This is a genomic window from Ralstonia sp. A12 (assembly GCF_000801955.1).
Lineage (GTDB): Bacteria > Pseudomonadota > Gammaproteobacteria > Burkholderiales > Burkholderiaceae > Ralstonia.
In genome coordinates this window covers 55,636-166,506 of record NZ_JSZO01000014.1, presented here as the reverse complement: position 1 = coordinate 166,506, position 110,871 = coordinate 55,636, and the positions used below count along the sequence as shown (strand labels likewise).

Here is a 110,871-nt window from a genome sequence, read left to right as displayed (position 1 = left end):
GTCTACCACCTGACCGGCAACGTCGTGCTGACCAAGGGCACCATGGTGCTGCGCTCCGACGAGGCCGATCTGCGCACCGACCCGGAGGGCTACAACTACGCCATCGCCACCTCCAAGCCCGGCAACCTGGCCTTCATCCGCCAGAAGCGCGACAACGTCGACGAATACATCCAGGGTTGGGGCGAGCGCATCGAGTACGACGGCAAGCAAGAGATTTCCAAGCTGATCACGCGCGCGCGCATGGAGCGCCTGCAGGGTGCCACGCAGCTCGACGAGATCCGCGGCGCCGTCATCACGTACGACGGCCAGAAGGAGTTCTACACGGCCTCCGGCGGTCCGGAGAACACGACCGCCGCCAACCCGTCGGGCCGCGTGCGCGCCGTTCTCGCACCGCGTACCGGCACGCCGGGCACGCCTGCCCCTGCTGCCAAGCCCTGATCCGTTCCGCTCGCTTTCTGTTTCGCCTATGTCCGCAACTACCCTCGCCCCCAAAACCGTCGCGCCGCAGGCCACGACCTCTAGCACGCTGGTCGTACGCCATCTGAAAAAGCGCTACGGCACACGCACGGTGGTCAAGGACGTGTCGCTCGACGTGAAGAGCGGCGAAGTGGTCGGCCTGCTTGGCCCGAACGGCGCGGGCAAAACCACGTCGTTCTACATGATCGTAGGCCTGGTCGCACTGGACGCCGGCGACATCGTGCTCGACGGCGAGCACATCAGCCGTCTGCCGATCCACCAGCGCGCGCGCATGGGCCTGTCGTATCTGCCGCAGGAAGCCTCGGTGTTCCGCAAGCTCAACGTGCAGGAGAACATCCGCGCCGTGCTTGAGCTGCAGGAACAGGATGGCAAGAAGCTCACGCAGGACGAAGTCAACCGTCGCCTCGACGGCCTGCTCGACGATCTGCAAATCGCCCACCTGCGCGACAACCCCGCGCTGTCGCTTTCGGGCGGTGAGCGCCGCCGCGTGGAAATTGCCCGGGCACTGGCCTCGTCGCCGCGCTTCATCCTGCTCGATGAACCGTTTGCCGGCGTGGACCCGATCGCCGTGGGTGAAATCCAGCGCATCGTCAGCTTCCTGAAAGACCGCAATATCGGCGTGCTGATCACCGATCACAACGTGCGCGAAACGCTTGGCATCTGCGATCACGCCTACATCATCAGCGAAGGCTCGGTGCTTGCCGCCGGAAGCCCCGCGCAGATCATCGAAAACGAGGATGTGCGCAAGGTCTATCTGGGCGATAACTTCCGGATGTAAGTCACGCGTCTGGGTGTGGCCACCCTTACGTCTTAAGGACGTGGCAAAGGCGCACCATAAAGCAAAATCCGTTCCATCGACTGACTGTTGGGCATAGAATAGCCCGCATGAAACAGTCGCTCCAGCTCCGCCTCTCTCAGCATCTTGCGCTCACGCCGCAGCTGCAGCAGTCCATCCGGCTGCTGCAGTTATCGACCATCGAACTGCAGCAGGAAGTTGAACAGGCACTGACCGAGAACCCGCTACTGGAGCGAGAAAACGAGTGGCTCGACACCTCCGCGCGTATCGGAGCGGATGGCTCCGTCAACGCGCTGCAGAACAACAACGCCACGCCGCTGCCCACCGAATCGCCACCGCCCTCACCCAACGGCGCAGACAGCAGCGACGCCCCTGACAACAGCTACGAGAACGGCGCCGACTTCGACAGCGATTACGGCTCCGATCGCTCCGACTGGAGCCTCGACGACTTCGCTCGCAAACCGCAATCGGACGAAGACGATCGCGCCCCGCTGCAGTTGCGCGAGGCCGAGCAAAGCCTGCGCGAATTCCTCATGGAACAGCTCGCGCCACTCAAGCTGTCGATGCGCGACAAGGGCCTCGTCATCTTCCTGATCGAATCGCTCGACGATGAGGGCTATCTGTCCGCCTCGCTCGACGAGATCCTCACCGACCTGCCCGCAGAACTCGAAGTCGAACTCGATGAGCTGCAAGCCGCGCTGCGCATGCTGCAGAGTTTCGATCCGCCGGGCATCGGCGCGCGCTCGGCAGCCGAATGCCTGTCGCTGCAGTTGCATCGGCTCGATTCGCCAGCGAAGGCGCTTGCGCTCATCATCGTCAATCAGCATCTCGAACTGCTCGCCGCGCGCGACTACACGCGGCTGAAGAAGGCGCTGTCCGTCGACGAACCTCCACTGAAGGCCGCGCATGAACTGATTCGTTCGTTGGCGCCGTTCCCCGGCCACGCCTTCGGCCGCGCCGAAGCCGACTTCGTGGTGCCTGACGTTGTCGTTCGCAAGACCGCCGCGGGCTGGGTCGCACAACTGAATCCGGATGTCATGCCGCGCCTGCGCATCAACGACATGTACGCGCAAATCCTGCGCGGCAGTCGTGGCGAAACCGGTGCCGCCAATCTGCAGCAGAAGCTGCAGGAAGCTCGTTGGCTGATCAAGAATATTCAGCAGCGCTTCGACACGATCCTGCGAGTCTCGCAAGCAATTGTCGAACGTCAAAAGAGCTTTTTCACGCACGGCGAAATCGCCATGCGCCCCTTGGTTTTGCGGGAAATAGCTGATACGCTGGGCCTACACGAGTCCACGATCTCCCGTGTGACGACAAACAAGTACATGGCGACCCCCATGGGGACGTTTGAGCTGAAGTACTTCTTCGGCAGCCATGTATCGACGGAAACCGGCGGGGCCGCGTCATCCACTGCGATACGCGCGCTCATCAAGCAACTTGTAGGAGCCGAAGACCCGAAGAATCCTCTGTCCGATAGCAGAATTGCCGAGCTGTTAGGTGAACAAGGATTCGTGGTGGCCCGTCGGACGGTGGCCAAATACCGCGAAGCCCTCAAGATCCCTGCAGTGAATCTGCGCAAGTCTTTATAGCCGCATCGCGGGCAATTCCGGTGCGGCCCATCCGTGAGAAGGAGAACCGCTATGAACTTCAAACTCAGTGGACACCACCTGGACATCACGCCGCCGTTGCGTGAATACGTGGAAACGAAACTGGAGCGTGTGATCAGGCACTTCGATCAGGTCATTGGCGTCAGCGTGCTGCTATCGGTCGATAATCACAAGGAGAAGAGTCGTCGCCAGTACGCGGAAATCAACCTGCACCTCAAGGGTAAGGACGTCTTCGTCGAGTCACACCATGAAGATCTTTATGCGGCCATCGACCTCTTGGTCGACAAGCTGGACAGGCAGGTCATCAAGTACAAGGATCGTGTGCAAGGACACGATCGCGACAGCGTGAAGCACCAGGCCTTCCAAGCCGTGCAGATGCAGCAATAGCAACCCGCACCGCAAAAAACCGCGCCCTCAGATGGCGCGGTTTTTTTATGTCGTGGTGCATTCCTGACGAATCCGATTGCATCCGAATTAAGTCGGGCTAAAATCTGACGAAAGTATGAATGCTGGGCGTGGCGTGGGTTTTGCCGCCATGCTGGCAACAACAGGGTCGATGCGCAGGCGCAATTTGCCGGCACCGACTGAATCGCAGCCTTTGGGGGATTCGCCTTCTGCCCTACGCGGCACACCGCTGGTGCGTCGCACAAAGCCGCGCGGCACGTGGTCTATAATGACTCGATTGTCCGCGCCATTTTGGTGCAGAAGGACGCCGCTCATTTCACGCATTGCACATGAATCGCTTGGCCAAACTGCTGCCGCCCGGGAACATTGCCCTCGACGTCAGCGTAACCAGCAAAAAGCGGGTCTTTGAACAGGCCGGTCTGCTGTTCGAGAACAACCACGGCGTCGCACGCTCGGTCGTCACTGACAACCTGTTCGCGCGCGAATCGCTCGGCTCGACGGGGCTGGGTGCCGGCGTGGCCATCCCGCACGGCCGTATCAAAGGGCTCAAGCAGCCTCTGGCAGCGTTCATGCGCCTGGCCGAGCCGGTGCCGTTCGAGTCGCCCGACGGCAAGCCTGTCTCGCTGCTGATCTTCTTGCTGGTGCCGGAACAGGCCACCCAGCAGCATCTTGAGATCCTCTCCGAAATTGCCCAGCTGCTGTCCGATCGCGACATGCGCGAAGGCCTCGCCACCCTGCCGTCGCCCGAGGCGATTCACCAGCTACTGACCGACTGGCGGCCTTGAGCGCGGTGCAATCGGTGTAGCAACGCAACCGATTGCGAACGCGCACCGCCCACCCCCGCCTGCTATGGAACTGACCGGCGTCACCGCCCAATCGATCTTCGACGACAACGCAGCTGATCTGAAGCTGTCGTGGGTCGCCGGCCTGGAAGGCGCAGACCGCGCGTTCGATGTGGATTTCGCCAAGGAAGCCACCTCGGCGGCAGACCTGGTCGGGCACTTGAACCTCATCCACCCGAACCGCATTCAGGTGCTCGGCAAGCCCGAGATCACCTACTACCAGCGTCTGTCGGAAGAGAACCGCAAGCGCCAGATGGGCGAGCTGATCCTGCTCGAGCCGCCCTTCCTGGTGGTAGCTGATGGCGTCGATCCGCCGCCGGATCTGGAGCTGCGCTGCACGCGCTCGTCCACGCCGCTGTTCACCTCGCCGATCTCGTCGGCAGCCGTGATCGATCACCTGCGCTTGTACCTGTCGCGCATCTCCGCACCGCGAGTGACGATGCACGGGGTGTTTCTCGACATCCTCGGCATGGGCGTGCTGATCATGGGCGACTCGGGCCTGGGCAAGAGCGAACTCGGCCTGGAGTTGATCTCGCGCGGCCACGGCCTGGTTGCCGATGACGCGGTGGATTTCGTGCGCCTGGGGCCTGACTTCATTGAAGGCCGCTGCCCGCCGCTGCTGCAGAACCTGTTGGAAGTGCGCGGCCTGGGCCTGCTCGACATCAAGACGATCTTCGGTGAGACGGCGGTGCGCCGGAAGATGAAGATCAAGCTGATCGTGCAGCTCGTGCGCCGCAACGACGGCGAGTTCGAGCGCCTGCCGCTTGATTCGCAATACCTCGACGTGCTCGGTCTGCCGATCCACATGGTCAAGATTCAGGTGGCAGCCGGTCGCAACTTGGCTGTGCTGGTCGAGGCTGCCGTGCGTAACACCATCCTGCGCCTGCGCGGCATCGACACGCTGCGCGACTTCATGGACCGCCAGCGCGCCGCCATGCAGGCCGAGGCCGCTTCGCACTCGCCCCAGGGCCGCCTGCTTTAACAAAGCCGCTACAAAGTTTCGCAATTGGACGGGTTTTACCCTAGTTTTCGTTGCGAAACGTCAACCCGACATGCGACCTCCCCGTTGTGGGAGGGAATGCGCCGAGCACGCACGCGGCGGCGTTCATCGCGAGCGCGGCAACCCAATCTGCCCGCTCTTCTGACGGTACCCAAGGAGAATACGACGATGAAACAACTGATTGCCGCTTGCGCCCTGGCGCTCCCGTTCCTGGCTGGCCAGGCGTTCGCCCAAGGCAGCGCACCGGCTGCCGCGGCTCCTGCCGCACCTGCAGCCGCCGCCCCGGCAGCTAAGAATTCGCAGCAAGACAAGATGAAGCAATGCAACATGGATGCCGCCGGCAAGAAGGGCGACGAGCGCAAGGCATTCATGAAGGGCTGCCTTTCGGACAAGCCGGCTGCCGCAGCCGCGCCGATGACCCAGCAGCAAAAAATGGCAGCCTGCTCCAAGGCCAACAAGGGCAAGAAGGGCGACGAGTTCAAGAACGCCCAGAAAGAGTGCCTCTCGAAGGGCTGAGCATCCGCTTAGCGCAGTATCGGAAGGGCGACCCAAGCGGTCGCCTTTTTCTTTGGTCGCTGGTTTGCCACAGAGGAATGCTATCCTCGCAGCATGCGGATCATTCTCATCACCGGTATGTCGGGTTCAGGGAAATCGGTCGCCCTGAACGTGCTCGAAGATGCAGGCTATTACTGCGTCGACAACCTGCCCGCGCAGTTCATTCCCGAACTGGCGCGCTATCTGGCGGACCAGGGCTACACGCACCTGGGCGTGGCCACCGACATCCGCAGCCGCGAGTCGCTGCGCAAGGTGCCCGAGACGATCACGACGCTGCGCAAGGAACACGACGTGCGCATGCTGTTCCTGACCGCCAGCACGAACGCGCTGGTGCAGCGTTATTCAGAAACGCGCCGTCGTCACCCGCTCTCCATCCGTAACGGTCGCCCTGCATCTGCACAGGCGAATGCCGAACCGCCGCAGGCGCCGAAAGATGCCGACACGTCGCTCATCGAAGCCATCGAGATGGAGCGCGAACTGCTCAGCCCGCTGGCTGACCCGGCGCATCGCATCGACACCAGCACGCTGCGCACCAACGCCTTGCGCGCGTACATCAAAGAATTCATCAGCGACGAGCCGCACGACATCACGCTGATGTTCGAATCATTCGGCTTCAAGCACGGCGTGCCAACCGATGCCGACCTCGTCTTCGACGTGCGCTCGTTGCCCAACCCGTACTACGACACGCACTTGCGCCCGCTGACCGGCCGTGACCAGCCCGTCATCGATTTCCTGCAAAGCCAGCCGATGGTGCTGGCGATGGCCGAAGACATCCGCGCGTACGTCGAAAAGTGGCTGCCGAGTTTCATTGCCGACAACCGCAGTTACCTGACGGTTGCGATCGGCTGTACGGGCGGCCAGCATCGCTCCGTGTATATCGCCGAGCGGCTCGCCACGTACTTCCGCGCGCATGGTAATGTGTTGGTTCGCCACCGCGAAATGGCCATAGAGGGCTGAATCGCGCGCCAAGCGCGCCGGCCCCCTGATTCAGGGAGTCGGCTTGCGCGGCGCTATGCGAAGGTCTTGCCGTCCGCGCCACCCACTCATGCAAGAAGACATCGCTCTCTCGCCGTTCTCACCGCTGCCGCCGCTTCCCACCGAGCTGTCGCTGTTTCCACTGCACACGGTGCTGTTCCCCGGTGGCCTGCTCCCGCTGCGCATTTTTGAAGCTCGCTACATGGACATGGTCCGCGCCTGCCTGCGCGACCAAACTCCTTTTGGCGTCTGCCTGATCGAGCGCGGCAACGAGGTCGCCACAACAGATACATCGACCGTGCCGGTGGACGTCGGCTGCATCGCCCATATCGTTGAATGCGATATGGAGCAACTGGGCCTGCTGATGATCAAGGTGCGCGGCACGCAGCGCTTCAAGGTGCTGTCATTCGAAACCACCGCCAATGGCCTGATGCGCGGCACGGTGGAACCGATCGGTGCTGACGTGCAGGACTGCAAGAGCGAACTCTTCGACGACTGCGTGAACGCGCTGCGCCGCATTGTCACCACGCTCGGTGCGCGCGAAGACGGCAATGTGCCGATGGCCGAGCCATACGACTGGAACAGCCCGAGCTGGGTTGCCAACCGACTGTGCGAACTGCTGCCGGTGCCGCTCAAGGCCAAGCAGAAGCTGATGGAACTGATGGATGCCGGCATGCGCATCGAAATCGTCCATCGCTACATGAAGCAGCATCACATTCTCTGATGCTGCCCCAGCCGGGCTCAGGCTTAGATCAGGCTCGGCTGCACCAATGTCTCCAGCGCCAGCTTTACGGGCGCGGGCAATCCCACCGAGTTCAATTGCGCAAGCGGCACCCAGCGCCAGTCATCGTCGAGCGCGGCAGGCTTGGCGATGCCCGCGCGCAGCAGATGCATGTGCAAGCGGAAATGCGTGAAGGTGTGCGTGAGCGCACCGGCAGCCTCCACTGCCGAGACAGCGCCATAGACCTGCGCGGCCTGGCGCACAACATCTGCGTCCAATGGATGCGCGTCTAGCGCGTCGTCCATCTCGCCCACCAACGGCAGCGACCACAGCCCGCCCCAGATGCCACGCTGCGGGCGTCGCTGTAGCAACACGCTTTCACCGTGCAGGGCGATCACCATGGTGGCGGCACGCTCCGGAATCGCCTTGCGCGGGCGCGGCACAGGCAGCTCCATCACGCGGTTGGTGCTGCGTGCCTCGCACAACGATTCGAGCGGACATGCACGCTCGCCGGTCAGGCAGGCAGGCTTGCCGCGCGTGCAGACGGTCGCGCCCAGGTCCATCAAACCTTGCGTGTACGACTGGATGCCGTCAGCCGGCGGCAATACGGCTTCGGCGATGCGCCACATGGTGTCTTCGACGCGCTTGTCGCCGGGAAACCCGTCAATGCCGAACACGCGTGCGAAGACGCGCTTGACGTTGCCATCGAGAATGGCCGCCCGCACGCCATACGAAAACGCCGCGATGGCCGCTGCAGTGGAACGCCCGATGCCCGGCAGCGACGCCAACACCTCGGGATCGCGCGGGAAGATGCCCCCGTGCTCGGCCACCACGATCTGCGCGCAGCGATGCAGGTTGCGCGCACGTGTGTAGTAGCCCAGGCCAGCCCATGCAGCCATCACGTCATCAGCGGGGGCGGCGGCCAACGCCTGCACGGTTGGGAAACGTTCGATGAAGCGCGCGTAGTAACCGAGCACCGCAGTCACCTGCGTCTGCTGCAGCATGATCTCCGACAGCCACGTGCGATACGCGTCGCCGGTGTTCTGCCACGGCAGATGGTGACGGCCATGACGCTGCTGCCAGGCGATCACACGCACGGCGAAATCATCGGGAAGCGAGGGCAATGCAGGGGCAGGTTGCGCGGCTCGGCGCGTGCGGCGTGGGGTGGCGGTCATGCGTGTGATGAAGAAGCGGTGCGCGGAACGTGCACGCTGGCGGCGATCCTACCAGAACGAAAAAGGCGCCCGCAGGCGCCTTTCTCATGGGCAACAAATACGTCAGGCCGCGACAGAGTGCCGCTCCAGAAGCGTCCCGGCCGCAAGAATGCGATCGGTGTACTGGGCGATCGTGCCGCTGCGCTCGTCCAGCGTGTTGAGCAGCGCTTCAAGCTCGGCAATGCGCGCTTCCAGCGTGTCGGTGGCTTCGTGGATGCGCTCGATCGAATCCACGCGCTTGCGCAGCTGCTTCTGGTGATCGCGCACCTGCGCTTCCAGCGGCGTCATGACCGACTTCAGCCAGATCTCGATATCGCGGTTCATGTCCTGGAAGGTATCCAGCACGCGGCTGGCCACCGTCGAGAACGCACCGTGCACGAGTTGCGGCTTCGGGCGAGTCAGGAAGCTGAACGCGCCAAAGTGGTTGTGCGCGAGCATCAGCGTTTCTTTCAGGTCAGCGTCGTAGCGCGTGCCCAGGAAGCGCAGCGGCGGCGACAGCGTGAAGCCGTGCTCGGCGTTGAACTTCTTGTACATGCCGTCGACCATCTGGTGCAGTTGGTCGATGCGGTTGGCTGCGTCGCGCACCAGACCGGTCAGGTGGCCGAACAGCTTGTCCATGTCATCGCGCAGGCCGCGCGAGAACACGCGCTCCTTCATCTTCTCGCGCGCTTCGCGCATGGTCGTGCGGATCTGTTTGAGCTGCACGCTCTTGATGATCTCCGCGCTGTGGCGGCCGAACACCGTGCGCAACGCCTGGAACTTGGCGATGCTCTGCTCGAACTCTTCCTTCTCGCCCTGCACACGCATCAGCATGTGCTTGACCATCGTGTGGTTCTTGCCTCGCAGGCCGCGCAGCTCGAACAACTGCTCGACGATGTCGCGGCGGCGCATCTGCAGCAGTTGCTGAGCACCGGCGGACATGTCCTTCACCGCCAGCTGCACTTGCTCGGTCACGATCTCGCGACGCTGCGGAATCAGCTGATCCGACAGCACCGACTCCAGCTCCAGCAAGCGGCTCTTGGCCAACAGCTCATGGTCCTGGCTAACCTTGGCCAGCAAACCCTTCTGCGCTGACACCGGATACACGCGCTCAACATCGATATCGAGCACCTGCGCCGTGGTGATGATCTGGCGGCTGACTTCGTCTTCGACTTCCTGCTCGGTCTTGAGCGGGTCCCACAGGCCATCGACCTTGTTGAGCACGGCGATGCAGCCCTTGCGCTGGCCACCGCCCACGTGCGAGCGCCACAGCTCCAGATCGCTCTTGGTCACGCCCGCGTCCGCTGCCAGCACGAACACGACGACGTGCGCATCCGGAATCAGGCGCAGCGTCAGCTCAGGCTCCGTACCGATGGCGTTCAGGCCCGGCGTATCCAGGATCACCAGACCCTGCTTGAGCATCGGATGCGGGAAATTGATGATCGCGTGACGCCACTTCGACACTTCCACCGTGCCGGCGGCGTCCACCGAAAAGGCGGCGTCAGGATCCGCATCGTTGTACAGGCCAAGCTGCTCGGCTTCTTCCTTGGGCACGCGCACGGTTTCCACCACGTGGCGGAACGCTTCGAGCATGCCCTCGGGCGACGACGGATCGAGCGGCACCGACAGCCAGTGGCTGCCGGCATCGCGGAAGTCGGCCGTCGACGCATCGTGCAGACGCGTCTCGATCGGCAGCAGACGGATCGACGGCGGATAGCTTTCGTCGTACATCAGTTCGGTCGGACACATCGTGGTCCGGCCCGCCGACGACGGCAGAATGCGGCGGCCAAAGTCTGCAAAGAAGATGGCGTTGATCAGTTCGCTCTTGCCGCGAGAGAACTCGGCAATGAAAGCGACCTTGAGCTTGTCGCTGCGCAGAACGCCGCGAATGCGCTGGGCGCGCATGTCGGCCTGGGCGTCGTACAGCTCCTGGTCTTGCAGCCAGTCCTGGAATTCTCCCACCGACTGCAGAACCGAAGCGCGCCAGGTACCGTACTGCTCGAACTGTGTGCTCAGTGTGTTGTTCATCGTTCTGTCTTATTGTGTGCGCGCCCCGACCATGAAAATGCGCGCGCCCCCTCGGCATCGCAGATACCGCCCAATTACGGCACAGAAATGCACAAATTTAGGTGGAACGATACAGGGAACCGACAGGTTCCGGGAGAACTTTCCACCGACTTGTCCGGGCCGGCTAGCCAAGTGTTGCGGGATGCCATCGGCGGCCCGCTACCCCCCTTCGAAAACCTTGCGAAATGACGGGCGAATCTCTCCGGAAGGCGCTTCAGCGCTGGCAGGTCGGGCAGTAGAAGGTGGAGCGCTGCCCCTGGACGATCTGGCGGATCGGCGTGCCGCACACGCGGCATGGGAGACCGGCCCGGTCGTACACGAACGCCTCAAGTTGGAAATACCCGCTCTGGCCGTCGGAACCGACGAAATCGCGCAGCGTGCTGCCACCCCGGTCGATCGCATCGGCCAGCGTGGCGCGAATCGCCTCCGCCAGCGCGGCGTAACGCGGCCGGCTGATGCGCCCGGCCGCCGTGGTTGGCCGGATGCCGGCCCGGAACAGGCTTTCCGAGCAGTAGATATTGCCCACGCCGACCACGATATCGCCCGCCAGCAACGCCGATTTGATGGCAACGCTGCGCCCGCGCGTGCGGGTGTACATCCAATCGCCGTCGAAACGCGCATCGAAGGGCTCGATGCCGAGGTTGCGCAGCAGCGGGTGCTCGGCCAAACCCGCTTCATCGCCTGGGTGCCAAAGCACGGCACCAAAACGGCGCGGATCACGATAGCGCAGCGTGATCGGCACGCCGGTTGCATCGACCAGCTCCAAGTCGATGTGATCGTGCGTACCGGGTGAAACCGGGGCTTCCAGCACACGCAGCGTGCCGGTCATGCCAAGGTGAATCAGCAGCCAGCCACCAGCAGCATCGGCGTGGCCTGCGTCGGGCATGCATTCGATCAGCAGATACTTGCCACGGCGCAGCAGGCGCGTGACGGTCAGGCCGGCGAGCAACGCCGGCAAGGCAGGATCGACCGGCCAGCGCAACCCGTGGTGGCGCACCACCGCGCGCACGATACGTCGCCCCGTAATATGCGGTAGCAAACCCAGGCGGGTGACTTCCACCTCTGGCAGTTCAGGCATCGAACCTCCGTCGCATGTGCTGCTCCAACCTTTTTTACGATGCGGGCGATTGTAGCGGTCAGGCTACAATGCCCTGAACCCCATCTGGAGCTTCAAGACCATGCCCCACGCTTTCTCCCGTTCGCCTGCGATGCAACGTCCGCGGCGATTTCCGCGCAGCCGAGCGATCCTGCTCGCCTCGCTGGTTGCGGGAGGGCTGGCGGGTCTGCCGGCATGGGCGGCAAACCCAAACGCCGTGGCACCACTGGTCGCACAGGTAGCACAAGATGGCAGCCGCCCCACCATCCAGCTTGAACGCTCACGCTCGCGTGGCAGCCTGCTGAATTCGGAGCGCACCGATCTGCCGTCGATCGCGCTCGATCAAGACATCATGTACCGCGTGCTGGCGTCGGAGATCTCACTGCAGCGCGGGCTGGTCGAGCCGGCGTACCGCACCTACCTGGATCTCGCGCAAGACACGCGCGACCCGCGCTTCGCCCAGCGCGCCACCGAAATCGCCTTCCTGACCCGCTCGCCAGCACAGGCGCTGACCGCCTCGCGACTGTGGGTCGAGCTGTCGCCGACCTCCATGCCCGCGCGCCAGGTGCAGCAGCTTCTGCTGGTGGCCACAGGCAAATGGTCCGAAGTCGAGCCTATGCTGCAGGCGCAGTTGAACAAGGTGTCGCCCGGCCAGCGTGCCGACGCCATCCTGCAACTGCAGCAGCAGATGTCCAAGAGCACCGACCCTGCCGGCGCCGTGGCGGCACTCCAGCGCATCGCCGCGCACGACATGCAGCGCCCGGAAACGCATCTCGCTCTGGCACGCGCCAAGGTCGTCGCCAAGGATGTGCCGGGCGGGCTGGCAGAGTTGGACACCGCCCTCAAGCTGCGCCCCGGCTATGAAGATGCCGCCATCCTGGCCGCCGAACTGCGCGCCGATGACGACCCCGATGCCGCCATTGCCGGCCTGCGCACCTTCCTGAAGGCGGCGCCCGCCTCCATCGACGGCCACCTCGCGCTCGCCCGCATGTACCTTGTGCGCGATCAACAGGACAAGGCCCGCGGCGAATTCGAAGCGCTCAAAAAAATCGCCCCCAATGACGCGCGCATCACGCTGGCGCTCGGCCTGCTGACACTGCAACAGCGCCAGTACGACACTGCAGAACGCTATCTGAAGGAATACGTCGCGGCCACCGCCAAGTCGCCCACGCTGAGCCCCGAGCCCGGCTACCAGGGCCTCGCCCAACTCGCCGAGGAAAAGCACGATTACGCCGGCGCACTGGTCTGGGTCGACAAGATCACCGGCTCGGCCAACGGCGATGCCGACGGCCAAACCGCGCTGGCCGCCGGCATCAAGCGCGGCCAGTTGCTCGGCAAGCTGCGCCGCATCGACGAAGCACAGCAAACCTTCGACGAACTCGTTGCCGATGCGGAAGACATTCCTGACGGCCCACGCCGCCAGGCCCTGATGGATGGCATTCGCCAGGCCGAGATCGGCATGCTGATGGACGCCAAGGCCTATGGCCGCGCCCGCGCCCGCGTCAACGAGTTGCTGAGGGCCGACCCGGACAATGTCGAATACACGTACCAGCTGTCCATGCTCGAAGAGCACGACGGCCACTACGACAACATGGAGACGCTGCTGCGCAAGGTGATCGACCTGCGCCCCGGCCAGGCCATCGGCTACAACGCACTTGGCTACTCGCTGGCCGATCGCAACGTACGCCTGCAGGAAGCACAGGAACTGCTGGAGAAGGCCGTGTCGCTGGCGCCGGATGATCCCTACATCGCCGACAGCCTGGGCTGGGTCAAATACCGCCGCGGCGATCTGCCTGCCGCCACCGACATCCTGCGCAAGGCATGGTCGAGCGCCCCGCAGGCCGAGATCGGCGCCCACCTGGGTGAAGTGCTGTGGCAATCGGGCAAACAGGACGATGCGCGCAAGATCTGGACGGAAGCGGCCAAGCTCGACATCAATGACAACACCCTGCGCGACACGCTGCGCCGCTTCGGCCAGCCGATTCCCGGCGCTCCCGTGAGCGCCAATTGAAGGCACCGCGGATGACGCTGCAGTTTTCCCGCGTACTCGGCGCACTGGTGCTGGGCGCGAGTTGTGCGCTGTTTGCCGGCTGCGCGAGCGTGCGCCCGACCAACGACCTCTTCGCCGGCACGCAAGACAACGACGCCACCGTCACGCGCTACCAGGGCCGCTTCTCCGCGCGCTACATGCAAGGCAACGCCGAGCAAAGCGCGGTGGGCAGCTTCCTGTGGCGCGAGCGCGGCACCGATGTGCAGCTTGAACTGATGTCGCCGCTAGGCCAGACGATGGCGGTGGTCAGCCAAAACACTCAGGGCGCCACGCTCGAATTGCCCAACCAGCCGCCGCGCCGCGCACCCGAAGTCGACACGCTGATGCAGGATGCGCTCGGCTTCTCGCTGCCGGTGTCTGGCCTGCGCGACTGGCTGCGCGCCCGCCCCGCCCCCGGCACGCCGGCCCGCGTGGCACGCGACGCGCAATCACGCCCCGAGACCATCGAACAGAACGGCTGGACCGTGCACTACGTCGCCTGGACAGACGACACGTCTGCCGATGCGCGCATCCGCCGGCTCGATCTTGATCGCCAGCAGAGCACCGGCACCAACGGACCGCTCACCGTGCGGCTCGTGCTGGACCAGTAACGTCGTCATCGCCTCACCATGACTTCCGCGTTCACCGAGCTGCGCGATTGCCCCGCGCCCGCCAAACTCAATCTCTTTCTGCACGTGGTCGGCCGCCGGCCCGACGGCTACCATCTGTTGCAGACGGTCTTCCAACTCATCGACTGGTCTGACACGTTGCACTTCTCGCGACGCGCTGATGGCCGCCTCGCGCGCACCACCGATGTGCCCGGCGTGCCGGCCGACGAAGATCTCGTGATGCGTGCCGCGCGCCTGCTGCAGACTGAAACCGGCTGCACCTACGGCGCCGACATCGCCGTCGAGAAACGCCTGCCGATGGGTGGCGGCATTGGTGGCGGCTCGTCCGACGCGGCCACCACGCTGCTCGCGCTCAATCGCCTGTGGGGCCTCGACCTGCCGCGCACGACGCTGATGGCACTGGGCCTGAAACTCGGCGCCGACGTGCCCTTCTTCGTGTTCGGCCAGAACGCCTTCGCTGAAGGCATCGGTGAAGAACTCACGCCCGTCACGCTGCCGCCGGCAACGTTCGTTGTCATCCATCCACGCGTGCATGTGCCTACCCCCGCAATTTTTTCAGATGAAGGGTTGACACGCGACACGCCACTCACCATAATTACGGACTTTCCTGACCAACAAATTGTTTTCGCTTACGGTCGCAACGATCTGCAAGCGGTGGCGGAAAGGAAATACGGCGAAATCGCCCGAGCACTTGCCTGGCTGCGTCAGTTCAGCCCTCTGGCAAGAATGACCGGATCCGGCGCCTGCGTGTTTGCTCCGTTCAATAACGTTGAGCATGCGCAAGTGGTAGCGGATCAGGTGCCTTCCGAGTGGGAAGGTCGGTGTGTGGCAGGTCTGTCGCATCATCCGCTTGAGCGATTTGCTGTGTAAGGTTTGCAGTTATTGCTTCTGCAATGGAAGCAGTAACCGATCGGTTGTGTAGGGGCGTCGCCAAGCTGGTTAAGGCACCGGATTTTGATTCCGGCATGCGTAGGTTCGAATCCTTCCGCCCCTGCCATTTCTTCCTTATAGTTCCCAGCAATAGCCCGGTTGGTGTTTCAGCCAACCGGCGCGTCTGAAGTCGAAAAACAGGTGCCCCGATGAGCAGCGAAGGCTTGATGGTTTTTACCGGCAACGCCAACCCGAAACTCGCCGAAGCTGTCGTCAAGCACCTAGGCATCCCGCTCGGCAAGGCCCTCGTCGGCCGATTCTCCGATGGTGAAGTTCAGGTCGAGATCCAGGAGAACGTGCGCGGCAAGCACGTGTTCATCCTGCAATCCACCTGCGCCCCGACCAACGACAACCTGATGGAACTGATGGTGATGGTCGACGCGCTCAAGCGCGCGTCCGCCCGCCGCATCACGGCAGCCATCCCCTACTTCGGCTATGCCCGCCAGGACCGCCGCCCGCGTTCGGCGCGTGTGGCCATCACGGCCAAGGTCGTGGCCAACATGCTGGAAGTCGCCGGCGTCGAGCGCGTGCTGACGATGGACCTCCACGCCGACCAGATTCAAGGCTTCTTCGATATCCCGGTCGACAACATCTACGCGTCGCCCGTCCTGCTCGAAGACCTGCGCAAGAAGAACTACAGCGATCTGCTGGTGGTGTCGCCAGACGTTGGCGGTGTGGTGCGCGCCCGTGCGCTCGCCAAGCAGCTCAACACCGACCTCGCCATCATCGACAAGCGTCGCCCCAAGGCCAACGTGGCCGAGGTGATGAACATCATCGGTGAAGTCGAAGGCCGCAACTGCGTGATCATGGACGACATGATCGACACTGGGGGCACGCTGTGCAAAGCCGCCCAGGTGCTCAAGGAGCGCGGCGCCAAGCAGGTGTTCTCGTACTGTACGCACCCGGTGCTGTCGGGCGGCGCCGCTGCCCGCATCGCAGACTCGGCACTCGACGAAGTGGTCGTGACGGACACCATTCCGCTGCGCGACGATGCCCTCAAGTGCGGCAAGATCCGCCAGCTCTCGACCGCCCCGCTGCTGGCCGAGACCTTCACGCGCATCGTGCGCGGCGACTCGATCATGTCGCTGTTTGCTGAATAATTCAGCAAATCTGCGGGTCCCTGTTATAATTCAAGGCTTTACTGCAGAAAACGTCGATTAGACGGCACTTCTGCGGTGTCTGCGGGGCGCAATATGGCGCCCCGTTCACCAGACGGCTTGGTCGCGAGTCGTCTTTTTTCGTTTGGAGCAAACATGAAAGTTGTCGCTTTCGAGCGTAGCGTTCAGGGCACTGGTGCGAGCCGCCGCCTGCGCAACGCCGGCAAGACCCCGGGCATCATCTACGGCGGTGAAGCCGAACCGAAGATGATCGAACTCGATCACAACGCGCTGTACCACGCGCTGAAGAAGGAAGCCTTCCACTCGTCGATCCTCGACATCGAAGTGGCTGGCAAGGTGGAAAAGGCGCTGCTGCGCGATTTCCAACTGCACCCGTTCAAGCAACTGGTTCTGCACATCGACTTCCAACGCGTCTCGGCCAAGGAAAAGATCCACGTCAAGGTGCCGCTGCACTTCCTGAACCAGGAATCCGCACCGGGCGTGAAGCTGGGCCACGGCATCGTGAACCACATCCTGAACGACGTTGAAGTGTCGTGCCTGCCGGCCGACCTGCCGGAGTTCATCGAAGTGGATCTGGGCACCCTGGAAATCGGCCAGACCCTGCACATCTCCGACCTGAAGCTGCCGAAGGGCGTGACCATCCTCACCCACGGTGGCGATGAGAACCCGGCTGTGGCCAACATCAGCGTGCCGGCTGGCGAGAAGTCCGCCGCCGCCGAAGAAGGCGCTGCTGCTGCAGGCGAAGACAAGCCGGCTGCCTAAGGTTGCCGCACCGTCGCGTCTTCGGGCGCGACACGAAAAAGCCCGCCGAGCTGGTCTCGCCGGGCTTTTTTTCTGCCTGCGTTTCCCTGTCCATGCCGCCTTGCCTCCATGCTGTGAATCCAATGGATGAAAGCGGCTATGCTGGTACGATCAAGGGGCGCTTCCTGCACCTCACCCTAGACTTCATCGCATGATCAAACTCATCGTCGGGCTCGGCAATCCGGGCGCCGAATATGCAGCCACGCGGCACAACGCCGGTTTCTGGCTGGTCGACCAGCTCGCACGCATGGGCAACGTGACCCTGCGCAACGAGACGCGCTTTCACGGCTATGCAGCGCGCGCCAACCTGTGGGGCAACGAGGTGTGGCTGCTGCAGCCGCAAACCTTCATGAACCGCTCGGGCCTGTCGACCGTGGCGCTGGCACGCTTCTACAAGGTGATGCCCGATGAGATCCTGGTCGCGCACGACGAGCTTGATCTGCCGCCTGGCGCGGTCAAGCTCAAGCTTGGCGGCGGCTCGGGCGGCCACAACGGCCTGAAGGACATTGCCGCACACCTGACCACGCAGCAGTTCTGGCGTCTGCGACTGGGCATCGGCCACCCGCGCAATCTGCTGCCGCCGGGCACGGCGCCGTCCGGTCAGCATGACGTGGCCAACTTCGTGCTCAAGGCGCCGCGCAAGGAAGAGCAAGACCTGATCGACCGCGCCATCGACCGCAGCCTGGACGCCCTGCCCGACCTGATTGCGGGCAACGCAGAAAAAGCCATGATGCGCCTGCACACCGCAAGCTGACTCGCCTGCACAAGGACAACGCCATGAACCCGTTCACCGCGCTCACCTCACGCGCCGCCGCGTCGGCGGGCCTGGCGCTCGGCCTGTGGGTGGCAGTGCCCGCGCAGGCACAGGTCTATCGCTGCAGCGAGAACGGCCACACGGCCTATTCCGATCACCCCTGCGGCACACGCGCGACAGAAGTCCCACTGATCGACAACACTCCTACCGCCGCCGATCAAAAAGCCGCCCGTGAACGCGCCACCGCCGAGGCCGCTGAAGTGCGTGAGATGGAAACCTCACGCCGCAAGGCGCAAGCTGCAGAGGACGCTCGCCAGGCCCAAATCGCCGCGCTGGCCGCGGAGCAAGCGCGCCGTGATCAGCGACAAAAGGTTGTGGTGGCGCAGGAAGGCGTGCGCTACTGCCATCGCGTCTACGTGGGGCCCATGCCGTACCCGATGCCCTATCCAACGCCAATGCCGGTGGTCCGCCCGCCCGTCACGATTACGCCTGCGCCGGCTACCGGAGTGTTGCGCCCGCCGAGCGGCAGCGCCAAGCCTTTCGTGCCAGCGCCGGTTGCGCCAACGCCGGTCGTGCCGCACCCACCACGGCCGCATCCGCCGTACTACCGCATCGTCTGCGAGCCGGGTTATGCGTACGAGGGTCCGGAAGATCTGCTGCCGATCCAGTAAGCGCGGAGCAATCGGCAAGCACCAATGAAAAGAGACGGCCGGAGCCGTCTCTTTTTTTGCCTACGCCGCACGTGGGGCGGAGGTGAGCTGGATGTACTTCTGCATCAACTGATCCTGCGTCTCGGCGTGGGCCGGGTCCTTGGGGATGCAATCGACCGGACACACCTGCTGGCACTGCGGCTCGTCAAAGTGCCCGACGCACTCGGTACATTTGCCCGGGTCGATCACGTAAATCTCCGGGCCCATCGAAATTGCGTTGTTCGGGCACTCGGGCTCGCACACGTCGCAATTGATGCACTCATCGGTAATTATGAGCGCCATGATGCCTTCCTTGAAATGACCGGCGGGAGGGCTCCCGCCAAAGCGTCATTTTATTCCGATTTGCCGGCGTCATCTGCCTTGCCCGTCTTCTCCTTGAGCCATTTCTCGACCGAGGGGAACACGAACTTGCTGACGTCGCCACCCAGGATGGCGATCTCGCGCACGAAAGTGCCCGAGATGAACTGGTATTGGTCCGACGGCGTGAGGAACATGGTTTCCACGTCCGGCAACAGGTAGCGGTTCATACCGGCCATCTGGAATTCGTATTCGAAGTCCGACACGGCACGCAGGCCCCGCACGATGACGCGCGCGCCGTTCTTGCGCACGAAATCCTTCAACAGGCCGGAAAACCCTTCGACCCGCACGTTCGGATAGTGGCCGAGCACTTCACGGGCGATTTCAATGCGCTCTTCCAGCGCGAAGAACGGCCGCTTGTTCGGGCTCTGTGCCACCCCGACAATCAGCTCGCCGAAAATGTTGGACGCACGGCGAACGAGGTCTTCGTGGCCGCGCGTGAACGGATCGAAAGTGCCGGGATAAACCGCGATCACCATGGTTCCTCCACCAAGGGGAAAAGAGCATCCATTAGCGCGGCGTGGGACTTGGCCGCGCCTGTACTGCTTCGGACACCGTTGCGTTATCGAGCGCGGCAAGTCCCGAGCCTGCCGCCCGCACGTTCCGGCTGGCGTTTGGCGACCTCACGACCAAACTGCTGCGAGGTGCCGCCAGATGCCCATGCACCGGTAACGAGCGGCGTAGTTTAACCTTTTTTGCGCAGCAACAAATGCGCATGCACCGCACCGGCGCGCAAGTGCTTGTGCAGCGCGACATCGGTCGGCAGCGGAATGCCCGCCACCGCTTCCTTCGCTTGTGAATCAGTACTCACATCCACCAGAGGCTGCGGCGCTTCTAGATAGATCACCCCGCCCGGCTTGACCACCCGGATGGCAGCCTCCAACGCACGCAACGACCAATCCTGTGCAAACGGCGGATCGATGAACACCGCGTCAAACACACCGTCAGCTTGGCGAGCCAGCCAGGTGAAGGCGTCGCCCGAGACGATGTCGACCATGCGGGCGCCGAGCTTGTCGCACACGGCGTGCAGCGCGCGCACGGCGGGAACATGGTTCTCGACCAGCGTCACGTGCGCCGCACCGCGTGATGCGGCTTCCAAGCCAAGCGCGCCGGTGCCGGCAAAGATGTCGGCGCAGCGCCAGCCGGTCAGATCCTGGCCGAGCCAGTTGAAGACGGTTTCACGGACGCGGTCGCTGGTCGGGCGCAGGCCATCGGCGTCGACCACCGGCAGCGGCGTGCGTTTGTACTGCCCGCCAATGATGCGCACCTGCTGCGGTGCACGTGCGTGCGACGTGGCGGTCTTGGCCTTGGGGCCCTTCGGGCCCTGGGAGCTGATCGAACGATTTGAAGTACGGGATGCCATGGGCGCGATTGTAGTGCGAGCGCAAACAAAAACCGGCGGGAATGCCGCCGGTTTTTCGGTTGAGGGCGCAGTGCGTCAGTTTGTCGCCGGGCCGCCCACCACGATGGTCGCCATGGTCTGCGGCTGCAGTACGCGCTGGAAGGCCGTACGCACCTGGTCGCGCGTAACGGCAGCAATGCGCTGCGTCCACGTGTCCAGGTAGTCCAACGGCAGGTTGTACCAGCCGATGTTGGCCACGTTGTCCAGCAGCTTGCGGTTGCTGTCCAGGCGCAGCGGGAAGCCGTTGACGAGGTTGTCCTTGGCGGCCTTAAGCTCCGCTTCGGTCGGGCCGTCGGCGACGAACTTGGTGACGGTATCGCGCACCACGGTCAGCGCTTCCTCGGTCTGGTCCTTGCGCGTCTGCAGGGCCAGCTCGAATGGCCCGGGCTGCGCAGCCGGTGCGAAGTAGCTGCCGATGCTGTAGGTCAGGCCGCGCTTCTCGCGCACCTCGTTGGTCAGGCGCGCGCTGAAGCCACCGCCGCCCAGCACGTAGTTGCCGACCAGCAGCGGGAAGTAATCCTTGTCGCTGCGGGTGATACCGGGCTGGCCGATGATGATGGTGGCCTGCTGCGCCGGATGCGGAATGCGGATCGTCTCGGCCTTCGCCAGCGGCATCTTCACCTCGGGCAGCGCAGGCGGCGTGGCGCCATCGGCGGGCAGGCCGCGCGTGATCTGCTCGGCGATGGCCTCGGCTTCCTGGCGGCTGATCGCGCCGATCAGCGTCACCACCGCGCGCTTGGCCGTGTAGTTGGCCTGGTAGTAACGCACGATGTCATCGCGCGTGATGCTCTCCACCGATTCCGGCGAGGCAGTCTGCCCATACGGATGCGTGCCGTAGATGGCGGTACCGAACGCGCGCTCGGCCAGCACCCCGGGCTTGGTCAGCGATTCACGGATGGACGCCACCAGGCGCTGCTTGTCGCGCGTGAGCACAGCGTCTGGGAAGGTCGGTGCCGAGATGATCTGCGTCATCAGCGCGATGGCCGGGCCGCGTTCGGTCGGGTCCGACAGCGTGCGCAGACGCAGGCTCGTGCGGTCACCGCCCGCGCCGCCGCCAAAGCTCGCCCCCACGTCGGCAAACGCATCGGCAATCGCCGCTTCATCGCGTGCAGGGGCGCTGCCTTGTGCGGCGACACCCTTGTCGAGCATGCCCGCCGTGAGCGATGCGAGGCCCACCTTGGCCGCCGGCTCATAGCGCGAGCCCGCATCCACATCAAGGTTGATGTCGAGCATCGGGATCGACGGGCTCGGCACGAAGAACACGCGGGCGCCGGTCGGCGCCGTCCAATGTTCGATGGGCAGCGCGGCCAGCGCGCTCTGCGCCGCCGCAGCAACGATGGCGACCAGCGCCGTCTTCAGGGTCAGGGACATGGCGCGCATCAACGCAGCCCTCCTTCTTCGCGCATGCCGGGAACAGGCTTGCGCGCCGGTTTGTTGGGATCGATCGGTTGCGGCAGCAGCGTGGCGACGACGAGGTTGTCTTCGCTGAAGTACGTCTTGGCAACCTGTTGGATCTGCGCCGACGTGACCGCCTTAATCTTGTCGAGCTGGCGATCAATCGAGCGCCACGACAGACCGCTCATCTCAGTCATGCCGATCTCCATGCCCTGGCCGAACACCGAATCGCGCTTGTAGATCTGCCCGGCCACAACCTGCGCCTTGACGCGCTTCAGCTCGGCATCGGTCACACCTTCCTTGGCAATGCGGTCGATCTGCGCGCGCAGGGCCTGCTCGATCTCGGCGGTGGTGTGGCCATCGGCGGGGGTGCCGTCCATGATGAAGATCGAGGGGCCGCGATTCAGGCCATCGTAGCCGGCGTTGACGTCGTCGGCGATGCGCTTGTCGCCCTTGACGAGCTGGCTCGACAGGCGCGCATTGTCATAGCCGTCAAGCACGGCGGAGAGCACTTCGAGCGCGTACGGGTCGACATCCTTCTCCACATCCCTGAGCGCCGGTACCTTGTAAGCCAGCACCACGTACGGGTTCTCGGCCGGCGCCTTCACCCAGATGCGCTTCACACCAATCTGCTTGGGCTCTTCCTGCGCATAGCGGCGCGGCAGTGCGTGCGGCTTGAGCTTGCCGTAGGTGCGCTCCGCAAGGCGGAAGGCCTCGTCGGGGTTCACATCGCCCGCGACGATCACGGTGACGTTGTTGGGCGTGTACCAGGCGTGATACCAGTCCTGCGCGTCCTGCACGGTCATCGTGTCGAGATCGCCCGGCCAGCCGATGGTCGGGTTGCGGTACGGCGCGGCGTTGAACAGCGTGGCGAGCATCTGCTCGTAGACAGTCGAACGGGCGGAGTCGTCGATGCGCATGCGGCGCTCTTCCTTCACCACGTTCATCTCCGGCTTGAACTCCTTGTCGGTGAGCTGGAGATTGGCCATGCGATCGGCTTCGAGCTTCATCACATCGCCCAGGTGCGACTTCTCGATCTGCTGGTAATACATCGTGAAGTCGCGCGTGGTCATGGCGTTCTCGCGGCCACCCATGGCGGCCACACGGCGGGAGAACTCGCCAGGGCCGACGTCCTTGGTGCCCTTGAACATCATGTGCTCAAGCATGTGGGCCACGCCGGTGGTGCCATTGTGCTCATCGATGCTGCCAGCGCGATACCAGACCATGTGGGCCACGGTGGGCGCTCGGTGGTCTTCCTTGACGATCAGGCGCAGGCCATTGGACAGCTTGTATTCGTGCGTATCGGACTGGCTGACGCCAACCTTGGCGCCCGCTGCAACGGCTGCCGGACGCACCGGTGCAGCCGCCAGTTCCTGTGCACCAACGGGGCCGGCCAGCAGGCCCGCCGCCAGGGCGATTCCTGAGACCATCGCGGCCAATTGCCAACGGGGTGGGCAAACCCGCGACCGGATCCGGCTTGAGACGTTTCGCATGGAAGAGCGCATAAGGGCCGTCTGATAAAATTCGACGCTTGATTCTAACGGCGAATAGACCCGCCCCTGCGATGTTTAGTTTCTGGAAAAAACGTAAGGCAGCGCCCGAGCCGGCAGTCGAGCCAACACCGCCCGCTGCTTCTGAAGTCGTCGAGATTCCGGCACCTGTCCTGGCGCCCACTCCGGCGCCCGTCCCCGTGCCGTCGCCCGAAGCCGTTCAGGCACCGGTGCCTGCCCCGGCTGCGATCACCGCTCCCGCGCCGGCACCCGCTGCGGTTGCTGTCCCCGTACCTGCGCCCGTACCAGTGGCTGCGCCGGCCCCGGTTGCCGTAGCGGACACCCCTGCGGCGCCCGCCACACTCGACATGCTGGCCGACGACGTCGAAACCGTGCCGACGCCCCCCGTGGTCGAGCAGGCGCGCAAGGGCTGGATGTCACGCCTGCGCTCGGGCCTGTCGAAGACGAGCAAGAACCTGACGACGCTGTTCGTCGGCGTGAAGGTGGACGAGGCGCTGTTCGAAGAGCTGGAAACCGCGCTCCTGCTGGCCGACGCCGGCGTCGACGCCACCGAATACCTGCTGGGCGAACTGCGCCGCCGTATCAAGGCCGAGCGCATCGAAACCGCCGAAGGCGTGAAGACCGCCCTGCGCGACCTGCTGGTCGAGCTGCTGCACCCGCTGGAAAAAACCATGGTGCTCGGCCGTGAGCAGCCGATGGTGATCATGATTGCGGGCGTCAACGGCGCCGGCAAGACCACCAGCATCGGCAAGCTGTGCAAGCACTTCCAGACCTACGGGCAATCGGTGCTGCTGGCCGCGGGCGACACGTTCCGCGCGGCCGCACGCGAGCAGCTCGTGGTCTGGGGCCAGCGCAACAACGTGACGGTGGTGGCGCAGGAATCAGGCGATCCGGCTGCGGTGATCTACGACGCGGTGAACGCGGCGCGCGCACGTGGCATCGACATCGTCATGGCCGACACCGCCGGCCGCCTGCCGACACAGTTGCACCTGATGGAAGAGCTCAAGAAGGTGCGCCGCGTGACCGCCAAGGCCATGGCCACGGCACCGCACGAAACGCTGCTGGTGATTGATGGCAACACCGGGCAGAACGCCCTGGCTCAAGTGAAAGCCTTTGACGAAGCGCTGGGCCTCACGGGCCTGATCGTCACCAAGCTGGATGGCACCGCCAAGGGCGGCATCCTCGCCGCCATCGCGCGGCAGCGGCCGGTGCCGGTGTACTTCATCGGCGTGGGGGAGCAGGTGGAAGACCTGCAGCCGTTCTCCGCACGCGAATTTGCGGATGCGCTGCTGGGGTAAAAGCCCACGAGACCTTGTTGCACCAAAACGCCCTGACTTGCTCAGGGCGTTTTTATTTGTGGTCTAACCCATCGCGCATCGGACAGCGCCTAAAAATAGCGGACACACATCACACGCCGGTCGGTTTTCAATCGATATTGACTTTCTTGCTTACGCCATTGGGCAAAGATGGTGGGTGTTTCGTCTTGCATTTTTTAAAGGAGACACCGCAATGCAAAACATCCCAGCACGCTCATCACGAATACATCAGTTGACTGCCATCCATGCAAAGGCGGCAACATGATTCGGTACTTTCTCGCCCGCGGCGACCGGGCGGGTAGCGCCACAGTCACGGAGGGATTGCCATATATCACGTGCACCAATCCACCACCAGCCGTGCAAATCGCCACGCTCTACATGAAGACGTACTGCACGGCGTGCAAGCGGGAGGGATTCATCGCACCACAGGGGCCGCGCCATCCTGGTACAGCGCCCAACGGCAAGGCGTGGGCGTTGGGCGGGGACATCAACGTTTGTGGGTGCAATCCGCCGCCTGTCTTCCATGCGCCTGTGCGCGGTATGAGGATGACGTTCACGGGCGAGGAGCTTGTGCGCATGGGTGTGACGGTTGCGCCCGCCCATGCGCCGCAGAACGAGCACGCACATGAACACTACGACCTATTTTTCCATGCAAAGCATGAACGGACCGGCAAAGACCTCTGCCACGTGCGCTACAAAATTACCCTTGAAGACGGCAGGCAATTTATAGGGGTGACTGACGAGAACGGCTATACGCAGAAGGTTTCCGCCGACACAGCGCAGGTTGCAAGAATCGAGATTCCCCACTATGACAACAGCACAACTGACACCTCAAGCGAACCAGAACCCTGCGGTTGTTAATGGGAGCGGCGAGCTAAGCGGTTCGCAATGGGTCGCGAGGTTCCCGGGTAGTAGTAGCACGTCAGCCCTAGTGCCAGAATTCGGCGAGTCTGTGAATCAGTTCATAGAGGCGATGCGAAATGCCGGCGCTACGATCACAGTTTCCGCGACGTACCGGCCGCCAGAACGTGCGTACTTGATGCATTGGTCATGGAAGATCGCTCACGGAACCGCTCCGTCGTCCGTCCCGCCAATGGACGGAGTCAACATCGAATGGGTGCATCCGACTCTGGATGCGTCCGTGAGCGCCGCCCGAGATATGGTTAACGCATATGGAATGCAAAACCTTCAGATACCTGCGGCGCTGATTAGCCGGCACACCCAGCGCAAAGCAATCGATATGACGATCGGTTGGTCGGGCACCCTAGCCATCAGGAATGCCGCCGGGGAAATAGTCACCATTACATCAACGCCGCGAACCGGCATGAATGCCATATTGAAACAAGTCGGCCAAAGTTACGGCGTCATCAAATTTGTTGGTGGCGCTTCGGACAAACCTCACTGGTCAACGGATGGACACTGAAATGCGCAGGCTCCTGTTCTCCTTACTCTTGCTCGTAGCCACCGCTTCCAGTGCCACCCCGCCAAGTGCTCAACATCTCGGTTTCTTTTCCAATCAGACAACCGTTGGAAGTAGCGACGACCCACATGCAGAAGGATATGCCTTGGATCTTTACCAAGAAGGGCAACGGGTCTTCGGCAAGTTCTGCGTGTCAGTGGGGATTGAAACGCCCTGCGGCATCGTCGATGACGCAAAGATCAAGTCATCGACGGGTGCCATCATGTTTCGAGCAAAGCTATCGACCGGTACCGAATTCACTCGGGATTCTGGTTCGCAAGGTCGCCCGTCACGAGACCTCTTTGAGTTTGTTGGCACGATTTCCGGGAATGCCATCAAGGGCCGCGTTACGCATAGGAGCGGATACGCGCCAGGGGGCGACGCACAAACAGAGCGCGTATCGCTGCGTCGAATCCAAACCGATACCACACCAACAAACTACGAGGATTGGAGAAGAGAGCCCGCCAACAAAGCTGCTGACTGGTAATACCACCCGTGAAGACCCTTTACCTTGCTGTCGGTCTCGCACAACTGGTACTCATCCTTGCCTCTGGTCTGCTCAGAAGCGTTGCATGGGATGGTGTCGATCTGTCGAATGACGTCGACAACTTTCCACCATTGGCATACGCATCGTTCTACGCCTTCATTGGATGGGGACTAACCATCCCGATAGCTGGTGGGCTCGCCATATGGGATAAGAAAAATCGATCAATGATCGTGCTATTCCTAGTTGCGCTACTGCCATCGGCAGAGTTTTTCTTGTGGCTCTTTGCGTTCTTCTGATTCTGAACGAGTAGCTCGACCCGGCGCCCGGCCATCGCCGGGCGCTCGCCTTCCTGCAACGAAGGCAGTGGACAGAACAATCATTGAACCATCAAGCCGCATCCGGCTGCACCCCAGGCGCAGCCCGCTGAAACGCCTCCTGCGCCATGCAATGCGCATAGATGCGCGCCAGCGTCGGATACGCCTCCACCGCCACATCAAACCGCTTGCCGTTGAACACCTGCGGCACGAGGCACACGTCGGCCAGCGTCGGGGTGTCACCCACGCAGTAGGCGCCCGTCAGCGGCGATGCCGACAGGCGCGTCTCCAGCGCAGCAAACCCCAGCTTCACCCAATGGCGATACCAGTCGTTGCGCGCTTCCTCTTCCACGTTGAACGTGTTCTTGAGGTACTTGAGCACGCGCGGGTTGTTGAGCGGATGGATCTCGCACGCAATCGCCAGTGCAATCGCGCGGATGTGCGCGCGGTTGCTGGCCGAGCCCGGCAGCAGCGAGGGCTCGGGGTGCGTCTCTTCCAGGTACTCGACGATCGCCAGCGACTGGTTCAGCACGTCGGTGCCCTCGCACAGCACAGGCACCAGCGCATCCGGGTTCAGCTTCACGAAGTCGGGCGCCATGTGCTCGCCCTTGAGCAGGTGCACCGGCGCGTAGTCGTACGGCAGGCCCTTCACCTCCAAGGCAATGCGCACACGAAACGACGCCGAACTGCGAAAGTAGTTGTACAGCTTGATCGACATAGCAGCAGACTCTTCGGATTCAGAGGATCAGATGACCTTGACGTGCAGTTCGCCCACGCCGTCGATCTTGCCGACCATCAGGTCGCCCACCACAACCGGGCCGACACCTTCGGGCGTGCCGGTGTAGATCAGATCGCCGGGGCGCAGCTCGAACAGGCGCGACAGATACGCAATGGTTTCCGGCACCGACCAGATCAGATCCGACAGGTCACCGCGCTGGTGCTCCTTGCCATTGACCGACAGCGTGACGGCACCCTTGTCCGCGTGGGCGACATCCTTGGCCGGCACGATCGGGCCGATGGGCGCCGAGCCGTCGAAAGCCTTGCCGGTTTCCCACGGGCGGCCGCCCTTCTTGGCCGCGTTCTGCAGGTCGCGGCGCGTCATGTCCAGGCCGATGGCGTAGCCATAGATGTGCTTGGCCGCCGATTCCACGGCGATGTCGCGACCGCCCGTGCCGATGGCGACCACGAGTTCGATCTCGTAGTGGCAATCCTTGGTTTCGGTCGGGTAGACAAACTGGCCGGTCTCGCCGTCGGCGATGTAGCGCACGGCATCGGCCGGCTTGCAGAAAAAGAACGGCGGTTCACGGTCGGGGTCGGAACCCATCTCGCGGGCGTGGGCGGCGTAGTTGCGGCCGACGCAGTACACACGGCGCACCGGAAACTGGCCTTGCCCGCCACGCACGGGAATGCCATTGACGGCGGGCGGGGTGACGACGAAATCGGTGACATGAGCGGTCACATGAGCGGTCATGCAGGTCTCCTCGGACTAAGCTGAAATGAAACAGAAACAGACGGGGACACGGCCACCGCCCCCCGGCGACCGAGCTGCGAGCATACACCCGCACCGCCCCGGCGCGGTTCTTGCATGAGTGCCGTGCACAACGCCCCACTTTGCACCATGCAAGCGAAACCGCCCACTCCGCCCGTCCCGCCCGCCGCCTCCACCCCGGCCGCGCCGATGCGCGTGCTGCTGGTGCGTGATCCGCTCGATACCGAACCGGTCAACCTGGAGCTGATCCGTGCCGGGCTGGCCGAAGCCGGCTTTGTGGACGTGGGCCTGGCCGACGCTGACCTGATGCTGCCCGATCGCATCGCCCAGACGCAGCCCGACATGGTGATCGTCGCGTCGGAATCCGCCGCGCGGGACACCATCGAGCACGTGTGCGTGGCCACCCAGCACGCGCCGCGCCCCATCGTGCTGTTCACGGACAACGACGACGCCGCGCGTATCAAATCGGCGTTTGCGGCGGGCATCACCGCGTACATCGTCGATGGCATCAAGCCCACGCGCGTGAAAGCCGTGCTGGACGTGGCGTACGCCCGCTTCGAGCATGAACGCGAGCTGCGCGCCGAGCTGGACAACGCCAAGACGCAGCTGGCCGAGCGCAAGGTGCTGGAGCGCGCCAAGGGCCTGCTGATGAAGCAGATGAACCTGTCGGAAGACGACGCCTTCAAGCGCCTGCGCAAGATGGCGATGGACCGCAACATCAAGCTGGTGGAAGCAGCCCAGCGGGTGATTGACGTGATGGCTGGTTGAGTCGCCGGGCGGTTGCCCAGTTTTGGTGCGCCGCACAAATCCGGCGCTGGAAACGCACCAGTCACGCGCCACATCCCACCGTGGCGCTCACGCAGATATCCAGACGGTTTGGCCGTTCCTGCCCTTGATGGCGCCTTGAATTTCTGTAAGCGGGCGGAAAAAAGAAGGAGGCCTGTCTGAGCGAAGCGAGTTTCGCCTCCTTCTCCGCCCGGTTACAGAAATTCAAGGGGAAGTCGCCATCTCGGGCGCGCCTTTCTTTGCTTACTTTCTTTGGCAAGACAAAGAAAGTGAGTCAGCCCCGGCAGGGGATGAAACAGGGGGATGGACCACCACTGGCACACCCCTTGCAAGTCACGCAGCGAAGCCGGTGCCAACGTGGGTACCGGCATGGGACAACGGCGTCCCGATGCACGGCAGCGCATCCCTTCCTCCTGGGCGGGCGGCGGCCGCGCGTCGGGGCGCCTTTTCTTTGGAGCCATGGATGGCCGCGCCAGACAAGAACGACGCCCTCGTCAACCCGATCAACCCCAAGCGCCGCAGCGTCATGAAAGCCGCGGCGACGATTGCAGGAGGTAGTGCCGTGGCCTTGATCGATCCGCTGGTGCGCGCCGGTGCCTGGGCCGCTGGCTCCGATGCGCCCGAGAAGACCGAGCTGAAGGTCGGCTTCATCCCGCTCACGGATTGCGCTTCGGTGGTGATGGCCTCCACGCTCGGCCTCGACAAGAAGTACGGCATCAAGATCACGCCGTCCAAAGAAGCGTCGTGGGCGAGCGTGCGCGACAAGTTGGTCTCGGGTGATCTGGATGCGGCACACGTGCTCTACGGGTTGATCTACGGCGTGCAGCTCGGCATCGGTGGGCCGAAGAAAGATATGGCCGTGCTGATGACACTCAACAACAACGGCCAGGCGATCACGCTGTCGTCCAAGCTCAAGGAAGCCGGCGTGCGCGATGGTGCGTCGTTGAAGGCCGTGATGACGAAGGAAAAGCGCGACTACGTCTTCGCGCAGACCTTCCCGACCGGCACACACGCGATGTGGCTGTACTACTGGCTGGCCGCGCACGGCATCCACCCGCTGCAGGACGCGAAGGCGATTACCGTGCCGCCGCCGCAGATGGTGGCCAACATGCGCGTGGGCAACATGGATGGCTATTGCGTGGGCGAGCCGTGGGGCGCCCGCGCGATCGCCGACAACATCGGCTTTACCGCCGAGACCACGCAGGCCATCTGGAAGGATCACCCAGAGAAGGTACTCGGCACCACGGCCGAGTTCGTGCAGAAGTATCCGAACACGGCGCGCGCGCTCACGGCTGCGGTGCTGGAGGCCTCCAAGTTCATCGATGCATCGGCATCGAACCGCCGCAAGACGGCCGAAACCATCGCCGCCAAGTCCTACGTCAACACCGACATGGACATCATTCTTGACCGCATGCTCGGCCGTTACACGAACGGCCTCGGCAAGACGTGGGACGACACGGACCCGATGCGCTTCTATCACGACGGCGCGGTCAACTTTCCGTACCTGTCGGATGGCATGTGGTTCCTCACGCAGCACAAGCGTTGGGGTCTGCTGAAGGCGCATCCGGATTACCTGGCCGTGGCCAAGCAGATCAACCGCATCGACATCTACAAGCAGGCGGCCACCGCCACCGGCACGCCATTGCCCAAGAGCGACATGCGCACGGCCAAGCTGATCGACGGTGTGGTGTGGGATGCGAAGAACCCCGCCGCATATGCCGACGGTTTCAAGCTGAAAGCCTGACGTCTCCGTCCTCCCGAATTTCCGATTGCGGTCCTTCACGTCGATGGAGCCCGACATGAACACGCTCGTCAAAACGTTGTCCGGCGTGCAGTCCGACGCCGTTGTTCCCACCCGTCGCCTCGTCTTGCGCGACTGGTTTGTTGCTGCCGTGGTGCGCGGCTTTCCGCCTGTGCTCGGCTTTGTGATCTTTGTACTGGCGTGGCAGGGCATCGCTACAGCCATCCCCGCGCTGCCCACACCGGCAGTGACGTGGAAGGCCGCTGTCGCCCTCTTCGCTGATCCGTTCTATCGCAATGGTCCGAATGACCAGGGTGTGGGCTGGAACGTGCTGGCCTCACTTGCGCGCGTGGGCGCGGGCTTTGGCATGGCAGCGGTGATCGGCATTCCGGCTGGTTTCCTGATCGGGCGCTTTGCATTTCTGAATGCGATGGCCGCGCCCATCATCAGCCTGCTGCGGCCGGTGTCGCCGCTGGCGTGGCTGCCGATCGGACTACTGCTGTTCAAGTCCGCCAACCCGGCGGCCATCTGGGCGATCTTCATCTGCTCGATCTGGCCGATGGTCATCAACGCTGCCGTGGGCGTGACGCGGGTGCCGCAGGATTACCTGAACGTGGCGCGTGTGTTGAACCTGTCGGAGTGGAAGGTGTTCACGCATGTGCTGTTTCCGGCGGTGCTGCCGTACATGCTGACGGGCGTGCGGCTATCCATCGGCACTGCGTGGCTGGTGATCGTGGCAGCCGAGATGCTGACCGGCGGTGTCGGCATCGGCTTCTGGCTGTGGGATGAGTGGAACAACCTGAAGGTCGAGCACATCGTCATCGCCATCTTTGTGATTGGGGTGGTGGGCTTGCTGCTGGAGCACGCGCTGCTGGCGATTGCGCGGCGGTTTTCGTACGACGCGGTTTGAGGGGGACGACCATGAGCGAAAAATTCCTGCGCATTGAAAACGTCGGGCAGACGTTCAAGACCAAGAGCGGGCCGTTCGTTGCCCTGCGTGATATCGACCTGACGGTGGCGCGTGGTGAGTGCATTGCGTTGATCGGGCATTCGGGCTGTGGCAAGTCGACCCTGCTCAATCTGATTGCCGGGCTCACGCGGCCGACCAGTGGTGCGTTGATTCTTGCCGAGCGCGAGATTGCCGGGCCGGGGCCGGATCGGGCTGTCGTATTCCAAAACCACTCACTGCTGCCGTGGCTCACGTGCTTTGACAACGTGTATCTCGCGGTTGAGCGGGTGTTTGGCAAGCGTGAGTCAAAGGCTGAGCTGAAAGCGCGCGCGCATGCGGCGCTCGCGTTGGTGGGCTTGTCTCATGCCGAGCAGAAGCATCCGCATGAGATTTCTGGGGGGATGAAGCAGCGGGTGGGGATTGCGCGGGCACTCTCCATGGAGCCCAAAGTGCTGCTGATGGATGAACCGTTCGGGGCACTGGATGCGCTCACGCGGGCGCATTTGCAAGATGAGTTGCTGAAGATCGTGGCTTCGACGGGCAGCACCGTTGTGATGGTCACCCATGATGTGGATGAAGCCGTGCTGCTGGCGGATCGGATTGTGATGATGACCAATGGGCCGGCTGCCACCATCGGCGAAGTGTTGAGCGTGAACTTGCCGCGGCCTCGGGATCGGATGGCGCTGGCTGACGATCCTGCTTACCACGCGTGCCGCACTGCCGTTCTGGATTTCTTGTATCGAAAGCAGCGGCATCCGGTGGCTGAGGCGGCCTGATTGTTTTTTGGTTTTGATGTTGGTGGTTTGCCCCCCTTTCAGCCCCGGCAGGGGATGAAACAAGGGATGGACCAACAACAAAAAAACCAACCCAGCGCCCGCACCAAACCCACAGCGCTATGATCAACCCCACGCCAATAACACCGCACCAACCCCATGCCTGCTCCCCCCATCCTCCCCGACAGCGCCGCTGAAGACGCCATCGCCAACGGCCCCTTCCCCGCCGCCCGCTTCATCAAGGAAATCGGCCGCGGCGCAGACGGCGCCCGCGCGCTGGTCAAGCACGACGCCCGCGCCCTCTTCACCGCCATGCTGGAAGGCCGCGTGGCCGACGTGCAGTTGGGCGCTATCCTCATGGCCTACCGCATCAAGGGCGAAACCCCGGAAGAGCTGGACGGTATGCTGGAGGCCACCCACGCGCACTGCCGGCCACTGCCCGCACCGGACACCCCTGAGCACGCACTGCCCGTGGTGATCCCCAGCTACAACGGCGCCCGCCGCCAGCCAAACCTGGTGCCGCTGCTGGCGAAGCTGCTGGCGCGCGAAGGCGTACCCGTGCTGGTACACGGCATCCGCCGCTTCGACGGCCGCATCACCACCGCTGCGTTGTTTGACGCACTCGGTTGGCCGCTCTGCGAAAACATGGATGAGGCCCGCGAGCAGCTGGAGAACGATCGGCTCGCCTATGTGCCCATCGACGTGCTCTCGCCCGAGTTGACGGCGCTGCTGGACAAGCGCGAGATCGTCGGCCTGCGCAACTCCGCGCACACGGTGGTGAAGATGCTGCAGCCGATCGGCAACCACGCCCCACATGAAGCACTGCGTCTGGTCAGCTATACGCACCCCGAATACCGCGACACGCTCACCGATTACTTCCTGCGCCATCCGGCCAACGTGCTGCTGGCACGCGGCACCGAAGGCGAGGCGGTGGCCGATGCGCGGCGCGGCAGCGCAGTGGAATGGCTGCGCGATGGCGCACACGAAACGGTGATCGAAGCGGTGGAAGGATCGAGCGATACGCCGCCCGAACTGCCCGCCGGCACAGATGCTGCGGCGACAGCACGATGGATTGAAGCCGTGCTGGACGGCAAACAGCCCGTGCCGGAGCCGATTGCCAAGCAGGTGCGCGCCATCGTACGTTGCGCGCGGCCTGCTTGATCAGTTGGGCTTATTTGGACGGCAGCGGAATGCGCTCCGTCTCGCCGGGCACATGGGCAAACTGGTCGTCCTGCCAGCGCTGCTTGGCGTCGTCGATATCCGCCTGGTCGCTGGCAACGAAGTTCCAGTAGATGTGGCGGCGGCCGTCGGTCGGCTCGCCGCCCAGCAGCATCACGCGTGACGACACCTGCGCGGTAAGCGTCACGTCCCCGCCCGGTTCGAGCACCGCCAGGTGCTGCGGGTCGAGCGCCTCACCATCGATGGTGACGGCGCCGTCGACGAGATACACGCCGCGGTCTTCATGCTCGGGCGGAATCACCAGCGACGCGCCAGCCGCCAGTTCCAGCGCCACGTACAGCGTGCGCGAGTTCACCTTCACCGGCGACGTCAGCCCAAACGCATCCCCCGCGATGACCACGCCCTGCACGCCGGGGCAGTCGAGCTTGGGCAGCGTGTCAGCGGCGTGGTGGGCAAAGCTGGCCTCGACCTTTTCCTGATCCTTGGGCAGCGCCACCCAGGTCTGGATACCGTGCAGGCGGGCACCCTTCTCGCGAGCCTCGGGTGTCGAGCGCTCGGAATGGGCGATGCCGTTGCCGGCCGTCATCCAGTTCACGTCGCCAGGGACAATGGTCTGCACGCTGCCGAGGCTGTCGCGGTGGACCATGCTGCCGTCGAACAGGTAGGTGACGGTAGCCAGCCCGATATGCGGGTGCGGGCGCACGTCGATGCCCTCGCCGGGTGGGAAGTCCACTGGCCCCATGTGGTCGAAGAAGATGAACGGGCCGACCGTCTGGCGCGCGGCCGAGGGCAACACACGCTTGACCGAAAAGCCGCCGAGGTCGCGCACGTGCGGGCCGATGATGTGCTGGATAGAAGTCATGGTGATCTTCTCCTCGGCTCAGGCACGTGCGGCGAGTTCGGTTTCGATGCTGATCTCGACCTCGGTCATCAGCTTGTGGACCGGGCACTTGCCGGCCACGCGCAGCAGATCGGCGCGCTGCTCGTCGGTCAGATTGCCATGCAGCGTGAGCACGGTGCGCAGCTTGTAGCGGCCCTGGCGTTCCTGGCTGCCGTCGTGCTCGACGGCCACGTCGATGGAGTCCAGCGGATATTTGCGCTGCCGGGCATAGAGCGTGACGGTCAGCGCCTTGCAGCTCGCCAGCGCGGCATCGAAGTAGGCGTGCGGATCGGGCGCGCTGCCCTCGCCGGTGGGCTTGGGGACGTCGGTATAGAACGTGACGCCTTCAGGGAAAGTGACTTTGTGACGGAACAGGCCTTCGGTGTCTTTGCTGACGACGATGGTCATGACGGCTCCTGAGTGCGGTTCGACGGCTGGTGTGACGATACTCGGGGGAGTGTAGCGAAGTTACGTGACGTCACGTGAGGTGCGGTACACATCGCATTTATCGCAAACGGTTCCCCCATGTCGTCGGGGGTGGGCCACTTTGCCTACGCAAACGCTCAAGCGGCGCGCATTTGCGCCGATCTCCCGGTTGGGGCAGGTTCGTCCGGATCTGCCCCCGAACTTGCCTCATTTCGGGCCCCACGCAAAGATCCTGCATGATTTCTCGCCGCCCGCTTGTCGCCATTACCGGCGGCATCGGCGTTCTTCTCACGCTCGTCGGGCTGACCGTCATGGTCAGCTGGCTGCTGCATTGGCCGCGGGGCGTGAAGCTGGGCAGCGACCAGCTTGTGGTGGTGTTTGCCACGGGGCTGAACCTGGTATTGCTAGGCGTGGGCCTGATCGCACTGCTGATCGGCACGCGATGGCCCGATGTGCGATGGGCGGACCGGGCCGCGCGCTTGGCCGGCAGCGCGGTAGCCGTGCTGTGCATATTGCGCCTAGTGGAAGTGGCGACCGGCTGGCCCGTCGCGCTGGACTTTCCGGAGGTGCACACTTGGTTGGTGCGCAACTGGCTGACAGGGTGGATCGGCGGCATGCACCCGAGCCACGCACTGGCGCTGGCCACGGGCGCGGGCGCACTGTGTCTCGTCCCGATGGCACAGCAACGGCATCGCACGCGGTGGCTGGTCGCGCTGGTGGGCGTGTCAGTGGTGCTCAGTGCTGGCGACCTGCTCGGCCGCGCCATGGCACTGGAGTATCTGTACCCCATCTGGCTGCACTGGCGCGCCTCCGACGTGGCTGCCGGCTGCACCCTGCTGGTGGTGGTGGGCGTGCTGTGTGCCGCACTGGCCCGGCATCCGCGCCTGTTCCACATCTGCCTGTCACCGGAAGACACCATCGTCTGGATCAGCGGCGGCTGCGTGGTGCTGGCGGGCCTGGGCGCCACTGTCACCGCCTTCATCATCCAGGTCGACAGCGCCAGCGTGGCGTTCGGCAACACGCGAACGCGCGCGCTGTCGAGCTACGCCGAAGAGTTCGACCAGGTGCTGGCCATGCGCGCGGAAAACCCGCGACTGGTGGCCGCCGCCACGCGTATCCAGGAAGCACTGCGCCATCCCGCCGACAACGCCGCCCGCCTGCACGGCGAGAGCGCCCTGCAGGCCTATCGCGAGCAGGGCTACTCGTACCTGCAACTGCGCACGCTGGCCGGCGAGGGCGTCATCAGCCTCGGCACGGAGGTGTTGCATCCGGAACTGGCGATTGCGCTGCACGCCGGTCTGGCGCCCGAGCGCGTCGTGCTGCAGTGGAACCACGGCTTTGCTATGCGCACCGAAACACCGGTCATGGCGGACGGCATGCAGATCGGCTGGCTGGTCGCCGAGCAGCCACTGGCCCACATGACGGCCCGCTACACCAACCTGCCCGACGCCGGCGCGACGGAAACGCTAGCCATGTCAGGGTTCGATGCGGCTGGCCGGGCGATGTCGTTTCCGCAGCGCTTTGATGCCTATATCTTCGAGTTGCCGGCGCAGACGGTCGAGCAGCGGCGGCTGCCCTCGCGCTTGGCGCTGGCGGGCCAGTCGGGCTACGGCCAATGGCGCGACATCCACGGCGTGCCGACCTCGCTCAGCTACACGCCCATCGGCCACACGGGTCTGGCGCTGATCAGCAAGATCTCCAGCGCCGAGCTGTACACGCCCATGCGCGCGCAGTTCGAGCGGCTGGCCGCGCTCATGCTGTGCGGGATCATTGGCAGCGTGGTGGCTATCCGGCTGACGGTGCGGCCGTTTGCCAACCGGCTGGCGGCGTCCGAGCGCGCCCTGCGCATCGCCAACGAAAGCCTTGAGCGCCGGCGTGACGCCCTGCGCGCGAGCCGCGAGCAACTGCGCCTGGTGGCCGACAACGTGCCCGCGCAGCTCAGCTATGTCGACCCCGACGGCATCGTCCGCTTTGCCAGCCGCACGCTGCTCGAAGCGTTTGGCCGCACGCAGGACGAAATGGTCGACCGCCACGTCAGCGAGATCTACACGCCCGAGGACTACCGCACGCTGCTGCCCTACATGACCGAGGTGCTGGCCGGGTATCCGGTGCAGTTCGACGTCACCTCGCTGCGCACGGGCAAGCCGCGCTACCTGAGCGGCCACTACTACCCCGACTACGACGACCGCGGCACACTGCGCGGCTACTTCTCCGTACTGCAGGACCTGACCGAGCGCACCACCGCCGAAATTGCCCTCGCCCGCAGCGAACGGGCGCTCACGCTGGTGCTCGACAACGCCCCGCTGCTGGTCTCGCACATCAATGCCGACGGCATCTTCACCTTCTGCAACGTCACCCACGCACGCTGGCTACAACGCACGCCCGAGGAGGTCTGCGGCCAGCCGGCGCAGGCGATCTTTACGCCGGGCACCTATGCCCTGCTGGCGCCTTACCTGAACCGCGCGGTGCGGGGGGAGACGGTCGACTTCGAGATCAACGCGCCGTGGTACGAGAAACCGCACGCTAGCGGCCCGCGCCACCGCACGCGCTATCTGCGTGGCCAGCTTGTGCCGGATGCCACCGACCCGGATGTCGGTGCCGAACGCTGCGGCTTCTACGCCTTCGTGCAAGACGTGACCGAGGCCAAGCGCAGCGAGATGGAGCTCTCGCGCATGGCGCGCTTCGACGCGCTCACCGGCCTGGCCAACCGCTACGAGCTTTACGAGCGCCTGCGCACCGCGCTGGAGCGCCGCCAGCGCCAGCCCGCCCCCATGGGCGTGCTGTACCTGGACGTGGATCACTTCAAGCACATCAACGACACCTACGGCCATGCCGCCGGTGACGCAGTGCTAGTGGAAGTCGCCCGCCGCCTGCAGCAAGCTGTGCGCCGCACGGACACCGTCGCCCGCCTCGCAGGTGACGAGTTCGTCATCCTGTTGGACCCACTTGATGCCCCAGATGATGCGCTGCACACAGCACACAAAGTGGTGAGCGCGATCCGCCCGCCGATCCTCCTGCGCGGCGATGTGTCGCTGCATGTGACGGCCAGCATCGGGGTGGCCTGCCCGGCGCCCGATATCAGTGACCCCGACGTGGCTTTGCGTGAAGCGGACCGAGCACTTTACTGGGCCAAGTCACGCGGGCGTAACACGGCGGCATAAGTGAGAACTGACGGCGCCAATGGTGGTCTATGACTGGTGCGCGGCTACTTTTGCTGCGGCGCAATCATCACACTATTGATATCTATCATCTGATTTACGGAAACTATCAACCGGCACAAAATGTCCTATTAGCACTCTTCCGGTTGGAGTGCTAAGATGCCTTTCCAAACTTCCACTGGATTTCGACAGGAGTCCTGAGTGAACGCAGTCATTCCCGTGAACACCGTTTCCGCAATCGCCACCCAGCCGTCCGGCAACGCCGGTAATGGATGGGCGCTGGCGTTCCCCGGCAACCTCGGCAACATTGACGCCTATATCCAGAGCGTCAACCGCGTGCCGATGCTGTCGGCTGAAGAAGAACAACGTCTGGCCCGCGAGTACCGCGACGACGACAATCTCGACTCGGCGCGCCGTCTGGTGCTCTCGCACCTGCGCCTGGTGGTGTCGATCGCCCGCCAGTACCTCGGCTACGGCTTGCCGCATGCCGACCTGATCCAGGAAGGCAACATCGGCCTGATGAAGGCCGTCAAGCGCTTCGACCCGGATCAGGGTGTGCGTCTCGTCTCGTACGCGATGCACTGGATCAAGGCCGAGATGCACGAGTACATCCTGAAGAACTGGCGCATGGTCAAGGTGGCCACCACCAAGGCCCAGCGCAAGCTGTTCTTCAACCTGCGCAGCCACAAGCAGGATGCGCAGGCGACCTTCACGTCCGACGAGATCGACGCCGTGGCGGCAGAGCTCAACGTCAAGGGCACCGAGGTGCGCGAGATGGAAACGCGCCTCTCGGGCGGCGACATCGCGCTCGAAGGCCAGATGGACGACGGTGAAGAATCCTTCGCCCCGATCGCCTACCTGGCCGATACGCACAACGAGCCGACCCGCGTGATCGAGTCGCGCGGCCAAGACCGCATGCAAAGCGAAGGCATTGAAACCGCTCTCGCCAAGCTGGACGACCGCAGCCGCCGCATCATCGAGGCCCGCTGGCTGAACGTGAACGACGACGGATCGGGCGGCGCCACGCTGCACGAACTGGCTGACGAGTTTGGCGTATCGGCCGAGCGCATCCGCCAGATCGAATCGGCCGCGATGAAGAAGATGAAGGGAGCGCTGCAGGCCTTCGCCTAAGCTGCGCTCCTCGCAATAAGAAAGCCCGCCAAATTGGCGGGCTTTTTCTTTGGGTGCTGGCCGTCAGGTCATTCGGCCAGCAGCTGCTTGATGTCGTGCGCGATCGGCTCCGGGCCCTGGCCGTGCTTGATGAACAGCCGCAGGTTGCCCTTCGGGTCGAACATGTAGCTGCCGGCGGTGTGATCCATCGTGTAGTTGTCGGGCGAGCTGCCCGGCACCTTGCTGTAGAACACCTTGAAGTCGGAGGCGACCTTCTTCAGCTCCGTCTCATCCGCCGGGCGCAGGCCGATGAAGCGTGGGTCGAATGCCGGCACGTACTTGGCCAGCAAGTCCTGCGTATCGCGCTGGGGGTCGACGGTCACGAACAGCACCTGCACGCGGTCCGCATCCTTGCCGAGGGTGTCCATCACGGCGCGCAGCTCAGCCAGCGTGGTCGGGCAGACATCTGGGCAATGCGTGTAACCGAAGAACATCACGACGACCTTGCCGCGAAAGTCTTCCAGCGTGCGGCGCTTGCCGGTGTGGTCGGTCAGCGAGAAATCCTTGCCGAAGCTCTTGGCACCGGTGATGTCGAGGTTCGTGAAGGCAGGCTTGTCGCTGCAGGCAGACAGTGCCAGCACGGTAGCCGCCAGCGCAGCAAACAGAACAGCACGGAAGTTGTGGAAAGAGAGCATGGTCGTCGTCTTGGGGAGAGGCTGCTAGCGTAGCGCCAACTGCACACGCTTGCCCGCAGCCCCGTGCGTCACAGCGCCGCGCTCGCGGTCAGCGACGGGCCGAACTTGAAGTAGTGATCCACCAGCAGTGCCGCAAACAGGATCGACAGATAGATGATCGAGTAGCGGAAAGTCTTCTGCGCCAGCGCATCGGAGTAGTTGCGGTACATGCGCCATGCATAGGCGAAGAAACCGCCGCCCAGCACCAGTGCCGTCGCCAAATAGATGTAGCCGCTCATGCCGTACACGAACGGCAGGATGGTCGCGGCAATCATGATGAGCGTGTAGAGCAGGATGTGCAGCAGCGTGTACTTCTCGCCGTGTGTGATCGGCAGCATCGGTAGGCCGGACTTAGCGTAGTCGGCACGGCGGTACAGCGCGAGGGCCCAGAAGTGCGGCGGCGTCCAGGTGAAGATGATCAGCACCAGGATCCACGCTTCGGCCGGCACGCTATTGGCGACCGCCGCCCAGCCCAGCGCCGGCGGCATCGCGCCCGACAGACCGCCGATCACGATGTTCTGCGGCGTGGCCGGCTTGAGCAACAGCGTGTAGATGATGGCGTAGCCGATGAAGGTGGCGAAGGTCAGCCACATCGTCAGGTCGTTGGCGAACACATGCAGCGTCCACATGCCCGCGCCGCCCAGCACCAGTGAGAACAGCAGGATCTGCCGCGTACCCAGCTCGCCGCTGGCCGAGGGGCGCCAGGCCGTGCGGCGCATCATTGCGTCGATCTTGCGCTCGACCAGGCAGTTGATGGCAAAGGCCGCGCCAGCAAACAGCCAGATGCCGATCGCACCGCCGATCAGCACCGGCCACGGCACCATGCCCGGCGTGGCCAGGAACATGCCGATCACGGCGCAGAACACGGCGAGTTGCGTCACGCGCGGCTTGGTCAGCGCCGCATACTGCGATGCGGTGTGTCGCCAGCCAGGAAGTTGAGTGGAAGTTGTTGGGGTTGCCACAGTATTCATAAATTCGGTCAGACGGCGGCCACCGCCGCAGGCATCGGCGCGCGCGCATGTGCGAGGCCGATCAGGTAATGCAGACGCACCATCAGCAACAACAGCACCGCCGCGCCGCCGTTGTGCGCCACGGCAGCCAGCAGCGGCCAGCCGAGCACGATGTTCGACAGGCCGGTCGCAAGCTGCACGGCCAGCACAACAAGCAGCACCGTCGCCACACGGCCGATGCCGGTCACGCGCCGCGCACGCACACCCAGCCATGCCAGGTAGCTCAGCACCAGCACCGCAAACACGCGGTGCGTCCAGTGGATGGCAACCAGCGCGTCGTGCGAGATGAAATCACCGCCCGCGGTCTTGCCGAGCTGGCGCCAGAACGTGAAGCCGTGCGCGAAGTCCATCGCTGGCACCCACTGGCCGTTGCACAGTGGGAAGTCGGTACAGGCAAGCACCGCATAGTTGGTGCTGACCCAGCCGCCCAGCGCAATCTGCACGACGAGCAGTGCCAGGCCGATCGCGGCCGGCACGCGCAACGACGCGCCACGCTCTTCCACCACACGGGGCGCATCGTTCTTGCTGCCGAGCCAGATCAGCGATGCCAGCAGCGACATGCCGAGCAGCAGGTGCGTGACCACAATCGCCGGCTGCAGCTTGAGCGTGACCGTCCATGCGCCGAACGCGCCCTGCACGCACACCAACGCCAGCACCGCCGTCGCGTACCACGGGGACTGCTTCAGCTCGCGGCGCTTGACCCACGCCACCACCACGAGCGTGATGATCAGCACGCCCACCGCCATGGCGAAATAGCGGTGTGTCATCTCGATCCACGCCTTCATCCACGTGACCGGGCCGCTGGGCATGGCGGCTTGCGCGGCGTGGATGTCGTCAGCCGCGTGGAACGGGTTGGAGGTGCCGTAGCAGCCGGGCCAATCCGGGCAGCCCAGGCCGGAATCGGTCAGGCGCGTGAAGCTGCCGAACATGATGAGATCCAGCGTCAGGAACGCCGTGATCCACACCAGCTTGCGGTACTTGTTGCGATCCCCCTTGACCAGCACGTAGCACAGCGGGATCAGCGCAATCAGGATGCCGATGGAAGCAAGTTGCAGCAGCATGGCTTATCCGATGCGCGAATACTTGAGCAGCCGCGTGAGATCGCCGCGCACCTTCTTCGGGTCCGGGTCCTTCGGGAACTGCATCATCAGATTGCCGAGCGGGTCGATCAGGAAGATGTGATCGGTGGCCAGCGTCTTGCCGTCGGTCAGCCAGTCCTTGGGCAGCTCCGGCGCGCGCAGGAAACGTGCGGCGGCGTAGTCGTCGTTGTAGGCCTTCATCAGGCGCTGGTCAATCGCGCCGCGATCCGTGACCAACCACACGGGGACAATGCGATCACGGTCCGGCCCCTGACCGATGCGCAACTGGCGCATGGTGAAGAGCTTGCGCGCGCAGTTGTCGTCACAGGCGCTGTTGTCCACCGAGACCATCAGCCACTTGCCCTTGAGGCTGGCGAGCGGCACCTCGGCGCCGTGCTCGTCCTGCACCATCAGGCCGGTGGGGATGGGGCGCTGCGGCTCCACCAGCGAGCCGTACGCTGCCTTGCCGCCTGCCGGCGTGAAAACGTAGTACGCGAGGTACGACGCGATCACCGGCGAGGCACACACCAGCAGCAGGAGCAGCATCATCCAGCGGCCGCGGCGCGTGCGTGCGTCGATGCGCGGATCGGCAGGCGCGGCAAGTGTGCCCGGCGTGCCCGGAGCAGATTCCTGGTTCACCATGTGATTCCTAATACATTCAACTGCGGCACTAAGCCGCAATGCGTGTTCGTGTTCAGACGGACTCGGAAGAGCCCGCCAAGCGACGATAGCGTCGCACGCTGTAGACAACCATCAAGGTCAGCACCGCCGCCGCCATCGCGAACCACTGGAACGCGTAGCCGTAATTGCGGTCGGCACCCAAGTCTGCACGCGGCCAATCGCGCGCCAGACCGTCCTGCGCGTCGGATTGCTGCTCCACCACGAAGGGTTGTAGCGGCACGCCGATTTCGCGCGAAAAAGCGTCGAGGTCGATATTCTGCCTAAGTCGCTGGCCGACTTCACCTACCCCGTCTTTTGCCCCCAGGCTGTAGACACGGCTGGCATGTGGCACAGCAATCCCTTCGACCTGCACTTCACCCCCTGGCGTGGTGTACGGCGCGATGTGCGTACGGTCTGCTGGATCACGTGGCAGCCAGCCCCGGTTAACCAATACGGCGCGCCCACCTGCCCCTTCCAGTACAAATGGGATCAGTACTTCGAAGCCTGGCCGTGACACGCCATTGGTCGTATGCGGACGATTTTCGAGCAGCACCGTATGGGCCACATCAAACGTGCCTCGCAGCAGCACCGGCCGGTACAGCACCGCATCCGCCGCCACCGGCTGCGCAGTGATGCGTTGGGCCGGCGCATTCTGTAGTGCCTCGATGCGCGCCTGCTTGTCGATGCGCTCATGCGCACGCGACAACTGCCAGCGGCCCAGCGAACACATCAGTGCAATCAGCAACACGCCCGCCAGCATCGGCACCGGCGCAAACCACTGGCGCAGTGGCACCCGCGCAGTCATCGCGTCCACCCGGTGAGATAATGCACGGCAATCATTTTCAAGCTCTCAACCTTCCATGCGCATCGTTGTTGCCATCGCGTTCCTGCTGATCCTCGGCAGCCTTGCCTCTGCGCTGTTCTTCCTGATGCGCGACAAGGGAAACAGCAACCGTACCGTCCGCTCACTGATGTTCCGCGTCGGCTTCTCGATCGCGCTGTTCATCTTCATCCTGGTCGCAAACCGGTTGGGCTGGATTCACAGCACCGGCATCCGCTTCGGCCAGTAATCACCAGAGTCACCCGCACCAGAAAAACGAAAACGCCGCAGCGGTATCCCGTCTGCGGCATTTGTCGGCTTAGGCGCGGGGCGACAAACGCGTCGCCCCCATCCATTTGGCCTTACAGCCAGTACACCACCACGTACAGGCCCAGCCAGACCACGTCCACGAAGTGCCAGTACCACGCGGCGCCTTCGAATGCGAAGTGATGCTCCGGCGTGAAGTGACCCTTGATCACGCGACCCAGCACCACCGACAGCATGATCGCGCCCATCGTCACGTGGAAACCGTGGAAGCCCGTCAGCAGGAAGAACGTCGAGCCGTAGATGCCGGACGTAAGCTTCAGGTTCAGTTCGTGATAGGCGTGAATGTACTCGAACGCCTGGAAGCCCATGAACGTGAAGCCCAGGAGAATCGTCAGCAGCAGGCCTTGAATGACCTGGGCACGCTTGCCCTCACGCAGTGCGTGGTGGGCCCAGGTGAGCGTCACGCCCGAGGTCAGCAGCAGCGCCGTGTTGATGGTCGGGATCGGCCACGGGCCCATCGTCGTGAACGGTGCCACCGTGCCGGCCGGGCCAGCGTTCGGCCACAGTGCGTTGAAGTCGGGCCACAGCAGCTTGTTGTTCAGATCGCCCAGCCACGGCATGGCGATCTCACGGGCGTAGAACAGCGCGCCGAAGAACGCCGCGAAGAACATCACTTCCGAGAAGATGAACCAGCTCATCGACCAACGGAACGAGGCGTCCACGCGATCGCCATACTTGCCGCCCTCGGACTCGGAGATGGCATCGGCAAACCACGAACGCAACACGAACAGGAACCACAGCAGGCCGATCAGGAAAGTCCACGGTGCCCACGGTTGCGCGTTGACCCACGCTGCGGAACTCAGCAGCACGATCAGCAGACCGATACTTGCCGAAATCGGATGCCGCGACGGCCCGGGCACGAAGTAGTACGGAGCGTTCGCTCGATTCGCACTCATCTCTTTTTCTCCAGCTCTATTTTTTTAAGAATCCACTCGATGTTGCCCGGTCCATGCTGCGCAGACCGTCTCCTCAACCTTCAGCTGACGACTGCACGCACAATCATCAGCAGCACAAAAATGAACAGCGCCGTTGCCAGCAGCCCCGCGATGATCACGTGCACAGGATTGAGCTGTGCCATGTCACGGTCATGATCGCGCCCCTTGCGCACCCCGAAGAAGGACCAGAACACTGCCTTCATCGTCTGTGCAAATGATGCACGTCGCTTGGTCGCTTCCTTCAGGTCGTCCATGTCCTCACGTTCCTTTGTTCGGCATCGCCGGCGCAATGGCTGACGGTGCGTGGATTTCAAAGAAAGTGTAGGACAAGGTGATCGTTTTCACGTCTTTCGGAAGCTCCGGATCGATCACAAACACCACAGGCATTTCGCGCGACTCGTTGGCCGTCAGCTTCTGCTGCTTGAAGCAGAAGCACTCGATCTTCTTGAAGAACTCGGTTGCCTGCTTGGGCGCGTAACTCGGAATGGCCTGCGCCTCCACCGTACGCGCTTCCTTGTTCACCACCTCGTAGACGATCTGGTTGATCTCGCCCGGGTGGACTTCCATGCTGTTCTTGATCGGGCGGAAGCGGAACGGCCCTTGGCTGTTCGAATCGAACTCCACCGTGATCGTGCGCGTCTTGTCGACCTGCGAGTTGCGCAGCGCGCCGCCATCCTCATCACGCGTGTTCAGCACGTTGATGTTGGTGAGCTCGCAGATCTTCTTGTACAGCGGCACCATCGCGTAGCCGAAACCAAACATGATCACGACCACGATGGCCAGTTTGCCAAGCATGGTGCGGTTCAGGCCGCGTTCGATGGCCTTATCGTCTTGATGGTCTTGGGCCGGGGTCGGGCTCATATGCGGTCTTGCGAGATTTCGCGAGGTTTCTATTCAGCGATGGACGGATCGCATGTCCGGCGCTAACCGCCGAACACCACGCGCTTGAAAATCACACCCAGAAAGAAAACCAACGCGATGGTGGCAAGAATGAACCCCAGGCGGCGGTTGTTCGCGCGTTGCTCGGGCGTTGGGCTTTTTTCTGGATTCGACATCGTTGTTTGGCGGAGCGCGAGGCCGGCACCGGCCGACCTCGCGACACCTGAATTACTTCACGTGCGGCGGTTCTTCAAAGGTGTGGAACGGCGCCGGCGACGGCACAGTCCACTCCAGGCCTTCCGCGCCCTCCCACGGCTTGTCGGCGGCCTTCTCACCACCGCGGTACGACGGCAGCACCACGAAGAAGAAGAAGTACACCTGCATCAGACCGAAGCCCAGCGCACCGATCGACGCCACGGCGTTGAAGTCGGCGAACTGCTGCGGGTAGTCCGCATAGCGACGCGGCATGCCGGCCAAGCCCAGGAAGTGCATCGGGAAGAACGTGAGGTTGAAGGTGATCATCGAACCCCAGAAGTGGATCTTGCCGCGCGTCTCGTTGTACATGTAGCCCGACCACTTCGGACCCCAGTAGTAGAAGCCTGCGAACAACGCGAACAGCGAACCGGCCACCAGCACATAGTGGAAGTGCGCCACCACGTAGTACGTATCCTGCAGCTGGATGTCGATCGGGGCCACAGCCAGGATCAGCCCCGTGAGACCGCCGATCGAGAACACGAAGATAAAGCCCAGGGCGAACAGCATGGGCGTCTCGAACGTCATCGAGCCGCGCCACATCGTGGCCACCCAGTTGAACACCTTCACGCCAGTCGGCACCGCGATCAGCATCGTCGCGTACATGAAGAACAGCTGGCCGGTGACAGGCATGCCGGTCGTGAACATGTGGTGCGCCCACACGATGAACGACAGGATGGCGATCGAGGCAGTGGCGTACACCATCGAGCTGTAGCCAAACAGCGGCTTGCGTGCGAAGGCCGGCACGATCTGGCTGATGATGCCGAACGCCGGCAAGATCATGATGTACACCTCGGGGTGCCCGAAGAACCAGAAGATGTGCTGGTACATCACCGGGTCACCGCCGCCGGCAGCCGAGAAGAAGCTCGTGCCGAAGTGGCGGTCGGTCAGCACCATGGTGATCGCGCCTGCCAGCACCGGCATCACGGCGATCAGCAGGTACGCCGTGATCAGCCACGTCCAGCAGAACATCGGCATCTTCATCAGCGTCATCCCGGGGGCACGCATGTTGAGGATGGTCACGATGATGTTGATCGAGCCCATGATCGACGAGGCACCCATGATGTGCACCGCGAAGATCGCCATGTCCATGCCCGGCCCCATCTGCACCGACAGCGGCGCGTAGAGCGTCCAGCCGGCAGCCGTGGCACCACCCGGTGCGAAGAACGAGCCCACCAGCAGGATGGCTGCGGGCGGCAGCAGCCAGAAACTGAAGTTGTTCATCCGCGCGAAGGCCATGTCGGATGCGCCCACCTGCAGCGGGATCATCCAGTTCGCAAAGCCCACGAAGGCCGGCATGATCGCGCCGAACACCATGATCAGGCCGTGCATCGTGGTGAACTGGTTGAACAGCTCCGGATGGAAGAACTGCAGGCCCGGCTGGAACAGCTCAAGGCGAATCAGCAGTGCCAGCGTGCCGCCCGAGAGCAGCATCGCGAACGAGAACAACAGGTACAGCGTACCGATGTCCTTGTGGTTGGTCGCGAACAGCCAACGGCGCCAGCCGTGCGGATGATCGTGCGCGTGGTCGTCTCCATGACCGTGCGCGTGATCTTGCGGGTGCGTAACAGCGGTGCTCATCGCAAAACTCCTTGGATTCGTTTCGTCACGCAGACGATCAATCAGCTAGCGCTGCGGTCTTGCGCCGCATTCACTTGTTGGGTGGCCACCTTGCCGGCGGGCTCAGCAGCGGCAGTCTTGGCACCGCCGCCTTCAGGCATCTTGCCGCCGCGTGCGTCCTTCACTTGGGACGGTTGCAGCAGGTCACCGGTATGGTTGCCCCAGTTGTTTCGCTCATACGTGATGACGGAAGCGATTTCCACATCGTTGAGCGCCGAGGCCCAGGGCGGCATTGCCGCCTTGCCGTGCAGCACGATGTCCACGTGGCCGGCCAGCGGGCCGTTGGCGATCTTCGAGCCGTCCAGTGCGGGGAACGGACCGCCGCCCTTACCGTTCGGCTGGTGGCAGACCGCGCAGTTGGCGGTGTAGACCTTCTCGCCGCGCGTCTTCAGCTCATCCAGCGTGTAGGTCTTGTTCGGGTCATCCGCCTTGGCGGCCATTTCCTTCTTCTTGCCGTCGACCCACTTGGTGTAGTCGGCGTCGGACACGACGCGCACGACGATCGGCATGAAGGCGTGTTCCTTGCCGCACAGCTCAGCGCACTGGCCGCGGTACACGCCGACCTTCTCGGCCTTGAACCACGTGTCGCGCACGAAGCCCGGAATCGCATCCTGCTTCACGCCAAACGCCGGGATCATCCACGAGTGGATCACGTCGTTGGCGGTGGTGACGATGCGCACCTTGCGGTTGACCGGCACAACCACCTCGTTATCGACTTCGATCAGGTACGTGGTGCTCTTGGGCGCCTCGTTGTTGATCTGCTCGCGCGGGGTGGTGAGCGTGGAGAGGAACGAAATGCCCTCGCCCTCACCCTTCAGGTAGTCGTAACCCCACTTCCACTGATAGCCGGTGGCCTTGATGGTGAGGTCGGAATTGGTGGTGTCCTTCATCGCGACCACGGCCTTGGTGGCCGGCAGCGCCATCCCGATCACGATCAGGAACGGCACGATGGTCCAGATGATTTCGACGGTGGTGCTTTCGTGGAACGTCGCCGGCTTGTGGCCCAGCGATTTGCGGTGCTTGAAAATGGAGTAGAACATCACCCCGAACACACCGATGAAGATCACGATACAGATGATCAGCATCATGTAGTGCAGCCAATGAATCTCGGCGGCGATCTTGGTGACCGGGGGCGCGAGATTGAGCTGCATCACTGCGGGGCCGCCTGGCATGTCTTCCACTGCCAGAGCCGTTTGACCGAAGGCGAGGAGTGAGCCTGCCGCCAGCAAACTTGCCAATGTCTTATTCAACATTTTCATTTTTTATCTACCCAATTTACAGATTCCACTCTGCCCCGGTGCGCGGCTCATGAGACCTGGGTTGGTTGCCCTTGTCCCAAACACCGGGAAAGCTCGTTCGCAAGCCTGCGCCGCCCGGCCGGATCGAGAAATCGACCGACCTGCACGACACGTCCACCGGAATGCAGCGCAACCAGCTCCCGGAGGGACTCATTCTGCGGCTCGCCGAATTCGACGCGCACCCACTGCGGATTGAGCACATGGCGCAACCGCTGGCTGGCGCTCACCTGCTCGATCACCAGCGCGCCGTCTTCCAGCCAGACGTGCTCGTAATCTGAAGCGTGGCGGGCATAGTACAGCAACGCCCATCCGAGAATCGCGACCTCCAGCCCCGAGAAAGGCAACACCAACCACGCACCTTGCCACGCAAAGAACGAAGCGATCGCGAACGAGAGGATGACAATCGAGAGGTAGAACCAGCCGACCTGGCGAGGTGAAAGCGAACAGTTTCGCTTCATGAGCCAGTTCTTCTGCGGCGATTCCGGAATGCTGGAGGCGCCGCGTGCTGGCTGGAGCGCAGTATCAACGCCAACATTCGCAATGTCGTGCATTGAACCACTCCTGCCTCGGATGCATACCCGATCGGTTCGCCCGTGGCAAAAAACGGGATAGGCCTTAGGGGGGACTGCTGCGACAAACCGGCACAGTATATGGTCCCAATTGACCCCAAACAAGGTAAAGCGCCTTTATGCAAGTCCCGGCTTGACAAGCAGCTATCATTGCCGTCCCCGCATCAAGAACCGCCTCAGGCGCGCGGTTTGCGACCGATCTGGTCGACCGGGATCATCGCCCGCCCCTCATCATCCAGCGCTTGCCGCCGCGTGGGCGCCAGTTTCCAGGCATGGCCGTAGACGACCTCGAACGTGAGCGGAATCAGGCCCTCGGGATTGCGCTGGGCATCAAGCGCATCAAACAGCCGCTGGCGCCAGCGCGGCGTATGCAAGCCGGCCCCGGCCAGGCTGCGGCCGCTTTCATCCATCAGGCCAGCCATGCCGCCCAGCAGGTGCACGTCGGCCAGTAACGCCTGCGGTGTCTCGTAAGTGATGGTGAGCTGCTCCATGTCCATCACGGGCGTAGACCAGCGGCTGTGCACCAGCATGTCGCCAATGTCATGCATGTCGACAAAGCGCAGCGTGTGCACGCCCGGGTCGATGCCGGCCAAGGCGCTGCGCAGCTCGCGCAGAGTGTCCGGGCCAAACAGGCTGAACATCAGCAGACCGCCTTCCGTGGTGATGCGGTGCCACTCCGGAAAGATCGCGTGCGGGGATGGATCCCAGTGCAGCGCCAGGTTTGACCACAGCAGGTCGAACGAGCCATTGGCAAACGGCAAGGCGCGGAAGTCCGCCTGGGCGAAATCGAACACGGGGCGCTTCTTCAGCAGACGGCCGAGCCAGCCGGTGTCCGTGCGTTGCGGGTCAAGCTGCGTCGCCCGCGCCAGCATCGCGGACGACCAGTCGACGCCGCAGATCTGCGCATCCGGATACTGCGCGCGCAGCACCGCCAGGCCTTGCCCCAGGCCGCAACCGAGGTCCAGCGCGCGCGACGGCGCCAGCTTGATGTACGACAACCGGTCCTGCATCCGGGCCCCGACCTCGCGCAGCAGGAAGTCCACGTCGGCAAAACGTGCGGCACGGCGATCGAAAGCGCGCCGTAAGGCGGCAGGATGGGCGAGAACGGGATCGGACATCGGCAAAACCAGGCAGAAACTGCGGTCGCCAAGTATACCGGCGGGATGTTTCAGGCGCCGTCTGATGGCATATCGGCCGCAAATCGGCTGGGATGGCGGCTTTTGGCTGCGATGTCCCCAACCCTGTTGCGCCAATGGTTTCATGCCGGCCTGCGGCAGTTGTTGCCGTGCGCCTGCGCGCTGTGCGGCGCGGTCCAGCGTGAATTGGTCTGCGCCGGCTGCATGGGCGATCTGGCGCCGCTGCTGCATCGGCGGCGCTGCGTCCAATGCGCCATCGCGCTAGAAACCCGGCACGTCGCTCGACATTGCCCTGCCTGCCTGGCCGGCGCGCCGGACTTTGACGCCACCGTCGTCATTGCCGACTACGGTTGGCCGCTCGATCACCTTGTCACCGGATTGAAATTTCGAGCGCAGTTGCCGCTCGCTGCATGGTTGGCCGACCGTTTGAGGGACACGCTGACCGCAGCGTCGGGCGACTTGCCGGACCTCCTGTTGCCCGTGCCGCTGTCTGCCGCCCGCCTGCGCTCGCGCGGCTACAACCAAGCGTGGGAGATCACCCGGCGGCTGGGCAGGCAGCTCGCCATTCGCGCCACGGCCGATGGGCTGCGCCGTGTGCGCGACAATCCCGCCCAAGCCTCGCTCGACCGCGCAGAGCGCCTGGCCAACCTGCACGGCGCCTTCGAAGTAACGGACCCGGGCAGCATTGCGGGGCGTCACGTCGGTGTCATCGACGACGTGATGACCACCGGCGCCACCCTCGGCGAGATCGCCACCCAACTCAAACGCGCAGGCGCCGCGCGTGTCACCAATGTGGTTGCCTTGCGCACGCCCTAGTTACATGCTTATGCGACATTGTGTCGCGCCCCGGATGTGGCACTGTGGCGGAGTGACAACCCTCCGCAATGTAGATAAGCTCGCCGCCGAAATTTGCCTACCGCCATCATGTTCAACGTCGTCCTCGTCGAGCCCGAAATCCCGCCCAACACGGGCAATGTGATCCGCCTGTGCGCCAACACGGGCGCACAGCTGCATCTGATCGAGCCGCTGGGTTTTCCGCTCGAAGATGCCCGCATGCGCCGCGCCGGCCTCGACTATCACGAGTACGCGACGATGCGCGTGCACGCAGATTGGGAGGCCTTCCTGCGCGATGCGCAGCCCGATCCGACGCGCATGTTCGCGCTCACCACGCGTGGTTCCACACCGTTTGCCAGCATGGCCTTCCAGCCGGGTGACTGGTTCGTCTTCGGATCAGAAACGCGTGGATTGTCGGAGGAGCGCCGCGAGTGGTTTCCCACCTCGCAACGCATTCGCCTGCCGATGCGGCCGGACAACCGCAGCCTGAATCTGTCGAACACCGTAGCGGTGGTGGTGTTCGAAGCCTGGCGGCAGAACGGATTCGAAGGCGGCGCCTGAGGAAGGCGCTGCGCCTCAATATCGATTTAGCGCGCCGATTCCGATTTGGCGTCGCGCTGCAACAGACGATCCACCGCGCGTGCGGGCGCGAGACCTTCGAACAGGACTTCGCACACCGTAAAGGTGATGGGCATATCGACGCCCTTTGCGCGCGCCAGCGCCGCCACCGCGCGCGCGCAACGCACACCCTCCGCAACGTGGCCAAGACTGTGCAGGATGTCGTCCAGCGTGCGGCCCTGTGCGAGCTGCATGCCAACGGTGCGGTTGCGTGAGAGATCGCCCGTGGCGGTCAGCAGCAGATCGCCCATGCCGGTCAGGCCCATGAAGGTTTCCGGACGGCCACCCAGTGCGATGCCCAAGCGCGTCATCTCCGCCAAGCCGCGCGTCACCAGCGCAGCGCGCGCGTTCAGACCCAAACCCAGGCCATCCGCCGTGCCGGTCGCAATGGCCAGCACGTTCTTGACCGCACCACCCACCTCCACGCCGACGAGGTCATCGCTCGCATACACACGCATCGCGTGATGGTGGAAGCCGCGCTGCGTCAGCTTGCCCAGTGCGGCACTGGAAGATGCAACCGTCATCGCGCACGGCAAACCCTGCGCGACTTCCTTGGCAAAGCTCGGGCCGGATAGCACGCCCGTCACCAGATCCGTGCGACCGGTCTGCGCCAGCACCTCGGCCACGATGGCGTGTGGCAATGCGCTGGTCTGCGGGTCGAACCCCTTGCACAGCCAGATCACGTTGCGCACCGCCCCATGCGCGGCAACCGCGCGGGTCAAATCCGCCAGGCCTGCAACGGGTGAGGCAATCACAGCCAATGCGTCGTCGCCGGCAGCGTGATCGAGTGCGGTTTGCAGGTCAGCATCGAAACGCAGCGATGCCTGCAGCGCGATGCCCGGCAGGTAGGCCTCGTTGATGTGCGTGGCGGCCATCCGCGTGACAAGGCTGGCGTCACGCCCCCACAGCACGACATCGTGCGATTGCGCGGCATGGCTGGCCAGGGCAGTACCCCAGGCGCCGGCACCCAGAACGGAAATTCGCATGCGCGTGTGCATGTTCAAAATTCGAGTCGATCAGGCAAAAGGTCGAGCAAAAAGAAAAAGCCCGCGCGAGCGTATGGCCGGCGCGGGCTTCTGGCGCAGCGCGCCTTGTACTTAGTGGGTGGCCTTCGAGCCGTCCGGCATCACCAGACCGCTGTTGCCGCCGACTTGCGCCTGCTGCTCCATGGCGGCGGCCAGGCGTTGCTCATACAGCGCCTGGAAGTTGATCTCCGCCAGGTGGATCGGCTGGAAGCCAGCACGGCCGATGGTGTCGGCAATGTTCGAGCGCAGGTACGGGTACACGATGGTCGGGCAGGCGATACCCAGCAGCGGGTCCATCTGCTCGTCCGGCACATTGCGGATGTCGAAGATGCCGGCTTGCTTGGCTTCCACCAGGAAGGCCACTTTCTCTTGCACCTTGGTCGTGACCGTACCGATCACCACCACTTCAAACACGCCCTCGGCCAGCTGCGAGGCGGACACGTCCACCTGCACTTCCACGGACGGCTGTTCCTGCTCGAGGAAGATGTGCGGCGAGTTCGGCTGTTCCAGCGACAGGTCCTTCAGGTACACGCGCTGGATGTTGAAGAACGGCTGGCCGTCCTGGCCCGGTTGCTGCTGTTGCTGGTCGCTCATGACTCGCCTTCAGATAGATATGTGGTCAGTGCGCAGCGGGATCGGTCTCGCGCGCAAGACGCGTATGGTACATGACGCAATGGTGCCCACCATGAGAGCGGGCCTAAAAGTACAACGCCCGGTCAAGACCGGGCGTTTTGGCATGGCGTTCAGGCCGCCAGCAGTGGCACCAGCCCGCCTTCGCGGTCCAGCGCAGACAGATCATCGAAGCCGCCGATATGGCGATCGTCGATGTAGATCTGCGGCACGGTGCGGCGGTTCGTGCGCGTCATCATCTCTTCGCGCCTACCGGGTTCACGGTCGATCATGATCTTTTCGATCTGCTCGACACCACGCTGCTTCAGGAGTCGTTCCGCTGCCACGCAATAGGGGCAGACGGTGGTGCTGTACATAACCACGTGCGCCATACTTCAAACCTCGTTGTTTATTTCACGACCGGAAGACCGGCCTGCTGCCAGGCGGCCAATCCGCCCTCGAGCGAATAGACCTCACTGTAACCGGCCTGCTTCAACACTGCTTGCGCGCGCCCAGCACGCTGGCCGGTCTGGCATACGAGGATGATGGGGGTCTCTTTGTTCTTTGCAAGGCCGGCTGCCTTGCCTTCCAACTCGCCGAGCGGCGCATGCTTGGCTTGCGGCAGGTGGCCTGCGGCGTATTCACCGCTTTCACGCACATCCACCACCACGGCGTTGCGGCGGTTGATGAGCTGCGTGGCCGCCGGGGCACTCACCTTGGCGCCACCGCCACCCGAGATGCGGCGTTGGATGGGCGCCCAGAGCAGCAGCAGCCCCGAAACGATGGCAACGGCAAGCAGGGCGAGGTTGTTGTAATCGGCGAAGAACTTCACGGTATCGGTTTCCTGGATGGGTCGGGCGGGTGTCATCCGAACAGTTCGGGGGCCCAATGCCCGCGGCATTATAAAATAGTCGGTTTCGGCGGCCGCACGATGACGCACGACACATCGGCGCAGACCGCACGCAGGTTTTCTCACTTCTCATCATGGCAGTCATGCATAAGCTCGTTCTCATCCGCCACGGCGAATCGACGTGGAATCTGGAGAATCGTTTCACCGGCTGGGTCGACGTCGACCTGACCGACACGGGCGTCGCCCAGGCGCGCCTTGGCGGCCGCCTGCTGCGCGAAGCCGGCTTCACCTTCGATCTGGCCTACACCTCGGTGCTCAAGCGCGCGATCCGCACGCTGTGGCACGTGCAGGATGAAATGGACCTGATGTGGATCCCGACCCGCAACGAGTGGCGCCTGAACGAGCGCCACTACGGCGCGCTGTCGGGTCTGAACAAAGCCGAGACCGCCGCCAAGTTCGGCGACGAGCAAGTCCTCGTCTGGCGCCGCAGCTACGACACGCCGCCGCCCGCCCTCGAGCCCGGCGCCGAGAACGACGCCTTCGGCAACCCGCGCTACGCCGGCCTGTCGCGCGAGCAGGTGCCCCTGACCGAGTGCCTGAAGGACACCGTTGCGCGCGTGATGCCGCTATGGGAAGAGTCCATCGCTCCGGCCATCAAGAGCGGCCAGCGCGTCGTCATCGCCGCACATGGCAACAGCATCCGCGCGCTGGTGAAGTACTTGGACGGCATTTCGGACGCGGACATCGTCGGCCTGAACATCCCCAATGGCACGCCGCTTGTGTATGAGCTGGACGCCAACCTCAAGCCGATCCGCCACTACTACCTCGGCGACCAGGAAGCGATTGCCGCATCCCTCGCAGCCGTGGCCAGCCAAGGCAAGGCGAAATAAACCGTAACGCGGCGTTTGGCACTCCAACGCCTTTATACTGTCGAAGCCTGTAGCCCGGGATGTGCGCGAGCCATCCCGGGTCATGTTTATCTACTGTTCCCACGTCCACGCTCGACACATGCGAACTTCGCTCAAGAACATCAGCTTGATCGCCATCGGCCTCGTCACCGGGGTGCTGGCGACGCTCCAGCTCTCCGCCACCGCGCAAAACGCGACGGTCGGGCCGCTCCCGCTGGAAAAGCTCAGGCTCATGGCCGATATCTTTGGCCAGATCAAGCGCGAATACGTCGAGCCGGTGGACGACGACAAACTGCTGACCGAAGCCATCAAGGGCATGGTCTCCAGCCTTGACCCGCATTCGGCGTACCTCGACAAGAAGGACTTCCAGGAACTGCAGGAAGGCACCCAGGGCCGCTTCGCCGGTCTGGGCATCGAGATTTCGCAGGAAGAAGGCCTGGTCAAGGTCATCAACCCGATTGAAGACACCCCCGCCTTTCGCGCCGGCGTGCAGCCGGGCGACCTGATCACCCGTATCGACGACAAGCCGGTGCGCGGCATGCCGCTCGAGCAGGCTGTGAAACGCATGCGCGGTGCGCCGGGCACCAAGGTCACGCTGACCATCTATCGCAAGAAGGAAGAGCGCACCTTCCCGCTGACCATCACCCGTGCTGAGATCCAGGTGCAGTCGGTCAAGGCCAAGATGCTGGACAACGGTATCGCCTGGGTGCGTATCACCAGCTTCCAGGAACGCACCGTGCCGGACCTGGCCAAGAAGCTCAATGACTTGGCAAAACAGGATGCCCACCTCAAGGGCCTGATCCTGGATCTGCGCAACAACGGCGGCGGCGTGCTGCAAGCCGCTGTAGGCGTGTCCGCCGCATTCCTGCCGCCGGATGTGACCGTGGTCTCGACCAACGGGCAGGTGCCGGACGCCAAGCGCACGTACAAGGCGACCTTCGCCAACTACCGCCTGAGCAACTTCGACGCCGACCCGCTGGCTGGCCTGGACCCCGAGTTCAAGACCGTGCCGATCATCGTGCTGACCAACGCGTACACGGCATCGGCATCGGAAATCGTGGCTGGTGCGCTGCAGGATCACCACCGCGCCAAGACGATGGGCAAGACGACCTTCGGCAAGGGTTCGGTGCAGACGGTGCGTCCGCTGTCGAACGACACCGGTATCAAGCTGACCATCGCGTACTACTACACACCGTCGGGCAAGTCGATCCAGGCCTGGGGCGTACGTCCGGACATTCCGGTCGACCAGAACCCCGATGGCGACCCGGACGACGCGCTGATCACCCGCGAGATCGACACCGAGCGCCACCTGCACAACAAGCAGGAGTCGGAAGAGAGCGAGATGACCGAGCGCGAAAAGCGCCGCGTTGAAGAATTGCGTCGCCTGGAAGAAGAAAACGCCAAGAAGACGCCCGAGCAGCGCGAGAAGGAACGCAACAAGAAGCCGATCGAGTTCGGTTCGGCCGACGACTTCATGCTGCAACAGGCCGTCAACGAGTTGCGCGGTCAGCCGGTCAAGCGTTCGAAGTCGGTGCTCGAAGCGGTGGCAACGTCGGACAAGCCGGCCAAGTTGCCGGCAGCCAAGGACAGCAGCGATGCCAAGTCCAAGGCCAAACCGGCAGCACCGAAGCCCAACGTTCCGGCCAGCGGCGTGATCCCGGCCCCTGAGCCGAGCGGCGCCCGTTAAGACACCGGCCGGCAAACACTGGCAAACTTACGAGGCCGTGCACTGCACGGCCTTTTTCATTGCACCGCCATGAACGACGACCAACTGCTGCGCTACTCCCGCCATATCCTGCTCGACGAGATCGGCATCGAGGGGCAGACGCGCCTGCTTGGAAGCCATGCGCTGGTCATCGGCGCAGGGGGGCTCGGCGCGGCGGCCCTGCCCTACCTGGCGGCTGCGGGCGTCGGGACGCTCACCATCGTCGACGACGATACGGTGGACCTGACCAACCTGCAGCGCCAGATCATTCACACCACCGAGTCGGTTGGGCAGCCGAAGGTGACATCAGCACGGGCCGCCATCGCACGGCTGAACCCCGGTGTGCAGGTCAACGCCGTGCAGCGCCGGCTCGATGCCGATGCCATCGGCGCACTGCTCAATAACGTCAGCGTGGTGCTGGACTGCTCCGACAACTTCGCTACCCGCCAGGCGGCCAACCTTGCCTGCGTGCGTGCGGGCGTGCCGCTGGTGTCAGGCGCCGCCATTCGCTTCGATGGGCAGATCAGCGTGTTCGACAGCCGCGCCGGCGGCCCCTGCTATGCCTGCCTGTTCCCGCCCGATGAACCGGCACCGGATGTGGCATGCGCCACGATGGGCGTGTTCTCGCCGCTCGTCGGTATGGTGGGCACGGTGCAGGCAGCCGAGGCGCTCAAGCTGATCGCCGGCATTGGACGCTCGCTTGCCGGGCGCCTGCTGATGCTCGACGGCCTGTCGATGGAATGGACGACGATGCGCGTGGCGCGTCAGCCGTCGTGCCCGGTCTGCGGCGGTACGCACTAGTTCGCCAAACGCCGACAACAAAAAAAAGGAGGCCAAGGCCTCCTTTTTCTTTGCCGATCAACGAGGCTTACTCGCTGTCCGCCTCCATCTGCGATTGCAGGAAGTTTTGGATGCCGACCTTGTCGATCAGCTCCAATTGCGTTTCCAGCCAGTCGATGTGCTCTTCGGTGTCGTCCAGAATGTCGACGAAAATCTCGCGGCTAACGTAGTCCTTGACCGACTCGCAATGCGCGATGGCTTCGACCACCGTGGTGTGCGCGGCCTTCTCCAGCTTCAGATCGCACTCGAGCATTTCCGGGGTGTTCTCGCCGATCATCAGCTTGCCGAGGTCCTGCAGGTTCGGCAGGCCTTCGAGCATCAGGATGCGCTCGATCAGGCGATCGGCATGCTTCATCTCGCCGATGGACTCTTTGTACTCGTGGTCCCCGATGCGCTTGAGCCCCCAGTGGCCATACATGCGCGCATGGAGGAAGTACTGATTGATCGCGGTCAGCTCGTTCTTGAGCTGGGCGTTCAGATATTGGATGACCTTCTTATCGCCTTTCATTCTTGGGGCTCCAGCAAAGTGCAACTGCGGTGATGGACGCACGCACGCGTCCGCTCAAAGCGAGCCCTGTGCTGACCCAAGCAACAAATGCCACCGAGGCTATGCAGCCCGGGCGGCAGATCGCGGCGAATCAGGAAAAACGAGAAACGGGAAAACGGGGGTCAGGCAGCCAACGCGCTGGCCGAGATGGCCTGATCGTTGGCAACGGGCTCGTCGCGACGCTCGATTATGGCATGCGTGCTTGCGCGGCCCAACACCTGATCAACGGGGATGCAGCTCACGGCTTCAGCGAGCACCTGCTTGGCGCAGTCCCGGCATTGTCCACAACAGGTGCCGACGCCCAGCGTCTCGGCGAGTTCGTCCATTGTCGACACACCCAGACGGGCGGCGCCATGGATTTCGCGGTCGGTCACTTGGTTGCAGATGCAGACGTACACGGGATTCCTCCGCAGCGCTCAAAACGCGCTGTGAGACCAGAATAACAGAGAATGGTAATGAGAACAATTCTTGTTCTACCCCATTCAATCGGCATGGATATGCGGGTGCGCGCAAGCCGTCTTTTCACGGAAAGACGTGCAATTTCAATCACTTAGTGGGGATTTTTCCCTGAGACGGGCGATGCGCCGGCACGACAGTCGATTGGGGCCGGCGCTTAAAAAATCAGCAGCTCAGGCGCGAGCCAGCGCACCCAGTGCGTCCTCGATTTCAGTGGGTTCGCAGGCGTGCAGCAGGCGGTCAGCCTCGCGCATCAGACGCGGGCGGTCCGAGCGCAGAATCTGCTGCTTGACGCTCAACAACTGCGACGGATGCATCGAGAACTCGGTGAGCCCCATGCCGAGCAGCAAGCGCGTCATGGCCGAGTCACCCGCCATCTCGCCGCACACCGACACCGGCTTGCCCGCCAGATGCCCTTCGCGAATGGTGCGCGCGATCAGTTGCAGCACCGCCGGATGCAGCGGGTCGTACAGGTGCGCGACCGCATTATCAGCGCGGTCGATCGCCAGCGTGTACTGGATCAGGTCGTTCGTACCGATCGAGAGGAAATCCATGCGGCGCAGGAACACCGGCAGGATCAGCACGGCGGCCGGAATCTCGATCATGGCGCCGACCTTGACGGTCGGATCGTAGGCCAGGCCATCTGCGTCGAGCGAGGCCTTGGCGCGCGTGAGCAGATCCAGCGTCTGGTCGATCTCGCGGGCGTGCGCGAGCATCGGCACGAGAATCTTCACCGGTCCGAAGGCCGACGCCCGCAGCAGCGCGCGCAACTGCGTCAGGAACATCGCCGGCTCCGACAGTGACCAGCGAATCGCGCGCAAGCCCAGCGCCGGGTTGGGCGCAGTCTCGAACACGTCGTCGCGGATGTCGAGCGGCTTGTCGGCGCCGATGTCGATCGTGCGGATCGTCACCGGCAGGCCTTGCATCGACTCGACTGCGGTGCGGTACGCGCGGAACTGCTCTTCCTCATCGGGCAGCGCGCCGCGCCGGTTCATGAAGAGGAATTCGGAGCGGAACAGCCCCACGCCCACGGCGCCGGCCTTTACGGCGGCAGCCGCATCCTCCGGCATCTCGATGTTGGCCAGCAAGTCGATCTGCGTACCGTCGAGCGTGACGGTGGGCGTGTGGCGCAGGCGCTCGAGGCGCTTCTTCTGCAGCTCACCCTCGCTGCGGCGATGGCGGTATTCCTCAAGAATGGCGACGCTCGGATCAACGATGACGATGCCGGTATCGCCGTCGATGATGATGACGTCGTCCTGTCGGATCAACGCGCTGGCGTTGTGCACGCCCACCGCTGCCGGAATGTCCAGGCTGCGCGCGACGATGGCAGTGTGTGACGTCCGCCCACCCAGGTCCGTCACGAAACCGGCGAAGGTCTGCCCGCGAAACTGCAGCATGTCGGCCGGGGCGATGTCGTGCGCGACAACAATCATGCCGGCGTCCGGATCGCAGCCGACGGCCACCGGCGCAGGCGCCAGCGCGGGCGCACCAGCCAGTGCCTTCAGGATGCGCTCGACCACCTGTTCGATGTCGGCTTTGCGCTCGCGCAGGTATTCGTCTTCGATCTCGCCAAACTGGCGGATCAACTCTTCCAGCTGCGTGGTGAGCGCCCACTCGGCGTTGTAGCGGCGCTGGCGGATCAGCGTCTCGGGCACCTGCGAGAGCAACGCGTCGTCAAGAATCATCGCGTGCACGTCGAGGAAGGCGCCCATCTCTTCGGGCGCATCAGCGGGCAGATCGCGCTTGAGCGCAACCAGTTCGCCGCGCACGGCAGCCCGTGCGCAACGCAGGCGCTCGACCTCGGCGTCTAGCTTGTCTTCATCAACGAGGTAGTGCGACACATCCAGTGCCGCGCGCGCCAGCATGTGGGCACGGCCAATGGCGATGCCGCGCGAAACCGGAATGCCGTGCAGGGTGAATGGCATAGAGACGCTGGCCGAGAACTGCGTTGCGTTGTGGGTGACTCGTTGGGGTTACTCACCCTCGCCGAAGCGGTCGTTGATGAGTCCGACCAGCCCGTCCATGGCAGCCTGCTCGTCCGGGCCTTCGATCTCCAGCGAGACGGTGGAGCCGATGCCCGCGGCCAGCATCATCACGCCCATGATGCTCTTGGCGTCGACCTGACGGCCGTTGCGCGACATCTTGATCTGGCTGTCGAACTTGCTGGCGAGCTGCGTGAGCTTGGCGGAAGCGCGGGCATGCAGCCCGAGCTTATTGATGATGGTGATATCCCTCTGCAGCATATTTGTCCGGATGGTTGGCAACCTGGTTCTGAACGGCTGTCGAGCCGACCTGCAGTACGCCTTGCGCGCCGCCGGCCAGGGCCTTGGCAGCGAGTTGTTCGAGTTTTTCGGTGCGATAGCAGATGGCGCGCACCAGCATCGGAAGGTTCACGCCGGCCAGCACGCGCACGCGGCCCGGATCAGCCAGGCGCGAAGCGATGTTGGCGGGGGTTGCCCCGAAGATGTCGGTCAGCACCAGCGCGCCGTTGTCCTCGACCAGTTCCGCGAGTTTGGCGCGCGCCTGGGCCAGCACGGCGGCCGGTTCGGCATCGGGCAGGACGTCGATTGCACCCAGCCGCTCGGGCTGGCCGCAATACACGTGTGCAGCGCAATCGCGCAGTGCGCTGGCCAGCGGCGCATGAGCGATGATCAGAATCCCTGCCATGATCGAAAAGCGAATCAGTGTGACACCGATTGTATCAGGGCCGTTTGGGGCTATTGTGCGCAGATGTGGCCTAACTCCCCCGAGCGGAGGACACCCGCCAGAGGGGCCATGCCACCTGCCTAGGCCGATTTCCGGCCCAATCCGCCCGAGGTCTTGCCGGCAGCCCGCTCCAGCGCGTCGATGAACATGCCGGCCACGTTGAAGCCGGTCTGCTGGGTGATCTCCTGGAAGCACGTCGGGCTGGTGACGTTGACCTCGGTCAGGTAGTCACCGATGACGTCCAGACCAACCAGCAGCAGGCCGCGTTGCCAGAGCACCGGTGCAAGTGCATGTGCAATCACCTGATCACGCTCGGTCAGCGGCTGCGCTTTCCCCGTACCGCCGGCAGCCAGATTGCCGCGCACTTCGCCGGCCATCGGAATGCGCGCCAGCGAATGCGGCACCGGCGAACCGCCAATCAGCAGAATGCGCTTGTCGCCCTCGCGGATGGCGGGGATGTACTGCTGCGCCATGATCGTGCGCGCGCCGTTGTCAGTGAGCGTTTCGATGACCGCACCGAGGTTCATACCGTCCGGCCCGACGCGGAAGATGCCCGCGCCCCCCATGCCGTCGAGCGGCTTGAAGATGACGTCGCCCTGCTCGGCGTGGAAGTCGCGCAGGCGCTTGGCATCGCGCGACACGATAGTCGGCACGGTGAACTCGCGAAACTGCGCAATCGCCAGCTTCTCGGAGTGATCGCGAATCGCCTGCGGCTTGTTGAACACGCGCGCGCCCTGCCGCTCGGCAATCTCCAGCAGCCACGTGCTGGTGACGTACTCCATGTCGAACGGCGGGTCCTTGCGCATCAGCACGGCGTCAAAGCCGGTGAGCGGCAGCAGGCGCGGGTCCCCTGCGCGATACCACTCCTGCCCATCTTCCTCATTGCCCGTCAGGGCGATGGGCGTGGCAACAGTTTCCACCACGTTGCCCGACAGCGTGAGTTGCGACTGCAGGCACGTGTAGATGGCGTAGCCGCGCGCCGTCGCCTCGCGCATCATCGCGAAGGTGGAATCCTTGTAGATCTTGAACGTCGACAGCGGATCGACGATGAACAGGATGCGCATGGCGATTCCCTCTACAGCTTGGTACGGCTGATCAGATCAGCGGGTTCGGGTCGGTCTTCTCGAGCTCGAGCGACGCGGCCAGCAAAGCGAGGCGGCCCACCACACCATACATGTAGAAGCGGTTCGGCTCGCCGGCGCCCGGCTTGGCATGGCTGTCCGGCAACGAATTCGACGCAAACGGCAGCGGCACGAAATGCATGCCCGGCGCGTTGAGATTCTCGTCCACGCCGCGGCCCGTGTGAACCCGGTAGAACCCGCCAACCACATAGCGGTCGATCATGTAGACCACCGGCTCGGCCACGGCCTCGTTGATCTTCTCGAAGGTGTGCACGCCTTCCTGCACGATCACCTCGGAGACCTCCAGGCCTTCCTTGACCACGCTCATCTTGTTGCGCTCCTTCCGGTTGAGGCCCTTGACCTCGGAAGGATCGCGCACGGTCATCACGCCCATGCCGTAGGTGCCGGCATCCGCCTTGACCACCACGTACGGGGTCTCGGTCACGCCGTATTCCTTGTACTTCTTGGCAGTCTTCTTGAGCACCGTCTCGACCGCATGAGCGAGCTCTTCCTCGCCGGCGCGCTCGTGGAAGTCCAGCCCGCTGCACTTGGTGAAGTACGGGTTGACCATCCACGGATCAATGTCGATCAGCTTGGCGAACTTCTTGGCCACTTCGTCATAGGCGGCAAAGTGGTTGGTCTTACGACGCTGCGACCAGCCCGCGTGCAGCGGCGGCAGCAAGTATTGCTCGTTGATGTTCTCGAGGATGGGCGGCACGCCGGCTGACAGATCGTTGTTCAGCAGGATCGAGCACGGATCGAAGTCTTCCATGCCCAGGCGGCGGCCCTTGGTGCCGATGCGCGAGATCGGCTCGACCACGAGGCGCTGGCCATCGGGCAGGTCGATCGGGGTCGGTTCCGTGATGTCTTCGGACAGCGAACCCAGGCGCACGTTGAGCCCGGCTTGGCGCATGATCTGCGACAGGCGCGCCACGTTCTGCAGATAGAACATGTTGCGCGTATGGCGCTCGGGAATCAGCAGCAGGTTCTTGGCGTCCGGGCAGATCTTTTCGATGGCCGCCATGGCGGCCTGCACGGCCAGCGGCAGCATCTCAGGCGCCAGGTTGTTGAAGCCGCCCGGGAACAGGTTCGTGTCGACCGGCGCGAGCTTGAAGCCGGCGTTGCGCAAATCGACGGAACAGTAAAACGGTGGCGTGTGTTCCTGCCATTCCAGGCGGAACCAGCGTTCGATGGCGGGCGTGGCGTCAAGAATCTTCTGCTCGAGCTCCAGCAGCGGCCCGTTCAGCGCGGTGATCAGGTGCGGAACCATACCCTTCCTATCCTATTGATGTAATTTATCGCCCGCTCCGATTGTAGAGGAACAGGCAATAGCTTGCAGACGACAGCGGGCTATCGATATGCGGTCAATGGACGGTTTCGCAAGGGGAGGTGTGCGGCAACGCACAAAACCACACAGAAAACGCGGACAAAAAAAAGCGCGGGGCTGCCGCGCTTGGGGAATAGCCTGACAGATACGGGGAGCGTTCTGCAGGTGGAGGAAACCACGTCTGCAATGTAAGCGTCCGCATAACGACAGGCAATTGAAGGTTTTTTACATCGGAGTTAAGACCATTCTGGCTCGGACTTCGCGCCAGGCAAGCGTTTCGCTGTTTGAAACGCGGCGCAGCAAAAAACCCGGCGCGAGGCCGGGTCTTTCGCAGCATCAAGCAGACGATCAGTCTTCGTAGGCGCTCAGTCTTCGTATGCAGTCTCGCCGTGGGACGTGATGTCCAGACCTTCGCGCTCCTCTTCTTCCGGCACGCGCAGGCCGACGACCGCATCGACAATCTTGTACGAGATGAAGGCCACGACCGCCGACCAGATGACCGTGGTCAGCACGCCCTGGAACTGGATCCACAACTGGCCGCCGATCGAGTAGCCGTCAGCCACCTTGTTGGCGACATAGTCGTAGATGCCGGTGCCGCCCAGGCTCGGCGAGGCGAACACGCCGGTCAGCAGTGCACCCAGGATACCGCCCACGCCGTGCACGCCGAACACGTCCAGCGTGTCGTCCATGCCCAGCATGCGCTTGAGGCCGTTCACACCCCACAGGCACAGCAGGCCGGCGATGATGCCCAGCGCGATCGAGCCCATCGGGCCGACAAAGCCGGCCGCCGGGGTGATGGCCACCAGGCCAGCCACAGCACCCGATGCTGCACCCAGCATCGACGGCTTGCTCTTGCCGATCCACTCACCGAAGCTCCACGACAGCACGGCTGCGGCGGTGGCCAGCAGCGTGTTGACGAAGGCCAGCGCGGCGCTGCCGTTGGCTTCCAGGGCCGAACCGGCGTTGAAGCCGAACCAGCCGAACCACAGCAGCGAGGCACCGACCATGGTCAGCGTCAGGCTGTGCGGCTTGAGCGCTTCACGACCAAAGCCGATGCGCTTGCCGAACAGGAAGGCGCCCACCAGACCCGCCACAGCGGCGTTGATGTGCACCACGGTACCGCCGGCGAAGTCCAGCGCGCCCTTCTGGAACAGCCAGCCCGACTTGGACGTCATCAGCTCAGCGGCCTTGGCATCGGTAAAGCCATCCGGACCCGGCCAGAACCAGACCATGTGGGCGATCGGCAGGTAGCTGAAGGTGAACCACAGCACCACGAACAGCAGCACGGCCGAGAACTTTGCACGCTCGGCGAAGGCACCGATGATCAGCGCACAGGTAATCGCGGCAAACGCGCCCTGGAACGCAAAGTACGCGTACTCCGGCACCACCACGCCCTTGCTAAAGGTGGCAGCTACCGAATCCGGCGTCAGGCCCTTCAGGAACAGCCGGTCCATCCCGCCGAAGAAGGCATTGCCCTCGGTGAACGCGAAGCTGTAGCCGTACACCGCCCACAGGATGATGATGAGCGAGAAGATGCCCATACATTGCATCAGCACCGACAGCATGTTCTTCTTGCGCACCAGGCCGCCGTAGAACAGCGCCAGGCCCGGCAGCGTCATCAGGATGACGAAGGCGGTGGAGATCAGCAGCCAGGCCGTGTCGCCTTTGTTGGGCACAGGCGTGGCAGCCGCAGGTGCGGCAGCGGCGGCGGGTGCTGCAGCGGCCGCAGCCGGCGCGGCGGCCGGTTCCGATGCAGCTGCAGCGACAGCCGGTGCAGCGGCTTCAGCAGCCGGTGCCGATGCCGCCGGCTTGTCTTGCGCCACCGCCGGCGCGGACATCACGGCGCCTGCAAGCACCGCAGCGACGGCCCCCGCCGTCAGGAATCGTGTGAACCAGGTTTTCATGTCTTGACCTCTTCCTTGGCTGATTTTGGCTATTCGGCGCTTATAGGGCGTCGCCGCCGGTCTCGCCGGTGCGGATACGGATGACTTGCTCGACGTCGGCGACAAAAATCTTGCCGTCGCCGATCTTGCCGGTGCGCGCGGATTTTTCGATGGCTTCGACGGCGCGCTCGACCACGTCGTCGGGCACAGCCACTTCGATCTTCACTTTAGGCAGGAAGTCGACGATGTACTCGGCGCCACGGTACAGCTCCGTGTGGCCCTTTTGGCGCCCAAAGCCCTTGACCTCCGTCACGGTGATGCCCGACACACCCACTTCGGACAACGCCTCGCGGACCTCGTCGAGCTTGAACGGCTTGATGACAGCCATGATGAGTTTCATGCTGGATTCCTCCTCGAATGGCGGCACCGTGGGGCGCCGCTTCGCCTCGTTTGTTAGAAAGTCTTGGTGACCGACAGCAGCGCCGTGGCCTTGCCCATGTAGTTGCCGCGGGTGTTGGTGTAGAACGCCTTCGATGCGTTGGTATCGATGTACGCCAGCGACGCCGTCCAGCCACTGCCGAAGTCCTTCGTCACGCCGACCTTCCAGTCGGCATACGAGGCGCGCACAGCCTGGTGCGGCACTTGTTGGTAGCCGGCATGCAGGTTCAGCGTCAGGCCCCAGAAGCCAGTGTCGAAGTTGCCCGACAGGTCGAAGTACTGGCTGTGGTGCGAATCGGGCGTGCCGAACAGGTTCGAGAACGCGTGCGAGTACTTGAACGTGACTGGGCCGTAGCCGATCTGCGCATAGCCTTCGGTGGTATGCGGGCGCGTGAAGCCGTCGGGATAGCTGCCCGGGTAGTAGTACTGCAGCACGCCCACGTCGATGGGCACGTCCTTGACGATCTCGGTCTTGTAGCCGCCGTAGAAGTCCATCTCGATCGGTGCGGACACGCTCGAGTTGGAATCGCTCAGCCAGCTGATCGACGAGTTCCAGTTGCCGATGTAGAAGCCCTCGGGCAACACGCCGCCGCCCGGAATGGCGTAGTCAAAGCCGCCCTGGATGGCAGGCTTGTTGTTGGTCTGCATGATGCCGCGATAGCGGTATTGGCTGGCCAGCGTGAGGTTGGCGGTCAGTGCAGGCGCCGGAGCGGGTGCTGCGGCAGGTGCATCGGCCGCCGGCGCGGCGGGCGCAGTCTGGGCGATGGCGGTTTGAGTGATACCGGCGGCGGCACCGGTCAACAACACCACACTGGCTGCGTACGCAAATTTCTTCATAACGGCTCTCCCCCTTTAGAAAGTCGCAACAGAACGGAATGGAACGTGGAAACGCGGAAACGTGAAAAAAGTCGCACCTGTTCTGCAACTGTCATGCCATGTCGATGTAGTGAAGTTCGAGGGAATGCTCGACCGTGATGCCGCGCCACGCTTGGTACGTGGCGGGAGAGAAATTGGGGACGGATCGCCCCGCGTGATGCGCACCGCCCGCCAACGGTTGCCGCAGGCGGATCTGCCTGATGCCGCCTCAGCCCGTCATGGCGCGCTAAAAGCCATGTGATAGAGTGATTTCAACACCGTGCCGCTCGGCGCAGCCTGATGTTGTGGGGTTGTCGGCACTGAATCTGTCCCCGTTTGGATGACGCCGGCAATGCCGCATCGCAGCGAGACTTGCCAGGATTTGTGGAGTTGGAAGCGCTCAACGGGTAGCATCCACGCCTGCAGCACCGAAACCACGCGTCTTGTGCCGCTGCGCGCACCACGGCACGGCAATTCCAGCGCACAAAAGCGGTGCATGCACCGGCTTGGCGCAGGCAGCACGACCCTCGGAGAACCTCAATGAAACCCACCGATCTCTTTACCGACTTCCAGAACCGCGTGACCGAGGCGCTGCGCAACTCGCCGGCCGCCGACATCGAAAAGAACGTGCGCGCGATGATGACCCAGGGCTTCTCCAAGCTCGATCTGGTGACGCGCGAAGAATTCGACGTGCAATCGCAGGTGCTGGCCCGTACCCGCGCCCGCCTGGAAGAGCTGGAGACGCGCGTGGCCGCGCTCGAAGCGCAGCTCAAAACAGCTGCGCCGGCAAGCACTGGTCAGTAATACGCGAATACGCGAGCGTCCGGCATCACGTCGGGTGCAGGCGCCGTCCTCCGCTGTGCCCGCCGCCGCACCCATGCTGCGGCGCACAGCGAAAAGTTGAGTGCGCCGCCTTGTTGCGGCTGGCGAACTGATCTAGAACGTCCTTAAGACGCACGCGCAACAGCGCTTGAGGAGAAGATCATGCAGCATCGCCTCTACTTTCTCTTGCCGGACGTCGCCAGCGCCCGGCGTGTCATGAATGACCTCCTGTTGGCGCGCATCACCGAGCGCCACATCCACTTCGTCGCCAAGGAAGGCGCCGACCTCACCGGCCTGCACGAGGCCAACCTGCTCCAGACTTCCGACATCGTCCACGCCACCCAGAACGGGCTGGTGATCGGCGGTGGTGCGGGCGTGGCGGCGGGCGTGGTGGCCGCGCTGTTCCCGATCATCGGTGAAGGGCCGCAGTGGGGGATGGTCGGCATCACAACCGTGGTCGGCGCGCTGTTTGGCGCCTGGGCCTCCAGCATGATCGGCAGTTCCGTGCCGAACAGCCGCCTCAAACCGTTCAAGCAGGCGGTGGAGGATGGGCAGATCCTGTTGATGGTGGACGTACCGCGCTCGCGCGTGCCCGAAGTGCGCGCCTTGCTGCAGAACACGCATCCCGAAGGCCGCTTCAGCGGCGAGGATTCGGCGATGCCCGCGTTCCCCTGAGTTGATCTGCCGACAACAAGACCGGAGCCACGTGCTCCGGTTTTTTTTTTGCATTCAGACGACGCGTCAAATTTGAATGCAGGCTGATATGACGACATGACGTGGCTGGCACAGTGGCAGGTTCCTCTCACGCTGCACACCGACACACCATGCACCGATGCCCCGCCCTCTGTTCCGTTTGTCATGTCAATCGGAGGACGCCGCGATGAGCCTCGCCGTCCTGCGTTCGCGCGCGCTGTCAGGCATCGACGCACCGGCGGTGTCGGTGGAAGTGCACCTGGCGAATGGGTTGCCCTCGTTCACCATCGTCGGCCTGCCCGATACCGAGGTGAAAGAGAGCAAGGACCGCGTGCGCGCGGCCATCCAGAACAGCCGCTTCGAGTTTCCGGCGCGGCGCATCACCGTCAATCTGGCGCCGGCGGATCTGCCCAAAGAATCCGGCCGCTTCGACCTGGCGATTGCGTTGGGCATCCTGGCAGCGAGCCGACAGATTCCGCACACGCATTTGGATGCGCACGAGTTTGCCGGCGAGTTATCGCTCTCGGGTGACCTGCGGCCGATTCGCGGTGCACTGGCGATGGCCTATGCGCTGTCGCGCAACCCCGCATCCGCAGATGGCGAAGCGCCGCTCACCCGCGCCTTCGTGCTACCTACCGAGAACGCCGCCGAAGCCGCGCTCGTGAGCGGCACCAAGGTCCTGCCTGCACGCACGCTCATCGAGGTGTGCGACCACCTCAGCGCGCCTGACCGCAAGCTCGCGCCCGCGTTGCCGGCGCCGGTCGATGCGGACATCCGCTATCCCGATCTGTCGGACGTGCGGGGCCAGCCGCAGGCGCGGCGTGCCTTGGAGGTCGCAGCGGCGGGCGGCCATTCAATGCTGATGATCGGTCCGCCGGGCACCGGAAAATCAATGCTCGCGCAGCGCTTTCCCGGGCTGCTGCCGGACATGAGCGATGACGAGGCGCTCTCTGCCGCCGCGGTGATGAGCCTGACCACGCGCGGTTTCGACGCCAAGCGCTGGAAGGTGCGGCCGTTCCGGGCGCCACACCACACGGCATCGGCGGTTGCGATGGTGGGCGGTGGCAACACGCCGAGGCCCGGCGAGATTTCGCTGGCGCACCAGGGGGTGCTCTTCCTCGATGAGCTCCCCGAATTCGAGCGCCGCGTCCTTGAAGTCCTACGCGAGCCGCTGGAGACTGGCCACATCACGATCTCGCGCGCCGCACACCAGACCGACTTCCCTGCCAGCTTTCAACTGATTGCCGCGATGAACCCATGCCCGTGCGGCTATCGCGGCCATCCGTTGCGCGCGTGCCGCTGCACGCCGGATCAGGTGGAGCGTTACCAGGCACGCATTTCCGGCCCACTGCTCGATCGCATCGACGTGCAGATCGAGGTGCCAACGCCCTCGCAGGAAGAGTTGCTCGACGGCCCACCGGGCGAGCCGACCGTCGACGTGGCAGAACGTGTGTCAGCCGCACATGCACGACAACTCGCGCGGCAAGGCAAACGCAACGCGCTGCTGGCCGGTCACGAGATCGATCTGCACTGCGCCCGCACCGATGCCGCCGACGGTTTGCTGCGCCACGCCATGACCCGCTTCTCGTGGTCCGCCCGCGCCTATGCGCGCGTGCTCAAGCTCGCCCGCACCATCGCGGATCTGACCGGCGATGAGCAGATCGACGCCGTGCACGTGGGCGAGGCGATTCAGTATCGGCGCGGAGTGAAGGCGGACTAGCGCTCCTCCGCGCGCTGCCCGTCGATCAACTTCGCCAGCAGCTTCGCCAATTGCCGCTGCTCCGCGTCTGTCAGCACCGAGAGCACGGCGCGCTGGTTCTCAACATGCGCACTGACGGCCTTGTCGATCAACGCAAACCCCGTCTTGGTGAGCGCGACAAGCGTGCCACGGCCGTCTTCCGGATTCGGCCGGCGCTCGACCCAGCCGGCCTGCTGCAGGCGATCGATACGGTTGGTCATGCCGCCTGAGGACATCATCGTCGCGTCGTACAGCGCAGTGGGCGTGAGCGCATAGGGCGCGCCGCTGCGGCGCAGGGTGGCGAGCACGTCGAACTCGCCGGGCTGCATGCCGTGATCCGCGAACAGCGGGTTCAGCCGTTCACGCGCAATGATGAGGGCCGCCTCGCCCAGGCGCCCGAGCAGCAGCATCGAGCTGACATCCAGGTCCGGGCGCTCGCGATTCCATTGTTCGACGGCCTGTGCAGCACGGTCCATTCTCCCTTCCTCCAGCGGTGGTTATCTTGACGTCGAGACAACTCGTTTTTATCTTGACGCCAAGATAGTGCGATACCGGGCGACGCAACGCAAGCCGGTTGTCACAGACAACCTGGCCGCCGCGTCTTGCAGGTATCTGCCCCATTCCCTTGCTGGAGCCCAAGATGAGTTCACCCTCGATTACCGCAGACGATGCCTCGTGGCTCGATCTGTTTCGCGGTGCCAACGCACTGCGCGTGCTGGTGCTGGCCGCCGGCGTGGCGCTGCACGCCATCAACCTCTACCTGACCACGACGATCCTGCCGAGCGTGGTCGACGACATTGGCGGCGTGGCGTTCTATGCGTGGAATACGACGCTGTTCATCGTCGCGTCGATCACCGGGGCGGCGGTGGCGGCGCAGGTGATTCAACACATCGGGCCGCGTGGCGCCTACCTGCTGGGCGCGGCGGTGTTCGGCGGTGGCTCAGCGCTGTGCGCGCTGGCGCCCACCATGCCGGTGCTGCTGGTGGGCCGCGTGCTGCAGGGGCTGGGCGGTGGCGTCCTGCTGTCGGCGCCGTATGTGCTGATGCGCAGCGTGCTGCCCGAACCGTTGTGGCCGCGCGCGCTGGCGCTGCTCTCGGGCATGTGGGGCATTGCGACCCTGCTCGGGCCGGCGGTGGGCGGCATCTTTGCGCAGTACGCGACGTGGCGGCTGGCCTTCTGGTCGCTGGTCGTGCTGATCGCGTTGGCGGCGGCGGCAGCTGTGGTCGTGCTGAAACCGGCGAGCGCGCAGACAGAACGTCCGACGCCGGTGCCTGCACGTCAGCTCGTGCTGCTGGCCGTTGCCGTGGTGGCAGCGTCGTGGGCCAGCGTCAGCGACACGCCTTGGCTGGGCGCACTCGGGTTGATCGCAGCCGCCGTCACGCTGCTGGCGATCCGCCGCGTAGAGATGCGCTCATCGCGCCGCATCCTGCCCGCTGATGCGTACACGGGCCGCACCGCGCTCGCCGCGCTGTATGGCGTGTCTGCGCTGCTGGCGGTCACGGTCACCTGCACGGAGATCTTCGTGCCGCTGTTCCTGCAGCGGCTGCACGGGCAGAGCCCGCTGATGGCCGGTTACATCGCCGCCACGGCGTCGGCCGGCTGGACGCTGGGCGCCATCCTGAGCGCTGCGTTGCGCGAGGCGTCGGTCACGCGCGTGATCCGCGTGGCGCCATGGGCGTGCGCACTGGGCCTGCTGGTGCTGGCGACGCTGGTGCCGATGGGCGCGGGCAACCTGTGGATCACCGCGCTGATCATCGTTGCGCTTACGTTGGTGGGATTGGGCGTGGGCGTTGTATGGCCGCACCTGGGCAACCGGATCATGACGACAGCGCCGGCAGAAGACCATGACCGCGCATCGGCGTCGATCGTGACAGTGCAGTTGGTGGCGACGGCGCTGGGGGCAGCGCTGGGCGGGGTGGTGCTCAACACGCTGGGCACGACCGGCCCGGCACCGGATCTGGGTACCGCATCGCGCTGGCTGTTCCTGCTGTTTGCGGTAGCGCCAGTCGGCGCGTTGGTGATTGCGCGTGCGGGGCTCGGCGCGCGGCCAGCCCCACAGGCGCATTGAAGATCAGGCAGTCTGCCGTTTCATGAAGAACAGCGCGGCACCCAGGCCCATCAGCGTGCCGCCGAACACGCGGCGCTGCCAACGCAGCGCGCGCGGATTGCGAAACACGCGTTGCGCACGCTCGGCCAGCAACGCATAGCCATGCAGGACCACCAGGTCGATACACACCATGGTTGCCGCCAGGATGCAGAGTTGCTGCAGCAGCGGCCGGGCCGGATCAATGAACTGCGGCAGCACGGCCGCCATGAACACGATGCCCTTGGGGTTCGTCAGGTTGGTCAGCAGCCCGGTCAGGAAACGGCGGCGTGCGCTGCTGCCTGACGCCTGCCCTGATTCACCTTCTGCGGTCTGGCCGATCCGGATGGGCGCGCGCCACTGCATGACGCCCAGATAGATCAGATACAACGCGCCGACGATCTTGACCGCCATGAAGGCGTGCTCGGAGGCCACCAGCACCGCGCCCAGCCCTGCACCCGCCACGAACAGGATGGCGACCATCCCGATCTCCATCCCCGCAATCGTCACCGAGGTGCGACGCATGCCGTGCGTCAGGCCATGGCTCATGCACAAGATCACGCCGGAACCGGGCGCGATGGCCGTGACGGTTGTCGCAACGAAGAACGCCAGCCAGACCTGAAATGTCATGAGGGGCTCCTTTGCCGGAATGCAGGGGCGTGCAGGGGTGATACGGGGTGACCGCCAATCAGTTGGTCTGACGCTTCACGAAAAACAGCGCAGCCCCGATGCTCATCAGCATGCCGCCGAAGAAGCGGCTCTGCCAGCGCAGCGCACGCGGATTGCGGAACAGGCGTTGCGCGCGCGAGGCCAGCAGCGCATAGCCATGCATGACGATCAGGTCGACGAACACCATCGTGGCCGCCAGGATGCCCAACTGCGACAGCAGCGGCTTGGCCGGATCAATGAACTGCGGCAGCACGGCCACCATGAACAGGATGCCCTTCGGGTTCGTCAGGTTGGTCAGCAGACCGACCAGGAAGCGACGATGCGCGCTGCTGCCGGAAACCTTGACCGGTTCGCCTTCGGCCGGCTTGTTGATCTGGATGGGCGTGCGCCACTGCACGATGCCCAGATAGATCAGATACATCGCGCCAACGATCTTGATGGCCGTAAAGGCGTGCTCAGATGCAATCAACAGCGCGCCCAGCCCGGCACCCGCGATGAACAGGATCACCACGATGCCCAGCTCCAGCCCGGCAATCGTGACCGACGTGCGGCGCACGCCATGCGTCAGGCCGTGGCTCATGCACAGGATCGCGCCCGACCCTGGCGAAATGGCGATTACCCAGGCGGCCAGAAAAAACGCCAGCCAGACTTGCAACGTCATGATGGTTCCCCGTGATGTGATGTGGAGCGGCAAAGCGGAAGACGACGATTGTGCACCGGCTGCGGCCGGCGCGCTTGAGCCTAATTGTTTGAGCACCGTGCCTAGACGGGATCGTCAACTGCTCGCGGATTCATCAGCGCTGGGATATGGGCTACGAGCGCATCGATGGCAACCCGAGTCTTGCAGCGCAGATGGCGCACCTGCGGCCATACCGCATGGATTTCCTGGGAGCGAACACGGTAGCTCTCCAGAACTGGAACCAATTCTCCGCGCTGTACGTATCTGGCCAGCAGCCAACTCGGTAGCCAGGCCAGACCGTAGCCGTCGACGGCGGCGGCGGCGACTGCCTGAACGTCATCCATACTGATCTGCGCCCGTACACCCAGTCGCTGGGCGTCGTCACCGGCAGCTTGTGCGTCCCACGGCGTGATGACACCCGAGTGAGACCGGGTGATCCCGGTGTGCCCATCCAGCGCCTCCAGGCTGCCTGGAATGCCGTGTTGCGACAGATAGGCGGGAGACGCACCGATGCCGACGTGCTGCGTCCCCAAATGTCGGGCCGCCAGCGCACCGCTGTCCTGCAGTGTGCCGATCCGGACGGCAAGGTCGAAGCCTTCTTCGATCAGGTCCACGTACCGATCACTGAACGATAGATCAATGTGCAGTTGCGGATAGCGGCGCGTCAGCCCAAGCAGGATCGGCGCGACGCACAGATGCCCGAAGGCTTCGGGCACGCTCACCCGCAGTCGACCCGTGGGCTCCACGCGGCCGTTGTCGAGGTCGGCCTCCGCAGCATCCAGTTCCGTTAGCGCACGCACGCAGCGCTCGTAGTATCCCTGCCCCTCTGCCGTCAGGACCTGGTGACGTGTGTTGCGCTGGAGCAGTCGGACACCGAGCCGCGCTTCCAAACGGGCAATCGCCTTACCAACGGCCGAGCGCGTCAGGCCGAGCCGCTCCGCTGCGGGCGCAAATCCGCCCGCTTCGACGACCTGCACGAACGTTGCAACCCCATCCAGCTTGTCTTGCATTGCTACCCCAATTGATTCCCTCAAGGATCACTATATGGGAATTTTTTAGGCCAATACGGGAAATTTATTCCCATAGACTGTGCTGCGGTGTAGGAAGCCAGACACCGTTTCCTAAATCTCGGAGTGAAACAGCCATGCAGGCGCATGACATCGAGCAGCCATCCCGGCCGCAGACAGACCATCCCTTTGCCGCGCGCAACACTGTGGCGCTACTGGCCGTGTGCCTGGCCGCCCTGATGTTCGGGCTGGAGATTTCCAGCGTGCCGGTGATCCTGCCCACGCTTGAAGTGGTGCTGCAGGGCGATTTCAGCGGCATCCAGTGGATCATGAATGCCTACACCATCGCCTGCACCGCGGTATTGATGGCCACGGGAACGCTGGCGGACCGCTATGGCCGCAAGCGCGTATTTCTCTACACGATCGCGCTGTTTGGCATCGCTTCGCTGCTGTGCGGCCTGGCGTGGAATACGCCCATCCTGATCGCCAGCCGCTTCTTGCAAGGCGCGAGTGGTGGCGCGATGCTCATTTGCCTCGTGGCGATCCTCTCGCACCAGTTTCCCGAAGGCGCCGAACGCGGCAAAGCGTTTGGCGCCTGGGGGGTCGTCTTCGGCGTCGGACTCGGGTTCGGACCCCTGATCGGTGGCCTGATCGTCGCCATGTCCAGCTGGAAGTGGGTCTTCTGGGTGCATGTCTTCATCGCGGCGCTGACATTCGGCCTGGCCATCGTTGGCGTGCGCGAATCGCGTGATCCGCACACAAGAAGATTGGACCTGGCTGGCATCGTCACGCTGTCCCTCACGGTGCTGGGGCTTGCCTACTTCGTGACGCAGGGCGCCGACACGGGATTCGGTAGTGCTTCCGCCCTGAGCACTATCGTGGCGAGTGCCACCAGCTTCGTGCTGTTCCTTGTCGTGGAAATGCGCGCCGCGCACCCGATGTTCGACTTCTCGGTATTCCGGGTGCGCAACTTCTCGGGCGCGTTACTTGGCTCAGCGGGCATGAACTTCAGTTTCTGGCCGTTCATCATCTATCTGCCCATTTACTTCCAGAGTGCGCTGGGACAAGGCGCGGCGGCCGCAGGCGTGTCGCTGCTGGCCTATACCTTGCCGACGCTGGTGTTCCCCCCCATCGGCGAGCGGCTGGCGTTGCGCTACCGACCGGGCATCGTCATTCCTGTCGGCTTGTTCGTCATCGGGCTGGGGTTCTTCCTGATGCTTGCCGGCAGCAGCATCGATCAGGCGAGCTGGCTGACCGTGCTGCCAGGCTGCCTGCTGGCTGGCGCGGGCTTAGGCATCACCAATACGCCTGTGACCAACACCACCACGGGCTCGGTGTCGAGCGCCCGCGCGGGTATGGCGTCAGGCATCGACATGAGCGCCCGCATGATCTCTCTGGCCATCAACATTGCCTTGATGGGGTTTCTGCTGGTGCAAGGCGTGTTGCGACACCTGCAAACCGTACTGGCCACACCGGCCGATACGGTGTCTTGGCGCGCGCTGGCCAACCGTATCGCGTCCGGGAATTTGCATGATGCTGCCGCTAGTGCAGGGGTACCCATGTCCCCAGAGGCAGTGGAGGCCATTGGCCGCGCGGCGCTAGTGCACGGCTTCGGCTGGATCATGCTCTACGGCGGCATCGCTGTCTGGGTGCTCGCTGCGGCAAGCTTCCTGGTCTTCTCCGGCAGAAAGCCACAACCCTGACCTTCGGCGGGCACCGGTCGAACTAGTAGGGATGGAAGCTGGCGAGGAACTGGTCGACTTGCTCCTGCTGGCGCACATCCCGCGCGGCATCGCCCGATTCCAGTACGACTGCTTGGTAGGCGTGTTTGCCGGTGGCGACCACGCGGGCGGTCAGGCGACGCGGTGCGGGGTCGTCACCACCGGCGCCCTGGGCGACCAGCTCAACGGCCGGCAGGGACAACGGTGGCTGCGCAGCCGTCTTCACGGCGATGTCGCGCACGGCCACGTTGCCCTTGAGGTTGGCGGACAGCCCTGCGCGCAGCGCATCCACCGCTTGCTGGCGCCAGGCCGGATCATCCGCCGGCAACACCACCACGCCGATGGCGAACAGCGTGCCGTCGATGCTGGCGGCCTGCATGGTCATCGGCAGGCGCTGGCCGTTGATGGTGACGGGGCGGGCCTCGGCGGTGGGCTTGGCTGGGTAGTCGACGATGTAAGCGCCCTCGTCGGAGTGCACGGTACGCCAGTCGTACTTGGGCGAACACGCCATCAGCAATACGCACATCGCCACGCCTAAACCATTCCGCCAACCTGCCGTTGTTGTGACTACCACGCCGCCTCCGTCTTGTTTTATTGGGTCACCAGCGGCCTATTATCGGACAGAGACCGCCGCCTCATCCCCAAGGACAGCGCCATGCCTCCCCTGACCACCACCCTGCGAGCCCTGCGCGGCGACATCACGACGCTCGACTGCGATGCCATCGTCAACGCCGCCAACAGCTCGCTGCTGGGCGGAGGCGGCGTGGACGGCGCCATCCACCGCGCCGCCGGGCCGGAACTGCTGGAGGCGTGTCGCGCACTTCACGGCTGCCGCACCGGGGAGGCCAAGCTCACGCCAGGCTTCGGCCTGCCCGCGCGCTACGTTACCCACACCGTCGGCCCGATCTGGTGCGGCGGCCGGCAGGACGAGGCGACGTTGCTGGCTGCCTGCTATCGCAACAGCCTGGCGCTTGCCCGGCAGCACGGCGTGCGCACCATCGCATTTCCGTGTATCAGCACCGGCGTGTACGGTTTCCCACCGCAACTGGCCGCGCCGATTGCCGTGCGCATGGCGCGCGAGCACGGCATGGGTCTCGACGAGATCACGTTCTGCTGTTTCTCCACGGCCGACCTGACGCTCTACGAAGCCGCGCTCGGCAACGGCAAGTGACGCATCGCAAGTGACACGCAGACCGCAATAGACAGAATGTCGCAGCGGACCAGCGGGCTCAACGCGGCGGGCCTACAATAGATGTTTGTTTCCCATTTCCGGAGCCGTTGCCGATATGGCCTCGACCCTGACCTCTTCTGCCGCCGCGCCCGCTGCCTCTTCCGGCCGCCGCTGGCTGCTGCCCGTGATCGTGCTGGTGCTGGCGGTTGCCGGCTGGTTTGGCTGGCGTGCGTTCTCGCCGTCGCAACACGTACCGGCGGCCACCTTCACACTGCTCGACGGGCAGAAGCTGTCCACGCAAGACTTGAAGGGCAAGGTCTACCTCGTCAACTTCTGGGCGACGAGCTGCACCACGTGCGTCAAGGAAATGCCCAACATGATCCAGACGTACAACAAGTACAAGGGCCAGGGCCTGGAGTACGTGGCCGTGGCGATGAGCTACGACGCGCCGATGTACGTGATGAACTTCAGCCAGACACGCCAGTTGCCCTTCAAGGTGGCGATGGACGCCGACGGCTCCGCCGCCAAGGCCTTCGGTGACGTGCAGCTCACCCCCACCACCTTCCTGGTCGACCGTGACGGCCGCATCCTCAAGCGCTACGTGGGCGAGCCGGAGTGGGCGTCGTTCGATACGCTGCTGAAGGACACACTGGGCAAACAGGCCTGAGTGCTCCCGCCCAATCAAAACGCCCGGTCGATGCCGGGCGTTTTTGTTTGTGAGCGAGGCGCATTCCACACAAAGTTCACGCAGCGCTGCTGCAATGGCAGTCCCTGAACGAACCATGAGAGCGCAATCGCATGGCCAATCATTACTGCATGTTCAAGGGCAAGCTGAAATTTGGCGTGCCCTACCTCGACGGCTACAACGGCAACCCGCACTACGCGATCGTGGTGGAGGCGCCGGATGGCTCGGAGTTTGTCGTGCTCGCCAACGTGAAGTCCGATTCGACCATGCCCGGCGCCGGTGAAGCCGGTTACCACGTGCTCTATCAGTGGACGGCCGATTTCAAGCTGCCGATCACGAGCGACCTCGCTGCGCTGGAGCCTGGGCTGCATCAGGATGGATTCTCGCGCCTGGACTACGTGCGAGACGAAGGCCTGGTCGACTTTCCGAACATGCAGCCGATCGCGCTCGACACTGCAACCGCGCACAACGACATCAACGCGCTGGTCGACACCATGCTCACGCTCGACCGCACCGCCACCCCGATCGACTACGTCTATCACGGCAGCTCCGGCGACGACGACCGCAAGGGCTGGCCACCGCGCGCTGACGTGACGGTGTACGGCTTCGGCTACCTGTTCGAGCCGCAGCACAACGGCCTGCACGAAACGCACATGAACCAGGGCAACCCGGTCGTCCACCAGCCCGGCGTGAAAGACCATTCGCGTGAAAACGGCGCACAGCAAGACGGCGCCGTCATCGTGGAAATCGACGGTCAGTTTCAGGCGCTATTCATCGCGTTCCAGACGCAGCGGATTCCGACGGATGATCGCGGATATCCGGTGCCGGGGGCCAAGCCGATTCTTGGCTGAATGCCCAAAAAAAACGCCCGGTGGATGCCGGGCGTTCGAACTGAGCCGCTTAACTCAACTCACGTGAGGGCGGACCGTATTTGTCCCACAGCCTGTTGCGGAATCGGTTCTCCGGATCCAAGCGCGCCTTGAGTGCGAGCAACTGCAGAGCCCTCGGATACGCGCGTGCGAACTGCTCCGGCGTTGCGTGCAGTTGGTACGGCAAGTAGTACGTCCCGCCCAATGCAAGCGCCGCATCGATCAACGCGCGCGTCCAAACACCAACCCGCTTCTGGTCGGCTGGTGACACACCTTGCCAGTAGTACAACACGAACGAAAAGACGTCCTCTCGCGCCCAAGCCAACCACGAGCCCGGGTCGGCCGGCGCATGGCGAATCGAGATGTTGATCGCGTGAGCATGATGGCTCCGCAAGATTGCGGCGATGCGCGGCACAAAGGCATCGAACTGCGCGATCGGTATGAAATATTCCTGAAGCGCGTAGAGGCTCCCTCCCGCCGCCAACGCGCCAAGTGACGCCACGTCGAGACTGGCCTCGTAATTGCGCCGCACCACGGGATGGCTGAGATAGCGCAGTGGATCCACCACATCCTTGCGAACCATATCGCCGCCGGGGAGCTTGGCAATGCCCCACATGACAGCTTGATCGACCTTGTAGGACTGCCCCGGCGAGACCAACCGGTCGCGAACCGTCAGCGGCTTGTCGGTCTGGGACCAGGTGACCGCACTGGCCTGATCGAAGTGAGGCGGCGCCAGGTCAGCGTTGTGCATGACAACCTGCGAATTTCCTCGCACCTGTTCTCGAAAAAATGCCGGATAGCGGCTCGCAGGCATGCGATGCACATGGCGCTCCATCACCACGTTAGGCACCAAATCCAGTTCCGCCTCAGTGATGACGCCGATCGCTCCATAGCCGCCAATTGCGGCATGAAACAGATCGGCGTTGTTCGTTCGTGAAGCCTCGACCAATGAACCGTCTGCAAGCGCCAACTGAATCGCGCGCACCGAGTTGATGACCGGACCAGCGCCGACATAGCGTCCGTGCGCGTTCACAGACAAGGCGCCACCGACCGTGAAGTTGGCATAGCTCTGCATGATCTTCACCGACAGATCGTCGGGATCGATCACGGATTGCAGATCGCGCCAGCGCATGCCGGTCTGCACGCGAACCACCTTGCTCCCGGGGTCATAGCGGACCACGCGGTTGAGCTGCCGCATGTCCAAGTGCAGGCTATGCTCGGCGGCAATCTGCCCGCCCATGCTATAGCGGGCGCCCCCAATACTGATTGGACCAGACCACCCGGCAATCGCCTGACGGATGTCATCCGTGGTCCGTGGAGCGAGCTGCCGGTCGACCCATGTCGGGTTGAGGCCCGTCACGTCATTGATCAACACGCCCGAGGAGGTTGACCACGACGGCAATGGGCGCAACGCAGAAAGCGCCACGCCAGCCGCAGCCGCCTGCAACAGCCGACGGCGCGCTGGGTCAGAGGGCGCAGCCGAAACGCGTACGCTCGTCGACTCCGGGTCGTTCTGCTCCATCCCCTCTCCTCTTCTGCACACGCACGGCGCGGCGGCTTCTTTTTCTGGATGCGGTACGGCCGATGATCAGCGCGTAGCGTTACAACCCATACCGCTTGATCTTGTCGTACAGCGTTGCACGGCCCACCTGCAGGATGTCCGCCGCCTGGTGCACCGAGCCGCCGGTGCGCGCCAGCGTTTCAGCAATCACCGTACGCTCGTAGCGCTCTACGCGTTCCTTGAGCGGCATACCGTCTTCCGAGGCATCCGTCACCACCGGCGTGCGGCCGACGCCAAGCACCAGGCGGTCCGCCGCGTTGCGCAGTTCACGCACATTGCCGGGCCAGCTCGATTGCATCAGCTCGTGGCGCTGGCGCTCGGCCAGCATCGGCAGCGGGCGCTGATAGCGCACAGCAGCTTCGAGCAGGAAGTGCTCGAACAGCGGGATGATGTCTTCGCGGCGCTCGCGCAGCGGCGGCAGGTCGATGGCGACCACGTTCAGGCGGTAGTACAGATCGCGCCGGAAACCGCCCGCGTCGATCAGCGCTTCCATGTCGCCTTTGGCAGCCGCCACGATACGCACGTCGATGCGCACTGAAGCATTCGAGCCCAAGCGCTCCAGCGCGCCTTCTTGCAGCACACGCAGCAGCTTCACCTGCAGCGCGATCGGCATGCTCTCGATCTCGTCGAGGAACAGCGTGCCGCCCGAGGCGTGTTCCAGCTTGCCGATGCGCCGCTTGCCCGCGCCGGTGAACGCGCCGGCTTCGTGGCCGAACATCTCGCTCTCGAAAATCGCCTCGGGCACCGCGCCGCAATTCAGCGCGATAAACGGCTTGTCGTGACGCGGCGACAGCATGTGCAGGCTGCGCGCAACCAGCTCCTTGCCCGTGCCGGTCTCGCCGTTGATGAGCACCGGCGCGTCAGTGGTTGCCACGTTCTCGATCAGCGCGCGTACGGCGCCCATCGCCGGTGAACGTCCGATGATGCGCGTGCCTGCTGCCGGCCCGGCCAACTCGCGGCGCAGCGCGCGGTTTTCCAGCTCCAGCGCGCGGCGCTCAACGGCGCGGCGCACGGTCTCGGTCAGGCGCTCGGCGGGGAACGGTTTCTCGATGAAGTCGAACGCGCCGTCGCGCATCGCCTGCACGGCCATGGTGATGTCGCCGTGGCCGGTGACGAGCACTACCGGGATGCCCGTGCCGAATGACTGGCAATGCGCGAGCACATCCATGCCACTGGCGCCCGGCAGGCGCAGGTCGCTCACCACCACGCCGGGGAAATTCGCGTCGATCTTGCCAACGGCTTCTTCGGCGCTGCCGAACGCCTGCACGTTGAAGCCGGCCAGCTCCAGGCTCTGCGCGGTAGCCTGGCGTACAGGCGGGTCATCTTCGATGAAGAGAACGTTCAAGCCTTCGGACATGGGTCGTATGCGTAGAAAAAAACCAATCAGGATGCCGCAGCAGACGCAACTTCCGCGCGTACCAGTGTCAGCGTAAATTGCGCCCCGCCGCCCGGCACGTTCGCGGCCGACAGCGAGCCGCCAAAGTCGCGCGCGATGCTGGTGGAGATTGCCAGCCCGAGGCCCAGCCCCTGGCCGATCTCCTTGGTGGTGAAGAACGGCTCAAACAGATGCGGCATGGCGTCGGGCGGAATGCCGGCGCCATTGTCGCGCACGGCAATGCTCAACTGCGACGGTGCGCCTTCTGCGGGGCCAATGTCGATGTCGATGCGGCCTGGGCGCTCGGTGTCGCTGGCGCCGAGCGCGTCAAGCGCATTGCCGATCAGGTTGATGAGGACCTGCTCCAGCTTCAGTTCATCGGCGCGGACGATGGCTTCGACTTCGGGCACGCGCCAATGCAGTTCGAGCCGCACGTCGCCCAGGCGCGGGCGCAGCAGCGCCAGCGAGTGATCGAGCGCCACGCGCACCTGCACGTCGCTGTGCTTACGGCGTGAGCGGCCTGCGAACAGTTTGAGCTGCGCGGTGATCTTGCCCATGCGCTCGGTCAGGTCGGCAATGGCCTGCAGGTTGTCAGTGGCGGCGCCGTGCTGACCGCGCTCCAGCAGGATGCGCGTGTTGTCGGAGAACGTGCGCAGCGCCGCCAGCGGCTGGTTCAGCTCGTGCGTGATGCCGGCGGCCATCTGACCCAGCGCGGCAAGCTTGCTGGCCTGCACGAGTTCGTCCTGCGTGGCGCGCAGTTCAGCCTCGGCGCGCGTGCGGTCGACGATCTCGTGCTGGAGCTGCTCGTTGGTGGCCATCAGGTCGGCGGTGCGGTCTTCGACGCGGCGTTCGAGCTGGTCATACGCGGTTTCGAGCATCCTTCGGCTGCGCAGCATTTCCATCATGCGCAGACGGCGCTGGCGCCAGTAGAACAGCAGCAGGCACGCAAACGCGAACGCAAACGCGGCAGCCACTGTAGCGCTGCGCGCGGCACTCATCACCGGATCAACGGGGGTGAGGTACATCAGCGTCCAGTCGGGTTCGACCAGATCGCGCGAGACCTGCAGATAGCGTGTGGCGTTGAGCCGCTCGCCGATGCGCACAAGCTCTGCGCCCTCTGGCAGGCGCCCCGTCAACCGCAGGAATGCAGGCGCCTCGGGCTGCAGCGGCAGCGGCGTGATCTGCTTGCGGTAGTACTGACGCGTCGCCTCAAGCTGTGCCTGCAGATGCGGTGTCAAGGGCTCAACCGTGCGGTACTGCCATGCGGGAACGGATGAGAGGAAGATCACGCCGTTCTCGTCGGCCACCATCACCGGTTCAGACGCATCGTGGCTTGCACGCCCGAACCATTCGAGGTTGAGCTTGACCACCGTCACGCCGATCACGCGGCCATCCTGCATGACCGGCTGCGAAATGTAGTAACCCGGCTCCTCACGCGTAATGCCAATGCCGTAGAAGCGCCCGACGTGGCCCGCCGCCGCCTGCTGAAAATACGGCCGGAACAGGTATTCCGCGCCGACAAAACTGTCGGGCTGGTTGTAGTTGGATGCGGCCATTGCCCGCCCGCTGGGGGCGATCACATACGTGGCGGTCGCGTGCGCACGATCATTGACTTCGCGCAGGTAGCGGTTGGCGCGCTCAACGTTGGCGAGCGTCGGATTGGCCAGCAGATCGTGGATGAACGGATGCAGCGCCACCAGCGCCGGCAGGTATTCGTAGCGGTCGAGCGTGCTCTTGAGGTTGGCGGCGTAGCGGTCCACCCGGCCGCCGGCGGCTTGTTGCGCCTGCGCCAGGCCCCGATTCCACGTCACCACAAAGGTGGTCGCACACACCACCGTCATCAGCACCAGGAGCCCAGCGGCCACCAGCCACCAGAACCCGCGTCGCGAGCCGGAAGCGCTGGTGAATGAGAAATCGGGATCGGACATCGGCTGGAGGTCGGCGGCGGAAATTCCTGCCTTGTCTTCCAGTGCTGCGCTGTCCGTTCGGGCCGTCGTGCGCGTCACGAGGCGCTCCAAATAAGAAGCGGGGCCGTCTGGAAGACAGGCCCCGCAATCATACGCGTTCAGCCGGTGGCACCCGCAGGTGCCCACCAGGGCTGATCGATCAGGCTGCCGGAGCGGCCGGCACGCTTTCGCCGCGCTTGCCCGACATCACCTGGGCCAGCTTGCTGCGGTCCAGCTCACGTTCCCACGCCGAGATCACCACGCAGGCCACGCCGTTGCCGGTGATGTTGGTCAGCGCACGGCACTCGCTCATGAAGCGGTCGATACCGAGGATCAGCACCATGCCCGCCACCGGAATGTCCGGCACCACGGCCAGCGTTGCCGCCAGCGTAATGAAGCCCGCACCGGTGATGCCCGATGCGCCCTTCGACGTCAGCATGGCAACGGCCAGGATGGTCAGTTGCTGCGTCCAGGTCAGTTCGATGTTCAGCGCCTGCGAGATGAAGATCACCGCCATCGTCATGTAGATGTTGGTGCCGTCCAGGTTGAACGAATACCCGGTCGGGACCACCAGGCCCACCACCGACTTCGAGCAGCCCAGCTTCTCCATCTTTTCCATCAGGTGCGGCAGCGCCGATTCCGACGAGCTGGTGCCCAGCACGATCAGCAGCTCTTCCTTGATGTACGCCACAAAACGGAAGATGTTGAAGCCCGTCAGCTTGGCGATCGTGCCCAGCACCACCACCACGAAGATGATGGCCGTCAGGTAGAACGTGCCGACCAGCTTGAGCAGCGGCACCAGCGAAATCACGCCGTACTTGCCGATGGTGAACGCCATGGCGCCAAAGGCACCGATCGGGGCCACACGCGTGATGACGTGCACGATACGGAAGAACACGTGCGAGATCTGGTCGATGAAGTCCGTCACCATCTGCGCACGGTCACCCATGGCCGAGAGCGCACCACCAAACAACAGCGCGATCAGCAGGATCTGCAGGATGTCGCCCTTGGCAAACGCATCCACCACCGTGCTCGGAATGATGTTCAGCAGGAAATCAACCGTGCTGGCCGAGTGCGCCTTGGCGGCGTATTGGGCCACGGCCTTGGCGTCGATGGTGTTCACATCCACGTTGAAGCCCGAGCCCGGGTTGAAGATGTGGCCAGCGGCCAGACCGATGATCAGCGCGAAGGTCGAGACCACCTCGAAGTAAAGCAGCGCCTTGCCGCCCACGCGGCCCACCTTCTTCATGTCGCGCATGCCGGCAATACCGGAGACGACCGTACAGAAGATGATCGGCCCGATCACCATCTTGATCAGTTGGATGAAGCCATCGCCCAGCGGCTTCATCTTCACCGCGAGTTCGGGCGAGTAATGGCCCAGCAGAACGCCGACGACGATAGCCGTCAGCACCTGTACATACAGGATTTTGTAGAACGGTTTTTTCATGTCTTCCTCGAGTGTCACAGACCGGCCGTGCGCTCAACTGCTCGCCCGGTCCGACCCGCCCTGGTGTGGTCTCTCTCCTGCCTCGCTACGCCGACTACATGGACGCAAGCGGCGTTTCCCGCGGCAGGGCGTTCTTTATTGCAAGGGCTATGCCAGTGTTAATTTCCTTGACCAACAACCCGCCAGCCCTTGTGCCACCTAGTGCCAGCTTGGTGTGCTTACGATGGCACCCGGCCTACCCGTCGTCAATCCCGGAATCCGCGCACACGGGCGTCCAGACATCTGGAAAACGTGTTGCAACGCAGCATCGCGCAGGCATATTGCGGCGTCACCCGAAGGAAGGGTCACCTTGGGGCCGTATAATGCCGGCTCGTTACGCAAATCCACATGTGTGCCGGCGCCAGGAAGCCATTCACGTCCTGCCCGCGCACCGTCACCACCTCCGCGCAGTCCGCCCATGAGCAGCCACTACCAGCACCACGTTTTCTTCTGCCTGAATGAACGCGAGGACGGCTCGCGCTGCTGCGCCGATTTTGGCGCCAAGTCCATGCAGGAATACGCCAAGAAGCGCTGCAAGGAACTCGGCATCAACGGCGAAGGCCGCGTGCGCATCAACAAGGCCGGTTGCCTGGACCGCTGCGAACTCGGCCCGGTGATGGTGGTCTACCCCGAGGCCGTCTGGTACACCTTTGTCGACAAAGACGACATCGACGAGATCATCCAGAGCCATCTGATTGAAGGCAAACCGGTTGAACGGTTGATGGTCGACCGCCCTGCCAACGCGTGAGCCAGCGCTTTACTGCATCCGCCTTTCCATGAACGTGCATACCGAAGAACGCCTGATCCCCGGCCCCGTCGGACAGATCGACCTGTCGATCGACCTGCCGGACACCGCCCCGCGCGGTCTGGCACTGATTGGGCATCCGCATCCGCTGTTTGGCGGCACCAAGGACAACAAGGTCGCGCAGACGCTCGCACGCACCTTCGTCGGCCTCGGCTACGTGACAGTGCGCCTGAACTTCCGTGGCGTAGGCAAGACCGAAGGCACACACGACAACGGCATCGGCGAGCAGGATGACATGCTGGCCGTGCTGGACTGGATGCGTATGCAGACCGCATGGTCGGCCGACGTGGCCACGCTGCCGCTGGCGCTGGGCGGCTTCTCGTTCGGCAGCTTTGTGGTGTCGCAAGTGGCGCGCCGCCTGACCGAGGCCGGCACACCGGCAGAACGCCTGGCGCTGGTCGGCACCGCCACCTCACGCTGGGACGTGGCGCCGGTGCCCCCCGACACCATCATCATCCACGGCGAGCAGGACGATACCGTTCCGCTCATCGACGTACTCAACTGGGCGCGCCCACAGGAATTGCCTGTCATCGTCATTCCGGGCGCCGATCATTTCTTCCACCGCAAGCTGCATCTGATCAAGCAGCTCATTACCGGCGCCTGGGCGCCACGGCCGTAACGCTCACCCGTTGATTTTCCGGATGCCGCGCCTCCCCCGGTGCGCGGTGTCATTGAACTCCAAGCAGACCGCAGGACCCGACATGCAGACCCGCTTCGCCCATTTCACGCCCTTCGCCCTCCATTCCGTCGCCGCCTCCGCTGTGGCTGCCGCCGTGCTGGTCACCGCGCTGCCTGCCGCGGCACAGCCCGTGCCCGCCCCGCAAGTTGCGGCCCGCTCGTGGATGCTGACCGACGTGACTAGCGGCCAGGTGCTCGGCGGCGCCAACATGGACGAGCGCATCGAGCCCGCCTCGCTCACCAAGCTGATGACGGCCTACCTGGTCTTCGAAGCCGTGCGCGACGGCAAGCTCAAGTACGACCAGATGATCACGCCCACCGAGACCGTGCGCACCGTCAAAACCGACGAATCGCGCATGTTCCTGCAGCCGGGCAAGCCCGCTTCGGTGCGTGAGATGACGCAAGGCCTGATCGTGCAGTCGGGTAACGATGCAGCACTCGTGCTGGCCGAAGCCGTGGGCGGCACGGAGACCAACTTCGTGATGCTGATGAACCGCGAAGCGCAGCGCCTGGGCATGAAGAACACGCACTTCGCCAACGCCGCTGGCCTGCCTGACCCGAACCACTATTCCACCGCACGTGATCTTTCGATCCTGACGTCGGCGCTGATCAAAGATTTCCCGCAGGACTACAAGTTCTATTCGCAGAAGGAATTCACCTATAACAACATTAAGCAGCCCAACCGCAACCGCCTGCTGTGGCTCGACCCGACCGTTGACGGCGGCAAGACCGGCCACACCAAGTCGGCCGGGTACTGCCTCGTCACGTCGGCCAACCGCCCGCTGCCGGATGTACCTGGTGCGAATCGCCGCCTGCTGTCGGTCATCATCGGTACCAAGAGCGACGGTATCCGCACGCAGGAAAGCCTGAAGGTCCTGAACTACGGTTACCAGTTCTTCGACACCGTGCGCCTGTACCAGGCCCAGCAGCCGCTGCAGACACCTGACGTGTACAAGGGCCAGGCCAAGACCGTGAAGCTGGGCGTGGCGGAAGACAAGTGGATCACCGTGCCCAAGGGCGCGGGCGCGCGCCTCAAGCCGGTGCTCGAGCGCAAGGACCCGCTGATCGCCCCGATCGCGCAAGGCCAGCAGGTTGGCACGGTCAAGGTGATGGACGGCTCGACCGTGGTGTCGGAATTCCCGGTGGTGGCGCTGGAAGCCGTGCCGGAAGCCGGCTTCGTGGGCCGCACGATCGACGCGGTCAAGCTGTGGTTTAAAAAGAAGTAGTCGACCCCATTTACTTCGACATGACCTCTTCGCACACACCCCCGCCGCCGGGCCACATCCCGCCCGAGCAATCGCTGATCGAGTATCCGAGCGACTTCCCCATCAAAGTGATGGGGGCGATGCAGGATGAGTTTGCCGAGACGATCGTCAAGCTGGTTCAGCAGTTCGATCCGGAGTTCCACGCCGGCCGCATGGAGATGCGCCCGTCGTCGAGCGGCAACTACCTCGGCCTGACGGTGATCGTGCGCGCCACCAGCCGCGAGCAGCTCGATTCGCTGTACCAGGCACTGACCAGCCATCCGATGGTCAAGATCGTGCTGTAAGGCACCTCGCGCACCAAACAAAACGCCCCGGGTCATGCCGGGGCGTTTTGTTTCTGTGATGCGCAACCGCACGTCACCCTTTGGCGACATGCCCCAGGCAGACCGTGTTGTCATCCATCAAGCGCTCCAGCTTGAGCTTGAACGCCGCAATCTCCGGCAGCAGCCACGCACGGAACGCCTGCATCTTGGGCATCTGCAGCGCGCTGTGCGGGCAGACGAAGTAGTAGTTCCACGGGCACGGCGTGGTTGTCTCGAACAGGCGCACCACGCGGCCTGCAAGCAATTCGTTGAAAGCCAGTGTCGGGCGGATCAGCGCAATGCCCTGCCCCGCCGCCGCGGCCTGCAGCAGCAGCGACGAATCCTGGAACATCAACCCGCCACGCGGCTCGACAAACCCCTCCAGGCCGGCCGCATCAAACCACGGTTTCCAGTCCTCGCCCTCGCTGCGCAGCAGCGTCATGCCCGCCATCTCGGCCAGCGTGCGCGGCAGGCGACCACCGTTGTACGAGGGGCTGCAGATCGGGAAGAACACGTCGTCGAGCAACTTTTCCACATACAGGCCCGGATAGTTGCCCGAGCCCATGCGCAGCGCCACATCCACCTCTTCACGCCCGAAATCGACCAGTGCGGGGCTGGAGAACAACTCCACTTCCAGCTCGGGGTGCTTTTCGATGAAGGTGCCGATGTGCGGTGTCAGCCAGCGCGCCGCAAACGACGGCATGGTGCTGATGGCCAGGCGGTTGTCGCGGTTGCCCGCGCGCAGTTGATGCGTGGCCTGGGCGATCTGGTCGAGCGCCTCGCGCACGCGATCGGCATAGACACGGCCCGCGTGGGTGAGCGTGACGCGCTTGCCGCGCCGCTCGAACAGCGGCACGCCCAACTCTTCCTCCAATGTGCGCATCTGGTGGCTGACCGCGCCGTGCGTGACGAACAGCTCCGTCGCTGCGCGCGAAAAACTCTCATAGCGGGCCGCCGCCTCGAACACCCGCAGCGCGCCCAGCGGGGGCAGGCGCATCGGTTCGCGGATCTCCGTCATATTCCCTCCGGATTTTCGGTGTGCCGCCTCTTATCTCTATGTGAGCAGCACTATCAAAGACAACAATATATATCGTTTTGTACTAGGCAACCAACCACCTAGACTACTTCTACGGCAGGCCCCACCCCGACGCCCAAGGGCCACATTAAGGAGCCGATCATGAAAGCTGTACTAACAAAAATTGTATTCACTCTCCAACCCGGCGAAGTGGTGGCACTGCGCATGCCGGCGAACCAGAACCTGCGCGTTGAAGAGGCCTACGGCCGTGACGTGTGGGTCACGCACGAGAACAAAGCCGGCGATGAATGGCTGCACGCTGGCGGCAGCGTGGCGGTCAAGCGCGGCGAGGAAATCGTCGTCTCGGTCGACCCGAAAGCTGCTGGCCCGGTGTCGCTGGCCGTGGAAGCCCTGGACGGTCACATGCCGCGCAAGCCGTGGCACGTGACGAACGGCTGGCGCCATACGCTGGCCGCGCTCGGCTGGAACGAGCACGCCGACACGCCTGTCGTGGCCGCCTGAGTTGGCCGCTTGAGCACGCCGAACCTGTTTTAAGCCTCCTTTTGCGGCGTGTGCCGTGAAAGCCCGATGCCGGTGCGATGCCTCCCATCGCGCCGGCATCGTTTTTTGGGCCACCCCTGCGAGCAAGCTGGGCAAAGGCGCCCGACGCCATCGGCGCCCGTGCGATACACTCGCGGGCATGATTCCGATTGACATCGTCGAACGCGGTTTGCAGGACTACGCCGCCTGCTTCGACGAAATGCAGACCTTCACCGCCCAGCGTGGCCCCGACACCCCCGACACGATCTGGCTGGTCGAACACCCGCCGGTGTTCACGCTCGGGCTGGCCGGCGACCCGGCACATCTGTTGGCCCCCGGCAACATCCCCTTGGTGAAAGTCGACCGTGGCGGACAGATCACCTACCACGGTCCCGGCCAAGTCGTCGCTTACCTTTTGCTGGATTTGCGCCGCCGCGGGCTGTTCGTGAAGGCCCTGGTCGACGCCATCGAGGCCGCCGTCATCGAGACACTCGCCACGTATAATGTCGCCTCCGAACGCAAGGCTGGCGCCCCCGGCATCTACTTGGTCGACGGGCCGCACCAAGGCGCCAAGATCGCCGCGCTGGGGCTGAAGATCCGCAACGGCTGCAGCTACCACGGCGTGAGCCTGAACCTGGCGATGGACCTGTCGCCCTTCACGCAGATCAACCCGTGTGGCTATGCCGGCCTGGAAACTGTCGACATGGTGACCGCCGGTGCCCGTGATGCGTCCGGGCGCACGGTCGATGCAACCGACTGGCAACCCGTTTCCCGCGTACTAGCCGATGCGCTGGTCGCCCAATTGCAGCAACGCGCGCAAGCGCAACCTGCCGAGGCCGCTACTGCCTAGCGGCCGGCACGCAGCACCGATAAGCGTGTGCCACAAGCGCACGCGGAGAACACGATGACCGATTCCGCCACCGGCGTTACTGAAAGCGCCGTCACTTCCGCCCCGTCGAACAAGCCGTACGACGCCACGGCCAAGCAGAAGTCGCTCGACAAGACCGCGCGCATCCCCATCAAGATCGTGCCGGCCGAGAAGCTCAAGAAGCCGGACTGGATTCGCGTCAAGGCCGCTACCGGCAACTCGCGCTTCTACGAGATCAAGGACATCCTGCGCGCCAACAACCTCGTGACGGTGTGCGAAGAGGCCAGCTGCCCGAACATCGGCGAGTGCTTCGGCAAGGGCACGGCCACGTTCATGATCATGGGCGACAAGTGCACGCGCCGCTGCCCGTTCTGCGACGTCGGCCACGGCCGCCCGGACCCGCTCGACGTGAATGAGCCGGAAAACCTGGCCAAGACCATCGCCCAGCTCAAGCTCAACTACGTCGTCATCACCAGCGTCGACCGCGACGATCTGCGTGACGGCGGCGCCCAGCATTACGTCGATTGCATCTCGCGTACGCGCACCCTGTCGCCCTCCACGCGCATCGAAGTGCTGGTGCCGGACTTCCGCGGTCGCCTGGAAAAGGCGCTGGACATCCTCCAGGAATGCCCGCCGGACGTGATGAACCACAACCTCGAAACCGTGCCGCGCCTGTACAAGCAGGCCCGCCCGGGCGCGGACTATGCGCACTCGTTGAAGCTCTTGAAGGACTTCAAGGCCCGCAACCCGAACGTGCCGACCAAGTCCGGCCTCATGGTCGGCCTGGGCGAGACGGATGAGGAAATCCTGGAAGTCATGCGCGACATGCGCGAGCACGACATCGACATGCTGACCATCGGCCAGTACCTGGCGCCGTCGGGCCACCACCTGCCGGTGCTGCGCTACGTGCATCCGGACACCTTCAAGATGTTCGAAGAGAAGGCCTACGAGATGGGCTTCACGCACGCCGCCGTGGGCGCCATGGTGCGCAGCTCGTACCACGCCGATCAGCAGGCGCACGAAGCCGGCGTGGTCTGATCGCCAAGCAGTAACGCTGCACAAACAAAAAGGGCCTTGGGGTGAAACCCAAGGCCCTTTTGCTTTGGTGCCGCTCGATCAGGCGTTCGAAGCAGCGTCCTTCGGATACGACGCATCGCCGTTCCACGACAGGTAACCGTAGGTGTCGGCCTGACGGTCAGCACCTTGGGTGTACGGGTCGAACTTGGCAGCAGCACCGTCCGTGTACGGATCAGCCTTGGCGATTGCACCATCGGTGTAGGGGTCAGCCTTGCCGACGGCGCCTTGGGTGTACGGGTCAAAGCGGTCGCCCTTCCACGACAGGTAGCCGTAGGTGTCAGCCTGGCGGTCAGCGCCTTGCGTATAGACGTCGTACTTGGTGGCGGCGCCCTGGGTGTACGGGTCGGCCTTGGCGACAGCACCTTGCGTGTACGGATCGGCCTTCGTCTGCGCGGCTGCGGCCGGTTGGGCCGACAGCAGTGCGGCGGAAGCAGACACGGTGGCCACCAGGGCCAGGAGGGTGTTACGGGAGAAAGCGGTAGCGAGACGGGTGTTCATGATCGGCTCCTTATGTGCCTGGGTGTTCGGTTGCGCTCAGTTCGTTGCGCTTGAGAGCAGAATAGATCGTTGCCCATCATGGATAAATAGCCATTCCAAGAAAAGACTGTTCTCTCAGTATCAACAATTAACGGGCGTGCGGTGCTGCACAAGAACCCGTCCCAAACCCCGCGCTGACATGGGATCGCGGCATACTGCAGCGCAATATCATCACCGTTCGGCCAGTTGCTGGGCGGCGGATCGCATGGCTCACAACCGATTCGCGTTCCAGGGAGGTACCGATGGGGTGCTATGCAATGCACACGCCAGCAGTGGACATCGTCATTGCCCATCGAGTTAGGGGCGCCGAGCGCGCCCTGATTCCCGCGCTGGAGCGGCATCGCGCGCCCCAGCGCCGCCGCATCGAGCCACCTCAGACCGTCACGACAATCTTGCCGAACTGCTGGTTGGATTCCAGATAGCGGTGCGCATCAACGATCTGCTCCAGCGGGAAGACACGATCGATCACCGGCTTGAGCGCGCCAGAGGCCAGTCCGTCGAGAATGAACTGCTTAGCAGCAGCCAGCTTGGCGGGATCACGTACCACGCGCTGGTAGGTGTACCCGTGTACGCTCAATTGCTTGCCCAGCGCCGCGAACAGCGGGAACGGCGTTGGCTCCGGGCTCAACGCACCGTATTCGATCAGCACGCCGTCATTGGCCAGCACCTCAGCCAATTGCAGCACTTGCGACCCGCCAATCGGATCAAATGCCACGCGCGCACCGGCATCACCGGTGATGTTTCGCACGCGGGCAACGAGGTCTTCGTCTTGCGTAACGATCACGTGGTCAGCGCCGACCGTGCGTAGTGCCTGCGCCTTGTCGTTGGTGCGCGTGGTCGCAATGGCGGTCGCCCCAACACTGCGCGCGAGTTGGATTGCCGCCAGCCCGACGCTGCTCGATGCCGCGGTAATGACGACGGCATCGCCGCGCTGCAACTTGGCTAGGTCGATCAGCGCGCCCCATACCGTCACGTACTGCATCCACACGGCGGCGGCCTCCGTCCAGCCCAGCGAAGCCGGGTGCTTGACGGTCACGTCGGCCGGCACAGTGGCGACCTCGCCGTACATGCCCCAGCGGGTGATCGACAGCGGCGGCACGACACTCACCGCATCGCCAATGGCGAAGCCCGTCACGTCCGGGCCGATCGCGCTGACAACACCCGCCGCCTCGTAGCCCAAGCGGGCCGGAAATACCGGCGCCTCCAGATACTGCCCTGAGCGGAACATCGATTCGGCCCGGTTCAGGCCGAGCGCCTTGACTTGCAGGGTGACCTCGCCCGGCCCCGGCGGCGCGACTTCGATGTCGTCAAAGCGCAGCACTTCCGGGCCGCCGTTTTCGTGAATGCGTACAACGCGCGCCATGTTGGCTCTCCGTTCAAGGTTAAGGAATCGAGCCCTGACTATAATTAGCGCCCATTCAGAGATAAATCTCCGCTCTGAACCATCTATTGAAACGATTGGTTTCCAATCATGGATCGACTCACCAGCATGGCGGTCTTCGTCAAAGCCGCCGAAACGGGTTCGTTTGCATCGGCCGGGGTGGCGCTCGACCTGTCGTCACAGATGGTCGGCAAGCACGTGCGCTTTCTGGAAGCGCACTACGGCATGCGCCTGATCAACCGCACGACGCGTCGCCAGAGCCTGACCGAAGCGGGCCGCGCCTTCTACGAGCGCAGCCGCGCCGTACTGGCAGAGTCCGAAGCCGTCGATGCGCTGGCCGCCAATCTGCAGGCCGAGCCGCGCGGCACGCTGCGCATCAATGCGCCGATCAGCTTTGGCGTGCATTGCCTGGTGCCGATGCTGGCGTCGTACCTGCGCGCGTATCCCGAGGTGCAGGTCGACCTGACGCTCTCGGACCGCATTGCCGATGTGGTGGACGAAGGCTATGACGCGGTGATCCGTATCGCGCCGCTGGCCGACTCCGGCCTGATCGCGCGGGCACTGATGCCGTATCGGTTGGTGGTGTGTGCCTCGCCCGCGTATCTCGCTGCCCACGGCACGCCGCAGCATCCGAAGGAACTGACCGAACACGAATGTCTGGGCTTTGCGTACTGGGCGTTGCCCACCGCACTCGACTGGCAATTCACCGATGCGCACGGGCAGGAACACGGGGTGCGCGTGAAGAGCCGCTTCTCGAGCAACAACGGGGCCGGGCTACGCATGGCGGCGCTCGAAGGGCTGGGCATCATCCTGCAGCCCGTGGAACTGGTGCAGGAAGACCTCGCCACAGGCAGGCTGGTCCAACTGCTTGTGGACTACGAACCGCCATCGCGGCCGATCCACCTGCTCTACTCGCCCGACCGGCGGCCCACGCCCAAGCTGCGCAGCTTCATCGATGCCGTGATCGCGGCATTCGGCAAATAGCGCGGCAAAAAAAAAACCGCGCTAGAAAGCGCGGTCTTGGCAGAACAACACGAACCTATTGCTGCGCGGGTTGCCCCGGGCGCGGTGCGCCGGGCACCTCCGCCACCGGCCGCCCTGCCTGCTTGTTCCTCCACCACCCCATCAGCGTCAACACCAGCCAGAAGAATTGCGTGAGAAATGAGGCGAGGTTGAATGCACCCATCAATGAAATCAGGATGCAGGCGGGTCCGAGCAGGTTGAGCCGAACGGCAAACGCGCCAGTCGGCGATTTATGCAGGACCTGCACGCCAAAGTGCGCAGAAACATAAGCGGCGACGCCGACCAGACCGACAATGTCGGTAAAACCCAGGGAGGCCATGGTGTGTTGCTCTCAGAGCGAAGGTTGTGGGGAAAAGGTTGAAGGGAAGACGTCGCCTGCCGCTCAGTACGTCGCCGTCAGCTTGAGCGCAACCGTGCGGCGGCCGAGCGTCATGCGGTCGATGCCGTTGCGCGCCGAAATCTGGTGGGCGTAAGCAGGTGCATCCGCTCCCGTGAAGGCGGCGGACAGCATCAGGAATTTGTTGATGGGCCGCGATAGCTCGACGCGGTAGTCGGTGAAGCCGAATGCGCTGTGGTTGCGCACGTGCTCATGGCCAACGTGCAGGCCGAGCGTGAATTCGTTGGGCAGCGGCACGGCCCAGTTGGCTTCGGCATAGGTCGAACCGCGGCTGCCTTTGTCGATACCGTCGGCCAGCGAGTTGCCATCAAAGCCGAAGTAGTTCGACAACGATGTCCACAGCTTGAACGACACGCCGTGCCAACCGGCGCCGGCCATCCATTCCGTATAGCCGTAGCCGGTGGCCGGGCCGCCTGCAAAGGCCTTGTCATAGCGGGCACCCGGATACCAGTAGCGATACAGCCCCGTGGTCAGCTCGATACCGTGCGCGATGGTGGTGGTGTAACCAACGTAGGTGTCGATCTCCGCATGGCCGCCGGCGATGACGTGATCGCTGATCTGTGAGCCCCATGCGCCGATGTAGAAGCCGTTCGGCGCCGTGTAATCGACGCCGGCTTGCAGAACAGGCTTGCCCCACGTCTGGCGCAGGCCGCGCGACACGTACTGCGAAACGACGGAGGCATTGGCCGACCAGCGTTTGCCCTCGCTGGCCGGTGTCTCTTCGGCAAATGCGGGCAGCGCAGCAGCGCATGCCGCCGCCCCGCTCAGCATCGTCGCGATCCTCTGCCAGCGCACCGACCAGCGCATCAGGCCGTCACCAGTTCGCTGGCGACCAGCGGCTTGGCGGGCGCCTGCAGCGGCGACTTGCCATGCACGTAGAACGCCGCATCCGAGCGCGCAAGCGGTGCCAAACCGCGAATACGATCGGCGATCTTCTCGGCCATCATGATCGTCGGCGCGTTCAGGTTGCCGGTGACGATGCGCGGCATGATCGACGCATCAACCACGCGCAGGCCGTCGAGCCCGTGCACACGGCCTTCGTTGTCGACCACGGCCATCGGGTCGTCCGCCGAGCCCATCTTGCAGGTGCAGGACGGGTGCAGTGCGGTCTCGGCATGGTGGCGCACGAAGGCGTCGATCTCGGCATCAGTCTGCACACTTGGGCCAGGGCTGATCTCGCGGCCTCGGTACTGGTCGAATGCGCGCTGCGCGATGATGTCGCGCGTGATGCGCACCCCGGCGCGGAACTCGCGCCAGTCCACGTCGTGCGCCATGTAGTTGAACAGGATGCGCGGCTTGTCACGCGGGTCACGCGAGGCGAGCTTCACGTAGCCCGTGGACGGCGAGCGCATCGACCCAACGTGGCACTGGAAGCCGTGCATCCTCACCGGGTTGCTGCCGTCGTAGTTCACCGCCAGCGGCAGGAAGTGGTACTGGATGTTCGGCCATTCAAAGCTGTCGTCGCTGCGGATGAAGCCGCCCGCTTCGAAGTGGTTGCTGGCGCCGGCACCGGTGCCGTTCAGGTACCACTCCAGGCCGACCTTCGGCTTGTTGTACCAGAGCGTGTTTTCGTAGATCGACACCGGACGCAGGCACTCGTACTGGATGTACATCTCCAGGTGGTCCTGCAGGTTCTCTCCCACGCCCGGCAGATGCGCGACCGAGTGGATACCCATCGCGCGCAGCTCATCCGCGTTGCCCACGCCCGAGCGCTGCAGCAACTGCGGCGACGCGATGGCGCCACTGGTGACAATCACTTCGCGGCGCGCGCGCCACGTTTCGCGATTGCCATCCATCAGCGCTTCAACGCCCACGGCACGCGTGCCCTCGAAGATCACGCGATCGGCCAGCACACGCGGCAGCACCGTCAGCGTGGAACGCTTGCGCGCATTGTCGAGAAAACAGAGCGACGTGCTGGCGCGGCGGCCCTTGGCATTGACGGTACGGTCCATCGGCCCCAGGCCTTCCTGACGGTAGCCGTTCAGGTCATCAGTGGCTGGAATGCCGGCTTGCTCACCGGCTTCGATGAAGGCGTGGAAGAGCAGGCTGTTGTCCTGCTTGGGCGTGGTCACCTGCAACGGGCCCGAATCGCCGTGCCAATCGTTGGCACCCTTGTCGTAGGTTTCCGACTTGCGGAAGTACGGCAGGCAGTCGGCGTACGTCCAGTCATCCAACTGGAAGTCACTCGCCCAGCGCTCGTAGTCCATCGCGTTGCCACGGATGAAACACATGCCGTTGATGAGCGATGAGCCGCCCAACCCCTTGCCGCGGCCCTGCGACATGCGGCGGTTGTTCATGTGCGGCTCGGGCTCGGTCTCGTAGGCCCAGTTGTATGTCGTGCCCTGCAGCGGATACGCCAGCGCGGCCGGCATCTGCGTGCGGAAATCCCAGCGGTGGTCAGGGCCGCCCGCTTCGAGCAGCAGCACGGTCACGTCCGGGTCTTCGGTCAGGCGCGCGGCCAGCACGCAGCCAGCCGAACCCGCGCCCACGATGATGTAGTCGTATTCCTGTACGGTGTTCGTCGTCAAAACTTACCCTCCCTGGTTACTCAGCGTCCTTGCCGAACCAGCCCATCGGAGCCGGTGCGAGGTTGATGTAGCTGTGCTTGAGTTCGGTGTACTCGTCCAGACCACCTCGGCCGAGCTCGCGGCCAATGCCACTGGCCTTGTAGCCGCCCCACGGCGCTTCCGGGAAGTACGGGTGGTAGTCGTTGGCCCACACGGTGCCGAAACGCAGTGCGCGGCTCACGCGGTTGGCGCGATCCAGATCGCGCGTCCACACCGCGCCGGCCAGGCCGAACGGCGTGTTGTTGGCACGGCGCACGGCTTCTTCTTCGGTGTTGAAACGCTCGATGGTGAGTGCCGGGCCGAAGATCTCTTCGGTGGCGATCTTCATGTTGTCGTGCACATTGGTAAGCACGGTCGGCTCCAGCCAGAAGCCGCGCTCAAAGGCCTTGCCTTCCGGCACCTTGCCTCCACAACGCAGCACCGCACCTTCGGCCACACCGGCCTGAACCATGTTGATGATCTTCTGGCGCTGGAAGGCCGACTGCACCGGGCCCATCTGCGTGCCGTCGTCAAAGCCGTTGCCGATACGGATGCGTTTCACACGCTCAACCAGCGCTTCGACAAAGCGGTCGTGAATACCGTCTTGCAACATCAGGCGCGAGCCCGCCGAGCACACCTGGCCGGCGTGGAAGAACGCGGCGTTGACGGCGTGATCGACGGCGGCATCGAAGTCCGCATCGTCAAAGATGATGTTCGGGTTCTTGCCGCCCAGTTCCAGGCCGATCTTCTTGAAGTTGCCGATGGCCGCGTTCATGACGGCCGCACCTGCCACCGCACCACCCGTGAACGAGACGAGATCCACGTCTAGGTTGCGCGACAACTCGGCACCGGCTTCACCCGCGCCGGTAATCAGGTTGAACACGCCCGCCGGCACGCCGACTTCAATCAGCAGCTCGGTAAAGCGGTGCGTGGTCAGCGGCGTCAGGTTGCTCGGCTTGATAACCACCGTGTTGCCCGCACCCAGCGCCGGGGCGATCTTCCATGCGGCCTGCAGCAGCGGGTAGTTCCACGGCGTGATCAGGCCGCACACGCCGACCGGCTCGCGCAGCGTACGGCTGATGACGTGCGACGGCGCTTCGTTCACCAGGCCCGACTCGGTGGCGACCAGGCCTGCGAAGTAACGGAACGTGGCGGCAATGCCATCCATGTCCCAACGGCTTTCGATGAGGGTCTTGCCGGTGTTCAGCGATTCGAGCGTGGCGAGGTTTTCCGCATCGGCGTCGATGGCGTCAGCAATGCGGTTGAGCAGGCGGGCGCGCTCGCGCGTGCCGGTGTTGCGCCACGGGCCTTCGTCAAAGGCGCGGCGGGCGGCGGCGATGGCGCGCTGCGCATCGGCCACGGACGCATCGGCGGCCTGCGTCAGGACGTTTTCGTTGGCGGGATCGACGATGTCGCGGTACACGCCGCCTTCGGGCTGCACCCACTGGCCGTCGATATACAGATCAAGACGGGGCGCCAGTGTGGCGGAGCGGAAATCGGTGGAAAGGGAAGCTTGCGTCATATCCAGTAGCCCTGTTGATGGCTGGCGCACAAAGAAGACGGCGCCCGAAATGCCGACACCGTAGCGCCCGAGCAGGCGTGATTTGGTGCGGCGACCCAGAAATTCACTGTTGGTGTTTTTATTTACCTTTAGAGAATTATGGACTAGTCTAGGAAAAATTAGTTGCCACAGGCCAATCGTTAAGACCTAACAAACACGCAAACCAATAGATTTTTGCTATTTACGACGCGCTATACTGTCGCGAACAACTTCCAGTGAATTCCGCTTCATGACCGCCGCTGCACTTCCATCATCCGACGGCCCGCTTGATGACGACAGCTTTGCCGGCCGCCTCAAAGGCGTGCTGACGCGCGGCCGCATCCAGCTCAAGCAGGTGGCGGCAGCGCTGGGCGTATCGCCCTCGGCGGTGCACAAATGGACGCGCGGCGGCGAGATTGAGTACGCCAACCTGCTGGCGCTGGCGCGCTTTCTGAACGTGAACTGGCTGTGGCTGCGCTACGGCGACCGCGCCCTGGCCGACCTGGAAGCCAACCTGAACACCGACACCCGCGCCCGCGAAGGTCGCCAGAAACACCTGGCTGCCATCATGGAAAGCGAGGCGCGCATGACCTTCGCGCAGGAGATTTCCGGCGTGGTCACGTGGGAGTGGAACCTGCTGACGGATGCGGTGGCGTATTCGCCGAATGCCGCGCGCCTGTTCGGCCGGCCGATCCGTACGCTGGAAGATTTCTGGCAATGCGTCGCGCCGGAAGACGCGCCGGGTGTGCAGGCCGCCATCGCGCAGAACCTGGCCGACGGCGGTGTCTACGCGCATGAATTCCGCATCCACCCGGCGCCGGATGCGGTGCGCTGGATCGTCTCACGCGCCACGCTCGTGCGGGATGCGCAGGACCGCCCGGTCAAGATGATCGGCCTGAGCCTGGACATCACTGAGCGCCGCACGGCCGAAGCCGCGCTGCGCGACTCGGAGGCGCTGCTCGCCAAGGCGCAGCAGATTGCCCATCTGGGCAGCTGGATCTGGGAACCCGGCAGCGACGCCTGCCGCTGGACGGACGAGGCCTACCGCATCTTCGGCTGGGCGCCACAAGCCACGCCGGTAACGATGGCGCGGTATCTGGACTCGATCATCCCCGCCGACCGCGCCCGCGTGCAGGCCGTGCTGGACCAGGCGGTCGCGACCCGGCAGCCGTACCGCATGGAATACACCATCACCCTGCCCGACGGCTCACGCCGCCACATCTGCGAAGAAGGCGAGGCGCAGGACCCAACAGCGGCCACCCCGACGATGATCGGCGCGGCGCAGGACGTGACCGCCGACGTGGAAGCGCAGGCCGCCTTCCGCGACAGCGAAGCCAAGCTGCGCACGCTGTTCGAGCAGGCGCCGGTCGGCATTGCACAGGTGAGCCTGGAAGGCCGCTGCCTGCGTGCCAACCCGTGGCTGTGTCGGCTGCTGGGCCAGTCCGAAGCGGCGCTGCAGCAGCGCACGCTGCTCGACCTCACGCACCGTGATGACCTTGCACGCCACCTGCGCCAGTACGGTGAGCTGCTCGCCGGCACGGTGCCAGCCTATGCGCTCTCGCTGCAACTGGTACGCGGCGATGGCTCGGCCGTACCGGTGCGCGTGACCACGTCACTGGCGCGCGATCCGGCCACCGAGGCGCCGCTGCACCTCATCACCGTGGTGGACTTGGTGCCCGAGGCGGGCGCCTCTTAACGGACGCACCACCGTCACTTGACGTTGCATACGTCAACTTCTGACAAACCCGTCAATCGTTGCGACTGATTTTCCGGCAAGCCTGGAGGGCCGGCTTAGACTCACCCAGAAATACCATCAGTTAATTTTTACACCTCCAGTAACTTTCGTGCCACCCGCATGATGGGCTCGCGGGCACGGCGCACAGAACAAGGAGACCGGCTTTGGCTTCATCTTCCGCCGCCCGCGCGGCACATCATCGACGCACGCTGCAGTGGGGTTACCGCTGGGCGCTGTGGGCCGCCATCCTGTGGGGTGCGTGGTACGTGCCGGGCACCGCCGTCTGGCATGAGTCGCCGTTCGCCACCATCGACCTCTCCGACCCGCGCGTCTTCCTCACCTGTGCGGCGGTCATCACGGCGTTCCATAGCTGCATGGTGGTGCTGTTCCAGTGGGTGTGGCTCGGCACGCTCGGCAAGCTGGGCGATTACTTCCGCACCCTCGGCCAGTTCCGCAAGATTTCACGCTGGTACTTCATTGCAGCCGTGGCCGGCGGGCTGATGGCCAACTTCGGCTCATACCTGGCGATGGGCTATGTGGGCGCGGTGTTCGCGGCGGTGGCCGGCCTGCTGTATCCGGTGGTGGGCGCGACGGTGGCCAAGCTTTGGTACAACGAGCGCATCAGCGCGCGGGCAGCCGTGGGCATCGCCATCATCATCCTGGGCGGCGTGGCGATCTACGCGCCGGCGCTGATGGCCGAATCGCACAGCGGCGGCAACCAGTGGATCGGCTACCTGGGCGGCGCCATGGCCGCCATCGGCTGGGGCCTGGAAGGCGCGATCGTCGGCCGCGCGATGGATGTGACGGACCCTGATTGCGGCGTCTCCATCCGCTACACCGCCGAGGCCATTTACTGGGTCGCCCTCATCCTGCCGGCCATCGCGCTATTCGCGCATGTGCCAGTGCCCGTCACGGAGATTGCCGCGGGCATCGTGCATAGCAAGGCGCTGCTGTGGCTGGCGGTGGGCGGACTCACCTTCTCGTTCTGCGCGGTGGCCTGGTACAAGTCCTTCCCGCTGATCGGCGTGGGGCGCGGGCAGGCGCTGGGCGCGTTCTACGCGATGTTCGCCACCCTCTTCACGGCCATCTTCACGCTGCAGTTTCCGGAGTGGTACTTCCTGATCGGGCTGGCGCTGGTGATCTTCGGCGGCTTCGTGATGGTGTCGGAAAGCTCGGAAAACCTCGAAGTGATTCGCGGCACGGCGCCTGCCACTCCCATAACAACAACGGAGACACACGCATGAAGCTGCACATGAAGGGCTACATCCTGCAACTGTTGGCCGACGGCGACGGCCTGTGGGACGGCGACATCGCCCACCGCACCTGCATCGAATACGGCAAACCCGAAGACGACTACTGGACAGGCAGCATCCGCGCCATCCTGGCCGACCTGTACTCCGGTGGCTTGGTGCAGACGCCGGACGACATGCTGGACGAAGCCACCGGCAAGATGCACTTCCGCTACACCATCACCGAGTTCGGCCGCCAACGCATGGCGGACACTGGCCTGATCGACGTCGAACCGAAGGAGACCACGCAATGACGAGCTACTGGGGCTACCCGTTTGCCGACGTGCTGGCGATCGTGATGATCGTCGGGTTGAGCGCGCTGGCGCTGTATCAGGCGCGTACGTACACGCGACAACTCTGATCGCGCCGCCATGGAAGAACGGCCCGCTGACGTGACTGTCAGCGGGCCGTTTTGCTTGGGTGCTGCCGGTGTTTCTTCTTAGGCGCCCAGTGCCGGATCCGACGCGCTCGGGCGATCCGTCTCCACGTGGCCGGCCAGGCGTCGCTGGAAGCCGGCGTCGGTGCTGGCCGTGACGGTCAGGTCGTACCAGGCGTGCTGGCCGCGCAGGTCCAGGTACACCGAGGCATCGTCACCGCCGCGCACTTCGCGCTGCACGCTCTCGCCCGTGTAGGCGTTCTTGACCGTGAACGTCGTGTGCGCGCGGCCGTGGTTGATCAGGCGCAGCTCCAGGTTGCCGTTAGCCACGTCGTAGCCCTCCTTCACTTCCAGCGCGCGGCGGCCATGCGGATGCAGCAGGCCCGACAGCGTGAGCTTGCCGACAAAGCGGCGCAGGAAACCGTTCGGGCCATGCACCGTGAAGTCGTACGCGCCACCGGCGCCTACGGGCAGTTTGTCCGACAGGCGCTTGCCGGCTTCCACCGTGTAGGTGCGCGGTGCATCCACGCTGCCGGCGGTGTAGACGAGGAAGGCCGCACCCACGTCGCCCGTGTTGACGAAGTCCAGTTGGAACTTGGCAGCGGCCTCGTCGTGGCGGCCGCGCACGAACAGCTCGTAAGGCAGCGCACGCGCCGGACGCACACCGCTCTCCTGCTTGGGCACCGCCTGCACCAGCGGCGGCAGCGGAACGTAGTTGGCGTGGCGCAGCTTGTCCTTCGGCACGTAGGCGGTGGTGCTCGGCAGCGTGGGCACCACCTCGTTGGGCGTCGCGAAGTTGAACGCGGACGTCAGATCACCGCACACCGCACGGCGCCACTTCGAGATGTTCGGCGACTTGACGTTGTGCGTGCGCGCATAGCGCTGCTCGATGAAGCGGATGATCGACGTGTGGTCGAAGGTTTCCGAGCAGACGAAGCCGCCCTTGGACCACGGCGACACCACCAGCATCGGCACACGCACGCCCAGGCCATAGCTGCCCGCACCGTACTTGCTGTTGCCCGGGAAGTATTCGCCCGTGGTGTCGACCGTTGACAAGCCATTGCTGCCCGCGCTGCCGGATGCGGCAAAAGCCGGCACGAGGTGGTCGAAGAAGCCGTCGTTCTCATCGTAGGTGATGAACACCGCGGTCTTGCTCCACACCTCGGGGTTGGAGGTGAGGATCTGCAGCACCTGGTCGATGTACCACGCGCCGTAGTTGGCCGGCCAGTTCGGGTGCTCGGAGAAGGCTTCCGGTGCGGCAATCCACGACACCTGCGGCAGCGTACCGTTCTGCACGTCGCGCTTGAGCACGTCGAAGTAGCCATCGCCGGCCGACACGTTGGTGCCGGTGCGGGCCTTGTCGTACAGCGGGGTACCCGGCTGCGCGTTCTGGTACTGCGTGAAGTACAGCAGCGAGTTGTCGCCGTAGTTGCCGATGTAGGCGTCGCTCGTCCAGCCCCACGAGCCGGCGGCGTTCAGGCCGGTGCCGATGTCCTGGTAGATCTTCCACGAGATGCCGGCAGCTTCCAGCACCTCCGGATACGTCGACCAGCCGTAGCCGGCTTCCGCGTTGTCGATCACCGGGCCGCCGCCCACGTTGTCGTTGCCGACATAGCCCGTCCACATGTAGTAGCGGTTCGGGTCGGTCGAGGTGGGCGTGGAGCAGTGGTAGGCGTCGCAGATGGTGAAGGCATCCGCCAGCGCGTAGTGGAACGGAATGTCCTGGCGCGTCAGGTAGGCCATCGTGGTGGTGCCCTTGTGCGGGACCCAGCCGTCGTAGCGGCCGCCATTGACGGCGGCGTGCGTGTCGTTCCAGCCGTGCGGCAGGTCTTGCAGGAACTGCAGGCCCAGATCCGGCGCGCTCGGGCGGAACGGCAGCACCTCGCCCACCGCGCCGACCAGCGGCTGGTGCCACACACTCTTGCCGGTGGGCAGCGTGACGGTGCGCGTATCGCCGTACCCGCGCACGCCCTTGAGCGTGCCGAAGTAGTGGTCGAACGAGCGGTTCTCCTGCATGAGGATCACGATGTGCTGCACGTCCTCGATATTGCGGTGCGCGTTATGGGCGGGAATCGCCAGCGCCTGGCGAATGCCTTCGGGCACCGCGCCCATGGCTGCGGATGCAGCAGCCAATTGGGCGGCGGAACGGAGAAAACCACGGCGGCTCTTGGAGGTCATGTTCTCTACCTGTTGTCTGTGTTGGGGGGTGGGGGGAACAACACGGGGCAGCGCCTGACTGACTGGGGCGTCAGTCGACGGTATGCATTACGGGTGGGGCCAGGCCATCGCGCCGCACGGCGGGCAAAGCGGCGGCAGCCTGCGTGGAAGACGGGGACGGAGGCAACGTGGAAGCCGGCGCCCGCACCACGGCGGGCACATGCGGATCAGCGGCATCGCAGCCGGCCAGCCCAACGGCGAGCGCCGCCGCAGCCAACATCGCTGGGCGGAAGAACGGTCGACTGGCAACGCTGATCGCGTACACGGGTGCACACACGGATGACCTCCAGATGACACCGGCGGCCTGCGCATACAGCGCGCGCCTGTCACTCAACAGGCGCTAAGGTAGAAAGGAATCGTGTCGGCCACGTGACGGCGGCGCACGCCATCACGCAAATGGATGAGAGGTCAGTCCGGACGCCGGTTGGCGCGCCGCAGCAGTTGGGTCTGCTCGGCCCGCCAGGCGAGATAGCCGAGGCCGAGGAACGGCCACAGCCAGCCGATCCATTGCGACAGGCTGTTGAAATGGACGAAGCGCCCAAGCCGCCAGCTTTGTGCCGACACCCACGAGTACGGGCTCGGCGGCAACACGTTGGACAGGAGAATCAGCGCGATCAGCAGCGTCATCGCCAGCGCGCCGCGCAGCCAGCGCGGCAGGCGCACCAGCAGCACCAGCACGAGCGAGCCCACCACCAGCCCAAAGCGCGCGCCGGACGAGAGCCAATCCCACGCGCCGGCCAGCGGAAACTGCAGCAGCGTCGCCCCGGCCTTCAGCAGCAATGCACTCGCCAGCAGCGCGGTCAGCAGGCGCAGCACCGGTGCACCACGGCGCATGGCCATGGTGGCCAGCAGCCCGGTGCCGATCCAGCTACAGGCGGTGATCAGCGCTTCCAGCAATTCCTGGCGCTGCAGCGCCTCGGGATGCGCCTGCAGCCGGTCATGCCAGTCGAACAACTCCGGAAACCAGCTGTTGATGACGCTGGTCAGAAACGCATCCGGCGATGGGTCCAGCACGATGCTGCGGATCACCCCGCCCATGCTGAAGAGGAACTCCTGCGGAAAGATCTGCGCGAACGGCCACAGCAACAGCAGCAGGATCCCAAAGGTGGCGTGCGGCTCGAACCAGCGGTTGCGCAGAATGCGCAGGCTACCCCGGTCGATCAGCCGCGCCGAGAACGGCGCCATGACGATCGCACCCAGCAGTGCGCCCAGCGTGTTGGTCGCCAGATCCACGTTGGACGCCACGCGCGTTGGCAGATAGGTCTGGAGCGCCTCCATGGCGCCGGAGAGCAGCAGCCCGGCCACCAGCGCGATCAGCACCGCGCGCCAGCCCGTGATGCGCGGATGCAGCGCCAGCACCGTCAGCATGCCCAGCGGCATGTAGCCCCACACGTTGGTCACCACGTCGAAGACGGTGTTGTAACGCGGCAGCGGCGCGGTCAGATACGCAAACGGCGAGATGCCCGCGTCCGTCCAGCCCGCGAACGGATACAGACTCGCATAGACCACCAGGAAGACGAAACAGGCCAGCCCAGCGCGTGCGAGCGGCGAGTGGCGATGCGGGGTAGGCGTGGAAGGTTGTGTGTGGAGGTCCGGCACCGGCGGGAGCTGCAGTCAAACTGGGGCAGACTTGAGTGTTGCCCATCATACCGTCCGACGCCGCCGGACGCGGACGGTTCCCTCTTCCGGTGGAGGGTCAGCGCGGGCGCACAGCCGGCTGCGACGCCGCAGTCGGATGGCGGGCAGCCAGCGGCAACCCCGCCACCCAGTCCAGCACCTCGCCGATGGCGCGGTCGGACGCCAGCGTGAGCGCCGCCACGCCGCCTGCCGCATCGGCACTCGGGGCCGGTGCATCGGCCTGCACCACACGCTGATCGACCACCACGCGCGACTGGAGGACCGTCGCCCGCAGGCGCACCACGCCCCGGCTCGCGCCCGGCTGGTCGAACACCTGCGAGAAGTCGACCAGTTCGACACGCAGCATCGGCACATCCTGCCCGGCGTAGCCGACCACCTGGCCGCGTGCGGCCGCCGCGTTGCGCAAGCGTGCGTCGAACAGGTTCACGGGCGATTCCACCCAGCGGCTGTTGGCATAGGCGTCGGTGCGCTGGCCCTGTGCATAGGCGAGGCGGTAGTAGATGGCATTGCCGTCCATCCAGCCTGGGCCGGCCACCTCGGCCACACGCAGCGCAGTCGGCAGGCGCGCGCCGCTCGCGGCGGTGGGGGCGAGGCCGAAATCGTAGAGCGCGGTGGGCGCAGTCGGTGCGCTGGAGCACGCGGCCAGCGCCACCAGGGCGGACAGTGCAAGCGCGCGGCGGAGTGGGTGACGCAGAACAGCAGACAACTTCGGCATGGATTCTCCTCAGGGCTGGCGGGCAGCGGGCGCCGTAAAACCGGTCTCGCCAGGGCCGGGCGAACCGGGGGCCGGGCCAAACAGCACGCTCTGCGGCCGGGCGTTGAAGCTCGTCACGGCGTTGTCAAAGCCGCGCACGGCCTGGCGGGCCTCACGCGCGAAGCCGTTGAGCTGCGGCAGCGTCTCATATGTCAGCACGTTGGCAGCCGATTGCATCGACTGCGTGGCGGTGGCCAGGTCTGAGCCGGCGCCGGAAATCGTCGTCAGCAGCGGCCCCTTGGGGTCGGACAGCGCTTGCGACAGCTTGCGCGTGGAGGTGATCGTCGCGTCCAGGTTGTCGGCAATCTGCGGCAACTTGCGCATGGTCGGCTCCGCCTGCTGCGCGAGCGTGCTGTAGGCGTCCATCGTCTTCTGGAACGACTGCATCGTATTGGTGAGCTGCTGGCGGTGCTCGTCATCAAACATGATCGACAGCGAGCTCAGCGTCTGGTCGAGCTTGGAGAGCATCTGGTCGCCGCGCTTGTCCAGCTCGTCCAGGAAACCCGCTTCCATGCGGATGCGCGCCGGCTCCTTGGCCGACGTTGCGAGGTGCTCTGGGTTGGGCGTGCGCTTGCTGTTGTCAAAGCCGCGGTCGTCGAGCTGCACGTAAGCGAGACCGGTCACACCCTGGTAGGCCAGGCGGCCGTAGGTGGTGGTGGTGATCGGCGCGTCCTTGTCGACCAGCACGCGCACCACGATCTGCCCCGGCACCTTGTCGTCAAAGCGGATGCTGTCGACTTTGCCGACATCCAGGCCGCGGTACTTCACGGCGGCCTGCGGGTTCAGCCCGTTGACGGTCGAGCGCGTGACCACGTCGTACGGCAGGCGCACGGTCTGGTCTCGGTTGAACCACACGACCGCCAGCGCGATGAAGATCACCAGCCCGATCGTGAACAGCCCGGCCAGGAATGCGTGGGCTTTGTTTTCCATCAATCCTCCTGCGTCGAAAGCGAGGCGGCGGCCACCGCTTCCGTCATCTCAGGGCCCAATGCCATCAGGGCCCGTTTGCCCCGTTCACCCAGGAAGTACTCCTTGATGAACGGGTGGTCGATCTGAATGATCTGTTCCACCGGCTTGGCCGCCAGCACCTTGCGGTCGGCCAGCACGGCAATGCGGTCGGACAGCGCCACCAGCGTATCCAGGTCATGCGTCACCATCACCACGGTCAGGCCCAGCTCCTGGCGCAGCTCGCGGATGAGGGCGACGTAGTCGTCAGAAGCGCGCGGGTCCAGGCCGGCGGTGGGCTCATCCAAGAAGACGAGCTCCGGCTCCAGCGACAGCGCCCGTGCCAGCGCCACGCGCTTGATCATGCCGCCCGACAGGTCCGACGGCATCTTGTCGGCGTCGGTCGATTTGAGCCCAACCATCTGCAGCTTGAGCATCGCCACGCGCTGGATGAACGCGTCGGGCAAGGTGCGCAGTTCGCGCATCGGCAACGCCACGTTGTCGATCACGGACAGTGCCGAGAACAGCGCGCCGTGCTGGAACTGCATGCCCCAGCGGTTGCGCATCGACTGCAGATCGTTGCCGACCTGGCAGGTCAGCTCTTCGCCAAAGATGTGGATCGTGCCTGAGGTGGGCTTCTCCAGCCCGACCACCTGGCGCAGCAGCGTGGTCTTGCCACTGCCCGAGCCGCCCACAATGGAAAGCACCTCGCCGCGAAACACGTCCAGATCGATGTTGTCGAGCACCGTCACCTTGCCATAGCGCTTGGTGACGCTGCGCACCTGGATCACGCGCTCGCGTGCAGGCGTGAGGGGCGGCGCGACCGGGTGGTCAAGCTGAGGATGGCGTGGGCGCGTCATATCCCGACGTCCTTGAAGAGGATGGCGAACACCGCGTCGGCCAGGATCACGATGGTGATCGACACCACCACCGAGGTGGTCGTCCCCTCGCCCAGGCTCTGCGTGTTCGGCTGGATGCGCAGGCCGAAGTGGCACGCCACCAGCGCAATCAGCATGCCAAACACGACCCCCTTGCCGATGCCAAGCCACAGGTTGGCCACCGGCACCGCGTCGGGCAGCGAGGAGATGAAATACGTCGGGCTGATGTCGAGCTGGAACTTGGCGGCCAGAATGCCGCCGCCCAGCGCAAGCAGATCCGTCCACGCCACCAGCAGCGGCATGGCAATCGCCAGCGCAATCACCTTGGGCAGGATCAGCCGGAAGCCATGCGAGATACCCATCACGCGCATGGCGTCAAGTTCTTCGGTCACCCGCATGACCCCAATCTGCGCGGTGATGGCCGAGCCCGAGCGCCCCGCCACCAGGATGGCCGCCAGCACCGGCCCCAACTCGCGGATGATGGCCATGCCCAGGATGTTGACGATGAAGATGCTGGCCCCGAACACGCGCAACTGGTTGGCCGACAGGTAGCTCAGCACGATGCCGATCAGGAAGCCCACCAGCGCCGTGATGCCCAGCGCCTTGTAGCCGGTGCTGTAGATGTTGGCCGAGATCTCGCGCCACGGGCCGAGATGCGGCGCGCGCAAGAACCGCCCGAAGTCGAACATCAACTGACCGACCATGGCGACGCCGTCGCGGGCGTGGTCGAAAAAATCGAACATGCCGTTGCCGAGGATCACCACCGGGTTGATGCGCGGCGCCAAGCGCTTTTTCCAACCGCCCGGGTCGAGCTTGGCAACGCGGTCGATCATGCGGCGCTGGTCGGGGCGGGCGTCAAGGTGCTCCGGCCACGCGTTGCCCCAGGCACGCCAGAGGAGCTGCGCGCCAAAGTGATCGATGCGACCGACTTCAGTCAGGCACCACGCGTTGGCGTTGTCCAGCCCGGCGCGGATCTGCTGGCGCGCGCTGCGCACGCCCGCCCGCTCGGCCAATGCGAGCGTGGTCCAGTCGCCGGAAAGGAAGGCGACGGACTTCCCATCGACAACGCGAACCTCAAGCTG

Annotated in this window: 116 protein-coding genes and 1 tRNA gene (2 of these 117 cut by a window edge); 55 read left to right on the top strand and 62 right to left on the bottom strand. The window is 64.1% G+C overall.

Features of this window, described 5'->3' with window-relative positions:
• The 9 genes from lptA to PI87_RS17735 form a co-directional block, all read left to right on the top strand.
• Positions 1–438: the 3' portion of a lipopolysaccharide transport periplasmic protein LptA gene (gene lptA / locus PI87_RS17775; protein WP_039599043.1), read on the top strand. The gene continues 144 nt to the left of window position 1, outside the view; only the last 438 of its 582 coding nucleotides appear in the window; the start codon falls outside the window, past its left edge; the stop codon is at positions 436–438.
• A 28-nt stretch (positions 439–466) separates the two neighbouring features.
• A complete protein-coding gene (gene lptB / locus PI87_RS17770) occupies positions 467–1,255 on the top strand; it encodes an LPS export ABC transporter ATP-binding protein (RefSeq protein WP_039599042.1) in 789 nt (262 codons plus the stop codon).
• A 107-nt stretch (positions 1,256–1,362) separates the two neighbouring features.
• A complete protein-coding gene (locus PI87_RS17765; protein WP_039599041.1) occupies positions 1,363–2,862 on the top strand; it encodes an RNA polymerase factor sigma-54 in 1,500 nt (499 codons plus the stop codon).
• Positions 2,863–2,913: 51 nt separating this feature from the next.
• On the top strand, positions 2,914–3,267 hold the full coding sequence (gene hpf, locus PI87_RS17760) for a ribosome hibernation-promoting factor, HPF/YfiA family (RefSeq protein WP_039599040.1): 354 nt from the start codon (positions 2,914–2,916) through the stop codon (positions 3,265–3,267).
• 347 nt (positions 3,268–3,614) lie between these two features.
• Positions 3,615–4,070, top strand: coding sequence for a PTS IIA-like nitrogen regulatory protein PtsN (ptsN, locus tag PI87_RS17755; protein ID WP_039599039.1), 456 nt, complete (start codon positions 3,615–3,617; stop codon positions 4,068–4,070).
• A 64-nt stretch (positions 4,071–4,134) separates the two neighbouring features.
• A complete protein-coding gene (gene hprK, locus PI87_RS17750; RefSeq protein WP_021196399.1) occupies positions 4,135–5,109 on the top strand; it encodes an HPr(Ser) kinase/phosphatase in 975 nt (324 codons plus the stop codon).
• A gap of 186 nt (positions 5,110–5,295) precedes the next feature.
• The gene (locus PI87_RS17745; RefSeq protein WP_039599038.1) at positions 5,296–5,643 is read left to right on the top strand and encodes a PsiF family protein; all 348 of its coding nucleotides are present in this window, start codon (positions 5,296–5,298) and stop codon (positions 5,641–5,643) included.
• 93 nt (positions 5,644–5,736) lie between these two features.
• The gene (rapZ, locus tag PI87_RS17740) at positions 5,737–6,639 is read left to right on the top strand and encodes an RNase adapter RapZ (RefSeq protein WP_039599037.1); all 903 of its coding nucleotides are present in this window, start codon (positions 5,737–5,739) and stop codon (positions 6,637–6,639) included.
• Between the two features lie 88 nt (positions 6,640–6,727).
• Positions 6,728–7,381 (top strand): LON peptidase substrate-binding domain-containing protein, encoded by a 654-nt coding sequence (locus PI87_RS17735; protein WP_039599036.1) that lies wholly within the window; start codon positions 6,728–6,730, stop codon positions 7,379–7,381.
• Between the two features lie 23 nt (positions 7,382–7,404).
• On the opposite strand, the gene mutY is transcribed toward PI87_RS17735, so the two are convergent.
• The 3 genes from mutY to mutM all read right to left on the bottom strand — a co-directional run bounded on the left by mutY (position 7,405) and on the right by mutM (position 11,716).
• Complete coding sequence (mutY, locus tag PI87_RS17730; protein ID WP_039599035.1) at positions 7,405–8,553, bottom strand: A/G-specific adenine glycosylase; 1,149 nt, start codon at positions 8,551–8,553, stop codon at positions 7,405–7,407.
• 102 nt (positions 8,554–8,655) lie between these two features.
• Positions 8,656–10,599, bottom strand: coding sequence for a dynamin-like GTPase family protein (locus PI87_RS17725; protein ID WP_039599034.1), 1,944 nt, complete (start codon positions 10,597–10,599; stop codon positions 8,656–8,658).
• A 253-nt stretch (positions 10,600–10,852) separates the two neighbouring features.
• Positions 10,853–11,716 carry a bifunctional DNA-formamidopyrimidine glycosylase/DNA-(apurinic or apyrimidinic site) lyase gene (mutM, locus tag PI87_RS17720; RefSeq protein ID WP_039599033.1) on the bottom strand — a complete coding sequence of 288 codons (864 nt, stop codon included), beginning with the start codon at positions 11,714–11,716 and terminating at the stop codon, positions 10,853–10,855.
• Between the two features lie 100 nt (positions 11,717–11,816).
• Here mutM and PI87_RS17715 point away from each other — a divergent pair, with 100 nt between their 5' ends.
• The 8 genes from PI87_RS17715 (at position 11,817) to PI87_RS17675 (ending at position 18,666) form a co-directional block, all read left to right on the top strand.
• Entirely contained in the window at positions 11,817–13,745 is a 1,929-nt protein-coding gene (locus PI87_RS17715) for a tetratricopeptide repeat protein (protein ID WP_039599032.1), read from the top strand.
• Between the two features lie 11 nt (positions 13,746–13,756).
• Positions 13,757–14,374, top strand: a complete 618-nt coding sequence (gene lolB, locus PI87_RS17710; RefSeq protein ID WP_039599031.1) for a lipoprotein insertase outer membrane protein LolB — start codon at positions 13,757–13,759, stop codon at positions 14,372–14,374.
• Between the two features lie 18 nt (positions 14,375–14,392).
• A complete protein-coding gene (ispE, locus tag PI87_RS17705; RefSeq protein ID WP_039599030.1) occupies positions 14,393–15,262 on the top strand; it encodes a 4-(cytidine 5'-diphospho)-2-C-methyl-D-erythritol kinase in 870 nt (289 codons plus the stop codon).
• A 50-nt stretch (positions 15,263–15,312) separates the two neighbouring features.
• A tRNA-Gln gene (locus tag PI87_RS17700) sits at positions 15,313–15,389 on the top strand.
• A gap of 82 nt (positions 15,390–15,471) precedes the next feature.
• Complete coding sequence (locus PI87_RS17695) at positions 15,472–16,422, top strand: ribose-phosphate pyrophosphokinase (protein WP_039599029.1); 951 nt, start codon at positions 15,472–15,474, stop codon at positions 16,420–16,422.
• Between the two features lie 153 nt (positions 16,423–16,575).
• Positions 16,576–17,202 (top strand): 50S ribosomal protein L25/general stress protein Ctc, encoded by a 627-nt coding sequence (locus PI87_RS17690; protein WP_039599028.1) that lies wholly within the window; start codon positions 16,576–16,578, stop codon positions 17,200–17,202.
• 190 nt (positions 17,203–17,392) lie between these two features.
• Positions 17,393–17,995, top strand: a complete 603-nt coding sequence (gene pth, locus PI87_RS17680; protein WP_039599026.1) for an aminoacyl-tRNA hydrolase — start codon at positions 17,393–17,395, stop codon at positions 17,993–17,995.
• A gap of 23 nt (positions 17,996–18,018) precedes the next feature.
• Entirely contained in the window at positions 18,019–18,666 is a 648-nt protein-coding gene (locus PI87_RS17675) for a DUF4124 domain-containing protein (RefSeq protein WP_039599025.1), read from the top strand.
• Between the two features lie 60 nt (positions 18,667–18,726).
• On the opposite strand, the gene PI87_RS17670 is transcribed toward PI87_RS17675, so the two are convergent.
• The 5 genes from PI87_RS17670 to PI87_RS17650 form a co-directional block, all read right to left on the bottom strand.
• On the bottom strand, positions 18,727–18,987 hold the full coding sequence (locus PI87_RS17670; protein WP_039599024.1) for a YfhL family 4Fe-4S dicluster ferredoxin: 261 nt from the start codon (positions 18,985–18,987) through the stop codon (positions 18,727–18,729).
• 50 nt (positions 18,988–19,037) lie between these two features.
• Entirely contained in the window at positions 19,038–19,541 is a 504-nt protein-coding gene (gene coaD, locus PI87_RS17665; RefSeq protein ID WP_039599023.1) for a pantetheine-phosphate adenylyltransferase, read from the bottom strand.
• 206 nt (positions 19,542–19,747) lie between these two features.
• The gene (gene rsmD / locus PI87_RS17660) at positions 19,748–20,425 is read right to left on the bottom strand and encodes a 16S rRNA (guanine(966)-N(2))-methyltransferase RsmD (protein ID WP_039599022.1); all 678 of its coding nucleotides are present in this window, start codon (positions 20,423–20,425) and stop codon (positions 19,748–19,750) included.
• Between the two features lie 75 nt (positions 20,426–20,500).
• On the bottom strand, positions 20,501–21,844 hold the full coding sequence (locus tag PI87_RS17655; RefSeq protein ID WP_039599021.1) for a M16 family metallopeptidase: 1,344 nt from the start codon (positions 21,842–21,844) through the stop codon (positions 20,501–20,503).
• Entirely contained in the window at positions 21,844–23,364 is a 1,521-nt protein-coding gene (locus PI87_RS17650) for a M16 family metallopeptidase (protein ID WP_039599020.1), read from the bottom strand. The genes PI87_RS17655 and PI87_RS17650 overlap by 1 nt, the downstream gene beginning before the upstream one ends.
• Positions 23,365–23,423: 59 nt before the next feature.
• On the opposite strand from PI87_RS17650, the gene ftsY reads away from it, so the two are divergent.
• From ftsY to PI87_RS29135, 5 genes are all read left to right on the top strand, one after another.
• A complete protein-coding gene (gene ftsY, locus PI87_RS17645; protein ID WP_039599019.1) occupies positions 23,424–24,668 on the top strand; it encodes a signal recognition particle-docking protein FtsY in 1,245 nt (414 codons plus the stop codon).
• A 375-nt stretch (positions 24,669–25,043) separates the two neighbouring features.
• Complete coding sequence (locus PI87_RS28105) at positions 25,044–25,547, top strand: hypothetical protein (protein ID WP_232314021.1); 504 nt, start codon at positions 25,044–25,046, stop codon at positions 25,545–25,547.
• Positions 25,548–25,827: 280 nt separating this feature from the next.
• The gene (locus PI87_RS29455) at positions 25,828–26,109 is read left to right on the top strand and encodes a hypothetical protein (RefSeq protein WP_198139576.1); all 282 of its coding nucleotides are present in this window, start codon (positions 25,828–25,830) and stop codon (positions 26,107–26,109) included.
• A gap of 1 nt (position 26,110) precedes the next feature.
• Positions 26,111–26,632: a hypothetical protein gene (locus PI87_RS29140; protein WP_157003165.1), complete on the top strand. Its 522-nt coding sequence runs from the start codon at positions 26,111–26,113 to the stop codon at positions 26,630–26,632.
• An 8-nt stretch (positions 26,633–26,640) separates the two neighbouring features.
• Positions 26,641–26,928, top strand: a complete 288-nt coding sequence (locus tag PI87_RS29135) for a hypothetical protein (protein ID WP_157003164.1) — start codon at positions 26,641–26,643, stop codon at positions 26,926–26,928.
• A 91-nt stretch (positions 26,929–27,019) separates the two neighbouring features.
• On the opposite strand, the gene maiA is transcribed toward PI87_RS29135, so the two are convergent.
• Positions 27,020–27,664 carry a maleylacetoacetate isomerase gene (gene maiA / locus PI87_RS17630; protein WP_039599018.1) on the bottom strand — a complete coding sequence of 215 codons (645 nt, stop codon included), beginning with the start codon at positions 27,662–27,664 and terminating at the stop codon, positions 27,020–27,022.
• Positions 27,665–27,691: 27 nt separating this feature from the next.
• On the bottom strand, positions 27,692–28,417 hold the full coding sequence (locus PI87_RS17625) for a fumarylacetoacetate hydrolase family protein (protein ID WP_039599017.1): 726 nt from the start codon (positions 28,415–28,417) through the stop codon (positions 27,692–27,694).
• 147 nt (positions 28,418–28,564) lie between these two features.
• Here PI87_RS17625 and PI87_RS17620 point away from each other — a divergent pair, with 147 nt between their 5' ends.
• From PI87_RS17620 to ybiB, 5 genes are all read left to right on the top strand, one after another.
• Entirely contained in the window at positions 28,565–29,203 is a 639-nt protein-coding gene (locus PI87_RS17620; RefSeq protein WP_039599016.1) for an ANTAR domain-containing response regulator, read from the top strand.
• Positions 29,204–29,684: 481 nt separating this feature from the next.
• Positions 29,685–30,965 (top strand): CmpA/NrtA family ABC transporter substrate-binding protein, encoded by a 1,281-nt coding sequence (locus PI87_RS17615; RefSeq protein ID WP_039599015.1) that lies wholly within the window; start codon positions 29,685–29,687, stop codon positions 30,963–30,965.
• Positions 30,966–31,020: 55 nt separating this feature from the next.
• Positions 31,021–31,872: a nitrate ABC transporter permease gene (gene ntrB, locus PI87_RS17610; RefSeq protein ID WP_039599014.1), complete on the top strand. Its 852-nt coding sequence runs from the start codon at positions 31,021–31,023 to the stop codon at positions 31,870–31,872.
• 11 nt (positions 31,873–31,883) lie between these two features.
• Entirely contained in the window at positions 31,884–32,687 is an 804-nt protein-coding gene (locus PI87_RS17605) for an ABC transporter ATP-binding protein (protein WP_039599013.1), read from the top strand.
• Between the two features lie 156 nt (positions 32,688–32,843).
• Entirely contained in the window at positions 32,844–33,845 is a 1,002-nt protein-coding gene (gene ybiB, locus PI87_RS17600; protein ID WP_039599012.1) for a DNA-binding protein YbiB, read from the top strand.
• Between the two features lie 10 nt (positions 33,846–33,855).
• Here ybiB and PI87_RS17595 read toward each other — a convergent pair whose 3' ends face one another.
• Positions 33,856–34,725, bottom strand: a complete 870-nt coding sequence (locus tag PI87_RS17595; protein ID WP_039599011.1) for a pirin family protein — start codon at positions 34,723–34,725, stop codon at positions 33,856–33,858.
• A gap of 18 nt (positions 34,726–34,743) precedes the next feature.
• Positions 34,744–35,151: an OsmC family protein gene (locus PI87_RS17590; RefSeq protein WP_039599010.1), complete on the bottom strand. Its 408-nt coding sequence runs from the start codon at positions 35,149–35,151 to the stop codon at positions 34,744–34,746.
• 254 nt (positions 35,152–35,405) lie between these two features.
• On the opposite strand from PI87_RS17590, the gene PI87_RS29855 reads away from it, so the two are divergent.
• Complete coding sequence (locus tag PI87_RS29855; protein ID WP_039599009.1) at positions 35,406–38,330, top strand: diguanylate cyclase domain-containing protein; 2,925 nt, start codon at positions 35,406–35,408, stop codon at positions 38,328–38,330.
• A 234-nt stretch (positions 38,331–38,564) separates the two neighbouring features.
• Positions 38,565–39,458, top strand: coding sequence for an RNA polymerase sigma factor RpoH (rpoH, locus tag PI87_RS17580; protein WP_442965498.1), 894 nt, complete (start codon positions 38,565–38,567; stop codon positions 39,456–39,458).
• Between the two features lie 68 nt (positions 39,459–39,526).
• Here the strand turns inward: rpoH and PI87_RS17575 are convergent, their stop codons facing one another.
• The 5 genes from PI87_RS17575 to PI87_RS17555 all read right to left on the bottom strand — a co-directional run bounded on the left by PI87_RS17575 (position 39,527) and on the right by PI87_RS17555 (position 43,725).
• A complete protein-coding gene (locus PI87_RS17575) occupies positions 39,527–40,132 on the bottom strand; it encodes an SCO family protein (RefSeq protein ID WP_039599007.1) in 606 nt (201 codons plus the stop codon).
• Positions 40,133–40,200: 68 nt separating this feature from the next.
• The gene (cyoE, locus tag PI87_RS17570; RefSeq protein WP_039599006.1) at positions 40,201–41,142 is read right to left on the bottom strand and encodes a heme o synthase; all 942 of its coding nucleotides are present in this window, start codon (positions 41,140–41,142) and stop codon (positions 40,201–40,203) included.
• Positions 41,143–41,150: 8 nt separating this feature from the next.
• Positions 41,151–42,242, bottom strand: coding sequence for a COX15/CtaA family protein (locus PI87_RS17565; RefSeq protein ID WP_039599005.1), 1,092 nt, complete (start codon positions 42,240–42,242; stop codon positions 41,151–41,153).
• A 3-nt stretch (positions 42,243–42,245) separates the two neighbouring features.
• Positions 42,246–42,902 carry an SCO family protein gene (locus PI87_RS17560; RefSeq protein WP_039599004.1) on the bottom strand — a complete coding sequence of 219 codons (657 nt, stop codon included), beginning with the start codon at positions 42,900–42,902 and terminating at the stop codon, positions 42,246–42,248.
• A 52-nt stretch (positions 42,903–42,954) separates the two neighbouring features.
• Complete coding sequence (locus PI87_RS17555) at positions 42,955–43,725, bottom strand: SURF1 family protein (protein WP_039599188.1); 771 nt, start codon at positions 43,723–43,725, stop codon at positions 42,955–42,957.
• A gap of 55 nt (positions 43,726–43,780) precedes the next feature.
• Between PI87_RS17555 and PI87_RS17550 the strand changes: the two genes are divergently transcribed.
• Complete coding sequence (locus PI87_RS17550; protein WP_039599003.1) at positions 43,781–43,990, top strand: twin transmembrane helix small protein; 210 nt, start codon at positions 43,781–43,783, stop codon at positions 43,988–43,990.
• Between the two features lie 112 nt (positions 43,991–44,102).
• Here the strand turns inward: PI87_RS17550 and PI87_RS17545 are convergent, their stop codons facing one another.
• From PI87_RS17545 to PI87_RS17515, 8 genes are all read right to left on the bottom strand, one after another.
• On the bottom strand, positions 44,103–44,963 hold the full coding sequence (locus PI87_RS17545) for a cytochrome c oxidase subunit 3 (RefSeq protein ID WP_039599002.1): 861 nt from the start codon (positions 44,961–44,963) through the stop codon (positions 44,103–44,105).
• 80 nt (positions 44,964–45,043) lie between these two features.
• Entirely contained in the window at positions 45,044–45,256 is a 213-nt protein-coding gene (locus PI87_RS17540) for a DUF2970 domain-containing protein (RefSeq protein ID WP_039599001.1), read from the bottom strand.
• Between the two features lie 4 nt (positions 45,257–45,260).
• Complete coding sequence (locus PI87_RS17535; RefSeq protein ID WP_039599000.1) at positions 45,261–45,863, bottom strand: cytochrome c oxidase assembly protein; 603 nt, start codon at positions 45,861–45,863, stop codon at positions 45,261–45,263.
• A 62-nt stretch (positions 45,864–45,925) separates the two neighbouring features.
• Complete coding sequence (locus PI87_RS29610; RefSeq protein ID WP_232314020.1) at positions 45,926–46,057, bottom strand: cytochrome oxidase small assembly protein; 132 nt, start codon at positions 46,055–46,057, stop codon at positions 45,926–45,928.
• A gap of 52 nt (positions 46,058–46,109) precedes the next feature.
• Positions 46,110–47,714 carry a cytochrome c oxidase subunit I gene (gene ctaD, locus PI87_RS17530; RefSeq protein WP_039598999.1) on the bottom strand — a complete coding sequence of 535 codons (1,605 nt, stop codon included), beginning with the start codon at positions 47,712–47,714 and terminating at the stop codon, positions 46,110–46,112.
• Positions 47,715–47,755: 41 nt separating this feature from the next.
• On the bottom strand, positions 47,756–49,012 hold the full coding sequence (gene coxB / locus PI87_RS17525) for a cytochrome c oxidase subunit II (protein WP_039598998.1): 1,257 nt from the start codon (positions 49,010–49,012) through the stop codon (positions 47,756–47,758).
• A gap of 47 nt (positions 49,013–49,059) precedes the next feature.
• Positions 49,060–49,602 (bottom strand): DUF2244 domain-containing protein, encoded by a 543-nt coding sequence (locus PI87_RS17520; RefSeq protein ID WP_039598997.1) that lies wholly within the window; start codon positions 49,600–49,602, stop codon positions 49,060–49,062.
• A gap of 194 nt (positions 49,603–49,796) precedes the next feature.
• Positions 49,797–50,738 (bottom strand): methyltransferase domain-containing protein, encoded by a 942-nt coding sequence (locus PI87_RS17515; RefSeq protein WP_039598996.1) that lies wholly within the window; start codon positions 50,736–50,738, stop codon positions 49,797–49,799.
• 111 nt (positions 50,739–50,849) lie between these two features.
• Here PI87_RS17515 and PI87_RS17510 point away from each other — a divergent pair, with 111 nt between their 5' ends.
• Both PI87_RS17510 and trmL read left to right on the top strand, forming a co-directional pair.
• The gene (locus PI87_RS17510; RefSeq protein WP_039599187.1) at positions 50,850–51,572 is read left to right on the top strand and encodes a ComF family protein; all 723 of its coding nucleotides are present in this window, start codon (positions 50,850–50,852) and stop codon (positions 51,570–51,572) included.
• Positions 51,573–51,680: 108 nt separating this feature from the next.
• Positions 51,681–52,151: a tRNA (uridine(34)/cytosine(34)/5-carboxymethylaminomethyluridine(34)-2'-O)-methyltransferase TrmL gene (trmL, locus tag PI87_RS17505; RefSeq protein ID WP_039598995.1), complete on the top strand. Its 471-nt coding sequence runs from the start codon at positions 51,681–51,683 to the stop codon at positions 52,149–52,151.
• 26 nt (positions 52,152–52,177) lie between these two features.
• Here the strand turns inward: trmL and PI87_RS17500 are convergent, their stop codons facing one another.
• The 4 genes from PI87_RS17500 to PI87_RS17485 form a co-directional block, all read right to left on the bottom strand.
• Positions 52,178–53,194, bottom strand: coding sequence for an NAD(P)H-dependent glycerol-3-phosphate dehydrogenase (locus PI87_RS17500; protein ID WP_039599186.1), 1,017 nt, complete (start codon positions 53,192–53,194; stop codon positions 52,178–52,180).
• Positions 53,195–53,305: 111 nt separating this feature from the next.
• Positions 53,306–53,827 (bottom strand): protein-export chaperone SecB, encoded by a 522-nt coding sequence (secB, locus tag PI87_RS17495; RefSeq protein ID WP_039598994.1) that lies wholly within the window; start codon positions 53,825–53,827, stop codon positions 53,306–53,308.
• A 149-nt stretch (positions 53,828–53,976) separates the two neighbouring features.
• Positions 53,977–54,234, bottom strand: a complete 258-nt coding sequence (gene grxC / locus PI87_RS17490) for a glutaredoxin 3 (protein ID WP_039598993.1) — start codon at positions 54,232–54,234, stop codon at positions 53,977–53,979.
• 17 nt (positions 54,235–54,251) lie between these two features.
• Entirely contained in the window at positions 54,252–54,674 is a 423-nt protein-coding gene (locus tag PI87_RS17485; RefSeq protein WP_039598992.1) for a rhodanese-like domain-containing protein, read from the bottom strand.
• A gap of 161 nt (positions 54,675–54,835) precedes the next feature.
• On the opposite strand from PI87_RS17485, the gene gpmA reads away from it, so the two are divergent.
• The 3 genes from gpmA (at position 54,836) to PI87_RS17470 (ending at position 58,106) form a co-directional block, all read left to right on the top strand.
• Positions 54,836–55,582 (top strand): 2,3-diphosphoglycerate-dependent phosphoglycerate mutase, encoded by a 747-nt coding sequence (gene gpmA / locus PI87_RS17480; RefSeq protein ID WP_039599185.1) that lies wholly within the window; start codon positions 54,836–54,838, stop codon positions 55,580–55,582.
• Between the two features lie 118 nt (positions 55,583–55,700).
• Complete coding sequence (locus PI87_RS17475; RefSeq protein ID WP_039598991.1) at positions 55,701–57,287, top strand: S41 family peptidase; 1,587 nt, start codon at positions 55,701–55,703, stop codon at positions 57,285–57,287.
• Between the two features lie 69 nt (positions 57,288–57,356).
• On the top strand, positions 57,357–58,106 hold the full coding sequence (locus tag PI87_RS17470) for a HesA/MoeB/ThiF family protein (protein WP_039598990.1): 750 nt from the start codon (positions 57,357–57,359) through the stop codon (positions 58,104–58,106).
• A 67-nt stretch (positions 58,107–58,173) separates the two neighbouring features.
• Here PI87_RS17470 and bfr read toward each other — a convergent pair whose 3' ends face one another.
• The 10 genes from bfr to PI87_RS17420 form a co-directional block, all read right to left on the bottom strand.
• A complete protein-coding gene (gene bfr / locus PI87_RS17465) occupies positions 58,174–58,653 on the bottom strand; it encodes a bacterioferritin (RefSeq protein WP_039598989.1) in 480 nt (159 codons plus the stop codon).
• A gap of 161 nt (positions 58,654–58,814) precedes the next feature.
• A complete protein-coding gene (locus tag PI87_RS17460) occupies positions 58,815–59,090 on the bottom strand; it encodes a (2Fe-2S)-binding protein (RefSeq protein ID WP_021196344.1) in 276 nt (91 codons plus the stop codon).
• A gap of 231 nt (positions 59,091–59,321) precedes the next feature.
• Positions 59,322–61,073, bottom strand: a complete 1,752-nt coding sequence (gene ptsP, locus PI87_RS17455; RefSeq protein ID WP_039598988.1) for a phosphoenolpyruvate--protein phosphotransferase — start codon at positions 61,071–61,073, stop codon at positions 59,322–59,324.
• Positions 61,074–61,121: 48 nt separating this feature from the next.
• The gene (locus PI87_RS17450) at positions 61,122–61,391 is read right to left on the bottom strand and encodes an HPr family phosphocarrier protein (RefSeq protein WP_039598987.1); all 270 of its coding nucleotides are present in this window, start codon (positions 61,389–61,391) and stop codon (positions 61,122–61,124) included.
• The gene (locus PI87_RS17445) at positions 61,360–61,815 is read right to left on the bottom strand and encodes a PTS sugar transporter subunit IIA (RefSeq protein ID WP_039598986.1); all 456 of its coding nucleotides are present in this window, start codon (positions 61,813–61,815) and stop codon (positions 61,360–61,362) included. The genes PI87_RS17450 and PI87_RS17445 overlap by 32 nt, the downstream gene beginning before the upstream one ends.
• Positions 61,816–61,934: 119 nt before the next feature.
• Positions 61,935–62,918 carry a glutathione synthase gene (gshB, locus tag PI87_RS17440; RefSeq protein WP_039598985.1) on the bottom strand — a complete coding sequence of 328 codons (984 nt, stop codon included), beginning with the start codon at positions 62,916–62,918 and terminating at the stop codon, positions 61,935–61,937.
• Between the two features lie 31 nt (positions 62,919–62,949).
• Positions 62,950–64,245 (bottom strand): glutamate--cysteine ligase, encoded by a 1,296-nt coding sequence (gene gshA / locus PI87_RS17435; protein ID WP_039598984.1) that lies wholly within the window; start codon positions 64,243–64,245, stop codon positions 62,950–62,952.
• Between the two features lie 422 nt (positions 64,246–64,667).
• Positions 64,668–66,206 carry an ammonium transporter gene (locus PI87_RS17430; RefSeq protein WP_039598983.1) on the bottom strand — a complete coding sequence of 513 codons (1,539 nt, stop codon included), beginning with the start codon at positions 66,204–66,206 and terminating at the stop codon, positions 64,668–64,670.
• A gap of 40 nt (positions 66,207–66,246) precedes the next feature.
• A complete protein-coding gene (locus PI87_RS17425; RefSeq protein WP_039598982.1) occupies positions 66,247–66,585 on the bottom strand; it encodes a P-II family nitrogen regulator in 339 nt (112 codons plus the stop codon).
• 53 nt (positions 66,586–66,638) lie between these two features.
• Positions 66,639–67,460, bottom strand: coding sequence for a TorF family putative porin (locus PI87_RS17420; protein WP_039598981.1), 822 nt, complete (start codon positions 67,458–67,460; stop codon positions 66,639–66,641).
• Between the two features lie 61 nt (positions 67,461–67,521).
• On the opposite strand from PI87_RS17420, the gene PI87_RS29130 reads away from it, so the two are divergent.
• From PI87_RS29130 to PI87_RS17405, 4 genes are all read left to right on the top strand, one after another.
• Positions 67,522–67,740 carry a hypothetical protein gene (locus tag PI87_RS29130; protein ID WP_157003163.1) on the top strand — a complete coding sequence of 73 codons (219 nt, stop codon included), beginning with the start codon at positions 67,522–67,524 and terminating at the stop codon, positions 67,738–67,740.
• A gap of 278 nt (positions 67,741–68,018) precedes the next feature.
• A complete protein-coding gene (locus tag PI87_RS17415; RefSeq protein WP_021196335.1) occupies positions 68,019–68,282 on the top strand; it encodes an accessory factor UbiK family protein in 264 nt (87 codons plus the stop codon).
• Positions 68,283–68,462: 180 nt separating this feature from the next.
• Positions 68,463–68,975: a hypothetical protein gene (locus PI87_RS17410; RefSeq protein ID WP_021196334.1), complete on the top strand. Its 513-nt coding sequence runs from the start codon at positions 68,463–68,465 to the stop codon at positions 68,973–68,975.
• 205 nt (positions 68,976–69,180) lie between these two features.
• On the top strand, positions 69,181–70,713 hold the full coding sequence (locus tag PI87_RS17405; protein WP_039598980.1) for a YifB family Mg chelatase-like AAA ATPase: 1,533 nt from the start codon (positions 69,181–69,183) through the stop codon (positions 70,711–70,713).
• Here PI87_RS17405 and PI87_RS17400 read toward each other — a convergent pair.
• Positions 70,710–71,207: a MarR family winged helix-turn-helix transcriptional regulator gene (locus PI87_RS17400; protein ID WP_039598979.1), complete on the bottom strand. Its 498-nt coding sequence runs from the start codon at positions 71,205–71,207 to the stop codon at positions 70,710–70,712. The two genes, PI87_RS17405 and PI87_RS17400, sit on opposite strands and share 4 nt — an antisense overlap.
• A gap of 164 nt (positions 71,208–71,371) precedes the next feature.
• Between PI87_RS17400 and PI87_RS17395 the strand changes: the two genes are divergently transcribed.
• Positions 71,372–72,799, top strand: a complete 1,428-nt coding sequence (locus PI87_RS17395; protein WP_039598978.1) for an MFS transporter — start codon at positions 71,372–71,374, stop codon at positions 72,797–72,799.
• A gap of 3 nt (positions 72,800–72,802) precedes the next feature.
• Here PI87_RS17395 and PI87_RS17390 read toward each other — a convergent pair whose 3' ends face one another.
• The 3 genes from PI87_RS17390 to PI87_RS17380 form a co-directional block, all read right to left on the bottom strand.
• The gene (locus tag PI87_RS17390) at positions 72,803–73,444 is read right to left on the bottom strand and encodes a LysE family translocator (RefSeq protein ID WP_039598977.1); all 642 of its coding nucleotides are present in this window, start codon (positions 73,442–73,444) and stop codon (positions 72,803–72,805) included.
• A gap of 58 nt (positions 73,445–73,502) precedes the next feature.
• Positions 73,503–74,144, bottom strand: coding sequence for a LysE family transporter (locus PI87_RS17385; protein WP_039598976.1), 642 nt, complete (start codon positions 74,142–74,144; stop codon positions 73,503–73,505).
• Between the two features lie 101 nt (positions 74,145–74,245).
• Positions 74,246–75,172, bottom strand: coding sequence for a LysR family transcriptional regulator (locus PI87_RS17380; RefSeq protein WP_039598975.1), 927 nt, complete (start codon positions 75,170–75,172; stop codon positions 74,246–74,248).
• A gap of 134 nt (positions 75,173–75,306) precedes the next feature.
• Between PI87_RS17380 and PI87_RS17375 the strand changes: the two genes are divergently transcribed.
• On the top strand, positions 75,307–76,872 hold the full coding sequence (locus tag PI87_RS17375) for an MFS transporter (protein ID WP_039598974.1): 1,566 nt from the start codon (positions 75,307–75,309) through the stop codon (positions 76,870–76,872).
• 22 nt (positions 76,873–76,894) lie between these two features.
• On the opposite strand, the gene PI87_RS17370 is transcribed toward PI87_RS17375, so the two are convergent.
• Positions 76,895–77,416, bottom strand: a complete 522-nt coding sequence (locus tag PI87_RS17370; RefSeq protein ID WP_198139582.1) for a hypothetical protein — start codon at positions 77,414–77,416, stop codon at positions 76,895–76,897.
• A gap of 129 nt (positions 77,417–77,545) precedes the next feature.
• Here PI87_RS17370 and PI87_RS17365 point away from each other — a divergent pair, with 129 nt between their 5' ends.
• From PI87_RS17365 to PI87_RS17355, 3 genes are all read left to right on the top strand, one after another.
• Positions 77,546–78,061 carry an O-acetyl-ADP-ribose deacetylase gene (locus PI87_RS17365; RefSeq protein ID WP_039598972.1) on the top strand — a complete coding sequence of 172 codons (516 nt, stop codon included), beginning with the start codon at positions 77,546–77,548 and terminating at the stop codon, positions 78,059–78,061.
• Positions 78,062–78,176: 115 nt separating this feature from the next.
• Positions 78,177–78,728: a TlpA disulfide reductase family protein gene (locus tag PI87_RS17360; RefSeq protein ID WP_039598971.1), complete on the top strand. Its 552-nt coding sequence runs from the start codon at positions 78,177–78,179 to the stop codon at positions 78,726–78,728.
• Positions 78,729–78,859: 131 nt separating this feature from the next.
• Entirely contained in the window at positions 78,860–79,597 is a 738-nt protein-coding gene (locus PI87_RS17355) for a DUF2278 family protein (protein ID WP_039598970.1), read from the top strand.
• Positions 79,598–79,646: 49 nt separating this feature from the next.
• Here the strand turns inward: PI87_RS17355 and PI87_RS17350 are convergent, their stop codons facing one another.
• The 4 genes from PI87_RS17350 to PI87_RS17335 all read right to left on the bottom strand — a co-directional run bounded on the left by PI87_RS17350 (position 79,647) and on the right by PI87_RS17335 (position 85,944).
• Positions 79,647–81,137 carry an FAD-binding oxidoreductase gene (locus PI87_RS17350; RefSeq protein ID WP_084210000.1) on the bottom strand — a complete coding sequence of 497 codons (1,491 nt, stop codon included), beginning with the start codon at positions 81,135–81,137 and terminating at the stop codon, positions 79,647–79,649.
• A gap of 79 nt (positions 81,138–81,216) precedes the next feature.
• Entirely contained in the window at positions 81,217–82,533 is a 1,317-nt protein-coding gene (locus PI87_RS17345; RefSeq protein WP_039598969.1) for a sigma-54-dependent transcriptional regulator, read from the bottom strand.
• A 26-nt stretch (positions 82,534–82,559) separates the two neighbouring features.
• Positions 82,560–84,479, bottom strand: a complete 1,920-nt coding sequence (locus tag PI87_RS17340; RefSeq protein WP_232314025.1) for a sensor histidine kinase — start codon at positions 84,477–84,479, stop codon at positions 82,560–82,562.
• A gap of 178 nt (positions 84,480–84,657) precedes the next feature.
• Positions 84,658–85,944: a dicarboxylate/amino acid:cation symporter gene (locus tag PI87_RS17335; RefSeq protein ID WP_039598967.1), complete on the bottom strand. Its 1,287-nt coding sequence runs from the start codon at positions 85,942–85,944 to the stop codon at positions 84,658–84,660.
• A gap of 457 nt (positions 85,945–86,401) precedes the next feature.
• On the opposite strand from PI87_RS17335, the gene PI87_RS17330 reads away from it, so the two are divergent.
• From PI87_RS17330 to PI87_RS17315, 4 genes are all read left to right on the top strand, one after another.
• On the top strand, positions 86,402–86,731 hold the full coding sequence (locus PI87_RS17330) for a (2Fe-2S) ferredoxin domain-containing protein (RefSeq protein ID WP_039598966.1): 330 nt from the start codon (positions 86,402–86,404) through the stop codon (positions 86,729–86,731).
• A 28-nt stretch (positions 86,732–86,759) separates the two neighbouring features.
• A complete protein-coding gene (locus PI87_RS17325; RefSeq protein WP_039598965.1) occupies positions 86,760–87,407 on the top strand; it encodes an alpha/beta hydrolase in 648 nt (215 codons plus the stop codon).
• Between the two features lie 82 nt (positions 87,408–87,489).
• The gene (locus PI87_RS17320; RefSeq protein ID WP_039598964.1) at positions 87,490–88,692 is read left to right on the top strand and encodes a D-alanyl-D-alanine carboxypeptidase family protein; all 1,203 of its coding nucleotides are present in this window, start codon (positions 87,490–87,492) and stop codon (positions 88,690–88,692) included.
• Between the two features lie 20 nt (positions 88,693–88,712).
• The gene (locus PI87_RS17315) at positions 88,713–89,015 is read left to right on the top strand and encodes a DUF493 family protein (RefSeq protein WP_039598963.1); all 303 of its coding nucleotides are present in this window, start codon (positions 88,713–88,715) and stop codon (positions 89,013–89,015) included.
• Between the two features lie 73 nt (positions 89,016–89,088).
• Here the strand turns inward: PI87_RS17315 and PI87_RS17310 are convergent, their stop codons facing one another.
• Positions 89,089–90,051, bottom strand: coding sequence for a transcriptional regulator GcvA (locus PI87_RS17310; protein WP_039598962.1), 963 nt, complete (start codon positions 90,049–90,051; stop codon positions 89,089–89,091).
• A 159-nt stretch (positions 90,052–90,210) separates the two neighbouring features.
• Between PI87_RS17310 and PI87_RS17305 the strand changes: the two genes are divergently transcribed.
• The 3 genes from PI87_RS17305 (at position 90,211) to lipA (ending at position 92,494) form a co-directional block, all read left to right on the top strand.
• Positions 90,211–90,570, top strand: a complete 360-nt coding sequence (locus PI87_RS17305; RefSeq protein WP_039598961.1) for a DUF2917 domain-containing protein — start codon at positions 90,211–90,213, stop codon at positions 90,568–90,570.
• A 178-nt stretch (positions 90,571–90,748) separates the two neighbouring features.
• The gene (gene lipB / locus PI87_RS17300) at positions 90,749–91,438 is read left to right on the top strand and encodes a lipoyl(octanoyl) transferase LipB (protein ID WP_039598960.1); all 690 of its coding nucleotides are present in this window, start codon (positions 90,749–90,751) and stop codon (positions 91,436–91,438) included.
• Between the two features lie 54 nt (positions 91,439–91,492).
• On the top strand, positions 91,493–92,494 hold the full coding sequence (lipA, locus tag PI87_RS17295) for a lipoyl synthase (RefSeq protein ID WP_039598959.1): 1,002 nt from the start codon (positions 91,493–91,495) through the stop codon (positions 92,492–92,494).
• A gap of 78 nt (positions 92,495–92,572) precedes the next feature.
• Here the strand turns inward: lipA and PI87_RS17290 are convergent, their stop codons facing one another.
• Together PI87_RS17290 and PI87_RS17285 are read right to left on the bottom strand one after the other, a co-directional pair.
• Positions 92,573–93,031 carry a hypothetical protein gene (locus tag PI87_RS17290; protein WP_039598958.1) on the bottom strand — a complete coding sequence of 153 codons (459 nt, stop codon included), beginning with the start codon at positions 93,029–93,031 and terminating at the stop codon, positions 92,573–92,575.
• A gap of 412 nt (positions 93,032–93,443) precedes the next feature.
• Positions 93,444–94,433 (bottom strand): zinc-dependent alcohol dehydrogenase family protein, encoded by a 990-nt coding sequence (locus tag PI87_RS17285; protein ID WP_039598957.1) that lies wholly within the window; start codon positions 94,431–94,433, stop codon positions 93,444–93,446.
• A gap of 108 nt (positions 94,434–94,541) precedes the next feature.
• Here PI87_RS17285 and PI87_RS17280 point away from each other — a divergent pair, with 108 nt between their 5' ends.
• Positions 94,542–95,435 carry a LysR family transcriptional regulator gene (locus PI87_RS17280; protein ID WP_039598956.1) on the top strand — a complete coding sequence of 298 codons (894 nt, stop codon included), beginning with the start codon at positions 94,542–94,544 and terminating at the stop codon, positions 95,433–95,435.
• 55 nt (positions 95,436–95,490) lie between these two features.
• On the opposite strand, the gene PI87_RS17275 is transcribed toward PI87_RS17280, so the two are convergent.
• From PI87_RS17275 to PI87_RS17260, 4 genes are all read right to left on the bottom strand, one after another.
• Positions 95,491–95,793 (bottom strand): CBU_0592 family membrane protein, encoded by a 303-nt coding sequence (locus PI87_RS17275; protein ID WP_039598955.1) that lies wholly within the window; start codon positions 95,791–95,793, stop codon positions 95,491–95,493.
• 63 nt (positions 95,794–95,856) lie between these two features.
• The gene (locus PI87_RS17270) at positions 95,857–96,642 is read right to left on the bottom strand and encodes a TorF family putative porin (RefSeq protein WP_198139575.1); all 786 of its coding nucleotides are present in this window, start codon (positions 96,640–96,642) and stop codon (positions 95,857–95,859) included.
• Between the two features lie 35 nt (positions 96,643–96,677).
• Positions 96,678–98,399: a choline dehydrogenase gene (gene betA / locus PI87_RS17265; RefSeq protein WP_039598954.1), complete on the bottom strand. Its 1,722-nt coding sequence runs from the start codon at positions 98,397–98,399 to the stop codon at positions 96,678–96,680.
• 16 nt (positions 98,400–98,415) lie between these two features.
• Positions 98,416–99,939, bottom strand: a complete 1,524-nt coding sequence (locus tag PI87_RS17260; protein ID WP_052321583.1) for an aldehyde dehydrogenase family protein — start codon at positions 99,937–99,939, stop codon at positions 98,416–98,418.
• Between the two features lie 268 nt (positions 99,940–100,207).
• On the opposite strand from PI87_RS17260, the gene PI87_RS17255 reads away from it, so the two are divergent.
• From PI87_RS17255 to PI87_RS17245, 3 genes are all read left to right on the top strand, one after another.
• On the top strand, positions 100,208–101,653 hold the full coding sequence (locus PI87_RS17255) for a helix-turn-helix domain-containing protein (protein WP_084209999.1): 1,446 nt from the start codon (positions 100,208–100,210) through the stop codon (positions 101,651–101,653).
• A gap of 203 nt (positions 101,654–101,856) precedes the next feature.
• Positions 101,857–102,936 carry a DMT family transporter gene (locus tag PI87_RS17250; protein ID WP_039598953.1) on the top strand — a complete coding sequence of 360 codons (1,080 nt, stop codon included), beginning with the start codon at positions 101,857–101,859 and terminating at the stop codon, positions 102,934–102,936.
• A complete protein-coding gene (locus tag PI87_RS17245) occupies positions 102,933–103,235 on the top strand; it encodes a hypothetical protein (protein WP_039598952.1) in 303 nt (100 codons plus the stop codon). Before PI87_RS17250 ends, PI87_RS17245 begins: the two co-directional genes overlap by 4 nt.
• 185 nt (positions 103,236–103,420) lie before the next feature.
• Here PI87_RS17245 and PI87_RS17240 read toward each other — a convergent pair whose 3' ends face one another.
• The 7 genes from PI87_RS17240 to PI87_RS17210 all read right to left on the bottom strand — a co-directional run.
• Entirely contained in the window at positions 103,421–105,535 is a 2,115-nt protein-coding gene (locus PI87_RS17240; protein WP_039598951.1) for a phosphocholine-specific phospholipase C, read from the bottom strand.
• A 70-nt stretch (positions 105,536–105,605) separates the two neighbouring features.
• Complete coding sequence (locus PI87_RS28590) at positions 105,606–105,851, bottom strand: hypothetical protein (RefSeq protein ID WP_232314018.1); 246 nt, start codon at positions 105,849–105,851, stop codon at positions 105,606–105,608.
• Positions 105,852–105,982: 131 nt separating this feature from the next.
• On the bottom strand, positions 105,983–107,173 hold the full coding sequence (locus tag PI87_RS17230) for a VanZ family protein (RefSeq protein WP_232314017.1): 1,191 nt from the start codon (positions 107,171–107,173) through the stop codon (positions 105,983–105,985).
• A 97-nt stretch (positions 107,174–107,270) separates the two neighbouring features.
• A complete protein-coding gene (locus PI87_RS17225; protein WP_039598948.1) occupies positions 107,271–107,927 on the bottom strand; it encodes an ABC-type transport auxiliary lipoprotein family protein in 657 nt (218 codons plus the stop codon).
• A 9-nt stretch (positions 107,928–107,936) separates the two neighbouring features.
• On the bottom strand, positions 107,937–108,896 hold the full coding sequence (locus tag PI87_RS17220; protein ID WP_039598947.1) for an MlaD family protein: 960 nt from the start codon (positions 108,894–108,896) through the stop codon (positions 107,937–107,939).
• Positions 108,896–109,771, bottom strand: a complete 876-nt coding sequence (locus PI87_RS17215) for an ABC transporter ATP-binding protein (RefSeq protein WP_039598946.1) — start codon at positions 109,769–109,771, stop codon at positions 108,896–108,898. Before PI87_RS17215 ends, PI87_RS17220 begins: the two co-directional genes overlap by 1 nt.
• Positions 109,768–110,871 carry the 3' portion of an MlaE family ABC transporter permease gene (locus PI87_RS17210; protein ID WP_039598945.1) on the bottom strand. It continues 21 nt past the right edge of the window, so the window shows 1,104 of its 1,125 coding nt (coding positions 22–1,125); its start codon lies off the right edge, out of view; the stop codon is at positions 109,768–109,770. Before PI87_RS17210 ends, PI87_RS17215 begins: the two co-directional genes overlap by 4 nt.

What these genes read in the sequence shown, in the direction of transcription:
- lptB (WP_039599042.1), top strand. Translation starts at nt 467, where the DNA reads ATGTCCGCAACTACCCTCGCCCCCAAAACCGTCGCGCCGCAGGCCACG.
- PI87_RS17765 (WP_039599041.1), top strand. Translation starts at nt 1,363, where the DNA reads ATGAAACAGTCGCTCCAGCTCCGCCTCTCTCAGCATCTTGCGCTCACG.
- hpf (WP_039599040.1), top strand. Translation starts at nt 2,914, where the DNA reads ATGAACTTCAAACTCAGTGGACACCACCTGGACATCACGCCGCCGTTG.
- ptsN (WP_039599039.1), top strand. Translation starts at nt 3,615, where the DNA reads ATGAATCGCTTGGCCAAACTGCTGCCGCCCGGGAACATTGCCCTCGAC.
- hprK (WP_021196399.1), top strand. Translation starts at nt 4,135, where the DNA reads ATGGAACTGACCGGCGTCACCGCCCAATCGATCTTCGACGACAACGCA.
- PI87_RS17745 (WP_039599038.1), top strand. Translation starts at nt 5,296, where the DNA reads ATGAAACAACTGATTGCCGCTTGCGCCCTGGCGCTCCCGTTCCTGGCT.
- rapZ (WP_039599037.1), top strand. Translation starts at nt 5,737, where the DNA reads ATGCGGATCATTCTCATCACCGGTATGTCGGGTTCAGGGAAATCGGTC.
- PI87_RS17735 (WP_039599036.1), top strand. Translation starts at nt 6,728, where the DNA reads ATGCAAGAAGACATCGCTCTCTCGCCGTTCTCACCGCTGCCGCCGCTT.
- mutY (WP_039599035.1), bottom strand. Translation starts at nt 8,553, where the DNA reads ATGACCGCCACCCCACGCCGCACGCGCCGAGCCGCGCAACCTGCCCCT.
- PI87_RS17725 (WP_039599034.1), bottom strand. Translation starts at nt 10,599, where the DNA reads ATGAACAACACACTGAGCACACAGTTCGAGCAGTACGGTACCTGGCGC.
- mutM (WP_039599033.1), bottom strand. Translation starts at nt 11,716, where the DNA reads ATGCCTGAACTGCCAGAGGTGGAAGTCACCCGCCTGGGTTTGCTACCG.
- PI87_RS17715 (WP_039599032.1), top strand. Translation starts at nt 11,817, where the DNA reads ATGCCCCACGCTTTCTCCCGTTCGCCTGCGATGCAACGTCCGCGGCGA.
- lolB (WP_039599031.1), top strand. Translation starts at nt 13,757, where the DNA reads ATGACGCTGCAGTTTTCCCGCGTACTCGGCGCACTGGTGCTGGGCGCG.
- ispE (WP_039599030.1), top strand. Translation starts at nt 14,393, where the DNA reads ATGACTTCCGCGTTCACCGAGCTGCGCGATTGCCCCGCGCCCGCCAAA.
- PI87_RS17695 (WP_039599029.1), top strand. Translation starts at nt 15,472, where the DNA reads ATGAGCAGCGAAGGCTTGATGGTTTTTACCGGCAACGCCAACCCGAAA.
- PI87_RS17690 (WP_039599028.1), top strand. Translation starts at nt 16,576, where the DNA reads ATGAAAGTTGTCGCTTTCGAGCGTAGCGTTCAGGGCACTGGTGCGAGC.
- pth (WP_039599026.1), top strand. Translation starts at nt 17,393, where the DNA reads ATGATCAAACTCATCGTCGGGCTCGGCAATCCGGGCGCCGAATATGCA.
- PI87_RS17675 (WP_039599025.1), top strand. Translation starts at nt 18,019, where the DNA reads ATGAACCCGTTCACCGCGCTCACCTCACGCGCCGCCGCGTCGGCGGGC.
- PI87_RS17670 (WP_039599024.1), bottom strand. Translation starts at nt 18,987, where the DNA reads ATGGCGCTCATAATTACCGATGAGTGCATCAATTGCGACGTGTGCGAG.
- coaD (WP_039599023.1), bottom strand. Translation starts at nt 19,541, where the DNA reads ATGGTGATCGCGGTTTATCCCGGCACTTTCGATCCGTTCACGCGCGGC.
- rsmD (WP_039599022.1), bottom strand. Translation starts at nt 20,425, where the DNA reads ATGGCATCCCGTACTTCAAATCGTTCGATCAGCTCCCAGGGCCCGAAG.
- PI87_RS17655 (WP_039599021.1), bottom strand. Translation starts at nt 21,844, where the DNA reads ATGCGCGCCATGTCCCTGACCCTGAAGACGGCGCTGGTCGCCATCGTT.
- PI87_RS17650 (WP_039599020.1), bottom strand. Translation starts at nt 23,364, where the DNA reads ATGCGCTCTTCCATGCGAAACGTCTCAAGCCGGATCCGGTCGCGGGTT.
- ftsY (WP_039599019.1), top strand. Translation starts at nt 23,424, where the DNA reads ATGTTTAGTTTCTGGAAAAAACGTAAGGCAGCGCCCGAGCCGGCAGTC.
- PI87_RS29140 (WP_157003165.1), top strand. Translation starts at nt 26,111, where the DNA reads ATGCGCAGGCTCCTGTTCTCCTTACTCTTGCTCGTAGCCACCGCTTCC.
- maiA (WP_039599018.1), bottom strand. Translation starts at nt 27,664, where the DNA reads ATGTCGATCAAGCTGTACAACTACTTTCGCAGTTCGGCGTCGTTTCGT.
- PI87_RS17625 (WP_039599017.1), bottom strand. Translation starts at nt 28,417, where the DNA reads ATGACCGCTCATGTGACCGCTCATGTCACCGATTTCGTCGTCACCCCG.
- PI87_RS17620 (WP_039599016.1), top strand. Translation starts at nt 28,565, where the DNA reads ATGCAAGCGAAACCGCCCACTCCGCCCGTCCCGCCCGCCGCCTCCACC.
- PI87_RS17615 (WP_039599015.1), top strand. Translation starts at nt 29,685, where the DNA reads ATGGCCGCGCCAGACAAGAACGACGCCCTCGTCAACCCGATCAACCCC.
- ntrB (WP_039599014.1), top strand. Translation starts at nt 31,021, where the DNA reads ATGAACACGCTCGTCAAAACGTTGTCCGGCGTGCAGTCCGACGCCGTT.
- PI87_RS17605 (WP_039599013.1), top strand. Translation starts at nt 31,884, where the DNA reads ATGAGCGAAAAATTCCTGCGCATTGAAAACGTCGGGCAGACGTTCAAG.
- ybiB (WP_039599012.1), top strand. Translation starts at nt 32,844, where the DNA reads ATGCCTGCTCCCCCCATCCTCCCCGACAGCGCCGCTGAAGACGCCATC.
- PI87_RS17595 (WP_039599011.1), bottom strand. Translation starts at nt 34,725, where the DNA reads ATGACTTCTATCCAGCACATCATCGGCCCGCACGTGCGCGACCTCGGC.
- PI87_RS17590 (WP_039599010.1), bottom strand. Translation starts at nt 35,151, where the DNA reads ATGACCATCGTCGTCAGCAAAGACACCGAAGGCCTGTTCCGTCACAAA.
- PI87_RS29855 (WP_039599009.1), top strand. Translation starts at nt 35,406, where the DNA reads ATGATTTCTCGCCGCCCGCTTGTCGCCATTACCGGCGGCATCGGCGTT.
- PI87_RS17575 (WP_039599007.1), bottom strand. Translation starts at nt 40,132, where the DNA reads ATGCTCTCTTTCCACAACTTCCGTGCTGTTCTGTTTGCTGCGCTGGCG.
- cyoE (WP_039599006.1), bottom strand. Translation starts at nt 41,142, where the DNA reads ATGAATACTGTGGCAACCCCAACAACTTCCACTCAACTTCCTGGCTGG.
- PI87_RS17565 (WP_039599005.1), bottom strand. Translation starts at nt 42,242, where the DNA reads ATGCTGCTGCAACTTGCTTCCATCGGCATCCTGATTGCGCTGATCCCG.
- PI87_RS17560 (WP_039599004.1), bottom strand. Translation starts at nt 42,902, where the DNA reads ATGGTGAACCAGGAATCTGCTCCGGGCACGCCGGGCACACTTGCCGCG.
- PI87_RS17555 (WP_039599188.1), bottom strand. Translation starts at nt 43,725, where the DNA reads ATGACTGCGCGGGTGCCACTGCGCCAGTGGTTTGCGCCGGTGCCGATG.
- PI87_RS17550 (WP_039599003.1), top strand. Translation starts at nt 43,781, where the DNA reads ATGCGCATCGTTGTTGCCATCGCGTTCCTGCTGATCCTCGGCAGCCTT.
- PI87_RS17545 (WP_039599002.1), bottom strand. Translation starts at nt 44,963, where the DNA reads ATGAGTGCGAATCGAGCGAACGCTCCGTACTACTTCGTGCCCGGGCCG.
- PI87_RS17540 (WP_039599001.1), bottom strand. Translation starts at nt 45,256, where the DNA reads ATGGACGACCTGAAGGAAGCGACCAAGCGACGTGCATCATTTGCACAG.
- PI87_RS17535 (WP_039599000.1), bottom strand. Translation starts at nt 45,863, where the DNA reads ATGAGCCCGACCCCGGCCCAAGACCATCAAGACGATAAGGCCATCGAA.
- PI87_RS29610 (WP_232314020.1), bottom strand. Translation starts at nt 46,057, where the DNA reads ATGTCGAATCCAGAAAAAAGCCCAACGCCCGAGCAACGCGCGAACAAC.
- ctaD (WP_039598999.1), bottom strand. Translation starts at nt 47,714, where the DNA reads ATGAGCACCGCTGTTACGCACCCGCAAGATCACGCGCACGGTCATGGA.
- coxB (WP_039598998.1), bottom strand. Translation starts at nt 49,012, where the DNA reads ATGAAAATGTTGAATAAGACATTGGCAAGTTTGCTGGCGGCAGGCTCA.
- PI87_RS17520 (WP_039598997.1), bottom strand. Translation starts at nt 49,602, where the DNA reads ATGCACGACATTGCGAATGTTGGCGTTGATACTGCGCTCCAGCCAGCA.
- PI87_RS17515 (WP_039598996.1), bottom strand. Translation starts at nt 50,738, where the DNA reads ATGTCCGATCCCGTTCTCGCCCATCCTGCCGCCTTACGGCGCGCTTTC.
- PI87_RS17510 (WP_039599187.1), top strand. Translation starts at nt 50,850, where the DNA reads ATGTCCCCAACCCTGTTGCGCCAATGGTTTCATGCCGGCCTGCGGCAG.
- trmL (WP_039598995.1), top strand. Translation starts at nt 51,681, where the DNA reads ATGTTCAACGTCGTCCTCGTCGAGCCCGAAATCCCGCCCAACACGGGC.
- PI87_RS17500 (WP_039599186.1), bottom strand. Translation starts at nt 53,194, where the DNA reads ATGCGAATTTCCGTTCTGGGTGCCGGCGCCTGGGGTACTGCCCTGGCC.
- secB (WP_039598994.1), bottom strand. Translation starts at nt 53,827, where the DNA reads ATGAGCGACCAGCAACAGCAGCAACCGGGCCAGGACGGCCAGCCGTTC.
- grxC (WP_039598993.1), bottom strand. Translation starts at nt 54,234, where the DNA reads ATGGCGCACGTGGTTATGTACAGCACCACCGTCTGCCCCTATTGCGTG.
- gpmA (WP_039599185.1), top strand. Translation starts at nt 54,836, where the DNA reads ATGCATAAGCTCGTTCTCATCCGCCACGGCGAATCGACGTGGAATCTG.
- PI87_RS17475 (WP_039598991.1), top strand. Translation starts at nt 55,701, where the DNA reads ATGCGAACTTCGCTCAAGAACATCAGCTTGATCGCCATCGGCCTCGTC.
- PI87_RS17470 (WP_039598990.1), top strand. Translation starts at nt 57,357, where the DNA reads ATGAACGACGACCAACTGCTGCGCTACTCCCGCCATATCCTGCTCGAC.
- bfr (WP_039598989.1), bottom strand. Translation starts at nt 58,653, where the DNA reads ATGAAAGGCGATAAGAAGGTCATCCAATATCTGAACGCCCAGCTCAAG.
- ptsP (WP_039598988.1), bottom strand. Translation starts at nt 61,073, where the DNA reads ATGCCATTCACCCTGCACGGCATTCCGGTTTCGCGCGGCATCGCCATT.
- PI87_RS17450 (WP_039598987.1), bottom strand. Translation starts at nt 61,391, where the DNA reads ATGCTGCAGAGGGATATCACCATCATCAATAAGCTCGGGCTGCATGCC.
- PI87_RS17445 (WP_039598986.1), bottom strand. Translation starts at nt 61,815, where the DNA reads ATGGCAGGGATTCTGATCATCGCTCATGCGCCGCTGGCCAGCGCACTG.
- gshB (WP_039598985.1), bottom strand. Translation starts at nt 62,918, where the DNA reads ATGCGCATCCTGTTCATCGTCGATCCGCTGTCGACGTTCAAGATCTAC.
- gshA (WP_039598984.1), bottom strand. Translation starts at nt 64,245, where the DNA reads ATGGTTCCGCACCTGATCACCGCGCTGAACGGGCCGCTGCTGGAGCTC.
- PI87_RS17430 (WP_039598983.1), bottom strand. Translation starts at nt 66,206, where the DNA reads ATGAAAACCTGGTTCACACGATTCCTGACGGCGGGGGCCGTCGCTGCG.
- PI87_RS17425 (WP_039598982.1), bottom strand. Translation starts at nt 66,585, where the DNA reads ATGAAACTCATCATGGCTGTCATCAAGCCGTTCAAGCTCGACGAGGTC.
- PI87_RS17420 (WP_039598981.1), bottom strand. Translation starts at nt 67,460, where the DNA reads ATGAAGAAATTTGCGTACGCAGCCAGTGTGGTGTTGTTGACCGGTGCC.
- PI87_RS17415 (WP_021196335.1), top strand. Translation starts at nt 68,019, where the DNA reads ATGAAACCCACCGATCTCTTTACCGACTTCCAGAACCGCGTGACCGAG.
- PI87_RS17410 (WP_021196334.1), top strand. Translation starts at nt 68,463, where the DNA reads ATGCAGCATCGCCTCTACTTTCTCTTGCCGGACGTCGCCAGCGCCCGG.
- PI87_RS17405 (WP_039598980.1), top strand. Translation starts at nt 69,181, where the DNA reads ATGAGCCTCGCCGTCCTGCGTTCGCGCGCGCTGTCAGGCATCGACGCA.
- PI87_RS17400 (WP_039598979.1), bottom strand. Translation starts at nt 71,207, where the DNA reads ATGGACCGTGCTGCACAGGCCGTCGAACAATGGAATCGCGAGCGCCCG.
- PI87_RS17395 (WP_039598978.1), top strand. Translation starts at nt 71,372, where the DNA reads ATGAGTTCACCCTCGATTACCGCAGACGATGCCTCGTGGCTCGATCTG.
- PI87_RS17390 (WP_039598977.1), bottom strand. Translation starts at nt 73,444, where the DNA reads ATGACATTTCAGGTCTGGCTGGCGTTCTTCGTTGCGACAACCGTCACG.
- PI87_RS17385 (WP_039598976.1), bottom strand. Translation starts at nt 74,144, where the DNA reads ATGACGTTGCAAGTCTGGCTGGCGTTTTTTCTGGCCGCCTGGGTAATC.
- PI87_RS17380 (WP_039598975.1), bottom strand. Translation starts at nt 75,172, where the DNA reads ATGCAAGACAAGCTGGATGGGGTTGCAACGTTCGTGCAGGTCGTCGAA.
- PI87_RS17375 (WP_039598974.1), top strand. Translation starts at nt 75,307, where the DNA reads ATGCAGGCGCATGACATCGAGCAGCCATCCCGGCCGCAGACAGACCAT.
- PI87_RS17370 (WP_198139582.1), bottom strand. Translation starts at nt 77,416, where the DNA reads ATGTGCGTATTGCTGATGGCGTGTTCGCCCAAGTACGACTGGCGTACC.
- PI87_RS17365 (WP_039598972.1), top strand. Translation starts at nt 77,546, where the DNA reads ATGCCTCCCCTGACCACCACCCTGCGAGCCCTGCGCGGCGACATCACG.
- PI87_RS17360 (WP_039598971.1), top strand. Translation starts at nt 78,177, where the DNA reads ATGGCCTCGACCCTGACCTCTTCTGCCGCCGCGCCCGCTGCCTCTTCC.
- PI87_RS17355 (WP_039598970.1), top strand. Translation starts at nt 78,860, where the DNA reads ATGGCCAATCATTACTGCATGTTCAAGGGCAAGCTGAAATTTGGCGTG.
- PI87_RS17350 (WP_084210000.1), bottom strand. Translation starts at nt 81,137, where the DNA reads ATGGAGCAGAACGACCCGGAGTCGACGAGCGTACGCGTTTCGGCTGCG.
- PI87_RS17345 (WP_039598969.1), bottom strand. Translation starts at nt 82,533, where the DNA reads ATGTCCGAAGGCTTGAACGTTCTCTTCATCGAAGATGACCCGCCTGTA.
- PI87_RS17340 (WP_232314025.1), bottom strand. Translation starts at nt 84,479, where the DNA reads ATGTCCGATCCCGATTTCTCATTCACCAGCGCTTCCGGCTCGCGACGC.
- PI87_RS17335 (WP_039598967.1), bottom strand. Translation starts at nt 85,944, where the DNA reads ATGAAAAAACCGTTCTACAAAATCCTGTATGTACAGGTGCTGACGGCT.
- PI87_RS17330 (WP_039598966.1), top strand. Translation starts at nt 86,402, where the DNA reads ATGAGCAGCCACTACCAGCACCACGTTTTCTTCTGCCTGAATGAACGC.
- PI87_RS17325 (WP_039598965.1), top strand. Translation starts at nt 86,760, where the DNA reads ATGAACGTGCATACCGAAGAACGCCTGATCCCCGGCCCCGTCGGACAG.
- PI87_RS17320 (WP_039598964.1), top strand. Translation starts at nt 87,490, where the DNA reads ATGCAGACCCGCTTCGCCCATTTCACGCCCTTCGCCCTCCATTCCGTC.
- PI87_RS17315 (WP_039598963.1), top strand. Translation starts at nt 88,713, where the DNA reads ATGACCTCTTCGCACACACCCCCGCCGCCGGGCCACATCCCGCCCGAG.
- PI87_RS17310 (WP_039598962.1), bottom strand. Translation starts at nt 90,051, where the DNA reads ATGACGGAGATCCGCGAACCGATGCGCCTGCCCCCGCTGGGCGCGCTG.
- PI87_RS17305 (WP_039598961.1), top strand. Translation starts at nt 90,211, where the DNA reads ATGAAAGCTGTACTAACAAAAATTGTATTCACTCTCCAACCCGGCGAA.
- lipB (WP_039598960.1), top strand. Translation starts at nt 90,749, where the DNA reads ATGATTCCGATTGACATCGTCGAACGCGGTTTGCAGGACTACGCCGCC.
- lipA (WP_039598959.1), top strand. Translation starts at nt 91,493, where the DNA reads ATGACCGATTCCGCCACCGGCGTTACTGAAAGCGCCGTCACTTCCGCC.
- PI87_RS17290 (WP_039598958.1), bottom strand. Translation starts at nt 93,031, where the DNA reads ATGAACACCCGTCTCGCTACCGCTTTCTCCCGTAACACCCTCCTGGCC.
- PI87_RS17285 (WP_039598957.1), bottom strand. Translation starts at nt 94,433, where the DNA reads ATGGCGCGCGTTGTACGCATTCACGAAAACGGCGGCCCGGAAGTGCTG.
- PI87_RS17280 (WP_039598956.1), top strand. Translation starts at nt 94,542, where the DNA reads ATGGATCGACTCACCAGCATGGCGGTCTTCGTCAAAGCCGCCGAAACG.
- PI87_RS17275 (WP_039598955.1), bottom strand. Translation starts at nt 95,793, where the DNA reads ATGGCCTCCCTGGGTTTTACCGACATTGTCGGTCTGGTCGGCGTCGCC.
- PI87_RS17270 (WP_198139575.1), bottom strand. Translation starts at nt 96,642, where the DNA reads ATGCTGAGCGGGGCGGCGGCATGCGCTGCTGCGCTGCCCGCATTTGCC.
- PI87_RS17260 (WP_052321583.1), bottom strand. Translation starts at nt 99,939, where the DNA reads ATGACGCAAGCTTCCCTTTCCACCGATTTCCGCTCCGCCACACTGGCG.
- PI87_RS17255 (WP_084209999.1), top strand. Translation starts at nt 100,208, where the DNA reads ATGACCGCCGCTGCACTTCCATCATCCGACGGCCCGCTTGATGACGAC.
- PI87_RS17245 (WP_039598952.1), top strand. Translation starts at nt 102,933, where the DNA reads ATGAAGCTGCACATGAAGGGCTACATCCTGCAACTGTTGGCCGACGGC.
- PI87_RS17240 (WP_039598951.1), bottom strand. Translation starts at nt 105,535, where the DNA reads ATGACCTCCAAGAGCCGCCGTGGTTTTCTCCGTTCCGCCGCCCAATTG.
- PI87_RS17225 (WP_039598948.1), bottom strand. Translation starts at nt 107,927, where the DNA reads ATGCCGAAGTTGTCTGCTGTTCTGCGTCACCCACTCCGCCGCGCGCTT.
- PI87_RS17220 (WP_039598947.1), bottom strand. Translation starts at nt 108,896, where the DNA reads ATGGAAAACAAAGCCCACGCATTCCTGGCCGGGCTGTTCACGATCGGG.
- PI87_RS17215 (WP_039598946.1), bottom strand. Translation starts at nt 109,771, where the DNA reads ATGACGCGCCCACGCCATCCTCAGCTTGACCACCCGGTCGCGCCGCCC.